This is a genomic window from Phytopseudomonas argentinensis, assembly GCF_900113905.1.
Lineage (GTDB): Bacteria > Pseudomonadota > Gammaproteobacteria > Pseudomonadales > Pseudomonadaceae > Aquipseudomonas > Aquipseudomonas argentinensis.
In genome coordinates this window covers 399,723-507,752 of the sequence record NZ_FORC01000004.1, presented here as the reverse complement: position 1 = coordinate 507,752, position 108,030 = coordinate 399,723, and the positions used below count along the sequence as shown (strand labels likewise).

The following is a 108,030-nucleotide window of genomic DNA, read 5'->3' as shown; positions in this document are numbered from 1 at the left end:
CGGCGAAGGCCGTCCAGGGGCTCAGGTAGAAGACGAAACCGAGCAGCAGGAAAGTCGCCGTTCGGCTCCAGGTCTCGTGGTCACAACGGGTTGAGGCGCGCAGCATGCGGCAATCACCTTGCAAGGGGCGGTTGAAGTGCTGCGACGATAAGACAGAAAAATGACTATAGGATGACGATCATCAACGGAGTTGCAGCCAGATTGGCGCGTGGTCCGACGGCTTCTCCATACCGCGCAGTTCATAGTCGATGCCAGCGTCCGCGAGACGGTCCTGCAAGGCGCGCGAGGCGAGGATCACGTCGATGCGCAGGCCGCGCTTGGGCTCGTCTTCGAAACCGCGACTGCGGTAATCGAACCAGCTGAAGCGGTCATCGACCTCCGGGTGCAGCTGGCGGAAGCTGTCGACCAGGCCCCAGTTCTTCAGAGTTGCCAGCCACTCGCGCTCCTCGGGCAGGAAGCTGCATTTGCCGGTCTTCAGCCAGCGCTTGCGGTTGACCTCACCGATGCCGATGTCGCAATCCTCGGGGGAGATGTTGATGTCGCCCATGACGATCAGCGGCTGATCGTGGGCAAAGCGACTGCCTAGAAGCGCCTGCAGGTCGGCGTAGAAGCGCTGCTTGGCGGGAAACTTGGTGGGGTGGTCGCGGCTTTCGCCCTGTGGGAAGTAGCCGTTCATCACCGTGATCGGCTTGCCGTTGGCGTCGGCATAGGTGCCGTAGATAAAGCGGCGCTGGGATTCTTCGCCGTCTTCGGGAAAGCCCTTGGTGATTTCCAGTGGCGCCTGGCGCGACAGCAGCGCGACCCCGTAGTGGCCTTTCTGGCCGTGGTAGTGCACCTGGTAGCCCAGCGCACGAATCTCTGCCTCGGGGAACTGGTCGTCGCTGACCTTGGTTTCCTGCAGGCCGATCACATCTGGCTGGTGCTTCTCGATCAGTGCGGCGAGTTGGTGCGGGCGCGCGCGCAAGCCATTGATGTTGAAGGAAACGAGTTTCATGTCGGCGATCCTGAGCGTAGCGGGCGGTTAAACCGCGATGCTAGCCGATCATGTCGGCGGGCGGCCAGCGCCGCGGGAAACGTTTGGATCAGGAGATCCGCTGGAATAGCCTGTTTGCCGTGATAGCATCGTCGCCATGAGAGTAATTTCGACACTCGGCGCGGGATGCGCGCTAATGCTGTTCAGTGCTGCGCTGCTTGCCGATGACGCTCGTCTGGTGGTCAGCGTGCAGCCGGCCAACAATGCCCTGAAGAGCAATGTCGAAGGCTATATCGGCAATCTTGGCGAGCGTGACGTCGAGGCCTTGCAGCGCTTGCGCCGCGTGGTCGAGGGCCAGGCCGAAAAGGCCGCCCAGGCGCTGGGCTATTACCAGGCGCAGATCAGCAGCGAAGTGGTCGAGCAGACCCCGCCACGCCTGAACATGCGGATTGTGCCCGGCGAGCCGGTGCGCATTGGCAGCGTTACCGTCAGGGTAGACGGCCCGGCAGCGCAGATGCGCGCGTTCCAACTGCCCAAGGATGCCCAGCTTACCCAGGGTGCGCGGCTCAATCATGGCCGCTACGAGGCGGCCAAGCGGCATATCCAGAACCAGGCGTCGCGCTATGGCTTCTTTCGCGGGCGCTTCACCCAGCAGAGTCTGCGCATCGATCCCAAGGCCGGTCTGGCCGATATCGAACTGGTCTATGACAGCGGCCCGCGCTACAGCCTCGGGCATGTCAGTTTCGAGGGCGACATGCCTTTCGACGATGAGCTGCTGCAGCGCATGGTGCCGTTCCCCGCGGACACGCCCTATGACTCCGAGCGGATCGCCGAGCTCTATCAGGCGCTGCGTTCCAGTGGCTATTTCGAGTCGGTTCGGGTCGACGCCAGCCCTACGGTGGCCGAGCAGCAGGTAATCCCCGTCAATGTCCACCTGCAGACCCGACTGCCGCGCACCATGGGCCTGGGCCTGGGTTTTTCCACCGATGTCGGCCCGCGCGGCCGGGTCCAGTGGGAGCGGCACTGGGCCAACCCCCAGGGGCACAGCTACGGCGCGGAGATGGAACTGTCGGCACCGCGGCAGAACGTCGGCCTGTGGTATGACATCCCCGGCGACCCGCCGACGACCGACAAGCTGCGCATCGCTGGTGGCTATCAGTACGAGGAGCTGGCCAACACCGACAGCCTGAGCCGCCTGTTGACGGTGGGCCCGGAGTGGCACAGCAAGCTCGACAGCGGCTGGCAGCGGGTCATTTCCCTGAAGTGGCAGCGCGAGGAGTATCGCTTGGGCGACGACTCGGGCCTCAGTACTCTGCTCATGCCGGGGATCAGCTATTCGTACCTGCGTAGCGACAATCGCGTCGACCCCAACCAGGGCTATCGATTGCAATTCGACGCCTCCGTGGCCAAGGAGGGGCTGCTGTCCGACTCCGACGTGGTGCACGGCAACGTACTGGTCAAGGGCCTGACCACGCTCTGGCAGAACCACCGTTTCCTCGGGCGCGCCCAGTTTGGCGGCACCGAGTCCAGAGGCTTCAATTCTTCCGTGCCGCCGTCGCTGCGCTTCTTCGCCGGTGGTGACCAGAGCGTGCGCGGCTACGACTACCAGAGCCTGTCGCCGGAGAACAAGCAGGGCGACAAGATCGGTGCGCGCTACATGCTCGCCGCCAGCGCCGAGTACCAGTACAGCCTGGCTGACAAATGGCGGGTGGCGACCTTCTACGACACCGGTAACGCGTTCAATTCACTGGACATGCCGACGCTCAAGAGCGCGGTGGGTGTCGGCGTGCGCTGGGTGTCGCCGGTGGGGCCGCTGCGCCTGGATCTGGCCCACCCGCTGGATGACGAAGGCGGGGTGCGGCTGCACTTTTCCATGGGGCCGGAACTGTGAGGCGCTTGCTCAAGTATGCCGGCCTGAGCCTGGCGGGCCTGCTGGCGCTGCTGATCGTGATGTTGGTATGGATGTTGGCGACCGCGTCTGGCAGCCGCTGGACTCTCGGCCTGGTGCCCGGGCTGCAAGTGGAGGGTTTCGAAGGGCAGTTGGGTGGGCACTGGAGCGCCGCGGAGCTGCGCTGGCAGCATGGCGAGAATCAGGTGCTGGTGAGCCAGCCGCAATTCGACTGGTCACCGGCGTGCCTGCTACGTCTGACGCTGTGCATCGGGACGCTGCGCAGCGAGCGCATCGAGCTGACTTTCCCCCCGAGCGACGAGCCGCCCAGTGACCAGCCCTTCAGCCTGCCGCAACTGGACCTGCCGGTGGCGCTGGAGATTGGCGAGGTGTGGATCGGCGGCCTGCGCTTCAACGGCGATGACCAGTTGCAGGGGCTCGAGCTTGCCGCGCATTGGGCCAGCGATGGCTTGAACATCAGCCGGCTGCACCTGCAGCGCGACGAGCTGGTCGTCGACCTGCAGGGCCATGTTCAGCCCAGTGGCGAGTGGCCGCTGAAACTGCAAGGCAGCGCCGCACTGCCGTCCCCCGATCAGCAACCCTGGAACCTGGCGCTGCAGGTCGAGGGCGATCTGCGCCAGAGCCTGGCGCTGGTGGTCGACAGCTCCGGCTATCTGGCCGGGCGTCTGAGTGGCGAGGTGCAGCCCCTGGCCGAGCATATTCCGGCAACGCTGACCCTGACTGCCGATGGCTTCAAAGCCAGTGCCTCGCTGCCCGACACCCTGCGCCTGAACGCCGTCACGCTGAAGGCTGCCGGCAATCTGCAGGATGGTTACGACGTCGATGGCATCGCCACGCTACCCGCCGAAAAGGGGCCGGTTGCCCTGGCGCTGCGTAGTCGGGTCGACGCTGCGGGCGCGGATATCGCCACGCTTCGCCTGGCGGCCGCCGAGAATCAGTATCTGACCGTCAACGGGCGCCTGGATTGGCAGGACGGCTTTAGCGCCGACAGCCATGTCGACTGGCAGGATTTTCCCTGGCTGCGTCTGTATCCAATGGACGAAGCGCCACCGGTGACCCTGAACAAACTCACCGGCGATCTTGCCTATGAGGATGGCAACTACCTCGGCAACCTCTCCGCTGCGCTTGATGGCCCGGCCGGTGCGTTCAGCGTACAGACGCCGCTGAGTGGCGACCTGCAGCAAGTGCATCTGCCGCAGCTGCAGGTACGCGCCGGGCAAGGCAGGATCGACGGCCAGCTCACCGTCGGTTTCTCCAACGCCGTGCGTTGGGACGCACAATTGCAGGTCAGCGATTTCGACCCCGCTTACTGGGTTGCCGAGTTGCCCGGGCGCATCGCCGGGCCGATCAGCAGCAAGGGGCAGGTGCTTGATGGGCGTCTGGAACTCACCGGCGAGCTCGACCTGCAAGGCCGCCTGCGCGGCCAGCCAACGCAGTTGCAGGCTCAGCTTGCCGGCGCCGGCGAGCGCTGGAGTGTGAGCACGCTGAGCATGCGCCTGGGTGACAACCGTATCGATGGCAATGGTCAGCTGGATCAGCGCCTGCAGGGCCAGGTGCGCATCGCCCTCAATCGCCTGGGCCAGCTGTGGCCGGGGCTGCAAGGGCGTGCCACGGGGCGATTGGACCTGGCCGGCAACCTGCAAGCCCCGCAAGGCAACTTCAGCCTAAATGGTCAGGGCCTGGCGTTCGAAGAGACCCGCCTGCGGCAGCTGGGCCTGGACGCCACGCTGGATGGCAACGGGCAGGCCAAGCTGCAGTTACGCGGCCAGGGGATCGCCAGCGGCGACAGCCAGCTTGGCAACCTGACGATCAATGGCGCCGGCAACCAACGCCAGCAACAGATGGACCTGAGCCTGCAGGGGCCACAGCTGCAAACCAGCCTGGCGCTGGACGGCACCCTGGAGCAGGGCAACTGGCGCGGGCGCCTGAGCCGTGCCGACATCCAGGCCGGCGGGCAGGACTGGCGGCTGCAGGCGCCGGCTTCGCTGGTGCGCCTGGCCAGCGGCGAGATCGACCTTGGCGCCCACTGCCTGCGTTCCGGCGCAGCCAGCCTGTGCGGCGAAAACCAGCGCCTGCAGCCGGAACCGAAGATCCGTTATCGCCTCGCCGATTTTCCGCTCGACAGCCTGGCGCCGTGGTTCCCGGATGACTTCGCCTGGCAGGGCACCCTCGATGCCGACGTGCATCTGGATCTGCCAGCCTCCGGCCCCAGCGGGCGCGTGGTGGTGGACGCCGGCAGCGGCAGCTGGCGCGTTCGCGACCAGGATCAATGGGTGGATTTCACCTACGACAGCTTGCGCCTGAGCAGCGAGCTGCGCCCGCAAAGCATCGACACCGAGCTCAACCTGCGTGGCCAGCGCATCGGCGAATTGTCGCTGCAGGCGCAGCTCGACCCGCGCCCGGCGAACAAGCCGTTGTCTGGCCAGTTCCGTCTCAGCGGCCTCGACCTGGCTATCGCCCGGCCGTTCGTGCCGATGGTCGAGCATCTGGCGGGGCAGTTGAATGGCAGCGGCACGTTGTCCGGCGATCTGCTCAAGCCGCTGGTGAACGGTCAACTGGCGCTGAGCGGTGGCGAAATCTCCGGTGGCGAGCTGCCCACTAGCTTCGAAGACCTTCAACTGCGTGTGTTGATCGCCGGTGAAAGCCTGCAGCTCAACGGGGGTTGGCGCAGCGGCGAGCGAGGGCAGGGCACGCTCAATGGTGCGCTGGCCTGGGGCGGGCCGCTCAGCGGCAACCTGAACGTGCAGGGCAATCGTCTGCCGGTGACCGTCGAGCCCTACGCGAACCTGGAGGTCGAGCCGGACATGCAGGTGCGCCTGGCCGATGATCAGCTGTCGGTCAGTGGCAAGGTGTCGATTCCGCGCGGCCAGATCGTGGTACGCGAGCTGCCCCCGTCGACGGTCAAGGTCTCCGACGATGCGGTGATCGTCGGCGCCGAGGCTCGCGAAAAGCAGGCGGTGGCGATCAACATGGATATCGACGTGGACGTCGGCAGCGACAAGCTGACCTTCAGCGGCTTCGGGCTCACTGCCGAGCTGGCAGGCCGGGTGCATATCGGCGATGACCTGGATACCCGCGGCGAGCTGAACCTCAACAAGGGCAACTTCCGCGGCTATGGCCAGCGCCTGACTATCCGCCGTGCGCGTCTGATGTTCGCCGGGCCGATCGACCAGCCATTCCTGGACATCGAAGCGATCCGCAAGGTCGACGACGTGGTGGCTGGTCTGCGGGTGACCGGCAGCGCCGACCAGCCGCGCACCGAGGTGTTCTCCGAACCGGCCATGAGCCAGGAACAGGCGCTGTCCTACCTGGTGCTGGGGCGGCCGCTGTCGACCGGTAGCGAGGACAACAACATGCTTGCCCAGGCGGCCCTGGCGCTGGGCGTGGCGGGCAGTTCCGGGGTGACCGGCTCGGTGGCGCAGAGCCTGGGCATCCAGGATTTCCAGCTGGATACCGACGGCAGCGGCCGCAACACCAGCGTGGTGGCCAGCGGCAATCTGTCCGAACGCCTGAGCCTGCGTTACGGGGTCGGCGTGTTCGAACCGGTCAATACCGTGGCGCTGCGGTATGCCCTGACGCGCCGCCTTTATCTGGAGGCAGCGAGTGGCCTGGCCAGCTCCCTGGATCTGTTCTACAAACGCGATTTCTAGGCTCTGTACAGTACAGACCCTAGGCCTGCGCAAAAACTGTTGCGGGTCGCTTTCACTGGCGTAGGATGACCATCCCTGCGTGTTTCTACCCATCAAGAGAAGGATTGTTCCATGGCACAAGTAACCCTGCGCGGTAACCCGGTTGAAGTCGCTGGCCAGTTGCCGCAAGTCGGCCAGCAAGCGCCGGCGTTCACCCTGGTCGGTGCCGGCCTGGCCGACGTCAGCCTGAGCAGCCTGGCGGGCAAGCGCAAAGTGCTGAACATTTTCCCGAGCGTCGACACCCCGACCTGCGCCACCTCGGTGCGCAAGTTCAATGCCGAGGCCAGCAAGCTGGATAACACCGCGGTGCTGTGCATCTCTGCCGACCTGCCGTTCGCCCAGGCGCGTTTCTGCGGTGCCGAAGGCCTGGAAAACGTCCAGAACCTGTCGACCATGCGCGGTGCCGAGTTCCTCAAGGACTACGGCGTGGCGCTGAGCTCCGGCCCGCTGGCTGGCGTGGCCGCCCGCGCCGTGCTGGTGCTGGATGAAAACGACAAGGTGCTGCACAGCGAGCTGGTTGGCGAAATAGCTGACGAGCCGAACTACGACGCGGCTCTGGCTGCGCTCAAGTAAGCTACTCGCGTTACCCGAAACGGCCTGCCTTGCGCAGGCCGTTTTCGTTTCAGAGCCCACTGATGGCGCGTCGGAGACTCACACAGGAGGGGTGAAAGACGCTTCAACTTCCGCCTTGATGGCGGATGAAAAGGGTGTCAGCAGATGCCCAATCCTCCACATGAACTGCGTCAAGGCGAGTACCGGTCAATGCGCCTTGTTCAAGGCCGCAGTGACCAGCCGGCGCAAGCGGTTGGCCACCGGCGACAGCTCGCGACCCTTGGCCAGCAGCAGGTAGTAGGGCGACATTTCGATGGTCATGTTCAGCGGCAGTACCTTGAGCCTGGCGCCGACCTGATCGCCGAGCAGCAGGTCCGGCACTTCGCTGGCCAACGGCGCGATGGCCGATGACGACACCAGGATGGCGATCATCGCCAGGAGCGACGTGGTGTTGGTGATGTTGGTCGGCAGCGTTGCGCCGGCACTCAGAAACGCGGTTTCCATCGCCTCGCGGATCGGCGCCCGATGGCTTTGCATCACCCATTCGTAGTTTGACAGATCGCGTAGCGTCACCTGCTCGACGTTGGCCAGGGGGTGATCCTGGCGCACGATCAGCTTGAGGGTTTCGGTACGCGCCGGGTAGATCTCGAAATCCGCCGGGTTGACGCCGCGGGGTAGGCGGGCCAGCACGAAATCGTTTTTGCCGCTCGCCAGGTCATGCACCAGTTCATCACTGGCGGCAACGTTGACGTGCACGTCGGCGCGCGGCGAAATCGCCTTGAGCTGGCGAATCGCCGGAATCACGAAGCCCACCGCTGCACCGGTGACCGCACCGACCGTGGTCATGCCGCCTTCACCGCGCTTGAGTTCCTCGACATCCTGGGCCAGGTCGCGCAGCTCCACCAGCATGTTGTGCGCACGGCGGGCCAAGGCCCGGCCGATCAACGTCGGCAGCATACCCTTGGGATGGCGCTCGAACAGCCGGGCGCCCAGGGTGTGTTCGATGTCGGCGAGCATGCGCGAGGCTGCCGGCTGGGTAACGGTCAGCTCCTCCGCGGCCAGGCCGAGCTGGCCGTGCTCGGCGATCGCAGCGATCAGCCGCAGTTGGGGGATCTTCAGATGACGGGCTATGCCGATGTCCATGGTGGCGCTCTTTGTTGTCTTTGTTGGAGCGAGTGTGCGCCTCGAATAGGTGTGTGTCGATGCGTTGCATACCAATATTGATATGCGGTTTGGCGAAATATGAATTTGCTTGATATGGGGTGTGCTTCTATCGTCAGGGCTGCTTTGAGCTCTTCGTTGCCCGAACAACAATAATCGCGATGTCGCGCGTTCCTGAGCGCGCCAGGCGTCGCCAGGAGAAGCTGAATGAACACAGTCCGTAAACTCGTGGCCGCCATGGCCATGGGCGCCACTCTGGTAAGTGCTGCATCGGTTGGCGCTGCCGAAAAAGGCTTCGTGGGTATCGCGATGCCGACCAAGTCTTCCGCCCGATGGATCGACGACGGCAACAACATGGTCAAGCAGCTGGAGAAAGCCGGCTACAAGGCCGACCTGCAGTACGCCGAAGACGACATTCCCACCCAGGTCTCGCAGATCGAAAACATGATGGTCAAGGGCGTCAACGTCTTGGTCATCGCCGCCATCGACGGCACCACGCTGACCAACGCCCTGGAAAACGCCAATGCGGCGGACATCAAGGTGATCGCCTATGACCGCCTGATCCGCGACAGCGAATACGTCGACTACTACGCCACCTTCGACAACACCAAGGTTGGCGTGCTGCAGGCCGAATCCCTGGTCAAGGGCATGCAGGCGCGCGGCAAGGGCCCGTACAACGTCGAGCTGTTCGGTGGCTCGCCGGACGACAACAACGCCTACTTCTTCTACAACGGCGCCATGTCGGTGCTGCAGCCGCTGATCGACAAGGGCGAAATCAAGATCCTCTCCGGGCAGACCGGCATGGGCAAGGTCGGCACCCTGCGTTGGGACGGCGCTACCGCCCAGGCGCGCATGGACAACCTGCTGTCCGCCAACTACACCAAGGAGCGCCTCGACGGTGTGCTGTCGCCCTATGACGGCATCTCCATCGGCGTGCTGTCGTCGCTGAAAGGCGTTGGTTACGGCTCCGGCGACATGCCGATGCCGATCGTCACCGGCCAGGATTCGGAAGTGCCGTCGGTGAAATCGATTCTGGCTGGCGAGCAGTATTCGTCGATCTTCAAGGACACCCGCCAGCTCGCTGAAGTGACTGTCGGCATGGTCAAGGCGCTGCTCGAAGGTGCCGAGCCGCAGATCAACGACACCAAGACCTACGACAACGGCAAGAAAGTCGTACCGGCCTACCTGTTGCAACCTGTCACCGTCGACAAGAGCAACTGGGAAAAGGTGTTGATCGACAGCGGTTACTACCAGAAGAACCAGGTCCAGTAAGCGCCGACCCGCCGGCAGCCAGGCGCTGCCGGCCCACCACCTCTTTGTTTACCTGAGCATGGCGCGCCCGCTGCGGTTGGCGCGTGCCTTGCGGACGGATAAAGACATGCAGCAAGACATCATTCTGGAAATGCGCGGCATCACCAAGACGTTCCCGGGCGTGAAGGCGCTCAACGACGTCAACCTCAAGGTGCGGCGCGGCGAAATTCATGCCCTGTGCGGTGAAAACGGCGCGGGCAAATCGACCCTGATGAAGGTGCTCAGTGGTGTTTACCCCCACGGTAGCTACGACGGCGAGATCATTTACGAAGGCAAACCGCTGGCCTGCAGCGGCATCCGCGACAGCGAGCGCGAAGGCATCATCATCATTCATCAGGAGCTGGCACTGGTGCCGCTGTTGTCGATTGCCGAGAACCTGTTTCTCGGCAACGAGATCGCCAGCAACGGCGTGATCGATTGGCCCGAGGTGTACCAGCGTACCGAAGGGCTGCTCAACAAGGTTGGCCTCGACGAGATTGCCACCACGCCGGTCGAGAAGCTCGGCGTCGGCAAGCAGCAACTGGTGGAAATCGCCAAGGCGCTGGCCAAGCACGTCAAGCTGCTGATTCTCGACGAACCCACCGCGGCGCTGCAGGAGAACGACAGCCAGAAGTTGCTCGACCTGCTGCTGGAATTCCGCGCCCAGGGCATTTCCTCGATTCTGATTTCCCACAAGCTCAACGAAGTCAGCCGCGTTGCCGACAGCATCACGGTGCTGCGCGATGGCGCCTCGGTGAGCAGCATGGATTGCCACACCGAAGCGGTCAGTGAAGAAACCATCATTCGCGGCATGGTCGGCCGCGACATGGAGAATCGCTACCCGGAGCGCACGCCGCAGATCGGCGAAACCCTGCTGGAAATCCGCGACTGGAACGTCTGGCACCCCGAGTCGGCGTCCCGGCAGATGATCCGCAACGTCAACCTGCGCGTGGCGGCCGGTGAAGTGGTCGGTATCGCCGGGCTGATGGGGGCAGGGCGCACCGAGCTGGCAATGAGCGTGTTCGGCAAGAGCTACGGGCGCAACATTTCTGGCTCCGTGCACCTGCGCGGCAAGGAAATCGATGTATCCACCGTGCGCCGCGCCGTCGACAACGGCATCGCCTACGTCACCGAAGACCGCAAGGAACTTGGCCTGGTGCTCGACGAAAGCATCCTGTGCAACACCACCCTGGCCAACCTGCCGGGCGTGTCGAAGCACGGGGTGATCGACGAGCACGAGGAGCGGCGCATCTCGGAAGAGTACCGCGAGGCGCTGCATATCCGTACCCCCGGGGTGTTCCAGAAGGTGCTCAACCTGTCCGGCGGCAATCAGCAGAAGGTGGTGCTCAGCAAATGGCTGTTCGCCAAACCCGAGGTGCTGATTCTCGACGAGCCCACCCGCGGCATCGACGTGGGTGCCAAGTTCGAGATCTACAACCTGATCAACCAGCTCGCTGCCGACGGCAAGGGCGTGATCATCATTTCGTCGGAGATGCCCGAGCTGCTGGGCATGTGCGACCGCATTTACGTAATGAACGAAGGCGCCTTCCTGGGCGAACTGGCACGCGAAGAAGCGAGCCAGGAAAAGATCATGTCGATGATCGTCAAGGCGTGAGAGGACAACCCAATGGATAACAACACCCAACCGGCTCAAACCCAGCAGGTGGCGCGACCCTCGCTGCTGGGCCACATGAAGAGTCACGTTCGCGACTACGGCATGCTGCTGACCCTGGTGGTCATCATGGCGCTGTTCGAGGTGCTCACCGACGGCACGCTGATGCGCCCGGTCAACCTCACCAACCTGCTGCTGCAGAACAGCTACATCATCATCATGGCCCTGGGCATGCTGCTGGTCATCGTCTCCGGGCACATCGACCTGTCGGTGGGGTCGGTGGTCGGTTTCGTCGGCGCGGCGGCGGCGGTGATGATGGTGCAGTGGGGCTGGTCGACTTCGCTGGTGGTTCCCGTCTGCCTGCTGATGGGCTGCCTGATCGGCGCGGCCCAGGGCTACTGGATCGCCTACTGGCAGATCCCCTCGTTCATCGTCACCCTGGCCGGCATGCTGGTGTTTCGTGGCCTGACCCTGGCCGTGCTCGATGGCCAGTCGATCGGCCCGTTCTCGAGCAGTTTCCAGCTGATGAGCAACGGCTTCATCCCGGACATCTTCGGGGTCGGCAAACCCAATGTGACGGCCATCGTGCTGGGCCTGTTCGCTGCCGGGCTGATCATCTACCTGGCGGTGCGTGCCCGTCGCCGCGCCAAGCGCTATGGCATCGTCGATGAGCCTGCGCCGTTCTTCGTCGCCAAGAACCTGCTGATCGCCGGTGCCATCGTCTACATCGCGTACCTGCTGGCCACCTACCGCGGCCTGCCGAACGTGCTGATCATCATGGCCATGCTGATCAGCGCCTACACCTTCCTGACCAACCGCACCACGCTGGGCCGGCGCATCTACGCCATCGGCGGCAACGTCAAGGCGGCCAAGCTGTCGGGCATCAACACCGAACGGCTGACCTTCTTCGCCTTCGTCAACATGGGCATGCTCGCGGCCCTGGCCGGGCTGATCTTCGCCGCGCGCCTCAACACTGCCACGCCAAAGGCCGGCGTGTCCTTCGAGCTGGACGTGATCGCCGCGGTGTTCATTGGCGGCGCGTCGATGTCCGGCGGCGTCGGCAAGATCATCGGCGCGGTGATCGGTGCGCTGATCATGGGCGTGATGAACAACGGCATGTCGATCCTCGGCATCGGCATCGAATGGCAGCAGGTGATCAAGGGCCTGGTGCTGCTGGCCGCGGTGATTTTCGATGTGGTGAACAAGAGCAAGTCCCGTTAAGAGACGCTCGGTCGTCGCCACCATCTTTTCCGCAGTACCGCGGGCGCCGGGCACAGCCGGGCGCCGCGGGATGAACACGAGGTAACAGGCCATGAATAGCCACAATCAAACATCAGGCAAGGCGGTGTACGCCGACCTGGCCGGGCGCACCGTGCTGATTTCCGGTGGCGCCACCGGCATCGGCCGCGCCCTGGTCACGGCGTTTGCCAAGCAGGGCGCGCGTACCGCCTTCGTCGACATCGACGACAAGCACGGCAAGGCCCTGGCCAGCGAGCTGAACGAGGCGGGGCACCAGGTGCTGTTCCTGCGCTGCGACATCACCGATATCAAGGCCTACCAGGCGGCGATCCACAAGGTCGCCGAACAGTTCGGGCCGATCACCGCGCTGCTCAACAACGCCGCCAACGATGTGCGCCACGCCCTGGATTCGATCAGCGTGGAGCGTTTCGACGAGCTGATCGCGGTCAACCTGCGCCACGCCACCTTCGCCACCCAGGCGGTGGTGCCGATGATGCGCCAGGCCGGCGGCGGCGCGATCATCAACTTCGGCTCGGTGGGCTGGATGATGGCCTCGGCCGGCTACCCGGTGTACGCGGCGAGCAAGGCTGCCACCCACGGGCTGACCCGTGGCCTGGCGCGGGATCTGGGCAAGGACCGTATTCGCGTCAATACCCTGGTGCCTGGCTGGGTGATGACCGACAAGCAGCTGGCCATGTGGGTCGACGAAACGGCCAAGGAACAGATTCGTCAGAACCAGTGCATGCCCGGCCAGTTGCTGCCCGAGCATATCGCCGACATGGCGCTGTTCCTGGCATCCGACGCGGCGGCGATGTGCACCGCGCAGAATTTCATCGTTGATGGGGGTTGGGTATGAGCACCTTCAAACCGGCAGTCTGGCCGCGCAAGCTGCGTTCCACCGAATGGTTCGGCGGCAACTCGCGGGACCACATCTACCATCGCAGCTGGATGAAGAACCAGGGCCTGCCGGCCGACCTGTTCGACGGCCGCCCGGTGATCGGCATCTGCAACACCTGGTCGCAGCTGACGCCCTGCAACGCCCACCTGCGTGACCTGGCCGAGCGCGTCAAGCACGGCATTTACGAAGCCGGCGGCTTGCCGCTGGAGTTCCCGGTGTTCTCGGCCGGGGAAAGCTCGCTGCGCCCGACCGCGATGATGTACCGCAACATGGCGGCGATGGACGTCGAAGAAGCGCTGCGCGCCAACCCTCTGGACGGCGTGGTGCTGCTGGCCGGCTGCGACAAGACCACCCCGGCGTTGCTGATGGGCGCGGCCAGCGTCGACATTCCGGCCATCGTGGTGTCCGGCGGGCCGATGCTCAACGGCTGGTTCCGTGGCGAGCGGGTCGGTTCGGGAACCGCGCTTTGGCAGATGTCCGAGGACATCAAGGCCGGCAAGATGAGCCGCGAGGACTTTCTCGAGGCCGAGCAGTCGATGTCCCGTTCGCCGGGCTCGTGCAACACCATGGGCACCGCCAGCACCATGGCCAGCATGGCCGAGGCCTTGGGCATGGCGCTGTCCGGCAATGCGGCGATTCCGGCGGTGGACAGCCGTCGCCGGGTGGTCGCCCATCTGACCGGGCGGCGCATCGTGCAGATGGTCAAGGACGACCTGAAGCCGTCAGACATCATGACCCGCCAGGCGTTCGAGAACGCCATCCGCGTCAACGGCAGCATCGGCGGCTCGACCAACGCGGTGATCCACCTGCTGGCCATCGCTGGGCGCGTCGGCGTCGACCTGACCCTGGATGACTGGGACCGTCTCGGTCAGGACATCCCGACCATCGTCAACCTGATGCCCTCGGGCAAATACCTGATGGAAGAGTTCTTCTACGCCGGCGGCCTGCCGGTGGTGATTCGCATGCTCGGCGAGGGCGGCAAGCTGCATAAAGGCGCGCTGACCGTCTCCGGGGAAACCATCTGGGAGGAGGTCAAGGACGTTCGCAACTGGAATGAAGACGTCATTCGCCCGGTGGACAAGGCACTTACCGCCAAGGGCGGCATCGCCGTGCTGCGCGGCAACCTGGCGCCGCGGGGTGCGGTGCTCAAGCCCTCTGCGGCTTCGCCACACCTGATGCAGCACCGTGGCCGCGCCGTGGTGTTCGAGGATATCGACGACTACAAGGCGAAGATCAACGACGAAAGCCTGGATATCGACGAGAACTGCGTGATGGTGCTGAAGAACTGTGGTCCGCGCGGCTATCCGGGCATGGCCGAAGTGGGCAACATGGGCCTGCCGCCAAAGGTGTTGCGCAAGGGCATCACCGATATGGTGCGCATCTCCGATGCGCGGATGTCCGGTACCGCCTACGGCACCGTGGTGCTGCACACCACGCCGGAAGCGGCGGCCGGTGGCCCGCTGGCGGTGGTGCGCAATGGCGACATGATCGAACTCGACGTGGAGGCCCGGCGCATTCACCTGGACATCCCCGATGAAGAGCTGCGCCAGCGCCTGGCCGAATGGAAGCCGACCGTCGAGGCGCCGACCAGTGGCTATATCAAGCTGTTCCATGACCACGTGGAGGGTGCTGACAGCGGCGCGGATTTCGACTTCCTCAAGGGTTGCCGAGGCGCCGGTATTCCCAAAGACAGTCATTGACCGGAAGAGGGCAGTACATGAGCGAGGTCAGCTGGATCGCGGTCGACTGGGGCACCACGCAATTGCGTGCCTGGGCGCTATCGGGCAGCGGCGAGGTGCTGCAGCACGCCGCCTCCGCGCGTGGCATGGGCAGCCTGGCAGTGGATCAGTTCGAAGGCGCGTTGCTGGAACTGATCGATGGCTGGCTGGATGCCGCGCGTGTCACCGAGGTGGTCGCCTGCGGCATGGTCGGTGCGCGTCAGGGCTGGCGTGAGGCGCCCTATGCCGAGGTGCCCTGTGCACCTCAGGCCATGGCGCAGGTGATCCGACCCGAGGTAAGCGATAAGCGGCTGCGCGTGTCGATCATCCCAGGGCTGTGCCAGCGTGCGCCGGCCGATGTGCTACGTGGCGAGGAAACCCAGATCGCCGGCCTGTTGGCCGCGCGACCGGACTATCACGGCCTGGTCTGCCTGCCCGGTACCCACAGCAAATGGGCCGAGGTGCGGGAGGGGCAGGTGCTCGGCTTCCAGACCTTCATGACCGGCGAGCTGTTCGCGCTGCTCAGCGGGCAGTCGGTGCTGCGCCATGGCATGCAGGGAGATGGGCCTTTGGAGCTACCGGCGTTCGACATGGGCCTGCGCGCCGCCGAGCGCCCGCTACTGGGCACGCTGTTCGGTCTGCGCGCCGAGAGCCTGCTCGAAGGCCTGGCGCCAGGGGCTGCGCGTTCGCGCTTGTCCGGCCTGCTGATCGGCCAGGAGCTGGCCGGATTGCCTGAACGCTGGCAGGGCCTGCCGGTCTGTGTAATCGGTGATGGCGAAGCGGCCGAGCGCTATCGTCATGCACTGGCGACCCTAAACATCGCGGCGCAGACCCTGGGCGCCGAGCAGGTCACCCTGGCCGGCCTGGCGGCTGCCCACCAGCAGATTCGAGGAGGCACCTAGACATGGCTGCAAACCCCCACGGCAGCACCACCGCACGTATCGCCGATTCACGGGCCTGCGCCCTGGGCGAGGGCGTACTCTGGCACCCGCGGCGTGAGCAGCTGTTCTGGTTCGATATCCTCGGCCGCCGGCTGCTCAGCCAGCACCAGGGGCAGCCGCTGGAATGGGCGCTCGACGAGCGCGCCTCCGCCGCCGGTTGGATCGACGACGAGCGCCTGTTGATGGCCAGCGAAACCGCGCTGTCGATCTTCGACTTGCGCAGCGGGGCGCGTGAGCCGATCTGCGCCCTGGAGGCGGACAACCCGCTGACCCGTTCCAACGATGGCCGCGCCGACCCCTGGGGCGGCTTCTGGATCGGCACCATGGGCCTCGAAGCCCAGCCCCAGGCCGGTGCCATCTATCGCTATTACCGGGGCGAGCTGCGCCGCCTGTTCGCCGACATCACCATCAGCAATGCCATCTGCTTCTCGCCGGATCGGCGCTTCGCCTACTTCGCCGATACCGATCGCCAGCAGATCTGGCGCCAGGCGCTGGACGAGCAGCATGGCTGGCCCCAGGGCGAGGCCCAGCCGTTCATCGATTGCCGGGTGGCGGGCGTCAATCCCGATGGCGCCGTGGTCGACGCTCAGGGGCGGCTGTGGAGTGCGCAATGGGGCGCATCGCGAGTGGCCTGCTACGACAGCAACGGCCAGTTCCTGCAGGCCGTGGCCTTTCCCGCCTCGCAGATATCCTGCCCCGGGTTCGGCGGCCCCAACCTGTCGACGCTGTTCGTCACTTCCGCGCGTGATGGTCTGCAGGATGACCAGCTCGCTGCCGAACCCCACGCCGGCAAGCTGTTCGCCGTGGACCTACCTGCTCAGGGTCAGGCCGAACATCAGGTGGTGCTCTAGGGGCTTTGCTGTTGCCTGTGGCAACGCGGCTCGCGTTGACACGGCAACAGACCTTGGTGCGCACCGCCGCGCCAGGCAATACATCCGCCACGCCTGATGAGCGCGAAACAGAGCCGCTAACAGTCTCGATCCGAGGCATTTACCACTTAAATGCATGTGTGGAGGTAAATAGCCGGTAAAGAGGCTTTGCTTCATGCCGAGGAGTGCTTATCGTTCACGCTCCTCACAGGAAGCGATTGGCTCATGTCCGAAGTAAACACAACGTCCAGCACCCCATTCTTCAAACGCCAGTGGTTTATCGGCCTGCTCTTGCTGGTGTTGATCATCGTGTTGATCTGGTGGTTCTGGCCGGCCAAAAGCGAGCCGCAGGGCATGCCGGGCTGGGGGTTCGACAATGTGCCGGTGCGCATCGCCCAGGTCGAATCCCGTGACTTCCCCATCGTGCTCAAGGCCCTGGGAACGGTCACCGCCTACAACACCGCCAATGTGCGTGCCCGCGTCGATGGCCAACTGACGCAGGTGCTGTTCAAGGACGGCCAGCCGGTCAAGGCTGGTGACGTGCTGGTGCAGATCGACCCGCGCCCTTACCAGATCGCCCTGCAACAGGCCCAGGGCACCCTGGCCCAGAACCAGGCTCAGCTGCGCGCGGCCGAAAAGGATCTGGCGTTGTATCGCGGCCTGTTCAAGGAAGACTCCATCGCCCGCCAGACCCTGGACACCCAGGAAGCGCTGGTCGGCCAGTACCGCGGTACGCTGCAGAACAACCAGGCCGCGGTGGCCGAAGCCAAGCTCAATCTGGACTTCACCAAGGTGCGTGCGCCCATCGATGGCCGCCTGGGTATCCGCCAGGTCGACCTGGGTAATCTGGTCGCCTCCGGCGATACCGACCCCATCGTGGTGATCACCCAGACGCGGCCGATTTCCGTGATGTTCACCTTGCCCGAAGGCGAGCTGCCTGCTGTCGTCAAACAGGTGCGCGCCGATCAGAAGCTGGTGGTGCAGGCCTGGGATCGCGGCGAAAAGCTGCAGCTGGCAGAAGGCGTGCTGGAAAGCCTGGACAACCAGATCGATACCGCCACCGGCACGGTCAAGCTCAAGGCGCGCTTCGAGAACGCCGACGAGATGCTGTTCCCCAACCAGTTCGTCAATGCCCGCCTGCAGGTCTCGGTACGTAACGACGCCTTGCTGGTGCCGGTGGCGGCCGTGCAGTTCGGGTCCAGCGGTACTTTCGCCTACGTCATCGATGGCGAAGACAAGGTGCAGGTACGGCAGATCAAGGTCGGCCCCAGCGATGGCGAGTTCACGGTGATCGAGGAGGGCGTCGCGGCGGGCGAGCGGGTCGTGGTCGAGGGCACCGACCGCCTGCGCGACGGCAACAAGGTGGAAGTGATCGGCGAAGGCACCAGCGAGCCGCCCGCCACCGGGGAAGCCGCGCCGCGGGTGCGTAGCGCTTCATGAACGTTTCTCGCCTGTTCATCCTGCGACCGGTCGCCACCACGCTGATCATGCTGGCGATCTTCCTCAGTGGTGTGATCGCCTATCGGCTGTTGCCGGTCTCGGCATTGCCCGAGGTGGACTACCCGACCATCCGCGTGATGACTCTGTATCCGGGCGCCAGCCCGGACGTGATGACCAGCGCGGTGACCGCGCCGCTGGAGCGCCAGTTCGGGCAGATGGCCGGCCTGCAGCAGATGTCGTCGACCAGCTCCGGCGGCGCCTCGGTGATCACCCTGCGCTTCAACCTGGAAGTGCAGCTGGATGTCGCCGAGCAGGAAGTGCAGGCGGCGATCAATGGCGCCACCAACCTGCTGCCCAACGATCTGCCTGCGCCGCCGGTGTACAGCAAGGTCAACCCGGCCGACACGCCGGTGCTGACCCTGGCGGTGACCTCCAAGGAACTGCCGCTGCCCCAGGTCAACGACCTGGTCGACACCCGCCTGGCCCAGAAGCTTGCGCAAACCACCGGTGTTGGCCTGGTGTCGCTGGCCGGCGGCCAGCGCCCGGCGGTGCGTATCCGCGTCAACCCCGAGGCCCTGGCGGCCTACGGCCTGAATCTCTCCGACGTGCGCACGCTGATCAACGCCAGCAACGTCAACCAGCCCAAGGGCAACTTCGACGGCCCGACGCGGGTGGCCCAGCTCGATGCCAACGACCAGTTGCGTTCGGCCGACGAATACCGCGACCTGATCCTCACCTACGCCAATGGCGCAGCGCTGCGCCTGGGCGATGTGGCGCAGATCGTCGACGGTGCCGAGAATCAGCGCCTGGCCGCCTGGGCCAACCGCAACAGCGCGGTGCTGGTCAACGTGCAGCGCCAACCGGGCGCCAACGTCATCGATGTGGTCGACCGCATCCAGACCCTGCTGCCCAATCTGACCCAGGGCCTGCCGGCCAGCGTCGAGGTGACGGTGCTTACCGACCGTACCCAGACCATCCGCGCTGCGGTACGCGACGTACAGCACGAGCTGATGCTGGCCATTGCCCTGGTGGTGATGGTCACCTTCCTGTTCCTGCGCAAGGTGTCGGCCACGCTGATTCCCTCGGTGGTGGTGCCGCTGTCGCTGATCGGCACCTTCGGGGTGATGTACCTGGCCGGTTTCACGGTCAACAACCTGACATTGATGGCGCTGACCATCGCCACCGGTTTCGTGGTCGACGACGCCATCGTCATGCTGGAGAACATCGCCCGCCATCTGGAGGAGGGTGAAACACCGTTCAACGCCGCACTCAAGGGCGCCCGGCAGATCGGCTTTACCCTGGTGTCGCTGACCCTGTCGCTGATCGCCGTGTTGATCCCGCTGCTGTTCATGGCCGATGTGGTGGGGCGGCTGTTCCGCGAGTTCGCCATCACCCTGGCGGTGGCCATCCTGATTTCCCTGGTGATCTCCCTGACCCTCACGCCGATGATGTGCGCGCGCCTGCTCAGGCACGAGCCGGAAGCCGAACAGGGGCGTTTCTACCGCGGCGCCGGGGCCGTTATCGACCGCATGATCGAGCGCTATTCGGTGGGCCTGCGCTGGGTGCTGCGCCACCAGCCGCTGACCCTGCTGGTGGCCATCGGCACCATGGCCCTGACCGTGGTGCTCTACCTGGCGGTGCCCAAGGGCTTCTTCCCGGTGCAGGACACCGGGGTTATCCAGGGCATTTCCGAGGCGCCGCAGTCGATTTCCTTCAGCGCCATGAGCGAGCGCCAGCAGCGCCTGGCCGACGTGATCCTCAAGGATCCGGCGGTGGCCAGCCTGTCGTCCTACATAGGCGTCGACGGCGACAACCCGACCCTCAACAGCGGGCGCATGCTGATCAACCTCACGCCCCATGCCGAGCGCGAGGTGAGTGCCAGCGAAGTGATCGAGCGGCTGCGCCCGGAACTCGCCAAGCTGTCGGGTATCGAGCTGTTCATGCAGCCGGTGCAGGATCTGTCCATCGAGGATCGGGTCAGCCGTACCCAGTTCCAGTTCAGCCTGGAGTCGCCGGATCCGGCCCTGCTGGAAACCTGGTCGGCGAAGCTGGTCGAGGCGCTGCGCCAGCAGCCCGAGCTCAGCGACGTGACCAGCGATCTGCAGAGCCGGGGCCTGCAGGTGTACCTGAACATCGACCGTGACATGGCCGGGCGTCTGGGCGTGAGTGTCGCCAATATCGACGATGCGCTGTACGACGCCTTTGGCCAGCGGCAGATCTCCACCATCTACACCCAGGCCAGCCAGTACCGCGTGGTGCTGGAGAGCGCCAATGGCGGCAGCATCGGGCCGGCCGCGCTGCGCCAGATTCACGTGGCCACGGCCGACGGCAAGCAGGTGCCACTGTCGTCGCTGGCCCAGGTCGAGGAGCGCGCAGCGAGCCTGTTGATCAACCATATCGGCCAGTTCCCGGCGGCCACGTTGTCCTTCAACCTCAGCCCCGGCGTAGCCCTGGGCGACGCGGTGGCGGTGATCGAGCGCGTGCAGCAGGAGATCGAGATGCCGGTCAGCGTGCAGGTCAACTTCCAGGGCGCTGCCGAGGCGTTCCGCGCCTCGCTGTCGTCGACGCTGCTGCTGATCCTGGCCGCCATCGTCACCATGTACATCGTGCTGGGCGTACTCTACGAGAGCTACATCCACCCGATCACCATTCTCTCGACCCTGCCGTCGGCCGGCGTCGGCGCCTTGCTGGCGCTGCTGCTGACCGGCAACGATCTGGGGCTGATCGCGATCATCGGCATCATCCTGTTGATCGGCATCGTCAAGAAGAACGCCATCATGATGATCGACTTCGCCCTAGACGCCGAGCGCCGCCAGGGCATGACGCCCCATGAGGCGATCTTCCAGGCGGCGCTGCTGCGTTTCCGGCCGATCCTGATGACCACCCTGGCGGCGCTGTTCGGCGCCATCCCGCTGATGCTCGCTTCCGGCTCCGGCGCCGAGCTGCGTCAGCCCCTGGGCCTGGTGATGGTCGGCGGGCTGCTGCTCAGCCAGATCCTCACGCTGTTCACCACGCCGGTGATCTACCTGTACTTCGACCGCCTGGCGCGGCGTTTGAGTGGCCGCAGCGCGGCGGGTGTGCCGAGCGCATGAATCTTTCGGCACCCTTCATCCGCCGCCCGGTGGCCACACTGCTGCTGAGCCTGGCGATCATGCTGCTCGGTGGCGTCAGCTTCGGCCTGCTGCCGGTGGCGCCGCTGCCCAACATGGATTTTCCGGTGATCACCGTGCAGGCCAGCCTGCCCGGGGCCAGCCCCCAGGTGATGGCGGCCACCGTGGCCACGCCGCTGGAGCGCTCGCTGGGCGCCATCGCCGGCGTCAGCCAGATGAACAGCAACAGCAGCCAGGGCAATACGCGGATCATGATCGAGTTCGATCTGGACCGTGACATCAACGCCGCGGCGCGGGAAGTGCAGGCGGCCATCAACGCTTCGCGCGAGCTGCTGCCCAGCGGCATGCGCAGCATGCCCACCTACCGCAAGATCAACCCGTCCCAGGCGCCGATCATGGTGCTGTCGCTGACCTCCAGCGTGCTCGACAAGGGCCAGCTGTACGACGTGGCGTCGACCATCGTCGGCCAGAAGCTGTCCCAGGTCACCGGCGTGGGTGAGGTGCAGATCGGCGGCAGTTCGCTGCCGGCCGTGCGCGTGGCCCTGGAGCCACGCCTGCTCGACCAGTACGGCGTGGCGCTGGACGATGTGCGTTCGACCATCGCCGCCGCCAACGCCAAGCGCCCCAAGGGTGCGGTCGAGGACGCCGGGCGCCACTGGCAGGTGCAGGCCAGCGACCAGCTCGAGCGCGCCGCCGACTACGTGCCGATGATCATCCGCTACCGGGATGGCGCGGCGATCCGCCTGGGCGATGTCGCCCAGGTCACCGACGGCGTTCAGGACCGTTACAACAGCGGTTTCTACAACGACAAGCAGGCCGTGCTGGTAGTGGTGAACCGGCAGAGCGGGGCGAACATCATCGAGACCGTTGCCGGTATCCGCACCTTGCTGCCGGAGCTGCGCAGCGTGATTCCGGCCAGCGCCAACCTGGAAGTGGCCATGGATCGCTCGCCAGTGATCCGTGCCACCCTCAAGGAGGCCGAACATACCTTGCTGATCGCCGTAGTTCTGGTGATTCTGGTGGTGTTCGCCTTCCTGCGCCGCTGGCGTGCGGCGCTGATTCCCGCCCTGGCGGTACCGGTGTCGCTGGTCGGCTCGTTCGCGGCCATGTACCTGCTCGGCTTCTCGCTGAACAATCTGTCGCTGATGGCGTTGATCATCGCCACCGGCCTGGTGGTGGACGACGCCATCGTGGTGCTGGAGAACATCAGCCGGCATATCGAGGCCGGCGAAACGCCCATGGCGGCGGCCTTCAAGGGCGCCCGCGAGGTGGGTTTCACCCTGCTGTCGATGAACGTCTCGCTGGTGGCGGTGTTTCTTTCCATATTGTTCATGGGCGGGCTGGTGGAGCGATTATTCCGCGAGTTCTCCATCACCCTGGCGGTGGCCATCGTCATCTCCCTGGTGGTGTCGCTGACGCTCACGCCGATGCTCTGCGCGCGCTGGCTCAAGCCCGAGCCCAAAGAGCAAGCCCGCGAGCCGGGGTGCCTGGAGCGGATCGGCGCGCGCATCGTGCGCGGCTACGAACGCAGCCTGGACTGGGCGCTGCGCCACTCGCTGCTGATGCTGATCAGCCTGTTCGCCACCATCGCCCTCAACGTGTTCCTGTTCGTCAGCGTGCCCAAGACCTTCATGCCGCAGCAGGATACCGGCCAGTTGATGGGCTTTATCCGCGGCGACAACGGCCTGTCTTTCCAGGTCATGCAGCCGAAGATGGAAGCCTACCGCCGGGCGATTCTCGCCGACCCGGCGGTGGAGAGCGTGGCGGGCTTTATCGGCGGCAACAGCGGCATCAACAACGCCATCATCATCGTGCGCCTCAAGCCGATCGCCGAACGCGACATATCGGCCCAGCAGGTGATCGACCGCCTGCGCAAGGAAGTGCCGAAGATTCCCGGCGGGCGGATGTTCCTGATGCCCGATCAGGACCTGCAGGTCGGCGGCCGCCAGGGTCGCAGCTCGGAAAACGAATACATGCTGATGTCCGGCGACCTGGACGCCCTGCGCGAGTGGCTGCCCAAGGTGCGCGAGGCACTGCGTGCATTGCCCGAGCTGACCGATATCGATGCCACCGAAGACGGCGGTGCGCCGCAGATTCGCCTGGTGGTCGACCGCGACGAGGCCAAGCGCCTCGGCGTGGACATGAGCCTGGTCACTGGCGTGCTCAACAACGCCTTCAGCCAGCGGCAGATTTCCACCATCTACGACAGCCTCAACCAGTACAGCGTGGTGATGGAAATCAACCCGCGCTACGCCCAGAGCCCCGAGGCCCTGGCGCAGATCCAGCTGATCACCGCGGACGGCGCGCGTGTGCCGTTGTCGGCCATCGCCCACTGGGAAAACAGCCTGGAAGACGACCGCATCAGCCACCAGGGCCAGTTCGCCGTGGAGAACATCGGCTTTTCCCTGGCTGAAGGCGTCAGCCTCGACCAGGCGACCCGCGCCATCAATCGCGCGGTGGCGCTCATCGCGTTGCCAACCGAAGTGCAGGGCATGCTGGGCGGCACGGGTGGCGCGTTCCAGCAGACGCAGAAGAACCAGCCGTGGATGATCCTGATGTCGCTGGTGGTGGTGTATATCGTGCTCGGCGTGCTCTACGAGAGCTACGTGCACCCGCTGACCATCCTTTCCACGCTGCCCTCGGCGGGTGTCGGTGCGCTGCTGGCGCTGCAGTTGCTCAATACCGAGTTCAGCCTGATCTCGTTGCTGGGGCTGTTTCTGCTGATCGGTGTGGTGAAGAAGAATGCCATTCTGATGATCGACCTGGCGCTGCAGCTCGAGCGCCACGAACACCTGAGCCCGGCCGAATCGATCCGCCGCGCCTGCCTGCTGCGCTTCCGACCGATCATGATGACCACCCTGGCGGCGCTGCTCGGCGCCTTGCCGTTGATGCTCGGCAGCGCCGAGGGCTCGGAAATGCGCCAGCCGCTGGGTATCACCATCGTCGGCGGGCTGATTCTCAGCCAGATCCTCACGCTTTACACCACGCCTGTGGTCTACCTCTATCTCGACCGCCTGCGCCACCGGGTCAACCGCTGGCGTGGCGTGCGTACCGATGCCGCTCTGGAAACGCCTCTATGACTTTTGCCTCCCGTCGAACCCTCTGTCTGCTGGCGCTCAGCGTTGCCCTGGCCGGTTGCGCCATCGGGCCCGATTACCAGCGCCCGGACATCAGCACGCCGACAGCCTTCAAACAGGCCGAAGGCTGGAAGGCCGCCGTGCCGGCCGATGCCCTGGCACGTGGCGCCTGGTGGGAGCTGTACGGTGACGGCGAGCTCAATGCCCTGGTCGGTCGCCTCAACGTTTCCAACCAGAACCTGGCCGCCTCCGAAGCCCAATACCGCCAGGCCCGGGCCTTGCTGCGCAGCGGCCGTGCCGCCTTCTTCCCGACCCTGTCGACCAGCGCCGGCGTGACCCGGGCCGGGCAGGGTGGTGGTGACAGCACCCTGCGCAGCGTCGACGGCATCGCCATTGGCGGCGGCAACTCGTCGAGCATCAGCAAGAACTACGACCTGAGCCTCAACGCCAGCTGGGAGCTGGACGTGTGGGGCAAGCTGCGCCGTGGCCTGGAATCCAACCGTGCCGCCTTCGAAGCCAGCGCGGCAGACCTGGCCGCGGTGCGCCTGAGCCTGCAGTCCGAGCTGGTGCAGAGCTACCTGCAATTGCGCGTACTGGACGAGCAGCAGCGCCTGCTCGACGCTACGGTCGCGGCCTACCAGCGTTCGCTGCGCCTGACCGAGAACCAGTACCGCGCCGGCATCGTACCGCGCTCCGACGTTGCCCAGGCACTGACCCAGCTGCGCAGCACCGAAGCCCAGGCCATCGACCTGCAGTGGCAGCGCGCGCAACTCGAACATGCCATTGCCGTGCTGATCGGCGTGCCGCCCAGTGAGGTCAGTATCGCCCGTCGTGAAAGCCTGCCGACACTGCCCGAGGTGCCGGCCAGCGTGCCATCCGAGCTGCTGGAGCGGCGCCCGGACGTGGCGGCGGCCGAGCGCCGGGTGATTTCCGCCAATGCCGAGATCGGAGTGGCCAAGGCCGCCTGGTTTCCTGACCTGACCCTGTCCGCCACGGGCGGCTACCGCGGCAGCAGTTTCGCCGACTGGATCAACCTGCCGAACCGCTTCTGGTCGGTGGGGCCGCAGCTGGCTCTGACCCTGTTCGACGGCGGCCGGCGCAGCGCCGAAAGCGAGCGGGTCGAAGCGGCCTACGACCAGACCGTGGCGCAGTACCGCCAGGCGGTGCTCGACAGCTTCCGCGAAGTCGAGGATTACCTGGTGCAGCAGCGCGTGCTGGGCCGCGAGGCCGAAGTGCAGGCCCAGGCGCTGGAAGCGGCCCGTGAGTCCCTGCGCCTGATCGACAACCAGTACCGCGCCGGCACCGTGGACTACAACAGCGTGGTCAACGTGCAGGCCACGGCCCTTAACAACGAGCGCACCGCCCTCACGCTACTGGGCAGCCGCCTGACCGCCAGCGTGCAACTGATCGCCGCGTTGGGCGGTGGCTGGGATGTGCAGCAGCTCGAAGAAGGCGAGCAGTCAGAGTGACAGTCGCAGGCAGAACTCGGGCCCCTCTGTGCGTTGTGAGAGCCTGTTCATTTTGGCAACTAAGCGGCTAGATCGGCCGGTCGCTACCTTGTGGAGGGGCCGGGCGGCGATCCGCTTCAGCCGCGAGCGCTTTAAGCCTGATCAGGCACAATCGCGGCTAAAGCCCCTCCCACAAGTGAAAGGCTGCTTCTGCCTCGTACCTGCGGCTTCAGGCCACAGAGGTCGTGAACAGGCTCCGAGAAAGTGCGCGGGTTTCGCTTGGCTCGACCCGCGCGGCAGGCTTTGCTTACCCGCGGCGGTATACGCCCTTGCCCGGCAGGCGCTCGCGATCATGGGGCGCATCGAATTCCAGCGCCGGCCCCTTGGGCACGATGCCGGTCGGGTTGATGGTCTGGTGGCTGGCGTAGTAGTGGTGCTGGATATGCCACAGGTCCACGGTCGCCGCCACGCCCGGCCATTGGTACAGCTCGCGCAGCCAGTTGCTGAGGTTCGGGTAATCGGCGATGCGCCGCAGGTTGCACTTGAAGTGGCCGTGGTACACGGCATCGAAACGCACCAGGGTGGTGAACAGCCGCCAGTCGGCCTCGGTCAGGTATTCGCCGGCCAGGTAGCGTGATTGCCCCAGGCGGGTTTCCAGTACCGTCAGCTCATCGAACAGTTCATCGAAGGCTTCCTCGTAGGCCGCCTGGGTGGTGGCGAAGCCGGCGCGGTAGACGCCGTTGTTGACCGCCGGGTAGATGCGTTCGTTGAGCGCGTCGATTTGCCCGCGCAGGGGCTCGGGGTAGAAGTCCAGACGGTTGCCGGTGATACCGTTGAACGCCGAGTTGAACATGCGGATGATTTCCGCCGACTCGTTGCTGACGATGCGTTGCTGCCTCTTGTCCCACAGCAGCGGCACGGTGACCCGGCCGGTGTACTCCGGGTCGTCTTGGGTATAGCGCTGATGCAGGAAATCGAAGCCGTCCAGGGCGTCACCGCTGGAGCCGTGCTCGCGGTCGAAGGTCCAGCCGTTCTCGCGCATCAGCCAGCTGACCACCGAGACGTCGATCAGCGGCTCGAGGCCCTTGAGGCTGCGCAGGATCAGGGTGCGGTGCGCCCAGGGGCAGGCCAGCGACACGTACAGGTGATAGCGCCCGGCTTCGGCGGCGAAGCCGCTTTCACCAGAGGGCCCAGCGGATCCATCGGCAGTGATCCAGTTGCGCCGTTGGGCGTTCTCGCGCTTGAAGCGCCCGCCCGCGCCGGTGTCGTACCACTGGTCATGCCATTGGCCTTCGATCAGTAAGCCCATATCCGTTACTCCCGTTTCAGTCGATGCCTGGAGTCTACCCAGTCAGCTATCGACAGAAGCCGTAAAAACCGGGTTCAACGAATCGGCTGGCTCGATAGGTGGCGCGCCTGCCAGCGTTTTTCCGCCTCGGCGAACGCGGCTTCACGCTGCAGACCCAACCCGCGCAATGCCAGCGCCATGGTGGCGATGATCGCCAACTGGCCGTAGGCGTCCTCGGCTTCGCCGCGCCATACGGCTTGCAGGTGAGTCGGGTCGAGACGCTCGGGCTTGACGTGGCGGCGCTCGGAAAGCATCGGCCAGTCTTCATCCCAGTTCTCACCGCGCTCGGTACCGTACAGGTGGCAGACGGCATCCGGGTTGAGTTCGATCTCGCCGCCGTCGCCCTTGACCACGATGGCGTGGTCACCAAGCAGCTGGCTGGCCTCGCGGTGCACGGCCTGGTAGCCGGGGTGGAAGATGCTCTGCAGGCCGCAACGCGCCGCCAACGGGTTGAGAATGCGCGCCAGGGAATGGATCGGCGAGCGCAGGCCCAGCACGTTGCGCAGGTCGATCATGCGCTGCAGGGCCGGCATCCAATCGCCCAGCGGCATAAAGGCCAGGTTGCCGGTATCCAGACTCTGCGCAACCTCATCCCAGCTGCGGCACAGCGCGATATCCAGCTCGCCGAGCAATTGCTCGCTGTACAGGCGCCCGGCGGTATGGGCGCCACCGCCGTGCATGAAGATGCGCAGACCGCTGTTCGCCAGCGCCTTGGCGGCGAGCAGGAACCAGGGCAGGTGGCGCTTTTTGCCGGCATAGGTCGGCCAGTCAAAATCGACCTGAATTGCCGGTGCAGGCAGGCGTGCACGCACCGCTTCGGTAAAGCCGGCCATTTCCTCGGCGCTTTCTTCCTTGTGGCGCAGCAGCATCAGAAAGGCGCCGAGCTGGGCATCCTCGACCTGCTCGTCGAGGATCATGCCCATGGCCTCGCGGGCCTCCTCACGGGTCAGGTTGCGCGCGCCGCGCTTGCCCTTGCCGAGAATGCGCACGAAGGCTGCGAATGGGTGTTCGGCGGGGATGATCAGGTTCATAGGCAATTGGTCGGCTTGGGCAGGCCCGCCAGCTTGGCGGCGAGTTTGGCGGGTGTGCCGTTGAACAGGCGATTGAGGTGCAGGCTGTTGCCTTTGTCCGGCCCCAGTTTGAGGGCGACGTACTTGATCAAAGGGCGGTTGGCCGGCGACAGCTGGAACTCGTCGTAGAAGGCGCGCAGCAGATTGAGTACTTCCCAATGCTCGTCGCTCAATTGCAGGGATTCGCGCTCGGCCAGGGCCGTGGCCACGCCGGTGGACCAGTCCTGCAGGTCGAGCAGGTAGCCATCCTTGTCCAGTTCGATGCTGCGCTCGTTGATGATCAGATTGCTCATGTCCAGGTGTTTACCTTGCTGAACGCGCAGGCGAGGGCGACGAACCTCGGGTAGTCGATCTGCTCGATGGCTGCGGCAGGTTTGAGGCCGCGGGCCTGAACGTCTTCGTCGAGGACATACAGCGAGACGCCTTGCAGCGCTGCCAGGGCTTTTGCGTGGCTGTTGCCAGGCTGGGTGGCGTAGGTGGCGTCGCCGCACAGCAGCAGGCCGTCACCGCTGCCCAGTAGGCGCAGGCAACTGCTCAACCGGTCATCGCTGAACGGCGAACTGGAGAGTACGTGCAGGGTTTTCATCACAGCGTGATCACCTGGTCGTAACGGTCGATAAGGGCACGCAGTCCATCGCTATCCAGGCGCTCGACGTCCAGCGAGGTTTCGCGCAAACCGCGCAGCGCCAGGCTCTGGGCGCAGGCATACAGGGCCTCAACGCCGAACATTGGCAGCGCCTGCAGGTTGGCGGTCAGATCCTTCTGCTGCACGGCCTCTGGCGTTTGCCCGACCGCCAGCTGCAGCACGCCGTCATCGAGAAACAGCATGCCGACAGGCAGTTCGAAGGCGCCGCCGGCCAAGGCGATATCCAGCGCCTCACGGGCACCCGGGCCGCTCCACGGCGCCTGGCGGCTGATGATCAGCAGGGATTGGCTCATCTCAGTCGCCTCCAAAGCAGATCAGGCGGTCAGCCAGTTGCGCCGCTTCGTGCAACTGGCCCAAGCCGGAAAGCACCCAGGGCGCCGGCAGATTGGCCGCCTGGCGCTCGTAGCGGCGCGCCTCCTGTTCATCCAGCACGCCACGCCGCAGGGCGGCAGCGATGCACACCACGGCGTCGAGCCCGTTGCTGGTGACGAACTCGCGCCACTGGCGCGCCACGTCGGTTTCATCCTGTGGGCTGACGATGTTAGCCGAGGCGCTGTGCACGCCATCGGCGTAGAAGAACAGGCGCACGATCTCGTGGCCACCGTGCAGCGCTGCTTCGGCAAAGCGCAGGGCGCGGCGGGAGGAGGGCGCCGAAGGCGGCGAAAACAGGGCAATGGCGAATTTCATGAGCGGCCCGGCCGTGGAAACAGGGCGCCATGATAAAGCCTGAGCGAGGGGGACAGAAACGAAAAAGCCCATATCCGCGGATATGGGCTTGCGCTGACGCAGTGCGAGCGGCTTAGCGCTTGATGTCGCGCTGGGTCGGGCCGGTGTACAGCTGGCGCGGACGGCCGATCTTGTACGGGCCGGAGAGCATTTCCTTCCAGTGCGAGATCCAGCCGACGGTCCGCGCCAGGGCGAAGATCACGGTGAACATGCTGGTCGGAATACCGATCGCCTTGAGGATGATGCCCGAGTAGAAGTCGACGTTCGGATACAGGTTACGTTCCTTGAAGTAAGGATCGTTACGGGCGATCTCGTCGAGCTTCATCGCCAGTTCCAGCTGCGGGTCGTTGATGCCCAGCTCGGCCAGTACTTCGTCGCAGGTCTGCTTCATGACCTGGGCGCGTGGGTCGAAGTTCTTGTAGACGCGGTGACCGAAGCCCATGAGCTTGAACGGGTCGTCCTTGTCCTTGGCCTTGGCGATGAACTTGTCGATGTTCGACACGTCACCGATTTCGTCCAGCATGGCCAGTACGGCTTCGTTGGCACCACCGTGGGCCGGGCCCCAGAGCGCGGCGATACCGGCAGCGATACAGGCGAACGGGTTGGCACCCGAAGAGCCGGCCAGGCGCACGGTGGAGGTGGAAGCGTTCTGCTCGTGGTCGGCATGCAGGATGAAGATGCGATCCATGGCCTTGGCCAGCACCGGGCTGATCGGCTTGGTCTCGCACGGGGTGTTGAACATCATGTGCAGGAAGTTTTCCGCGTAGTTCAGGTCGTTACGCGGGTACATCATCGGCTCGCCCTTGGAGTACTTGTACACCATGGCGGCGATGGTCGGCATCTTGGCGACCAGGCGCATCGCGGAAATGTCGCGGTGCTGCGGGTTCTTGATGTCCAGGGAGTCGTGGTAGAAGGCGGAGAGGGCGCCGACCACACCACACATGATGGCCATCGGGTGGGCATCACGACGGAAGCCGTTGAAGAAGGTCTTCAGTTGTTCGTGAACCATGGTGTGGTTCTTGATGGTGCTGACGAACTGGGCCTTCTGCTCTTCATTCGGCAGTTCGCCGTTGAGCAGCAGGTAGCAGGTCTCCAGGTAGTCGGCTTTCTCGGCCAGCTGCTCGATGGGGTAGCCGCGGTGCAGCAGTACGCCCTTGTCACCATCAATGTAGGTGATCTTCGACTCGCATGAGGCGGTCGACATGAAACCGGGGTCGAAGGTGAAGTTGCCCGTGGCAGTCAGGCTCCGCACGTCGATCACATCTGGGCCAACGGTGCCGGATAAAACGGGCAGCTCGACGGGGGCTGCGCCCTCGATGATCAACTGCGCTTTTTTGTCAGCCATGTGTGGCCTCCTAGTTATGCTTGGAATCATCAGTCGGCCCCCCACGCAGGGCCCGCATCACTATAGTGTGATGAATCTGAAAGTCAATTTGCGAAAACCCAGGCAATAGAAGGGTTTGAGCACCCTGACTGCGACAAAAGGGCGCGCCCTATTACGCCATTTCCAGGCTTGACGCAATCGCTATTAGGTCGAGGTATCCGCGTTGTCATTAGCGACCTAACTGTCTATACTCTGCGCCCGACTGCCATGGGCCTTGAGCCCGGTTTCTGGTGGTTGTCACTCCTTGGGTGATGGGTACCTGACCAGTGCGCTTCCCGACAACTCAGCCCTGATAGCTGGGGCTCTCAGTGTGATAATAAAGCCGTGAATAGCCAACGACCTGTAAACTTAGACCTTCGGACGATAAAACTCCCAGTCACTGCTTACACGTCCATTCTTCACCGTATATCCGGTGTGATCCTTTTCCTCGGCATTGCCGTGCTGCTGTACGGGCTCGACAAGTCGCTGTCTTCGGAAGAGGGCTTCGCTCAGGTGAAAGAATGCTTGACCAGTCCGCTGGCCAAGTTCGTGATCTGGGGACTACTGTCCGCTCTGCTGTACCACCTGGTGGCCGGTGTGCGCCACTTGATCATGGATGCTGGAGTCGGTGAGACGCTGGAAGGCGGCAAGCTGGGCTCCAAAATCGTTCTCGTCGTGTCGGCGATCCTGATCGTGCTGCTGGGGGTGTGGATATGGTAACTAATGTCACGAATTTCTCGCGTTCGGGCCTCTATGACTGGATGGCACAGCGCGTTTCTGCGGTCGTTCTCGCGGCTTATGTGCTGTTTCTGCTGGGCTACATCGTCCTGAATCCAGGCATGGGCTACGCCGAGTGGCACGGTCTGTTCTCCAATAATGCAATGCGCATCTTCAGTCTGCTGACCCTCGTCGCGCTGGGTATCCACGCCTGGGTCGGCATGTGGACGATTTCCACGGACTATCTGACGCAAACCGCGCTGGGTAAGTGGGCCACCGTTGTGCGTTTTCTGTTCCAGGCCACGTGTGGCATCGCCATGTTCGTGTTCTTCGTCTGGGGCGTGCAGATTCTTTGGGGTTTCTGATTCATGACTAGCATTCGTACTCTTTCCTATGACGCCATCATCGTGGGTGGTGGTGGTGCCGGTATGCGCGCTGCCCTGCAGTTGGCGCAAGGCGGTCACAAGACAGCAGTGGTCACCAAGGTCTTCCCGACCCGTTCGCACACCGTATCGGCCCAGGGTGGCATCACCTGCGCCATCGCCTCGAACGACCCGAACGACGACTGGCGCTGGCACATGTACGACACCGTCAAGGGCTCCGACTATATCGGTGACCAGGACGCGATCGAATACATGTGTTCCGTCGGCCCGGAAGCGGTGTTCGAGCTCGAACACATGGGCCTGCCGTTCTCCCGTACCGAGCAGGGCCGCATCTATCAGCGTCCGTTCGGTGGCCAGTCCAAGGGCCCGGATAACCCGACTCAGGCTGCCCGTACCTGCGCCGCTGCCGACCGTACCGGTCACGCACTGCTGCACACCCTGTACCAGGCCAACCTGAAAGCCGGCACCTCGTTCCTCAACGAGTGGTACGCGGTCGATCTGGTGAAGAACCAGGACGGCGCCATCGTTGGCGTCATCGCCATCTGCATCGAGACCGGCGAAACCGTCTACATCCGCTCCAAGGCCGTGGTTCTCGCCACTGGCGGTGCTGGCCGTATCTACGCTTCCACCACCAACGCCCTGATCAATACCGGTGACGGCATCGGCATGGCGCTGCGTGCTGGTGTGCCGGTACAGGACATCGAGATGTGGCAGTTCCACCCGACCGGTATCGCCGGCGCCGGTGTACTGGTTACCGAAGGCTGCCGTGGCGAGGGTGGTTACCTGATCAACGCCCATGGCGAGCGTTTCATGGAGCGTTATGCACCCAACGCCAAGGACCTTGCCGGTCGCGACGTGGTGGCCCGTTCCATGGTCAAGGAAGTCATCGCCGGCAACGGCTGTGGCCCTGACAAGGACCACGTACTGCTGAAGCTCGACCACCTCGGTGAAGAAGTGCTGCACAGCCGTCTGCCGGGCATCTGCGAACTGTCCAAGACCTTCGCCCACGTTGACCCGGTGGTTGCGCCTGTTCCGGTCATTCCGACCTGCCACTACATGATGGGCGGCGTTGCCACCAACATTCATGGTCAGGCCATCACCCAGGACGCCAACGGCAACGACAGGATCATCGAAGGTCTGTTCGCGGTCGGTGAAGTGGCCTGCGTATCGGTACACGGCGCCAACCGTCTGGGCGGCAACTCGCTGCTCGACCTGGTGGTGTTCGGTCGTGCGGCTGGCCTGCACCTGGAAAAAGCGCTGAAAGAAGGCGTGGAAGTCCGCGGTGCCAGCGAAACCGATATCGAGCTGTCGCTGAGCCGTCTGGCTGGTGTGAACGAGCGCAGCAGCGGTGAAGAAGTCGCGCCGCTGCGTAAAGAACTGCAGCAGTGCATGCAGAACTACTTCGGTGTATTCCGTACCGGCGAATACATGAAGAAGGGCATCGCTCAGCTGGCCGACCTGCGTGAGCGCATCGCCAAGGTGAAGATCAACGACAAGAGCCAGGCCTTCAACACCGCGCGTATCGAAGCGCTGGAGCTGCAGAACCTGCTGGAAGTTGCCGAAGCCACTGCCGTCGCCGCCGACACCCGTACCGAGTCCCGCGGTGCCCACGCCCGTGAAGACTTCGAAGACCGTGACGACACCAACTGGCTGTGCCACAGCCTGTACTTCCCAGGTGAGAAACGAGTCGCCAAGCGCGATGTCAATTTCTCGCCGAAGACCGTACCGGCGTTTGAACCCAAAGTTCGTACTTATTAAGGGTGGCTACCATGTCTCTTGGCAAAAGCTTGAAAGTCAGCGTTTATCGCTACAACCCGGAAGCGGACAAAGCGCCGTTCATGCAGGACTTCGACATCACCATCGACGGCAAGGACCTGATGGTGCTCGACATCCTGGCACTGATCAAAGAGCAGGACGAAGGCTTTTCCTACCGTCGTTCCTGCCGTGAAGGCGTGTGCGGTTCCGACGGCATGAACATCAGCGGCAAGAACGGCCTGGCCTGCATCACGCCGATCTCCAGCGTAGTCAAGGGCAACAAGCTGGTGATCCGCCCGCTGCCTGGCCTGCCGGTGATTCGTGACCTGGTGGTCGACATGAGCATCTTCTACAAGCAGTACGAGAAGGTGCAACCGTTCCTGCAGAATGACAGCCCGGCGCCGGCCATCGAGCGTCTGCAGTCGCCGGAAGAGCGCGAGAAGCTCGACGGCCTGTACGAGTGCATCCTGTGCGCCTGCTGCTCGACCAGCTGCCCGTCGTTCTGGTGGAACCCGGACAAGTTCCTGGGCCCGGCCGCTCTGCTGCAGGCCTACCGTTTCCTGGCCGACAGCCGTGACACCAAGACTGCGGAACGTTTGGCGTCGTTGGACGATCCATTCAGTGTGTTCCGCTGCCGCGGCATCATGAACTGCGTGAACGTGTGCCCTAAGGGCCTGAATCCGACCAAGGCCATCGGGCACGTGCGCAACATGCTGCTGCAAAGCGGTACCTGATTCACCGCTCTTTAGCTTGACCCGCAACACCTGCCGCACCGACGTAAAGTCGGTGTTGCAGCATCGCCAGGGCGCTGGCCTAGCCGTCAACGCCCTTATACGAAAAATATGACGACCAGCAGGGGCATTCGGGCTGGTGCCCGGACTATCTGCAGGATCATTGGTGGCTTGTTGAAGTCGCTGTTACATGACTTCGCAAACCAGTCGGTGTCCTCGCCGGTGGTGTCCCCTTACCGAGGGTGACCAAGCATGCAAGAAAGCGTGATGCAGCGCATGTGGGACAGTGCCCACCTATCCGGTGGTAACGCTGCCTACGTGGAGGAGCTCTACGAGCTCTACCTGCACGATCCCAACGCCGTGCCGGAGGAGTGGCGCACTTATTTCGATAAGTTGCCGTCTGAAGGCAGCACCGCCAATGACGTATCGCACTCGACGATTCGTGATCATTTCGTGTTGCTGGCCAAGAACCAGCGTCGCGCTCAGCCGGCCTCAGCCGGGACCGTGAGCAGCGAGCACGAGAAGAAGCAGGTCGAAGTGTTGCGGTTGATTCAGGCATTCCGCATGCGTGGCCACCAGGCGGCTCAGCTCGATCCGCTTGGGCTGTGGCAACGTCCTGTTCCTGCTGACCTGTCGATCAGCCATTACAGCCTTACCGACGCGGATCTGGATACCACCTTCCGCACGGGTGGTCTGGCAATCGGCAAAGAAGAAGCCACTTTGCGGGAAATCCGCGATGCTTTGCAGCAGACATATTGTCGCACCATCGGCTCCGAGTTCACTCACATCACCGATTCCGAGCAGCGCAGCTGGTTCCAGCAGCGCCTGGAAAGCGTACGCGGCCGCCCGCAGATTTCTGCCGAAGTGCAGAGCCATCTGCTCGAGCGTCTGACCGCTGCCGAGGGCCTGGAAAAGTACCTGGGCACCAAGTACCCGGGCACCAAGCGCTTCGGTCTGGAAGGTGGCGAGAGCCTGATTCCGCTGCTCGACGAGATCATCCAGCGCAGCGGCTCCTACGGCACCAAGGAAATCGTCATCGGCATGGCCCACCGTGGCCGTCTCAACGTGCTGGTCAACACCTTCGGCAAGAACCCGCGCGACCTGTTCGACGAGTTCGAAGGCAAGAAGGTCGAGGGCCTGAGCTCCGGTGACGTGAAATACCACCAGGGCTTCTCGTCGAACGTGATGACCCAGGGCGGCGAAGTCCACCTGGAGCTGGCATTCAACCCGTCACACCTGGAGATCGTCTCCCCGGTGGTCGAGGGTTCGGTGCGTGCTCGCCAGGATCGTCGCAACGATGCGGTGGGCGACAAGGTTCTGCCGATTTCCATCCACGGTGACGCGGCGTTCGCCGGTCAGGGCGTGGTCATGGAAACCTTCCAGATGTCGCAGACCCGTGCCTACAGGACCGGTGGCACCATCCACATCGTGATCAACAACCAGGTTGGCTTCACCACCAACCGCGCCGACGATGCGCGCTCCACCGAGTACGCCACCGACGTCGCCAAGATGATCCAGGCGCCGATCTTCCATGTGAATGGCGATGATCCGGAAGCCGTGCTGTTCGTCACGCAACTGGCTGTCGATTACCGCATGCAGTACAAGCGTGACGTGGTCATCGACCTGGTCTGCTACCGCCGTCGCGGCCATAACGAGGCCGACGAGCCCAGTGGCACCCAGCCGCTGATGTACCAGCAGATCGCCAAGCAGCGCACCACCCGTGAACTGTACGCCGATGCCCTGACCGGTGGTGGTCGCCTGACCGCCGAAGCCGTACAGGCTCCGGTCGACGAGTACCGCACGGCGCTGGACAACGGTCAGCACGTGGTCAAGAGCCTGGTCAAGGAGCCGAACAAGGAGCTGTTCGTCGACTGGCGTCCGTACCTGGGCCATGCCTGGACCGCACGTCACGACACGCGCTTCGACCTCAAGACCCTGCAGGAGCTGTCCAACAAGCTGTTGCAGACGCCCGACGGTTTCGTGGTTCAGCGCCAGGTTGGCAAGATCTACGAAGATCGCGCCAAGATGGGTGCTGGTGGCTTGCCGCTGAACTGGGGCTATGCCGAGACCATGGCCTACGCGACCCTGCTGGTCGAAGGTCATCCGATTCGTATCACCGGTCAGGACGTGGGCCGCGGCACCTTCTCGCACCGCCATGCGCAACTGCATAACCAGAAGGACGGCTCGGCCTACCTGCCGCTGCAGCACCTTTACGAAGGTCAGCCGCGCTTCGACCTGTACGACTCCTTCCTCTCGGAAGAGGCCGTACTGGCCTTCGAATACGGCTACGCCACCACCACGCCGAACGCGCTGGTGATCTGGGAAGCCCAGTTCGGCGACTTCGCCAACGGTGCCCAGGTAGTGTTCGACCAGTTCATTTCCAGCGGCGAGACCAAGTGGGGTCGCCTGTGCGGCCTGACCATGCTGCTGCCGCACGGTTACGAAGGGCAGGGCCCGGAGCACTCCTCGGCACGCCTGGAGCGTTACCTGCAGCTGTGCGCTGAGCAGAACATCCAGGTCGCGGTACCGACCACCCCGGCGCAGATCTATCACCTGCTGCGTCGTCAGGTCATCCGCCCGCTGCGCAAGCCGCTGGTGGTGCTGACGCCCAAGTCGCTGCTGCGTCACAAACTGGCGGTTTCGACCCTGGAAGATCTGGCCGAAGGCTCGTTCCAGACCGTTATCCCGGAAATCGATGCCATCGACCCGAAAAAGGTCGAGCGTCTGGTGCTGTGCAGCGGCAAGGTCTACTACGACCTGCTGGAAAAGCGCCGTGCCGAAGGCCGCGACGATATTGCCATCGTGCGTATCGAGCAGCTGTATCCGTTCCCGGAAGACGACCTGGCCGAGATTCTTGCGCCATACAAGAACCTCAAGCACATCGTCTGGTGTCAGGAAGAGCCGATGAACCAGGGCGCCTGGTACTGCAGCCAGCACCACATGCGGCGCGCCGCTGCGGCGCACAAGAAGTCGCTGGTGCTCGAGTATGCAGGGCGTGATGCCTCGGCCGCTCCGGCCTGTGGTTACGCGTCCATGCACGCCGAACAGCAGGAAAAGCTGCTGCAGGATGCCTTCACCGTTTAATGCCATCGCGAAGGAGGCGGCCCAATGAGGCCGCCTCCTCGAAACTACCGAATTTAAGGAAAAGAACCCAATGGCTATCGAGATCAAAGCCCCTACATTCCCCGAATCGGTCGCCGACGGCACCGTGGCCACCTGGCACAAGAAGCCGGGCGAAGCGGTCAAGCGCGATGAGCTGATCGTCGACATCGAGACCGACAAGGTGGTGATCGAGGTCCTGGCCGAGGCCGACGGTGTTGTTGCTGAAATCATCAAGAACGAAGGCGACACCGTCCTCTCCAACGAAGTGTTGGGCAAGCTGACCGAAGGTGGCGCTGCTGCTGCCGCGCCGGCTGCTGCTCCGGCTCAGGCCGCTGCCGCTCCAGCCCAGGCCGCTGCACCGGCCGCCGCCGGCGACGACCAGCTCCTGTCGCCAGCCGCGCGCAAGCTGGCTGAGGAAAACGGCATCGACCCGAACAGCATCAGCGGTTCGGGCAAAGGTGGCCGCGTGACCAAGGAAGACGTGGTCGCGGCCGTTGAAGCCAAGAAGAATGCTCCGGCTGCCAAGCCTGCTGCAGCCGCTGCTGCTGCCGCTCCGGTGGTAAGCGGTGCTGGTGATCGCACCGAGAAGCGCGTGCCGATGACCCGCGTTCGCGCCACCGTCGCTCGCCGTCTGGTCGAAGCCCAATCGAACATGGCGATGCTGACCACCTTCAACGAAGTCGACATGTCCGAGATCATGGCGCTGCGTTCGAAGTACAAGGATCAGTTCGAGAAGGCTCACAACGGCACCCGTCTGGGCTTCATGTCCTTCTTCGTCAAGGCGGCTACCGAGGCGCTGAAGCGTCTGCCGGCAGTCAACGCCTCGATCGATGGCAACGACATCGTCTACCATGGCTACCAGGACATCGGCGTAGCCGTTTCCAGCGACCGTGGCCTGGTGGTTCCGGTTCTGCGTAACGCCGAACTGATGGGTCTGGCCGATATCGAAGCCGGTATCGCTGCCTACGGCAAGAAAGCCCGTGACGGCAAGCTGTCGATCGAAGAGATGACCGGCGGCACCTTCACCATCACCAATGGCGGTACCTTCGGCTCGATGATGTCGACGCCGATCGTCAACCCGCCGCAGGCCGCGATTCTGGGCATGCACAACATCATCCAGCGCCCGGTGGCGGTAAATGGCCAAGTGGTCATTCGCCCGATGATGTACCTGGCACTGTCCTACGATCACCGTCTGATCGACGGTAAAGAAGCCGTGACCTTCCTGGTGACCATCAAGAACCTGCTGGAAGACCCAGCTCGTCTTCTGCTGGACATCTAAACGCAGCTGCGAGCCGTGGACGCCGCGCCCTACAGGGCCTTCGTCCGCGGCTCGAGCTCGAAGCTTCAAGCGAAAAGGAATCTTTTTATGAGCCAGAAATTCGACGTGGTAGTCATCGGTGCCGGCCCTGGCGGCTATGTCGCCGCCATCAAGGCCGCGCAACTCGGTCTCAAGACCGCGTGCATCGAGAAGTACCAGGACAAGGACGGTAAGATCGCCCTGGGCGGTACCTGCCTGAACGTCGGCTGCATTCCGTCCAAGGCGCTGCTGGACAGCTCCTGGAAGTTCCACGAAGCCCAGGACGGTTTCGCCGTTCACGGCATCAGCGCCAAGGGCGTGAGCATCGACGTACCGGCCATGGTCGGGCGCAAGAACACCATCATCAAGAACCTGACCGGCGGTGTTGCCGGCCTGTTCAAGGCCAACGGCGTGACCCTGCTCGAAGGCCACGGCAAACTGCTGGCCGGCAAGAAAGTCGAAGTCACCGACAAGGACGGCAATACCTCCGTCGTCGAAGCCGAGAACGTGATCCTGGCCTCTGGTTCGCGCCCGATCGACATTCCGCCGGCTCCGGTCGACCAGGACGTCATCGTCGACTCCACCGGTGCCCTGGAATTCCAATCGGTACCGAAGAAGCTGGGCGTGATCGGCGCCGGCGTCATCGGTCTGGAGCTGGGTTCGGTATGGGCCCGTCTGGGCGCTGAAGTGACCGTGCTCGAAGCACTGGACAAGTTCCTGCCGGCCGCTGACGAAGCCGTCGCCAAGGAAGCCTTCAAGACCCTCACCAAGCAGGGCCTGGACATCAAACTGGGCGCTCGCGTGACCGGTTCTGAAGTCAAGAAGAAGCAGGTCACCGTCAACTACACCGACTCGGCTGGCGAACAGAAGATCGTCTTCGACAAGCTGATCGTTGCCGTCGGCCGCCGCCCGGTGACCACCGACCTGCTGGCTTCGGACAGCGGCGTGGACCTGGACGAGCGTGGCTACATCTTCGTCGACGACCATTGCGCTACCAGCGTTCCTGGCGTTTACGCCATCGGTGACGTGGTGCGCGGCATGATGCTCGCCCACAAGGCCTCGGAAGAGGGCGTGATGGTTGCCGAGCGTATCGCCGGTCACAAGGCCCAGATGAACTACGACCTGATTCCGTCGGTCATCTACACTCACCCGGAAATCGCGTGGGTTGGTAAAACCGAGCAGCAGCTCAAGGGCGAAGGCGTGGCCGTCAACGTCGGTACCTTCCCGTTCGCTGCCAGCGGCCGTGCCATGGCAGCCAACGATACCGGCGGCTTCGTCAAGGTCATCGCTGACGCCAACACCGACCGCGTGCTGGGCGTTCACGTCATCGGCCCAAGCGCGGCCGAGCTGGTACAGCAGGGCGCCATCGGCATGGAATTCGGCACCAGTGCCGAAGACCTGGGCATGATGGTGTTCTCGCACCCAACCCTGTCCGAGGCGCTGCACGAAGCCGCCCTGGCAGTCAACGGTGGCGCGATTCACATCGCCAACCGCAAGAAACGCTAAGAAGTCGTCAGTGCGGCGCTGGCTCTCGAGCCGGCAACGTGCGGACGGTTTTTCGCGAAGCAGAACCACGGTGCATTGCCCGCGCGAGGCCCAGCCTATCGCGGAATGTGCGCCGGACTGCCTAGAGGCGGTCACAGGTGGTGCAGCACGTGAGTGCGGCACCGATGCGCAATACCTAAACGAAGACGGTAGACAAGCATGAATCTTCACGAGTATCAGGGTAAGCAGCTGTTCGCTGAATACGGCCTGCCCGTATCCAAGGGCTTCGCCGTAGACACCCCGGAAGAGGCCGCTGAGGCCTGCGAAAAAATCGGCGGGACCGAGTGGGTCGTCAAGGCTCAGGTACACGCTGGTGGCCGCGGTAAAGCGGGCGGTGTGAAACTGGTCAAGAGCAAGGAAGACGCCAAGGCTTTCGCTGCCAACTGGCTGGGCAAGCGCCTGGTGACCTATCAGACTGACGCCAATGGCCAGCCTGTCACCAAGATTCTGGTCGAGTCCTGCACCGACATCGCCAAGGAACTGTACCTGGGCGCGGTCGTTGACCGTTCCAGCCGTCGCATCGTGTTCATGGCCTCCACCGAAGGTGGCGTGGACATCGAGAAGATCGCTCACGAAACTCCTGAGAAGATCCTCAAGGCAACCATCGATCCGCTGGTCGGCGCGCAGCCGTTCCAGGGCCGCGAGCTGGCTTTCCAGCTGGGCCTGGAAGGCAAGCAAGTCGCTCAGTTCGCCAAGATCTTCGTAGGCCTGGCCAAGCTGTTCAAGGATCACGATCTGGCTCTGCTGGAAGTCAACCCGCTGGTCATCAAGGCCGACGGCGACCTGCACTGCCTGGACGCGAAGATCAACATCGACGCCAACGCCATGTACCGTCAGCCCAAGCTGAAGACCTTCCACGACCCGTCGCAAGACGACGCCCGTGAAGCTCATGCTGCCAAGTTCGAACTGAACTACGTTGCCCTCGAAGGCAACATCGGCTGCATGGTCAACGGTGCCGGCCTGGCCATGGGTACCATGGACATCGTCAACCTGCACGGCGGCAAGCCAGCCAACTTCCTCGACGTAGGTGGCGGCGCAACCAAAGAGCGCGTGACCGAAGCCTTCAAGATCATCCTGTCCGACAGCAACGTTGCTGCCGTTCTGGTGAACATCTTCGGCGGTATCGTTCGTTGCGACATGATTGCCGAAGGCATCATCGGTGCAGTGAAAGAAGTTGGCGTTAAGGTTCCAGTTGTCGTCCGTCTGGAAGGCAACAACGCTGAACTGGGTGCCAAGGTACTGGCCGACAGCGGCCTGAACATCATCGCGGCAACCAGCCTGACCGACGCTGCTCAGCAAGTCGTCAAAGCTGCGGAGGGCAAGTAATGAGCGTCCTGATCAATAAAGACACCAAGGTTATCTGCCAGGGTTTCACTGGTTCGCAAGGTACCTTCCACTCCGAACAAGCCATCGCCTATGGCACCAAGATGGTTGGCGGCGTGACCCCAGGTAAAGGCGGTACTACCCACCTGAACCTGCCGGTGTTCAACACCGTGAAAGAAGCCGTTGAAGCCACTGGCGCCGACGCTTCGGTTATCTACGTTCCGGCTCCGTTCTGCAAGGACTCGATCCTGGAAGCGGCTTTCGCCGGCATCAAACTGATCGTCTGCATCACCGAAGGTATTCCTACCCTCGACATGCTCGATGCCAAGGTCAAGTGCGACGAGCTGGGTGTTACCCTGATCGGCCCGAACTGCCCAGGCGTCATCACCCCGGGCGAGTGCAAGATCGGCATCATGCCAGGTCACATCCACCTGCCAGGCAAAGTAGGCATCGTGTCGCGTTCCGGCACCCTGACCTATGAAGCCGTCAAGCAGACCACTGACGCCGGCTTCGGCCAGTCCACTTGCGTGGGCATCGGTGGTGACCCGATTCCGGGTTCGAACTTCATCGACATCCTGAAGCTGTTCCAGGAAGACCCGAAGACCGAAGCGATCGTCATGATCGGCGAGATCGGCGGTTCGGCTGAAGAAGAAGCGGCTGCCTACATCAAGGCCAACGTCACCAAGCCTGTAGTTTCCTACATCGCTGGCGTTACCGCTCCTCCCGGCAAGCGTATGGGCCATGCTGGCGCCATCATCTCCGGCGGCAAAGGCACTGCAGACGAGAAATTCGCTGCTCTGCAGGACGCTGGCGTGAAGACCGTGCGTTCCCTGGCTGACATCGGCAAGGCCCTGGCCGAGCTGACTGGTTGGGAAGTGAAGAAGGCGTAAGCCATTCTGATCTGAAAAGAAGGCCACCCTCGGGTGGCCTTCTTTTTGGCTTTAGAAATGTTGCCCAGGCGACAGCGCATTACAGCCAGCCGTCAGCCGGGCTGGATTGGGCAGGGCGTTTGCGGCAAAATCGTTAGCCTTGCAACTAATGGGTTTCGTCTCTACCCGAGATGTGCCCGCAATAAGGGTTCGCGCCATAAGGGCGAACGACGTTTCCCTCTATCCATCGGGATTCCCTCTCTCAACTCCGTTTTAGTGATGTGGTATTTCCTTCGATGACTTCTCTGAAAAGCCAGGACGTGCTCGCCCTGGGGTTTATGACCTTCGCCCTGTTCGTCGGGGCAGGCAACATCATTTTTCCGCCCATTGTCGGCTTGCAGGCTGGCCCGCATGTCTGGCTGGCTGCGCTGGGTTTCTTGATCACCGCTGTCGGCCTGCCGGTCATCACTCTGGTCGCACTGGCCAAGGTCGGTGGCGCCATGGACGCGCTGAGCACGCCCATCGGGCGTGCCGCGGGCGTGGTGCTGGGCGTGGTCTGCTACCTGGCAGTCGGTCCGCTGTTCGCCACGCCGCGCACCGCCACGGTGTCGTTCGAGGTAGGTCTGGCGCCGTTGACCGGTGAAAGCCCGTTGGCACTGTTCATCTACAGCCTGGTGTATTTCGCCATCGTGCTGGGCGTGTCGCTATATCCCGGTCGGCTGCTCGATACGGTCGGCCGGGTGCTCGGGCCGATGAAGATTCTCGCGCTGTTGATCCTCGGCGGCACGGCGTTCGTGCTGACGCCCGGTGGCGTGGGTTCGGCGACCGCGGCCTACCAGGCTGCGCCATTCTCCCAGGGCTTCATCAATGGCTACCTGACCATGGATACCCTGGGTGCGCTGGTGTTCGGCATCGTGATCGTCAACGCCATTCGTTCGCGCGGTGTCACCTCACCGCAGTTGATCACCCGTTACGCGATCATCGCCGGGCTGATTGCCGGCGTCGGCCTGGCCCTGGTTTACATCAGTCTGTTCCGCCTCGGTGCCGGCAGCCACAGCATCGCCGAAGGTGCCACCAATGGTGCCGCCGTGCTGCATGCCTATGTGCAGCACACCTTCGGCGGCCTGGGCAGCGGCTTTCTGGCGGTGCTGATTTCCCTGGCATGCCTGGTCACCGCGGTCGGCCTGACCTGCGCCTGCGCGGAGTACTTCAGCCGCCTGGTGCCGTTGTCCTACCGCAGCCTGGTGATCATCCTGGCGGCATTCTCGCTGCTGGTGTCGAACCTGGGCCTGACCAAGCTGATCCAGATTTCCGTGCCGGTACTCACGGCCATCTATCCGCCGTGCATCGTGCTGATTGCGCTGAGCTTCTGCTGGGGGCTGTGGCATGCGGCGGCCCGCGTCGTCGGCCCGGTGATGCTGGTGGCGACGCTGTTCGGCATCGTCGATGGCTTGAAAACGGCGGGTCTAGATGGCTGGCTGCCGGGCTGGCTGAACAGCCTGCCGCTGGCCGAGCAGGGCCTGGCGTGGCTGCTGCCATCGGCGCTGATGCTGGCGCTCGCCAGTGGCTACGACTGGCTGCGGGGCAAGCCGCAGGAAGTGCTGGCCTGAGCCAGGACGGGTAACCGAAAGCCGCTCCCGGGAGCGGCTTTTTAGTGCCTGGCGTGGCTATAATCCGCGGGTCTGCCGCCGACTCCAACTTGTTGAAGAGGAGGGCGCGATCACCGGCAGGCCCCCGCACTACAAGGAATTTGCATGTCCATCAGCGAAGACTACCTCCACCACCTGATTGCCGCCTGCTGGTTCGTCCTGTGCTGGGCGGGTTACACCCGTTATGCCCATGCCAAGGGCCGCACCACACCCTGCCTGGCCAGCGTGTTGCACCTGTATCGCGAGGACTGGATGCGCCGCATGCTGCTGCGCGAGAACCGTATCGCCGATGCCAACGTGATCGGCAATCTCGAACGTAACGCCTCGTTTTTCGCCTCCAGTACTCTGATCATTCTGGCCGGTATCCTCACCGTGCTCGGCGCTTCGGATCGTGCGGTGTCGCTGCTCGCCGACCTGCCGTTCGTGCAGTCGGCCAGCCGCGGTATTTCCGAGGTCAAGCTGCTGTGCCTGGGCGTGGTGTTCGTCTACGCCTTCTTTACCTTCAGCTGGTGCATGCGCCAGTACAACTTCGCTGCCGTGCTGGTGGGTTCGGCACCGATGATTGGCGAGCGCCACGTGACCGAGCAGGAGCGTAAGGCCTTTGCCGAGCGCACCGCGCGGGTCATTTCGATGGCGGCCAACCAGTTCAACTATGGCTTGCGCGCCTATTATTTCGGCATGGCAACCTTGGCTTGGTTCATCAACCCCTGGTTCTTCATGCTGGTCAGTGCTGGCGTGGTGGTGGTGCTCTACCGCCGCGAGTTCCACTCGGATGTACTCGAAGTGATGGTTTACACACAGACGCCGACGTTCGAGCCGGCCAAGGAGAAAAGCGAGTGAGCATTCCATTCTGGTGCATTTTCATCAGCGCCTTGCTGATCTTCATCGCCAAGGCGCCGCTGGCCAGGGCGATGAAGCAGGAGGGCGGCAGCTATGACAACCATCATCCGCGCGCCCAGCAGGCACGCCTGACCGGTTTTGGCGCGCGGGCGCTGGCCGCTCACCAGAACAGCTTCGAAGCCTTCCCACTATTTGCAGTAGGCGTGCTGATGGCTCACGTTACCCAGAGCAGCGGTTGGCTGGTCGACTGGCTGGCGGTGATATTCGTGATCGCGCGAGTGCTGTATCTGCTGTTCTACTGGGCCGATCTGCATTGGCAGCGCAGCCTGGTATGGGCAGTGGGTATGGGATGCACGCTGTTGCTGATGCTGACACCAGCGATGCGTTGAGGCGGGAGCGATGCAGAGAGGGCGTTACCCGCAGCAGGCTGCGGGTAACGGAAGATGTCAGCTTACTGCTGCTTCGGTGCAGCGGGGGCCGCTGGATCAGCAGGGGCGGCAGGCTCTGCCGGCGCGGTAGCTGGCGGGGTTTGCGCTTCTTCTTGCTGCTCGTTGGCGCGCTCTTGAGCGGCCTCGGATTCTTTCTGGGCGGCTTCGTTGCTTTCTTTGGCGGCGTCGTTCATCGACTCTTGAGCTTCGGTACGTGCTTCCTGAGCATCTTGAGCTTTGTTTTCGGACGGCTTGTCACAGGCCGCAAGGCCCAGCGTGGCAGCCAGCATGAAGGCGTAAGCGACTGATTTTTGCATGGTGGTGTTTCTCCTTTGGGTAAAGACCATTCCCGTTTTTCGAGGCCTTGATGGCGCGATAAGTTCACTGACTTTGCGCCGATGCTCTTTTTTGCCTCGTCCGTGCCGGTGAAAGCACCAATCCAGGGCCCTGTGGCGAAAAAGCGAAAATACTCGACGCGTCGATGGAACGCGGCGGCCGCGATCATTATCGTGGCGCTGTTTACGGCAGGCAGCCCAGCGCTCCTGCCGGCTTCTGGCTATTGATCTAAGGAACTGGAATGGATGCGTTGTTGATCCTGGGTGGCCTGCTGCTGATCCTCGTTGGCCTGGTGCTATTGGTGATGCGTGGTTTCGCCACCGGCCTGTTGTGGGGTTGGGCGTGCCTGCTGCCGCCGTTGACGCTGCTGTTCATCGTCGCTCACTGGCGTCGCGCCCGGCAGCCGCTGGGCTGTTGCGCCCTGGGCATGATCCCCCTGATCGTCGGGCTGGCGGTGATGGCGGGGCAGGATCCGCAGCGCCTGGAGGCCATCATCGGCCTGCAGTGGCTGCAACCTGAACAACAAGCACCTGGCGAGCTGAATATCCAGTTACATGGTCAGCTCAACGGTGAGCCGTTTGCGCCCCAAGAGGCTGAAATCATCGACGGTGTGCTCAGCCTGCGTGAGGGGCAGGATTTCTTCGCGCGCCGTGAGCTGAGCATCCGCGGTCTGCCAACAAGCGCCGATGGCTTGCGGCTGGATGTGCTGCCCGATGATCCAGGGCAATTGCCGGAAATCGACCTGAGCTGGTTGCTGCCCGACCAGGATCTGCCCGAGGCTCGCCAGCTCAAGGGCGGTTATACCCTGCACCTGGATCTGCGCCCCGAGGAGCCGAACCGCCTGGTGGGCGAGTTTCACCTGGTGTTGCCGGCGCAGTTCCGGACCACCCTGACCGGCAAGGTCGAGCTGTTTCGCAATGGCCTGCGTTACCAGCAGGGCAAGGTGGACCGCACGGTCGATTCGCGCGATACCCTCGCTTACCTGATAACCGACTACCTGCAGCGACGCTTCGCCAGCCGTGATGTCCAACTCGCGCCGCTACCGCTGCACGATATGAGCTCCGGCAGCCTGACGCTCGACGTGCAGGCGCGGGTGGGTGGCCAGGAGCAACTTGTACCAATGCGCCTGAGCAAGCACCCGCAGCTCGGCTGGCGGGTCGACGATGACCATTTCCCCGCGTTGCCTGAAACCCATGAATCCGCGCCGAACGCTGCTGCCGCCAAGCCTGTGGCGACCCCGCCGCCAGCGCAGCCCGAGGCCCGCCCGGAGCTCACCCTGGCGCGCCTGATCGCCGAACCGCAGCGCTACGTCAACCAGCCCATGCGCCTGTTCAGCGAGAAGGGCAGCGCGGTTCAGGGCCAGTTCGCCGGCATCGACGAGCAGGGGCAATTGGTGCTGCGCCAGCGTCTGAATGGCTCGGGCGAGGCGCGCTTTACCATTGCTCCGGCAGATGTCGTGCATGTGGAGCGCATCGACGAGTGACTTGAATTTCTCCACGCCGCCCCCACCTGATGGTCATCCGCCGTACCGCGGCTTAGCCATCAATGTGGAGTTAGATGACCATGAGTGTGGAAACTCAAAAAGAAACCCTGGGCTTCCAGACCGAGGTAAAGCAGCTGCTGCACCTCATGATTCACTCGCTGTATTCCAACAAGGAAATCTTCCTGCGCGAGTTGATCTCCAACGCCTCCGACGCCGTCGACAAGCTGCGTTTCGAGGCGCTGGCCAAGCCTGAGCTGCTCGAAGGTGGCTCCGATCTGAAAATCCGTGTGAGCTTCGACAAGGACGCCAAGACCGTCACCCTCGAAGACAACGGCATCGGCATGAGCCGCGAAGAAACCATCGCGCACCTGGGCACCATCGCCAAGTCCGGCACTGCTGACTTCCTGAAGAACCTCTCCGGCGACCAGAAGAAGGACTCGAGCCTGATCGGTCAATTCGGCGTGGGCTTCTATTCGGCGTTCATCGTCGCCGACAAGGTCGAGGTGTTCACCCGTCGCGCTGGTCTGTCGGCTGGCGAAGGCGTGCACTGGGCGTCCAAAGGCGAGGGCGACTTCGAGATCGCTACCGTCGAGAAGGCCGAGCGCGGTACCCGCATCGTGCTGCACCTGAAAAGCGGTGAAGGAGAGTTCGCCGATGGCTGGCGCTTGCGCAACGTCATCAAGAAGTACTCCGACCATATCGGCCTGCCGATCGAGCTGCCGAAGGAATTCCACGGCGAGGAGAAGGACAAGCCTGCGGAGCCCGAGTGGGAAGTGGTCAACCGCGCCAGCGCGCTGTGGACGCGCCCGCGTACCGAGGTTACCGACGAGCAGTACCAGGAATTCTACAAACACGTTTCCCATGACTTCGACAACCCGCTGAGCTGGAGCCACAACAAGGTCGAAGGCAAGCTGGAATACACCTCGCTGCTGTACGTACCCGGCCGTGCGCCGTTCGACCTGTACCAGCGTGAAGCGCCTCGCGGCCTGAAGCTGTACGTGCAGCGCGTGTTCATCATGGACCAGGCCGACGAGTTCCTGCCGCTGTACCTGCGCTTCATCAAAGGTGTGGTCGACTCCAACGACCTGTCGCTGAACGTGTCGCGCGAGATCCTGCAGAAGGATCCGGTGATCGACTCCATGAAGTCGGCGCTGACCAAGCGCGTGCTCGACATGCTGGAGAAACTGGCCAAGAACGAGCCCGAGCGGTACAAGACGTTCTGGAAGAACTTCGGCCAGGTGCTCAAGGAAGGCCCGGCGGAAGACTTCGCCAACAAGGAGAAGATCGCCGGCCTGCTGCGTTTCGCCTCGACCACCGAAGGCGAGGGCGAGCAGGTGGTTTCCCTGGGCGACTACGTCAGCCGCCTGAAGGAAGGCCAGGACAAGATCTACTTCCTCACCGGTGAATCCTACGCGCAGGTCAAGAACAGCCCGCACCTGGAAGTTTTCCGCAAGAAAGGCATCGAAGTGCTGCTGCTCACCGACCGCATCGACGAGTGGCTGATGAGCTACCTGACCGAGTTCGACGGCAAGAGCTTCGTCGACGTGGCCCGCGGTGACCTGGACCTGGGTTCCCTGGACTCGGAAGAGGACAAGAAAGCCCAGGAAGAAGTCGCCAAGAGCAAGGAAGGTTTGGTCGAACGCCTGAAGACTGCCCTGGGCGAGCAGGTCGCGGAAGTGCGCGTGTCCCACCGCCTGACCGACTCGCCAGCGATCCTGGCCATCGGTGAACAGGATCTGGGCCTGCAAATGCGCCAGATCCTCGAAGCCAGCGGGCAGAAGGTGCCGGATTCGAAGCCGATCTTCGAATTCAATCCGAACCACCCGCTGATCGAGAAGCTGGATGCCGAACCGGATGAAGATCGCTTTGGCGACCTGTCGCACATCCTCTTCGACCAGGCCGCGCTGGCTGCAGGCGACAGCCTGAAAGACCCGGCCGCTTACGTGCAGCGCTTGAACAAGCTATTGGTCGAGCTCTCCGCCTGATCGGTTAGCCGCAACGTAAAACGCCGCTCTATGAGCGGCGTTTTTGTATCTGGACGCCTGAAATTCGGTAGCCCGGGTCGAGCGCAGCGACACCCGGGAAAATCTCCTGGGTATCGCGATGATCAACCCAGGCTACGCCGACAGGCTCGATGCCATATGAGTGTGCACGAGATGCCGTGAGGCGCGATGCAAGAATGTGGGAGCGGCTTTAGCCGCGATCGGCCTTGAAATAGCCGATAGCATCGCAGCCAAAAGCCGCTCCCACGAAACCCACGCCCGGCGCTCTAAAGGCTTACTGCAGAGCTGATGAGAGATTGCGAATGTGGGAGCGCGCCATGCGCGCGAAAAATCGCGGGCATGGATTAGGCGTCCCCGCCCGCTCCCACAGGGAAGTCTGATATCGGCTATCGCCAAGGTCCGCAGGTTGCAACCGATATCGGCCCAGCCTGCGAAGCTAACTTCCGCACACATGAAAAAGCCCCGCCATCCAGGGGATGACGGGGCTTCTGGTAACGCCGGCTCAGCCGATCAAACGATGATGCCCTGGCTGCGCAGGTAGTCGTCGTAGGTGCCGCTGAAGTCGGTGACGCCGTTATCCGACAGCTCGATGATGCGCGTGGCCAGGGAGCCGACGAACTCGCGGTCATGGCTGACGAAGATCAGCGTGCCCGGGTAGTTTTCCAGCGCCAGGTTGAGGGCCTCGATGGATTCCATGTCCAGGTGGTTGGTCGGTTCGTCCATCACCAGCACGTTGGGCTTTTGCAGGATCAGCTTGCCGAACAGCATGCGGCCCTGCTCACCACCGGAGATGACCTTGACCGACTTGAGAATCTCGTCGTTGGAGAACAGCATGCGGCCCAGGGTGCCGCGAATCACTTGCTCGCCGGTGGTCCACTGGCCCATCCAGTCGAACAGGGTCACGTCATCTTCGAAGTCGTGAGCGTGGTCCTGGGCGTAGTACCCGACATCGGCACTCTCGGTCCATTTCACAGCGCCGGCATCGGGCTGCAGTTCGCCGACCAGGGTACGCAGCAGGGTGGTCTTGCCGATACCGTTGGGGCCGATGATCGCCACGCGCTCGCCGGCTTCGACGGTGAAACTGAAGTTTTTGAACAGTACCTTGTCGTCGAATGCCTTGCTGAGTTTCTCGATGGTCACCGCCTGGCGATGCAGCTTCTTGGTCTGCTCGAAACGAATGAACGGGCTCACCCGGCTCGACGGCTTGACCTCGGCCAGCTGGATCTTGTCGATCTGCTTGGCACGGCTGGTGGCCTGCTTGGCTTTCGAGGCGTTGGCCGAGAAGCGGCTGACGAAGCTCTGCAGCTCGGAAATCTGCGCCTTCTTCTTGGCGTTGTCGGCCAGCAACTGCTCGCGGGACTGGGTCGCGGCAGTCATGTACTCGTCGTAGTTGCCCGGGAACAGGCGCAGCTCGCCGTAATCCAGGTCCGCCATGTGGGTGCAGACCGAGTTCAGGAAGTGACGGTCGTGGGAAATGATGATCATGGTGCTGTTACGCGCCGTGAGGATGGTTTCCAGCCAGCGGATGGTGTTGATGTCCAGGTGGTTGGTCGGCTCATCGAGCAGCAGCACGTCCGGATCGGAGAACAGTGCCTGGGCCAGCAGCACGCGCAGCTTCCAGCCGGGCGCCACTTCGCTCATCGGGCCGAAGTGTTGCTCCAGCGGAATGCCCAGGCCGAGCAGCAACTCGCCTGCGCGGGACTCGGCGGTATAGCCGTCCATTTCGGCGAACTCGCCCTCGAGCTCACCGACCTTCATGCCGTCTTCTTCGCTCATTTCCGGCAGCGAGTAGATGCGGTCGCGCTCGGCCTTGACCTTCCACAGTTCCTCGTGGCCCATGATCACCGTATCGATCACGTTGAATTGCTCGTAGGCGAACTGATCCTGGCGCAGCTTGCCCAGGCGCACGTTCGGCTCGAGCATCACCTGGCCACCGGAAGGCTCGAGATCACCACCAAGAATTTTCATGAAGGTCGACTTGCCGCAGCCGTTGGCGCCGATCAGGCCGTAGCGGTTGCCGTTGTTGAACTTGACGGAAACGTTCTCGAACAGCGGCTTGGCGCCAAACTGCATGGTTATGTTAGCGGTGGAAATCAAAGTGCTCTATCTCGCGTATTTCAGAGGTGTGGATTTAGTCTTGGGGCAGATTTGGGGCAAGTTTTAGTTTGCTCATCTCTGCCCAGTCGCCTTCGCCATCGATCCATCGGGCATAGCGAGAAAGCAGAATCTGCACCGAGTTGCCCAATTGCTTGGCGATGAAGGCCGGGGCCATTCCCGCCATCAGGCACATGGTTGCGTAAGTGTGGCGCGCATTGTACGGAGGACGGTAGCGAATACCCAGCGCTTTCAGGGTTGGGCGCCACTGATGGTGCAGGTCACTCGTCTGATGGACGTAGACCTGGCCCTTGCTGGGCGGGAAACAGTAGGGGAATGCCTCTAGCCGCCCATCCCCGCGCAGGCGCCTCTCGATGTAGGCCTTGGCGTACTCCAGCGCGTGAATGGCCCGGTCGTTGAGCAGCACGTAGCGATCCTTTTTGGTCTTGGTGCGCTCGACGATCTTTTTCTTTGCCACCACGCGGCAGACCAGGGCAACGCGCTTTTGCATGTCCACCTCTTCCCAGCGCAGTGCGGCAATTTCGCCGAGCCGCATGCCGGTGTAATAGGCGAATTCGAAGAAGGCGCCGTAGATCCTCGATGGCCAGTGGTCGGCCGCGTAGAAGGCCGCGATGATCTTGTCCGCCTCGGCCTGTGAAAATGGATCGATCTTCTTGGTTTCCCGGCCAGGCTTCTCCAGTTCCAGCATCGGGTTCACCGCGATCAGCCGATCGGCAACGGCTCCATCAAGGATGGTGCTGATCTTCGTCATGGCGTTGGCTTTGACCGCATTGCTGGTCCAGGGCATTTGAACCAGGAGCTCGCGCATTAGCGCCGGTGTCAGGTTGGCCAGCGGTGTGGTGGCCAGGTAGGGCATCCACCACACGTTGAGCGCCGACTTGTAGTTGTCCCTAGAGCCCTCGGCCAGGGTGCGGCTGTCGAGCCAGACCTGGGCGTACTGACCGAAGCCACGGCTTACGCTGGCGATTGCGTTGGGGGAGTTGGGGAAGAGCTCGGCGTACTTCTGCTCGGTCATCAGCCCGAGCTTGATCAGCTGGATTACTTGATCGCGTAGACGGGATGCAGCGTTGATGCCCGCTTGCGTGGCGGGGTACGAGAGGGTTTCTGAGCAGCGCTTACGATTCCAACTGAACCGGATGCGGATGGCATCGCCCCTAATTTCAATTCCGGCGGGCAGTGCCACAGGCTTTCTTGCCATTCGTTGTACCTCCTGATGCTGTAAAAAATGCGGCTGCCGATCTTCTTCCAGACCCCCTCAGGGATCTGCTTGCGAGCGCGCTTCGCCTCGAGCGCGCGCGGCGTGGTGCCGAGATACTCGGCCATCTGTTTTTCGGAGAGTTTGTCGAGCGGCTCAGTGAGCTGGACGGCGGACATAATCACCTCGATCCCGGCGCGGGCCGGGAAGTGGGGGTGGCTGGCGCGCGGAACTCGTCGGCGAAGCACAGCACCTTGTGGTTGGTGAAGACGGGGATGCCGAGCTGCTTGGCGCGGGCGACTTCGGCGAGGGTGCCGGTGCTGTTCTGCCAGCCGGGCACCAGGACGACGGCGGCGCATTGCTCCATGAGCAGCATGGTGCCGGCCAGCCAATAGTCGTCGGGGAAGGGCAGGTCTTCTTCCATGTGCGCAGTGTTGAGGTGCGGGCAGACCGGGAACCAGCCTTGCTCGGCGGCATGGATGGCGACGGCCCGAGCGCCGGCGATGTTGCGGACAATGGCCGCCCGATCCGGCCCGCGGTACGGGCCAGCGACGTAGATCAGGTGCATGGACATGACTGGGCCTCACCGCCGGCGGGGCCGGCAGCCTAGTTAAGGTGGTGGGTTCAGGGTTTGGCGGGTGGGGTGCAGCGCAGGCAGGTGCAGTCGATTACTTTCAGGCCGGTGCCGCGGCAATAGGTCACTCTGGTCATGCGTCACCGCCTTGCGCCTGGGCGCGGTGGGCGGCGAGAGCGTGTTCTGCTTGCTTGCAGGCGTGCACCCGATAATCGACGTGAGTGATATCTTGGTTTGGGTAGTGCTTGACGATCGCTTCCAGCCCCTCCACCAGCCGGGTCACGTCCTGCGCTGCTGGAGGGGCGCCATAGGCCACTTCGACTACGACATCTGTCTGCACATTGCCGCAGGTATCGGTGAAGTGCTTCGGAGGGGCGCCGTCGTGCCATTCCGTCACAACTTCGCCCAGGCAATTCAGCAGCCGGTGCGCGACGATCTTCTGCTCACCGCTTACAGGGTACGGGGCGGCGGTGAGCTGCTGATACAGGAGGAAAGCCTTGTTCCAAACTTCGTCGCTTTCTCGCAGATCAAGCCCCAATGCGTCGGCGAATGTGGCCCACGACTTCATAGCCGGCAGCGCCCCGCCAGCGGTCGGCAACTGGGCGCGGGCTTGCCAGGCTGACCAGGCCAGAGGTAGCGCAATCCCTCCGTAGCTATCTTCGTCGCGCATGTTTTTGAGAGTAAGCGGCTGATAGCCATGGTGGGCACAAAGCTCTGCCTCGAACAGGGCGCGCTCTTGATCGTTGCGCTTAGTCATGGTGCTGGGCCTCACATTGAGCAAAGAAGGCATCCAGGGCCTTCGTCGTCGTTCATATGCGCCAGGCCTTTGGTACGGAAGATTGGCTTTCCTATCTCCCCTGCTACCTGCCTGGTGCGGATAAGTTGAAAGCGCCCAAAGTCGTCAAACTCGAAAGCCTTCTTTTTCCATTTGTCGCCGCCAGCCTGACAAGGGAAACACCCCACACGCGGGAAGCCCGCGTGGTACAGCGGGTTCAAGTTCTCCCAGCCGCAGTAGTCAATAGCCTCTTGATCGCTCCAGTCGACAACGCACAGGCGGAACACCACGCCGGCTTTCGCCAGGTACTGCGGGTACTTACTAGGCATAACTTCGTGCGGCGCATACAGGTGATCGGGCAGCTTGCCGTCGTATCGCTTTGCTCTTTCCGTGCTTTCCTGCTGGCGCATCCCGTACCAGACTTCAAAGCCATGCCCAAGCTCTTCCGCTTTGGTCTTCAAAAAGCGCTTTGTTGGCCCGATCTTCAGCTCATCCGTGCAAAACCGGGCAATGCCGCTAGGAAAGCGACCATACTTTCTGCACTTTCCGAGAACGTCGCCTTCGCAGGCCGTAACGATATCTACGCCGTAATACTCACCCATCCATGCAACGTGGGCGTAGGTGATCGGGTGCTCGTACTGGGTGTCGCAGAACAGACCAAGTATTTCGTGCGGCTCGAAGTGCTCTCGAGCCATCTTCAGGCAGGCCTGGCTGTCTTTCCCGCCGCTGATTGGAACCACGCATCGCAGACTCACGACTGCACCTCCCCATCGCCGCCCTTGGCAGGCACAGCGGGAAGCGGCATCCAGTGGGTAACGATTCGGTCAGCACCCAGGTCATCGACAGGGAACTGCCACCCTGCAAAGTCGGTTCGAGCGCCGCTCCAGTAGCCAGCCCAAGCAACGCCAGGCTCTCCATCATCGAAAAGGACAGCAACAGTCCGTTGCTCGCGAGCAGGCAGCCGATCACTGCACTTGATCCACGGACTGGCAGGCTCTGCGCTGGACAGCGCGATCTCCTTTAGCAGTGCGTTTCGATACTGCCCCAGGCTCTGGAAGCTGGCGGCGTGGCCGTCGTTGGCGATCAGCGCGGCCAGGTGTTGCAGGTGTGGTGCGGACATAGGTTCACCTCGCCGCGAGAGCGGCCATGGTTGGTGTGGAATTCGGGAGGCTGCAGGCTGCGTCCAGGGGTGGCTTGTAGCAATTGGCTACTACTTCGGCGTTGCGCCAATGAGGAGGCTGGCTAGGATTGGTGCTGGTTCACCCCCACGAGAAGGAGCTCGCTATGCCGACCAGCGCATCTGCATTCGCCGTTATCGACGAACCCATCACCCCTGAGAAGATCGCCCGCGATACGGGCCTTGACCTGAGCCTGGTCAGGGACTGGGTGACGCATGCCAAATCCTACGAGGACGGCAGCGGCTACCTGGTGTTCTTCAGGCCGGACACCCCAGGCGAGGTACGGGAGATGGTTCCGCGGCTGACGCCGACCAACCTGCTGATCGTGCTGGCGGCCTGAAGGCGCCGGTTACAGCAGTTCGTCCAGCGGGCCGCGGGGGCAGAGGTTCCAGGGCACCTGGATCTTGTGTTCCGGCAGGCGGCAGTGCCAGGCCTGCTGATACATCTGGCCGTCTATGAACTCGACGCCTTCGATGGTGAAGGCGAGCACAGCGATGCCGTCGACGTGCGCTTCGTAGAGTTCTGGCAGTTCGGAGACGCCCGGCCCGGTGTAGGCGTGGGCGACTCTGGATTCCCGGCCCAGGGGCGTTTGCAGCGATTTGTTCATCTGCACGCAGGCGCTGATGCGCGGAGCGCTGCTGTACGCCTTCTTGGGCTTGCGCTTGCCGCGCTCGAAGAGGGGGAGCACTTCGTATTGCATGGCCGAACCGTAAATAACTGTATGGATGAACAGTATTCTAGGTTCAGCTTTGGCTGGTCGTCGAGCGCTGTTCGTCTGCCGCTCAGCGGGTGCCGGTCTTGAGGCCGTCGAGGTAGTCCGACTCTGCCTGACGCTGCTGGGGCTGCTCGCGGGCGGGCGTCTGCGCGGCGATCAGCTGGGCCTGCAGGGCGTCGAGCAGCAGCTTCTGGCGGGCCTGTCCCGCGAGGTGGGCCTCGATGGCGCGGATGATCTCGGTGTTCATGCTGCTGTGGTTGTCGCCGGCCAACTCTTCAACAGCCTTGCGCATGCCGTCGGGCAGGCGGACGACGAATTTGTCAGCCGAGCTGGAGGTGTATGCAGGATTTGCCATGATGCTCTCCTTGTTGTTGGTGGCATTCTGACACATTAAATAACAATCGTTCACTTCTACCGCTGACCGGTATCAACTTCTGCCCAGGTTATGCCGCTGCCTGCTGGCGCCAAGCGCCGACCGCCTGGTAGATGCGGTGGGCCTGCTCTTCGTCGAGCGACACGCTGTCGGGTATGGCTATCCAGGCGTGGCCGATGACGTGCTTGGGGTTACAGGAGGCGATCAGGTCGGCGATTGGCTGCTCGAACAGGTCGGGCAGCCGGGTTATGACGTGGATGCCTTCGAGCTCGTACTCGACCGACTTGGCCCACTGCCGTCCGCCGTCCTGGCAGATGGCGGACATGTACACCGTCCAGTGGTGGGCGATGTCGCAAAGGGCGTCTGCCACCGGCTTGCTGGTGATCTTGTGGCAGGTCTTGTAGTGCAGCATGACCTGCACCTCGGGCACGCTGGCGTCGACGATGCAGGCCCGGTGCACGCGCAGCAGGCCGCGCATGGCGCGCTCGACCCTGGCGCGTGGGTTGTTGGGTTTGCGTTTCATAGTGACTCCATTGGGCGACTACTCAACCCAGCAGTGGGGCCAGATGCCCAGGGCGTAGGCCAGCGCTTCGTCGTGGTCGCATTTGGACCCGACCATGGGGAAGCGCTTACCGCAGGGCAGGCAGACGTACCAGCAGGTTTTAACGGGTGCGTGCATGGCGTTCTCAGATAGCAAGTTCAGCCTGTCCGCTGCGCTGCCAGACGTGCGCTGAGTTGTGGGATTCGATTCGGTCGGCAATAACCGAAGCGCGCTGTCCGGCGGTGGGCGGCGTGTACATGCCAAAGCGGGAAATGCTTCCGCCATTCACCGAAGCGTTGGTGCTGTCCGCGCTAGCAAATGGAAGGCTGGTGAATATCGTCGGGTCCAGCATGCGCAGGCCGTGAAGCCGGCACATGGGCCGTCCGTGTTCGTCGCATATGGCATCCATTGCGGCGCCGATCCTTACCCACCATGACTTTGTGCCAGGCATGGCCCATTGCCCTGAGCTGCCGAAGGCAACCGTCTTCCAGTTGCTTGCCAGATGCTGCAGGCGCTCAAACGATTCATGCAGGTGCCAGACCGGAACGCCGGGCAGATGAGCTGGCCATTGTTCAAGCAATCGGTCGTTGGCATTTTCGTCGCCGTCGATCACATCCGGAATCAGAGCCCAGTCGAAGCCTGGATGCCGGTGCCAGTCATCAACCCATCGGGTATAGCCATCGACATCGAGCTGACCGCCTTTCTTCCAGACCGAAAAGGCGCCGTTATCGAACACAAAGGACTGACACACATCGGCAACGATTCCCATGTCGTCCTGGCGCGGAAATGGCACAAGTGCGTGCCGGCCAACGAGGAACTTGGCAGCGTCGAGCCGGCCGCCGCCTACTGGAGTTCCGTGGTAGTGGATCATCACGCTGAAACCCTCACAGTCTCGACCTCTACGCCTTGGTGCACCGCGACGATGTGCTGCCGACCACCGAAGCGATGATGCAGTTGATCGGCGATGTCTTCGTGGTAGCCGCGTTTGATCAAGGCGGTGGCGGTTCGTATGTGCTCAACGCGGATCATCACCTCGGACTGGATCTCCAGCCTATAAACGATCTGGTCGCCATCTGCGGGGCATTCTGAAACGAAGGTGTGTCGGTAGATGTTCATGGCGACTTCCGAGCAGGCGCCGGCCTCCATGGCTGGATGCGGCGTAGTGGCGAATTGGTGATGGGTGGGCTATTACTGGTGACCGGCATCGAGCCGGCTCAAGGAGAAAGACATGGTGATGCGGGAAGAGAAGAGCGACGGCGAGTCGCAAGTTGCGGTTTCAAATTTCGGTTTGAAAAGCGGTTGGGATATTGTCAGCGTCTCGCACAAGGGCCGCGACATTGCTTGGCGCGATGGTCAGTTCGCATCACGAGAAGAGGCCTTAGCCGCTGCCTTCAAGATCGCCAAGGATAGCGAGAAGTCCTAACCCCCCGGATCCCGCCGCAGCTCCCGCTCGCTCTCTTCGATAAATCTACGCGCCACGTTTTCCGATAGCTGGATTTCGTGGCGCGGTAGGGCGAGGGCGGTGGCCGATGCTTCCGGGCCCAGGGCGTGGGCGTTGAGGATGAGCAGTTGCACGGCTTCAGCCTGTTCGGTGATGCCGTGCCAGGCCATGAGCTCGGCGAGCTTGGCCTTTGTGCCGGGCCGCACGCGGTGGCGCAGCTCTTCCTCGCCCAGGGCCTTGCGCTTGGCTTCGGCCTTGGCGTCTCGTTCCTGTTGGGATTGGGGCATTAGGCCTCCTTGGCGAACATGTCGCCCTGCACGTGGGCCTGTTCGATTCGCTGTCGAGCGGTACCGAAATGGACGGGGTCTTTCTCAATTCCGATGAAGTTCAACCCCAGCGGCGCGCAAGCGACCCCCGTTGTACCGCTGCCCATGCTGTTATCCAGCACCACTGCACCGGTGTTGGTGTAGGTGCGCAGCAGAAAGGACATCCAGGCCACAGGCTTTTGCGTCGGGTGAAAGTTGTCGCGCTGCTTGTCGCTGCTGAAGTACTGCACCGAGCGCGGGTGTCTGTCGGTGGAGTCGTACTCAGTCAGGCTCAGGGCTTTTCCGTAGCACTCCGAGTTCACCTGTTTGCGCTTGGCGGTGCGCCGCTGGTGGCCCGATGTCATCTGCGGGTTGTAGGCAGGCTGCTGTCGGTAGAAAACCTGGGCGCTTTCGTGCGCCCGCAGTGGTTGCCGGTTGGCGTTCAGAAACCCCGTGGCGTTGCCTTTCTCCCAGATCCACTCGTAGCGATATAGATCCAGCCGGCTGGCGATCAGTAGAGACGTGAAAGGCTGGGCGGCGCATAGCACGATCGCGGCGTTCGGCTTGGCGATGCGCAAGTACTGCTCCCACATCGGTTCGAAGGGGATAACCACATCCCAGGCGCATTGGGTGGTGCCATAAGGCAGGTCGGCCAGGATCATGTCCACGCTGCTATCGGGCAGGCGGCTCATTACGTCCAGGCAGTCGCCATGATAGAGCTGGTACCGATCCGGCATGTCATGCCTCCAAGTTCATCTTCGGCCCGCGCTTGATGCGGTGGTCGCGCAGGCGGTCCATCACGGTCTTGGGGCTCAGGCCGGTGGCGTCGCACATTTCGTTGATGCTGGCGCCGGCGGGTGCCATGCGCTGCAGGATGGCCAGGCGCTCGGCGGCTTTGCGCTTCTTGGCGGTGTCGGCCGTGTGGCGCTTGTGATCCTGCTGGCGCAGGGCGCGGCTGGGTTTGGCCTTGGGCTTGCCGGGGCTGGTGATGACGAAGGGCAGCTGCTTGTTGCCGGCGGTGACGATGGGCAGCGTTTGCACGGGGCCGTGCTGGCGCTCGTAAGTGGCCATGAGGGCGGCCAGCTCGGCGCTTTGTTCGGCGCGGGGCTGCAGGGTGGGTGCGTCGAGCATGGTCAGGCCTCCAGGGGCTGGGCGCCTTCGAGCTGCTGCTGCAGCCAGCGGGCTTCCCTTATGGTTTCGCGGAAGCCGAGCACGCGGCCGGTGTCGGCGTCGACGACGCGCACCATGCCACTGCCGGTGGCGATCAGCTGGGTGGCGCGGGGCTTGATGGCGATGCGCTGCTGGGTCTGCTTGCGGGCCTCGGCGCTGCGGCGCAGGAGTGCAGGGATGGCGTCGAGGGTGGCGCGGGCGCGTTGGAATGCGTTCATGCTGGGCTCCTGGCGATGTGCAGCTTGAGGGCGGCGACGAGGATGCGGGCTTCATGCATGGCGTCGTCGAGGGCGTGGTGCTTGAGGCCCACGAACGGCACGCTTTTCTTGGCCTCTGGGTAGAGCTGGACGATGGTGCGCAGGTCGCGGTCGTTCCAGTACGGCCAGGGGCGCGGCACGTGGGCGCGCTGGAAGGCGGTGCTGATGATGACGTTGTCGAAGGTGGCGCCGTTGCCCCACACGTATGTTTCGCCGTAGATGGCGGCGGGCCTGTCGATGAAGTCGGCCAGCTGGATGAGGGCGTTGTTGATCTTGACGCGGTTGAAGCCGTGGTGGATCTCGCGCTGCGCTTCTTCGCTCTGCCTGAGCCAGAAGTCGATGGTGCTGGCGTCGGTTTCGCCGCCGAAGCCAATGGCGCTGTCTACGTCAACGCGGATGTAGAGGCCGTCGCCGATCACGCCGTTCTCGATACGCACGCAACCGATGGTGGCAATGGCGGCGTTGGGGCCTTTGCCGAGGGTTTCGAGGTCGAGGACGTAGTGGGTGGCGCGTAGGAGGGGGTGGATGGATTCGAGGGCTTGGGCGATGGGCTGCAGAGTCGGGGTCATGATTGCTCTCCCTGCTTGGCGCGGTGCGCGGCAATGACCGCATGCACGGCGGCCTCCGGCGTAGCAGCTTCGGCGCGAGCCAGGGGCTCCGACTCCTCGCCGTACAGATCGGCGTGCCACTGGCCCTCGTGCTCGGGCGTCACCGCAATGCGGTGCTGGCGCATGAGTTCGCTCACGTCCTGCGCTGCTGGCGATTCGGATAGAGTCGGTGCTTCCAGACTGTGAAACTTGGCCACGCGGTACGCCAGTCTTGCGAGCGCTTCTGCCAAGTTTGGCCCATGGTCATGGTGAATTATCCCAGTCACTACGATCTCAACGTCGCTATGACCTGCAACTGCATCCCGCTCGTAGCGCTTAACTGCCAACCGCTCACCGCTTGCAGGGTGCGGGGCGGCGCCGAGCATTCCGGCCCAGGTCTTGGTGATGTAGTTATCGTGACCTGCCTCTGGCTCGTTCCAGGCGCCGCTTATCATCGCATCGGTCGGCACGACCGGTACCAGCTTCCAGCTCTCCGGCACCGCCCCGCCAGCGCTCGGCAACTGGGCGCGGGCATTCCACTCACGAACCGCAGCCGCATAGCCGGGTTGTTCTTCGCCGTCATCGTCTTGGATGCCAACCGGGCCGCGGGCCATACATGCTGAATGCTCATCCAGCATGGCCTGGCAAATGACCATCGAAGAACTGTTATCGAGGCGCTCGACGAGAGCATCGTTTTTTCCGCAGAAGGGGCACGGCAGCAACTGTTGATCACTCATGACGATCTCCTTGCCTCAGGCAACGAACGCCAGCTCGTCCACTTTGCGGGCCACGCGCACCTGGTAGGTGGTGCGCGGCCCGGTGGGGCGGCGGATGGGGTTGGTGGGTTGGTTGTGGCCGCTGCCCAGCAGCAGGGCGATGGCGAGCGGGGCGATGATTCCGCGCTTCCAGGCTTCGAGCACGGTGCCGCGGGTGGTCCGCTGCATGCCGAGCTTGAATCGGGCGGCGTCGAGCAGCTGGCGCGCGCCGTCGGGGCTGATGGTCATGGCGCGGGCGATTTCCTTGGCTGTTTTGTCCGTGGCGGCCAGCAGCACGGCTTCGAGCTGCCGGCGCGGCAGGCCTGCATCAAGCCGGCCCTTCCAGCCGGCGACGGTGATGGTGTTGGGCATGGTGCTTCCTTGTCGTGGGTAACCGCATTGGCCCAGCCGCCAAGCGCGGGTGACCAAACCCTGCGTGAATAGCGCAGGCTTGGCGGCTGGCCGATGCGGTTTCGGAGTGGATGGCGCGGCCATTTGGGCCGCGCACGTTGCGTTTAGATCAGTCGTAGATGCCGTAGCTGAAATCGTCATGGTCGCAATCGACGACAACCTTGCTGGCCCCGTAGTAGAGGGCAGCGACGAGCTTGTCGAACTTCGAACGGAACTTGATGACCTGGCCGATCTTGTCGCCATCGAGCCGCGCGGCATAAACAGAACCGATCTTGTTGCCGCGCTCGTCGCGCTCGGGCGTACGGAGGTCGAAGGAGATGTGAATGGCGTTATCCAGGCTGTACTCGCTACGGCCACGGGAGATGCCTTCATCTGGCTGCTTGTCGAAGTAGATGTGCAGCCCACCGTATTCGGACTCTTGGAAGCGGATATCCGGCGCTTCCCAGTGATTTTCAGCGGCGCTCTCTTTGTGCTCTTCGACAAACGCTTCCATCAGATCGTGGAGGCTGATGAATTCCGGCATCTGATCCTTCTTCAGTACCTCGTCGATCGATTCTTGAGCGCGGCGCACCATGTCCGCCTCGACCCCGCTATTTTCCCAGCGCTCCTGCAGCGCCTTGGCGACCATGGCGTTGTATCGGGTCAGCTCGAATACCGAACCGAGGTTGGCCGGCAGCGCGGCCTTGATTGCCTCTTCGACCTGCTTGCCCATGTCGCCGTAACGGCCAAAGCAGTTATCGATGACCTTGGTGAACATCACTTGCACGTGCTCATCGATGATCTCTGCCGGTTTGCCGCTTTCTGCGAATGCCGTTACGCGCTCGACCAGTAGCTGCTCCAGTGTCTGCTTGCTCATGTCCCGCTCCTTGCTGTTCGGTTGATTTCCCGTCTGGCCCTCGGTGGAAGGCCAGCCAGTGAAATCGGGTGTTGCTGCGCAGCGCTGCCAGGTCATTCGCGCGGTTCGGTCTGCACCTCGTTTGCGGCTCGGCCCCTCTGTTGGCTCTGCTGCAATACGCCGGTCGCTGGCGCGCGCTGCGGTGTGTTACTCACCTGACTTTCTGTCGCCCCACAGGTGATGGCCGGGGCTGCCTCGCCGGTTGCCCGGCTAGCTGTTCATGGCGCTGGTTGTTAAAGAGCGGTGCCTTGCGGCGTGCCCGGCAATACAAGCGGGCTTGCAAATATAAAAGCATGCTTGTGCATTGAATGCAAGCAAGCTTGTTTTAAATGTTAGTACTGTATGTTCATACAGTACACCGGGGAGGTGTTTATGGCAGCGCAAAACGTGATGTTGAGAACCGAACAGGAGCCGCTGACGGGCTCGGAAATACTGGGGTTGCGGGTGTCGGCGATGATCAATTCGCCTATTGCGCAACTGGGCAGGCGAGTGCGCATTCACCGGCTGGACACGGACAACGACGAGGCCTGGGGCACGATCATGGATCTGCTGGCCGAGACGGACGGGCTGCAGATGGATTTCGACGACGAGGGGTCGGTGATCCTGCAGTGGGAGAAGCCAGGCGATATGGACGCGGTGTTCGACAGGGAAGAGGGCGGTGCAGCTGAGGCTGAGGAGGAGGCGGCACCGTTCTAACGGCGCCTGCTTCGAGGTTCGATTGAAATGGCAATTATCGATGGCGTGAAAGTGGTTGGTGGGGCGTTCGCCCCGGGCGCCAAGCTGCCGCTGTATTCGTTCAAGGTGCCGGCTGGCTTCCCCAGCCCGGCACAGGATCACCTGGAGCAGGAGATCTCACTCGACGAGCTGTTCCAGCTTCGCGCGCCGCACACCTACCTGGTGCGCGTGTGCGGGGAGAGCTTGAAGGGCGCCGGCATCTTCGACGGTGACCTGCTGGTGGTGGATCGCTCGGCCGAAGCCAAGCACAGGCAGATCGTGGTCGCCGCCCTCAACGGGGAGCCGATCGCTAAACGCTTCTGCCGGGAGAGCGACCAGATCGTGCTGCGCTCGGAGAATCCGGAATACGCGCCGCGCTACGTTCTGGACGGCGATGAACTGGCGATCTGGGGTGTGGTGCGCTTCAGCGTGAGGTGCCACGACGATGACTGAACGGGTATTCGCGCTGGTCGACTGCAATTCGTTTTACGCAAGCTGCGAGCGGGTGTTCCGGCCCGACCTGCAGCGCACGCCCATCGTGGTGCTGAGCAATAACGACGGCTGCATCATCGCGCGTAGCGCGGACGCAAAGCCGTTCGTGAAGATGGGGGAGCCCTACCACCTGGTTGAGGACTTTCTTCGCGAGAAGGGGGTGCTGGCGTTCAGCTCGAACTATGCGTTGTACGGTGACATGAGCCAGCGCGTGATGACTGTGATCGAGGGCCTGGTGCCGGCGCTCGAGGTGTACAGCATCGACGAGGCGTTCGCCGAGCTGACCGGCATACCGCCCGGGCAGTTAGAAGCGCTGGGGCGAACGCTGCGCGCCCAGGTGCTGAAGCTGACGGGCATCCCGACCGGTGTCGGCATCGCCGGAACCAAGACGCTGGCCAAGCTGGCGAACCACGCGGCCAAGCGCTGGCAGCGGCAGACGGGCGGAGTGGTGGACATTCTCGACCCGGAGCGGCGCGACAAGCTGCTGCGCGCGGTGGAGGTGAGCGAGGTGTGGGGCATTGGCCGGCGCATGACCGAGCACCTGCACGCCATGAAAATCAAAACGGCATGGGACCTGGCCCAGGCGGACGCCTGGACGCTGCGCTCGAAGTTCAGCGTGGTGGTGGAGAAAACGGCACGGGAGCTGCGCGGCACCTCATGCCTGGAGCTGGAAGACGCGGCGCCGCCGAAGCAAGAGATCTGCTGCAGCCGTATGTTCGGCATTCGGCTGAAAGAGCTGGCGCCGATCCGTGAGGCGGTCGCCACCTATGCTGCGCGGGCCTGCGAGAAGCTGCGTGCCCAGGGTTCTACCTGCAAGCGCGTTCGGGTGAGCATTCGCACCGGCATGTTCAACCCGAAAGAGCCGAAGTTCGCCCGCGGCCAGGTGATGGAGCTGCCTTACCCAACCGATGACACGCGCATCATCACGAAGGCAGCGGTGGATGGGCTGGAAGCGCTTTACCAGCATGGCTTCGCGTTCAGTAAGGCGGAGATCCTGCTGCTGGATTTGCGGCAGCGAGGAGAGTACACCGACGACCTGTTCGCCCCGGTGCAGCCGGCGGCAACGCAGAAGGTGATGGGCGTGCTGGACAGCATCAACGCGCGCTGGGGTCGCGGCACGCTGCGGCCCGGATGCGTGCCAGCCTCGCCGGTATGGGCTATGAAGCAGGAGATGCTGAGCCAGAGCTACACAACGCGGCTCGACCAGCTGATGCGCGTGCAGTCATAGCAGCGGGTTGTCGATCCGCTCGATCAGGTGCGGGCCTTTATTGCGCACATTGCCGACGTCCCGGCTGACCGGGTACCACTCGAAGGCCTCGGCGGGCAGCTCCTGGTGCTCGGCGATGTGCAGGGCATCGTCCGCGGAGGTCTCGCCGGACAGCCAGCTCAGGGCGAAGTCCGGCGATAGCACGAGCGGCTTGCGGTCGTGCACGTCGACCAGGCCGGCATCGGCGGCCCCGGTGAGGATCACGAAGCCGTCGCTGGCGCCTGGCTCGTCATCGCCGCGAGGCAGCTCGCCGATGCAGGCGAACAGCAGCGGCTCGCCGGACTTGAGGCGGATGAAGTAGGGCTGCTTGCGCTTCTTGTCGTCCGGGTCCGTCTTCCATTCGTACCAGCCGTCAGCACCGACTATGCAGCGGCCGCTCTTCCAGATCGGCCGGAAGAAGGGCTTGGTGGCGACCGTTTCCAGCCGGGCGTTGATGGGGCCAGGTCGCCCGCCAGTTGCCCAGTGCGGCTTCCAGCCCCAAGGCACCACCGAATCACGGTAGCGATCACCCACCTGATGGATGACGTGCACGCCGGTGGTGGGCGCCACGTTGTAGCGGCCAATGGGCGCGCTATCGAACAGGTCGAGGTTCAGGCTCTGGGCGTATTCGGCAGGGGATAGCGATTGGACAAAGCGGCCGCACATGATCAGCTCCTGGGGTGAGGTGATCGGTAGACCGGCGGCATGGAGGGGAAGTGCAGGGGGAATGAAAAAGCCCGGCTGGTGGCCGGGCTTTTTCAAGAGTTATCTGAGCTTCTGTAGCGTCTTGCAAGCTCGACTAAATTAAGTTCAGAGTACCTCTCGCTCGATGTTATTGGATATGTAGAGTACACATAGTCAATAAAGTCATTGAAGTATAATGTTTTTGTTTTTTTGATAACAAAATCCATTATTTCAGAGTCTCTGTGAGTTACGCTTATATCCCAAGGCGATCCGATGTACTTAATCAGCTGCTTGCTTGCTCCATAATCATTGACACTGTTTTCAACTCTGAACAAAGGTGAGGATCTTGTAGAGGAAATAATGTCTTCGACATATGGCCCGTAATGATTAAAAATCCACCGTATATCTGTAAGCTGTTGGTTGTCAGATAGTGCTGATATCCAGTCAGCTAGATAAACTAGCTTAGTTAGTCTGGCTTTCGATAGCTCGCCAGGGTATGGATAATTATTACAAAGGTAGGCTACTATGTTTTGTAATCTATCCATTTGTTAAACCCTTTTTAAGCTCATCCTCGATAGATGGCCCATGCATTCTTTCTCTTGCCATGAGCTCGCGATTCAGACTTTGGCTTTCCTGTATGTAAGCGGCATACATACCCTGATATTCATAGAAATATTTACTTATGTCAGCCTTAAGATCTACTCTCTTCTGGAAGAAGCCAGGATCAATGCTTTCGAATACTATAACACCTTTATGAGAACCTGCCGACATTACCGCGAATGCCATGTATCGGCAGCTCTTCATTCTTAATCTATTAACATCTGATTCATGCATGTGATATTTTTCGCAAATATATGCGCAGTATTTTTGATCATCATCCAGGCCGTCAGGGCAGTGTTGTTCCTCAAAACTATTATGCCTCCAAGCGATTCCAATTATTCCCTGGTTAACAGAGAATTTTTTCCGGGCTACTTTGTTGTAAATAGGGTTTTGTGAGTAGCGGCCAATCACGTGAAGCTCTTCTTGATACTCATTGAAAAGAGTTATTCTTTCAAATGTGCCGAATGATAGGTGTATTGACGCATGTTTAAGTGAGTTCTGAATTAGCTCTTTGTGAAGCTCGAGTAGCCGGGACTTAACTCTCTCAAGTTCATGAAGTGAAGTGTCAAGATCAGCCCGGAGCTGAGTCCCGCGATTCTGCTCAACTTCGATTTTTGCTGAAAGTTCTATGATTGAGTTGGTATGATCCAGCTCCAACTTGTGTTGGTCGGCTACTTGACTTTCTAGCCTGCTTTGTAGCCGGTTTTGGTCCTTGTATATCCCATATCCGCCAGCAAGAGCTAGAAGTATTCCAAATATAATTGCCAAATACGGGTTGGTAAGAAGAAATCCAATTACAGCTGACGCACCATCGGCGGCTCGCCAGCTTTCTTGCATATTATAATTTCCAGCAAATGCTCCGCCCAGGGCGAATAAAGCAGTCCCAGTTACGTTGAATAATATGAATAAGGATTTGTCCAGAGATCTGGATATCCAGGTAAACAATCCTTCCCGCCCACTAAATCCGCTCGCTCGGATTTTTTCAAGAACAGTGGTAAACATCCATGTGGCCTATTGATTAAATTATTGGGACTGGGTATTTAGCAAGGATTAGAGTCGATTGGCATTCCACACGAGCAAAATCCTTCCTTGTATGAATGCCTCTTCTGCTTTAATCACCCGATCCTTATGCTGCGGGTTGTCGGAGATCATCTCGAAATGCTCGGCATCGGCGACCTGCAGGCGCTTGATGTAGAAGTGGCCCTGCCAGGCGAAGGCGTAGATGCCGTCTCCGGTGAACTCGCGCACGCTGGCGTCGATAATCATCGGGTCTTTGTCCTGGATGGTCGGCGCCATCGACTGGCCCGCACCGGTTATCAGCTTCAGGTGGGCCGGGTCCTTGTAGGTGACGCCGAGCTCGCGCAGGTGCTGCTGGCTGACCGTCACGTCGCGGAACATCTCGGGGAAATCGTGCACCACCTTGCCGCCACCCATGGCGCCCTGGACGTCGTAGTGGGCGATGCGGATCTCGTCGCCGAAGGTTGGCCGGCGGTGGAAGTCGGCCACGATGACGTTATCGGCTGGCGCCGAGGTCGGGTAGGTGTCGTTCAGGGTATCGGTGACTGATTTCTCCAAGCGTTCGAGCTGATCCGGCCGCAGGTTCTTGCCCTGCAGCATCTGCAGCACCTTCTCCGCAGCCCCGGACGCCTGCTTACGGCGTGGCGGCTCACCCTTTCCCGATAGCAGCCAGTCGACGGTCGTGTCGTATCCCTCGGCCAGCGCTGCCAGGTTCTCGTTCTTGATGTTGCCTGTGTCACCGGCGAACCACTGCCGCACGGCTTCGTAGCTAACGCCGCAGGTGTTGGCGATATCGCGCTTAACGCCACGGGCGCCGATGGAGGGCCGCCTGGCGAGAACGAGTTGAGTGATGCGGTCGGTAATTTTCATTGGCGGAATTTACAAGGTTGCTTCCCAAGCATGCTTGTTTAATAAATACAAGCATGCTTGAATTGCGACAGGGCAATGGGAGGTCGCCATGACCAAAGCACAAGCAATCGAGCATTACGGTTCGATGAAGTCTCTCGCCAAGGCATTGGGCGTTTCTTACGAAGCGGTCCGGCAGTGGGTGAGCGTTCCGCCTCTTCGCCAATACGAGCTTGAGCGGATCACTGATGGAGCGCTGAAGGTCGACGACAGCGAGAAGGCCGTCGCCTGACCACGATTCGCATCCTACCGAGCCAATGCCCAAGGCGGCAGACGGATGGAAGGGATGGGGATTTATACAGTGCCCGAATCGCGGGCAATAAAAAGCCCGGTGGCTAGACCGGGCTCCATGTAACGCAACATCACGAGGCCTGATTATGGGCATTTCTCTTTTCCCCCGCAACACAGGATGTGGCGCGCCACGTTTTGGCGTTGCGTATTTCGTGGCGCGTGGTGATAGCCATGGCCGGTGACTGGATCAAATTCGAGCTGGCCACTCTCGACAAGCCGGAGGTTTGCCAGATCGCTGACCTGGCAAACATCGACCTGGATGCGGTGGTGGGCAAGCTGCTGCGCGTCTGGGGCTGGTTCGACCAACAGACCGAGCAAGGTAACGCTCCGAGCGTTACTAAAAAGTTACTGGATCGTTTGGTTGGCGTTATCGGTTTCTGCGATCACATGGTTTCGGTCGGTTGGCTGATCGAGGCGGATGGGGTGATCAGCATCCCGAATTTCGACCGGCACAACGGCAAGACCGCCAAGAATCGCTCTCTCACGGCCCTGCGCGTGGCCAGCCACAAGAAAACTAACGGCAAAGGTAACGCTGCGAACGTTACCCCGCCGTTAGCAGATGCGTTACCTAAAGAAGAGAAGAGAAGAGATAAAGAACAACAACAACAGGCGCCGGCCCCGATAGCGGGAATCGAGGCCAGACAGCGGTTCGAGATGTTCGAGGGCTGGGCGCCCGACGAGGTGAGCATTGCACCGCACCTGAAGCTGATCGGCGTGACTGCTGACCAGGTGACCAAGCAGGCCATCGCGGAGTTCGTGTCGTACTGGATGACCCGCGACGCGTCGCACAACCAAGGCAGCTGGTGCCGCGAGCTGGTGGCGTCGATCCACCGCAATGCCGTGCGCACCGCTGCCACGTCGGGCGCTCGCCCTGGCCGCACTAGCCAGCACACCGGGCTGGCGAACCAAGACCCACATGCCGGCCTGGAGGCCAATGCCGATGGAACGTTCCAGCTCTAACCCGTTGGGCGCAAGCCTGGCGCGCCTGCAGCAGTCCGCCGGGATATCCGGTACCCAGCCGGCCAAGTGCCCGGACCATGGCGATTACATCGCGACGGTGCTGCGCGAGGGCCAGCTATCCGGCTGCCCGGAGTGTTCGCGTCAAGCCCAGGCCGTTGCCGAGGCGATGGAGCGCGACGAACAGCAGCGCCAGGCCGTGTCGGCTCGCCTCGAGCGGCAGTTGGGCCAGGCGCTGATTCCGCTGCGCTTCAAGACCAAGACCTTCGAGAACTATCGGGCCGCGACTGATGGCCAGCGCGTGGCGCTGGCTGCCGCACGTCGTTACGCCGCTGACTTCCCGGCCAATGCAGCGGCGGCGCGCTGCCTGATGCTGCTGGGCCACGTGGGCAACGGCAAGACGCACCTGGCGGCGGCGATTGCGAATGTGGTGATGGTCGAGCACCGCCGCAACGTGCTGTACACGACCGTTTCGCGGGTGTGCCAGCAGGTGAAGGCGAGTTACGGCAAGGAGGCGCAGCAGAGTGAGCGGGAGGCGATCGAGGTGTTCCGCACGCCGGATCTGCTGATTCTCGACGAGGTGGGCGCGAGCTACGGCACGGACTTCGAGCGGATGGTGATGTTCGAGGTGATCAACGCCCGTTACGAGGAGATGAAGCCGACGCTGGTGATCTCGAACCTGTTCGCCGAGGCCCTGGCCGGCGCCCTGGGCGACCGCACGGTCGACCGGCTGCGCGAGGGCGGCGGGGTGGTGGTGGTGTTCGACTGGCAGAGCGCGCGGCGAGGTGTGGCATGACCGGTGCGCAGGCCCAGGCCCTGCAGCAGCTGCTGCTGGTGGGCTTCCGGGTGGAGCAGATGGGTAAGCGGGTGATCAAGGTGCAGCGCGGTAACGATTACCGCTTGGTGCTGCAGGACGGTGGGTTGAAACGGGCGATGGGGGCGAGGCGATGAGAGAAGTTGATCGACAGGAGCTGCGGCGTTTGGCGCAACAAGCTACCCAGGGCGCGTGGTTGGCGGACGGTGACGAAACGAACCAGCACGGCAATGTGGTGGGGCACTTCGTCGCTCACGAGAATGGCGGCCGCATTGGCCAGGCCTTTTCGAACTGCCTTGTTTCGGATGATACATGCCGTGCAAATGCGAGATTCATGGCTGCCGCCAACCCCACCTCGGTGCTGGAGCTGCTGGATTATGCGGAATCTCTCGAAGGCCTGTACCGCATGCATCAGCAGACCGAGACGCGTGCAATGCGCGACTTGAAGACGGAGCGCGACAAGCTGCTAGCTGATGTCAATCTGCTGCGGGCTGATGCCCGCGTTGGCGCTGACGCCTATTCCTCGTTGCTGAACTCCGTACGCCGAGCTGTAGGAGAGGATCGATTCGGGCCTTCACGCTTGCAGAGAATGTTTCTGATCAATTTCAACCGCGCCTGCCGGTTGATTGATGAGATGACAGCCCGCGGCGATGTTGAAGCCGATGGTGAGGGTTACGGTCGCAGGTTCGTCTCCAAGGATGGCACCGCCAATGGCTGACCTCCTGCGCATCCGCATCGTCCCGCGCCGCCAGCACTGCTACCGCACGCCCGATGGCTACGTGCTTTTCAGCTGCCGCTACCAGCATGCCCGGGTGGCGGTGATTCGCCCGGGCGAGAGCGTGCCTTTCGTGTACTGCCTGACCGCCTTCGGCGCAACCGATTCAATCGAGGCGGATCGTGCTGCCAGGAGAGCTCGCTGATGGCCAGCCCAACAATCGAGGATCTGCTGGCGCTGGCGAAGGCTGCTCCGCGCAAGGAGGACCCGGACTTTCCGGGGGGCCGCATCTGGACTGACGCGGCCAGTCGTTACGTCGATCTCGAGATTTATATGTTCGGCGATCCTATCGAGATGGCGAAGGCGCTGATCGGGCAGATTCACGCCCTGCAGGATCAGATCCGGACGATGCGCGCCGAGCAGGAGAACCGTTGATGGCTAAGAAACCAGGCTTCCGCACCCTTGGCGATGTGGTCGAGTGGTGGCTGTCGCGTATCGAGGGTGACCGCACGCGTAGCGAGAAGTACCGGGCGAGCATGGCCTGCCTGATGCGCAAGCACGTGCTGCCGCGCGTGGGCAAGGTGGCGCTGCGCAAGGTCGACCGCGTGACGCTGGACGACCAGTTGGTGTTCCCGATGCACCAGGAGCTGGCGCCTCGCACGGTGCAGAAGGCGTTGCAGGGCCTGCGCCAGGCGTTCGCAATGGCCGAGACGCAAAAGCGCATGGACAGCAACCCGCTGGCCGGCACGACCTTCCGGGATTTCTACAAGGGCAAGCTGCGGCCGAAGCCGGCAGCACTGTCGCGGGTTGACCTGGCCGAGCTGGTGCAGCACCTGGTGAGCGTGTTCAACGCGGAGCCGGCTAAGGGGATGCTGCCGCTGATGATGCTGGCCCACGGCACGCGCATCGCCGAGACGCTGGGGGCGCGCTGGGGCCATGTGTCGCTGGATGAGCGGGTGTGGGTAATCCCCGAGGCGAACACGAAGAGCCGCCGCGAGCATGTCCTGCCGCTGACCACCCAGGTGCTGGGTCTGTTGCGCCGGTACCGCGCCGCGCTGCCGGATGCTCGCTTGAAGACTGCATGGCTGTTCCCGGTGCGCGGTGGTGCCGGCATGGCGCTGACCAGCGGCCACGCCCTGATGCGCGAGGTGAGCGGCCGGCAGTGGACGAGCCACGACCTGCGCAAGCTGATGCGCTCCAGCCTGGCGGACATCGGCGTCGATCACATGGTGGGCGAGCTGTTGATCAACCATGCCCTGGGCGTGACCACCGAGACCTACCTGACCCGCGACGCAATGGACCGTCGCCGCGAGGCACTGGAGCGATGGCATGCACGCCTCGACGAGTGCGGCTTTGCTGATGCACACGGCCAAAAAGTGGCCGTTCCTGCACTTCTTAAAAATGACTGCAAGCCAGAAGCAGCGGGCGATAGCGCCGTTTCCGGTATTTCTACGTGGGGAGGGTGAAAAATGGCCTGTGACCGGTGTTTCGTTACCCAGGGCCGCGAAGGCGAGAAGGGCTCGTGGTGCACCACCTGCGGCGAGAAGCGCTTCGATGTCGATGATCGCGTGTGTGGTGATTGTGCCCACTACGTATCTCGTGGCCTTGGCGGGGTATGCCGGAAGCATCTGATGGGCGTAAGTCCAGGCATGCACGTCACGTTCAAGGTTGAGGAGGGTTCATGCTGGACTGCGATAGGGGTGAGCCCATGCGCGTGAACGCCGAGCAGCACCAGCGCTGCGAGATCTGCCAGGGTTCCGGCGAGTACCGGGGCATCTACCACCGGAACGGCTGCGTGGCCTGCAACGGCGCCGGTGTGGTGCTGGCCGGCGGCGAGGCGATGAGCCCAGAGCAGGCGATCGCCTACCTGCGCCAGGAGCTGACCGCCGCCGAGCGCCGTGCGCCGCGCCCAACCCGCCAGGCCATTGCCGGCGATGCCGAGCGCTACCAGCAAGCCAACACACGCGGCCCTGGCGGCACGCACTACTCGGGGGATTGACCGTGGCTCAACCGATCAAGAAGTGGCAACTGGCGAAACCGAGCACGCGGCGCCCGGCAGTCGACTACGAGGGCATGGAGCAGGCCGCGCTGTTCCGCTGGCTGCAGGTTCGCCACCCGGTGGCCGCCGGCCTGGCGTATCACGTGCCCAACGGTGGGCACCGTGTGAAGGCTGTGGCCGCCAAGCTGAAGGTGCAGGGCGTGAAGGCAGGGGTGAGCGACATCGTGCTGCCGATGGCCCGCGGCGGGTTCTTCGGCCTGTACATCGAGTTCAAGGCCGCGGCGCCGCACAGCGCCGCGCTGAGCGAAACGCAGCGGGCATTCCTGCACGACGTCCAGCAGCAGGGCTACAAGGGCGTGGTGTGCCGGGGGATGGACGAGGCAATGAAGGTGATCGAGGCGTATCTGGCGAGCGCGCCGACAGTGGCGATGGTTGAGGGGGGAGGGCGATGATCTATCCAAGCGTACAAAGCGCGGTGGTGTCGGCGTTGGCGGCCGAATGCATCGACAACACGAGTAAGCAGGCCTGGCAGAAGCTGATCGACCTGGACACGGTACGGGTTGGTTCGGGCGTGTCGGCCTCGGATCGCATGCAGGCCGACTGCTGGGTGTTCGCCCGGCTGCACAGCCAGCTGATCCCGCGCCACTGGAACGCCCTGGTGGCGAAATACAGCACGCACAAAGGGCGGAAGGTGCAGGCGATCAGTGCGTTGGTACCGGTGGTGGCTTCCCATGCGCCGCGTTTGTTCATTGGTAACGCTGTCACCGCTTGGGCCATTCCGCCAATGAAGGGGGCAGCCGGTAAGCGCTCCGTCGACATGATCGTGCTTCCCGAGCAGTTCTACGACCTGAACCGCTGGGACCCGGAGGCGCGGCCGGAGCGGACACGGAGGCGTTGGCGGCAGGGCATCAATGAGGTGCTGGAGAGTCTCGTGACTGAGGCGATGGTGGCGGCTGAGAACATTCTTGATCGGGAGGGTGTGCTGTCCGGAAATTGCGCTTGACACTCGATGGCCGCGTGGCCGAATATTTACCCATCCTGCCGATCTTGCGTGTGTAGGATGATCAATCGAAAGCCCAGCCCCAGCGCTGGGCTTTGTCGTTCCTGGCCGCCTGATTTCTGTGGCCAAAAAAAAAGCCCCGACATGATCGGGGCTTTTTCATTTGTACGGTAAAGAGAGGGCTACCCAGGCCGGTGCGCTAACACCGGCAAGGGCAGCCAACCAGCAGCGTGCACTGCAAGCCAGCCAAGGCCCCCTCACTCTCGCGAGAGCGGGGCGAGCCTAGCAGAAACTAAAAGGCTATGCAGATGTTGAATGAATGCCGTTGCGGCAATTGCAAACGACTACTCGCCCGAGTGGGCGCGTTTACTGAGCTCCAGATCAAATGTTCCCGGTGCGGGACGTTGAATCATGTGAAGGCCTCGAGCCTCGAGCATTCGCCTCTGAGCGACATGACGCGGGTGACCCCGCATCAATCCAATCTCTGAGGTGACATGCATGAAAATCCAAAAGAAAAATCTGATCCTGGGTGCTCTGGCTCTGGCTGCTGCCCTGGGTTCTGTGGCGTCGCAAGCGGCGACCATCACGCAATGCGCTAACCTGGCTCGCCCGGCGGGATACCTGACGGTGCAGACGGGTATTCCGAGCAGCTGCTCGACTACCCGAATGTCGACGAAGTACGAAACGCCGCGTGACGGGCTGCGAATCAAGAGCTGGAGTGAGCTTCAGACCCTTCCCGAACCGTGGGGCGTGACTACCATCGAAGGGGTCAACCCTAATTACTACTACACGATCAAGGCTGCCCGCGAGGGGATGCAGGTATGTGCTCTCTTCCCGCCGCCCTATAACTGGGTGTCGAAGAAAGCGGGAATTACCGGCAGCTGCGGCCAAGTCAGCAACTTCAGTGATTCGGTTATCTGGCACAAGATCTTCACATCGAGCGTAAGTAAGGCCAGTTCCGGATCCCCGTCGCTGAGCGTGGTGATCAATCCTGCGATCCCCAACCTCTATAACTACGCGGTGCGCACTACCGCCACTCTGAACGGCGCCTCTACTACCGTTGTGAAGACGGGGCTTACTGGCACCGGTACCTACGGGCTTAGTGTTCTCGCGCCGAGCTTGGTGAGCCAGGTGGCAAAAGGCGCCTCCTTCACGTTCCAGATCGACATGTTCAATCAGCAGACGAAGGTGGCCGACGAGTTCGTAGCCGTCCCGTAATGGGCCGCCCCGACTGCGGTCGGGGCTTTGTTTCGGCTGATCACAGCCATATGCCCGCATTGCGGGCATTTCTTTTTCTGGCCGTTGGCCGCTGGGAGTAATGACGATGAGCGAGCCAGCAAGCGTCGCGGCTGTGACTGTGGCCGGTGCCGCAGGTCTTGGCGTGGCGAGTGCTCTGGCTGGAGTCGACGGCAACGCGGTTGCCGGCTCGGTTTGCGGTGCGCTCGTCTTCGTGATGACGCGACACGATTTGCGCCTGGCCAACCGCTTGGTGTTCTTCTTCATCAGCGTTGTGATGGGCTATCTCTTCAGCCCTGCGCTGACCGACCTCCAGGTGTGGGGGATTCGGCCATTCGCTTACTCGGGCCCGGCGGCGTTCGTTGCTTCGGCGCTCGCCGTCACTCTGATCGTTGCGGCGATCAGCAGGCGAGGGGCGCCGCCCGTGCAGGGAGACCCCAATGGATAGCTTGAGCATGTTCCTCGACCAGGCCACGTTCTGGCTATGCCTGGTGCTGTTCCTGCGCCTGTTCACGTTCCAGCGTGGCGCGCTGCGCTTTCGGCGCAACATCTCTTTCATGGCCTGGGTGACGATGGCTGGTTCGGCTGCGGCGGTGATCTATATCGCCACGGGTAAGCTGACGCTGCCCGCGTTCGCCTGGCCTCTGGTGCTGATCCTTGCCGTGTTCACATGGCTGGTATGGCGGGCCCAGGGAAATCTTGCAGCAGTGCTCAGGCCTGGTGCTGGGTGGAATGGGATCGACCGCAGGAAGGAAGGGGGCTCGTCAGATGCCAGTCCGCCCCCTTAAGCCCTGTGCCTGGCCGGGCTGCAGCACGCTGGTGCGTGGCGACTACTATTGCCCGCGGCACGCGCCGTTGGCCGCCGAGAGGCAACAGGCAGCCAAGCGCACGGTGCACAGGCGCTACAACGAGCGCCGTGATGAGTCGGACGCGTTCTACAAGACTGAGCGCTGGAAGAAGCTGAGCGCCTACTACCGCAAGAAGCATCCGGTGTGTGAGCACTGCGACAACGCTGCTAGCGACATCACTGACCACATCAAACCTGTGAAGACGCACCCGGACCTGGCGACGGACTGGGACAACCTGCGAGCGTTGTGCCGTGCGTGCCACAACAGCATCGGTGAGCGTGTCGGTCTGGTGGCTGAGGGAGCGGGCCGAGCGTCGGGTTGAACGACCTGCGGGGTGGGGGTGGGTCAAAAGTCTGCAGCTGCAGACCGCCCGAACGACGGGGGGAGCCAAATTTTCATACCCGCGAAAAATGAAATTCAGGAGTTCGGCCCATGCCTGGTGTTGCAGGGCGATCCGGCCGGCGCCCGAAACCCACGGCCAAGAAGGCTCTGGCGGGCAATCCTGGTAAGCGGGCGCTCAATAGAGCTGAGCCCAAGTTCACCGAGATAACGCACGTAGACCCGCCCGAGTGGATGCAGCCGCTGGCCATCCAGATGTGGCAGACCGTCGTGCCCGAGCTGCTCGCGCAGCACATCGTGTGCATTACCGATCTACACAACGTCGAGGCGTTCTGTACCGCATACGCCAACTGGCGTTCCGCTCAAGAACTCGTAGTTCAGCACGGCCCGATTGTTGAGTCGGCGATGGGCAGCCCGATGAAGAATCCGGCCCTCACTGCTGCCAAGGAGGCCATGTCGCAGATGGTCACCTTCGGCGCGATGCTGGGCCTCGACCCGTCGAGCCGCTCCCGCCTGATCGGCGGCAAGAAGGCGAAAGCCGCAAACCCATTCGCAGATCTCGTCTGACCGCAGGCTCACATGGCAACGAAGTACCCCAACGTCGAATCCGCGATTCGGTGGGGGAAGCGTGTCATTGCCGGCAAGGTGCCTTGCTGCAAGTACGTGCGCGAAGCGGTCGAGCGGCACTTCTGTGACCTGGCCAAGAGCCGGGGAGCGAGATTCCCTTACCGCTTCGACCCGGCCAAGGCTGAGAAGAAGCTGCGGCTGATGCAGATGCTCCCGCACACCAAGGGTGAGTGGGCATTCAAGCGGCAGCTGGTCACGCTCGAGCCCTGGCAGCTGTTCGGCTTCGCCATGACGTTTGGCTGGGTGCGCAAGCACACCGGCTTTCGCCGTTTCCGCGTCAGCTATTGGGAAGTGCCCAGGAAGAACGGCAAGAGCGTTGTCGCCGCCGGCGTGGGCATCAGCATGTTCACCGCGGACGACGAGTTCGGCGCCGAGGTATACGCCGGCGCCACCACCGAGAAGCAGGCCTGGGAGGTGTTCCGCCCAGCCCGCCTGATGGTCAAACGCTCGCCCATGCTGATGGAAGCGGCCGGAATCGAGGTGAACGCCTCGAACATGAACCGCCCGCTGGACGGCAGCCGCTTCGAGCCGCTGATCGGCAACCCGGGCGACGGCGCCTCGCCGAGCTGCGCGATCGTCGACGAATACCACGAACACCAGAGCGCCGCGCTGTACGAGACCATGCTCACCGGCATGGGTGCCCGCCGGCAGCCGCTGATGTTCGTGATCACCACTGCCGGTTCTGACATCGAAGGCCCGTGCTACGACCTGCGCCGCCAGGTGATAGAAATGCTCGCGGGCGACGTGCCTGACGACGAGTTGTTCGGCTGGATCTGGACCATCGACGACGGCGACGACTGGACCGACCCCAAGGTGCTGGCTAAGGCCAACCCCAATTTCGGCATCTCTGTGTTTCGCGAGTACCTGGAGAGCCAGCAGCAGCGCGCCATCCGCACCGCGCGTTTCACCAACACCTTCAAGACCAAGCACCTCAACATTTGGGTATCGGCGAAGGCGGGCTTCTACAACATGGAAGCCTGGCGCAACAGCGCCGACGCCAGCCTGACCCTGGAGCAGTTCGAGGGGCAGGACTGCGTGCTGGGATTCGACCTGGCACGCAAGCTCGACATGAACAGCATGGCGCGCCTGTTCTGGCGCGTGATCGACGACCGCATCCACTACTTCTGCGTGGCGCCGCGCTTCTGGGTACCGGAAGACACCGTGCGCAGCGTCGACAACCAGCGCATGTCCGAGCGATATCAGGCCTGGGTCAACACCGGTGACCTGATCGAGACGGCAGGCGCCGAGGTGGACTACCGCGAGATTCTGGAAGAAGCCAAGGACGCAGGCCGGCTGAGCGCCGTGAAGGAATGCCCGATCGACCCCCACGGCGCCACGGGGCTCTCACATGAACTCGAAGACGAAGGCCTCACGCCCGTCGTCATCACCCAGAACTACACCAACATGTCCACGCCCATGAAGGAGCTGGAGGCCGCCATTCTCAGTGGCCGCTTCCACCACGACGGCAACCCGATCATGACCTGGTGCATGGGCAACGTGATCGGCAAGAACCTGCCCGGTAACGACGACGTCGTGCGACCTATCAAGCAGGGCAACGACAACAAGATCGACGGCGCCGTGGCGCTGATCATGGCAGTGGGGCGGGTGCTGGCCCAGGCCACGACCCCTAACACTGACGACGACTGGTTCGACGCCATACGGAATCCCATCATCACATGAACGCCTTCTATGCATTCCTGCTGGTCAGCCTGGCCGGCTTCGCGTTGCTATGCGCCGGCGTTTGGCTGCTGATTGGCACTGGCTGGGCGCTGATCGCCGGCGCCTGCTCGCTGTTCTGCATTGCGGGCTTCATCCGCCGGGGTATGACCAATGGGTAAGAGCCTCATGCAGGCGCTGGTCACCTCGGCGCAGCGCCCGGCTGCCAGCCTCACCGAGTGGGTGGGAAAGCCGATCCGCCTGAGTGACGGCGGGTTCTGGAGCAGCTATTTCGGTAGCGAGTCTAGCTCCGGCAAGACGGTCAACGTCGACAACGCCATGCGCCTTTCCACGGTGTGGGCCTGCGTGCGCATCATCTCGATGTCCGTCGCCGGGCTGCCGCTGAACATCTACCGCCGCAAGGCTGACGGCAGCCGCGAGACGGCGCGGGACTTCCCGCTCTACGACGTGGTGCACACCAGCCCCAACGAAGACACGACGGCCTTCCACTTCTGGCAGGCTGTCGTTGCATCGATGCTGCTGTGGGGCAACGCCTACTGCGAGATCCACCGATCCGCCGGCCGCGTGATCGCCATCGACTTCCTGCTGCCTGGCCGCGTTAAGCCCGAAACGGACGATAACGGCCGGCTGCGCTACTGGTACTCGCCCAAGAAGGGGCCGCGCCGCGAGATTCTGCGCAAGGACATGCTGCACATCCCGGCCTTCACCCTGGACGGCAAGATGGGCCTATCGGCCATCCGCTACGGTGCCGACGTATTCGGCTCGGCGATGTCGGCGGATGACGCGGCCAACAGCACGTTCAAGAACGGGATGATGCCCACCGTAGCGTTCAAGATGGATCGGGTGCTGACGCCCGATCAGCGGACGGACTTCCGCGAATACGCCAAGACCATCAGCGGCGCCATGAATGCCGGTAAATCGCCGGTTTTGGAGTACGGCATCACGCCCGAGGCGATTGGCATCAACCCCGCTGACGCGCAGTTGCTGGAGTCCCGAGGACACAGCGTCGAGGAAATCTGCCGCTGGTTCGGCGTGCCTGCCTGGATGGTCATGAAGACCGATAAAGGCAGCAACTGGGGCACCGGGCTTGAGCAGCAGCAGCTGGCTTTCCTGACCTACTGCATCATGAGCTACACCGCCCCCATCGAGCAGTGCGTCGAGAAAAAGCTGCTCACCGCCGTGGATCGCGTCACCTATTACGCCGAGTACTCGCTCGAGGCATTCCTGCGCGCCGACAGTGCAGGCCGCGCCGCCTACTACGCCACCATGACCCAGAACGGGAACATGACCCGCGGCGAAGTGCGGCGCAAAGAGAACCTGCCTTCCAAGCCAGGCGACGACATCCTCACCGTTCAATCCAACCTCGTGCCGCTCGACCAACTGGGCAAGCAGAGCGAAAGCCAATCCGTTCGCGCCGCCCTGATGAACTGGCTCAACGCCGACAAGCCAAAGGAATAACCCATGAAGCTGAAGATCCAGTCTCGCGGCCTGCGCAGCGAGCTGAGCCCGCGCGCGCTCAAGAAATGGAACCCTGCCATCCAGGCGGCGGTGGAAAGTACCTCCGACACCATCACCATCTATGGCGTGATCGGTGAAGACTGGTACGGCGAAGGCGTGACCCTCAAGCGCATCGACGCCGCGCTGCGTGCCATCGGCGAGCGAGACGTGACCGTCTACATCAACTCGCCCGGCGGCGACATGTTCGAGGGCATCGCCATCTACAACCGTCTGCGCGAGCACAGCCACAAGGTCAGCACCAAAGTGCTGGGCATGGCCGCCAGTGCTGCCTCGGTGATCTATCTCGCTGGCGTAGAGCGCCAGGTGGCCAGCAGCGCGTTCCTGATGATCCACAACTGCTGGACGGTGGCGGGCGGCAATCGCCATTACTTCCGCGATATTGCCGACGACATGGAAGAGTTCGACGCCGCCATGGGCGACCTCTACGCAGAAACCAGCGGCCAGACGGTCGAGAGCATGGCCGAGATGATGGACGACGAAACGTTCATCCGCGGCAAGCGCGCCGTCGAGCTGGGCCTGGCCACCGGCCTGCTGGCCGCCGACGAAGTGACCGAACGCACCACCACCGAAACCCAGCAGAACAACGCCCTCAAGGCCATGGACATCGCCCTGGCCAAAGCCGGCGTGCCGCGCTCCGAGCGCCGCGAGTTGTTCGCCAATTTCAAGTCCGGCACGCCTCGCGCTGCTGGCGGGGACACGCCGCGCGCTGTCCCGACCGATAAGCGAAGCGCTGTCGCCCCTGACCTTTCCGCCTCCCTGTCAGAGGCGTCCGCAATCCTCAATTCCCTCAAAGGAGAATCGCGATGAGCGACTTCGAAAAGCAGTACAACGAGCTGAACGCCAGCCTGAAGCAGATCGGCGATCAGATCAAAGCCCAGGCCGAGAACAGCCAGAAGGAAATCGCCAAGAGCGGCGAGATGCAGGCCGAAACCCGCGCCAAGGTAGACGAGATGCTGACCAAGCAGGGCGAGCTGCAGGCCCGCCTGCAGGAGGCCGAGCAGAAGCTGGTGAATGCCAACAGTGATCGCGGCCAGGGCGAGCGTCAGCATTCTGCTGGCGAGCTGGTTGTCAGCGCCGAGTCCATGCAGGGCGTTAACAGCTCCTTCCGCGGATCGCGCCGTGTTTCGGTACCGCGTGCGGCAATCACCTCGGTTGGCAGCTCTGGCGGCTCCCTGGTGCCGGCTGATCGCCGCCAGGAAATCATCATGCCGCCGGAGCGCCGCCTGACCATCCGTGACCTGATCGCCCCCGGCAACACCACCAGCAACTCCATCGAGTATGTGCGTGAAACCGGCTTCACCAACAACGCGGCTGCCGTAGCCGAGGGCGGCGCCAAGCCATACTCGGACATCACCTTCGCGCTGGAGAATGCGCCGGTCCGCACCCTGGCTCACCTGTTCAAGGCAAGCCGCCAGATCCTCGACGATGCCGCCGCGCTGCAGAGCTACATCGATGCACGTGCGCGTTACGGCCTGCTGATGGTGGAAGAATCCCAGCTGCTCTACGGCAACGGCACCGGCGCCAACCTGCAGGGCCTGATCACCCTGGCCCAGGCGTACGCCGCGCCGGGTGGCATTGTCGTCACCGGCGAGCAGCGCATCGATCGCCTGCGCCTGGCGCTGTTGCAGGCTGAGCTGTCCGAGTTCCCCGCGGACGGCATCGTGCTCAACCCGATCGACTGGGCGGCCATCGAGCTGACCAAGGACGGCGAAGGCCGTTACATCGTCGGCCAGCCTCAGGAAGGTACCGCGGCCCGTCTGTGGAACCGCCCTGTGGTTTCCACCCAAGCCATGCAGCAAGACGAGTTCCTCACCGGTGCATTCCGTCTCGGTGCGCAGATCTTCGACCGCATGGACATCGAGATCCTGGTCTCCACCGAGAACGACAAGGACTTCGAGAACAACATGGTGACCATCCGCGCCGAAGAGCGCCTGGCCTTCGCCGTGTACCGCGACGAAGCCTTCGTCACCGGCCCGCTGACCGGCGCCGCCGGCGGCTGATCCTCAACCCGTCGATAACCCAAGGCGCCCGATTCGGGCGCCGAACACGAGGGAATTCCCGTGGAAGGTACCGAGAACAGCAACACCAATGCCGGCGACGGCGCAGGCGATGGCGCGAATGGCGCAGCGCCTGCAGCCACTGGCCAAGCCACCGCCCCAGCCGCCGCTGCTGCAACAGCTAAGCCTGCCAAGGCTGCCAAGGCTGCCAAGGCTGCCGGCAAGCCGGTCATAAAGAACGCTGGCACCGCTGGAGAAGCCGAAGCAGATCCAACGGCCAAGACCAACCCCAACCCGCAAACCGTCGAAATCTGGCCGCTGCGCTCCTACCAGGACGCCGGCGAGATCAAGCGCCGGGGCGGCAAAAGCTACAGCGTGCCCAAGCGCCACGCCGATGCACTGATCGCCCGTGGCCTGGCCACTGACGAGCAGCCGGCCAAGGCCAAAACCGACAGCACCGAGTAAGGAACCATCCTATGCCCATGCCGACCCTCGCGGACCTCAAAACCCACCTGCGGATCCGGCACGGGCATGAGGATGCCGATTTGCAGATGAAACTGGACGCGGCCATCGACAACGCCAGCCAGTTCATCAACCGCCCGATCCCCTGGACGAACGAAGCCGGCGAGCTCGTGGACGTGCCCAACAGCGTGCGCCTGGGCATCCTCATCATCGCCGCCGAGCTGTACACCAACCGGGAACAGTCGGTGGTGGGCACCATCTACACGCCCATACCCAAGGCCGAGAACATGCTGCACTTCTACCGCGTGGGGCTGGGCATATGAGAGCAGGGCGCCTCAACACGCCGGCCACGCTGCTGGAGCTGAACGCCGACATCCAGGCCTGCGAGCTCGACTGGATGTGGTGCGGCATCGACACCAAGGAGAGCGCCGAGCCGCCGTTCCCCACCGGCCTGCGCAACCCGGCCAAGGTCGCCATTCGCGCCTGGTGGGACGAACGCCTGCGCCAGGGCCGGTACCTGCGCACCGAGCACCGCCTGTTCCACATCGACAGCGCCCGCGACTACCGCGGCGACCGCGCCGAACTGGCCATCACCGCCACCGAGTTCATCGGCGAGCGTGCCCAGCTGGTGCGGGCAAGTCGGCCTGCGCGCTGCGTTCGGGTTTTCCTCGACATGCAGAGCCCCTGGCGTGACGAGAACGGGCAGGTAATCGACTACCGCACCCGCGCCGAGGTCGCGCTGATCGAGGCGGGCAGGGTGCACACCGACGACAGGCTTACCGTCGGCGGCGTCACCTACCTGGTTACCGCGCTGCCAAGCGACATGGACGACGGCATCGTCCGCAACATCTGGCTGGAGCCGCTCTGATGGACATGGGCGTACGGCTCGTCGGCAAGGAGCTTGCCCGGGCCAGGCTGGCCCAGATCAACCGCAGCATCGACCCAGTGCTACGCGGCGCGCTGAACACCACCGCCACCAAGACGCGCACCGAGCGCTACGTGAAACGCATGGGCGGCGTGTTCAAGTCATCCATTCTCGGCGCCCGCCTGGGCGGTGCGGATGTGCGCGGCAAGCTGACCATCAAGCGCGCCCGTAAAGGCCGGATGAACAGCCGCATCATCCCGTCCAGCTCCGGCGTTCGGGTCGATGATTATCGGCGCTGGTTCTTCGAATGGGTCAGCCCGACTCGTGCCAGGGTTTACGTGATGGGCCTGCGCGGCAAGAAGCTCGCGGCAGGCTTCGTCAACCCGGCCAGCGTCGGGCAAAAGCCCCTGGCCACCCGCGGTGACAAGCGTACCGCTAACAAGAACTACCGGCGCACCCTCAAGCTGCAGACCGCCATAGGCCCCTCGATGGCCTACTGGTTCCAGCAGCTGACGGGCGCCGAAACCATCCGCTGGACGAACACCTTCCTGCGGCAAGAATTCGAACGCCGCGTGCGGCGAGAGATCGCCCGATACGGCGGAGGCGTCTGATGCGAATCAACTCTGTTCCGCCCGCACCACCGGCGCCTCCGCCGTGCCGGTTGGTGTGCACCGCATGCGGAGACATCACCAAAGCTCGACGGCACACACATTGGCTGTGTCGGCTGCGGGTCTGGTTGGGAGGTGAGCCATGATCAAGGCCACCCAGGTCACCAAGGCATTGCGCGATCAGCTCGAGCAGATCCGCCCGGCCAACGGCTACTACACCGACCTCAAGGCCGTTTACGGCCCCAAAGATAAACCCAGCGAAAGGCCGCCGCTGCCGTATGCCCTGGTGCGTTGGGCCAGCGACGTGCGCACCGACCTCGCGGTGACCCAGGCGCTGCGCGCGCGCAGCTTCGAGATCGAGGTGTTCTTCAGCAAGGCCTGCGACGAGGAAGACCTCGACGCCGTGCACGTCGACATCCTGCGTTGCCTGGGCATCGGGCAAGACCAGCCCGAACGCAAGTTCCCGGGCCTGCTGGAAGGCGAAGACGAAGCCATCCCGCGCTGGGCCAGCAACGGCGAAACCACCCACAGCATCACCATCACCGTCGGCGTGCAGTACGCGCAGACCTACAACTGACGGCCCCAGGCCAGGAGAAGCACATGAAACTGAAGGCGATCACGCCCCAGTACGTCGAGGGCCGCCTGGTGCCGCCCGGCAAGCAGTTCGAAACCACCGACGCTAATGGCGCGCGGCGAATCGAGGAGGGTGGCGCCAAGCCAGAAACCCCCACTACTACCAAGACCACCAAAGCCAAGGCCTCGGCCGAAGCCGCCCAGTAAGGAGCCGCCAGCATGCTTCACACTCAACTTTTCCGCGGCCCTTGCGGCGTCGCGCCGTATCCGTCGTTCGCATTCGAAGAGCTATTCAAGCTGCAGAACGTGACCGCCGAGCCTGAGCAGACCGAGATCGTCATCCAGGACCCGACCCGTATCGGCCTGCCCGAGCTGGACGGCGTCAACTCCGTGACCGCCATCAACATCACCGGCGAGGCCGTGAGCTTCAGCCCGGCGGCAGCTGCCGTGGCCCTGTACGGCTCCGTCGAGCGCGTACCGGCCGGCACCGCCGAGGAGGAGCAGCACGACGCCTACGTCGACCGCACCATCCGCCTGGCCAACATCCCCCTGGTGGTCACCAGCGTGACCGCCGTTGGCGGCGGCACCACTTATGTGCGTGGCGTCGACTACTCCGTCACCCCTGGTGGCATCCGCGTACTCATCGGCGGCGCCCTGGCCGACGCCATCAATGCCACCGTCGCTCCGGCGGACGGGGGCCTCAAGCGCCTGCCGATCGAGGTCAACTACAGCTACCCGACCGTGGACGTGATCAAGCCGTTCACCCAGGGACGCAAGTTCTTCCGCGTGATGTTCGAGCAGATCAACGAAGCCGGCGACGGGGAGAAGCGCCGCATCACCTGCTTCTACGCGCGCATCAGCCTCAACGGTGGCATGCCCCTGAACCAGGCCGCCGAGTTTGGCGTGATTCCCGTGTCCATCCGCCTGCTGGCCGACCCGAACATCTTCGACGCCGGCGAGGCCGCGATCTGGGAAATGGAAGTGCAGAACACCGACGAGGCGGCGTGATCACCAGCTCGCCCGCAGGTTGCTTTAGCAGCCTGGCACTTTCTCGGTAGATTTCAGCCATTGTGGACACAGCGGTAATCAAGGCGCCTTGAGCGCTTTTTTTTGTCCACAGAAAAATCCACGAAACCCGGAGCCGACAAGGCTTCCGGTTTTTTCTATGCTCTCGAACCAGCCCGATGCTGGCTGCACCACTACATGTAGTGGGCGTGCACAGCAGCAGTGATCAAACCATTGAGTAGTCCCACGGTAATCTGTTGGTTGCGAAGTGTGGGTAATGCGACCGGTTTTTATAGAGCCACATATCGAGGGGAGATGGTGTAGCCCAGGACCTGAGCCGCAAAAACCCTCACTGTTAGGGCTCTGCCCAGGTACGAGTGACTGCACCGAGATGAGATGAATGTTTGAAGCAATTCGGGCTGAATGATTTCAGGCGGCCCCCAAAAAGCAAAACCCCCGAGGCCGGCCAGCCCCGAGGGTTTTTATTTCCACCCCTTGGAACGAGCAAGGAGCAGAACATTGGTCAATTATAGGCCCAAACACCGGGTCAAGGTAGAAGGACATATGCATCCAGAAGATGCCGGCGTTGTCGGCAAAAGGCTGGCCAATGCAGCGCTGCTCGCCGCTCTGCTGTTTGGCGTGGCCGCCATTCTCTACGCGGTGCGCTGGTGGTGATTGGCGTCAGTGCCACCACCGCCAGATTCGCACTTTATTCCGGTACCTGATCAGTTGGGTGGCGCGGCCGGAGAAACGAAGCCAGGCCAGTTCGAATGCGTACATCGGTGCTCCCGCAATGGCAGCCTTGGCTGGCGATGATGCGAGTGGGCCTTCGGGAAGATAGACAATCTCTTTCAGCCCTAACGCCAACACCCATATTCCCAACCAAAGCACCATGATGATGAAGCAGGTGTGACCTCGGCTCTGCTCTCGGTTTATCCACGGTTCATCGAACCGGTACTTCCTGATCCACACAGCGTCCTTCTTCTTCCAGCGCCTGAATTCTCGCCGGAACCAGCCTCGAGCATCGCGGATAGCGATTCGCTGTTGGCCTGTCAGAAGTAGCGGCTTCGTCGGCTCGCGTATTGGATGGCCGTAGAGGCGAGCCGCAAGGCCTGATAGGCGAACCCTTAGCCGGCCGAACCAGGCTTTGATTTTTCCTGCCATGGCCAGAACGAAAACAGGCGCCAGGTATTTTATGCTCTCGGTGAAGCCGAGCTCGAAAGCCAGCTGAACAAGCCAGGCCCAGAAGGCGCCTGGTGATGACAGAAAATCCATAGTCACTCCCGCGTTCAAGGCGGGCGAACCTACTACCCATCGACGTTCGGGTGTAGCTGGGATTTCATACAGCGTTGCAGGCTCATTAAATCCGACTATGATGGCAAATAGCTTTTACAAGGTCTGAAGGAACAGAGCGATGGCCCTCCGTATCAGGAAGAGCATCAAGATTGCACCCGGTATCCGGCTGAACGTCGGAAAGAAGGGCGTCAGTACTTCGGTTGGCGGCAAAGGCTTCACCGTCAACATAGGCAAGAAAGGAACCCGCCTCACAACCGGCATACCTGGCAGTGGGATTTCCGCCAGTCATTTGTTCAAGTCAAAGCAAGCCTCTGCGCGTGGCCAGCTAAATGCTCAGGGCATACATAGGCCTCACACGGATTGGAAGGGCTGGCAGATAGCTCTGGTGCTCGCATCCACGTTTGTTGTGCTTTTGCTTTTGACAAGATCATGAAAAGGATTTTTCTGCTGGCTTTGACCGCCTTATGGGTGACGCTTCCATCTGCTGCGACTGTAAATAAGTGCATCAACGCCGCCGGAAAGGTGACGTTTACCCAGCAAAACTGCCCAGAAGAACATGCGCTGGAAGATGTTGTATCAGCACGTAATGAGAGGCCAAGCGGCACCGGTGCTTCTTCTCGCATGGCAGAACCCGCCGGGCCGGTCTCCCGTTCCGGGGGACAGCGATATACGGTAGTTGGCGAAAAGCCCTCAGCAAAAGCTCGGCCTTCTCTGCCTCAACCGGATAATTCTGGCGATAGCGGCGTGCGTAGGAGTGCTGGCCGGCAACCCCAGATCAGGTACGAAGATCGTCTTGTTGATTGCTCTCGGACGGACAAACATGGGCGGCGAATCGGCTGCTCGCAGATGATTAAGGTGCCTGTGGCACGATGACCAATCGTGACGTGTTAGATTCCGCCCATTGAATGGGAGGGAAACCGTGGCGCTTATCAAATGCAGGGAATGTGGCAATCTGGTTTCGACGGAGGCGAAAGCCTGTCCGACTTGTGGCGCGAAGCCCAAGGCCAAAACCAGCATGGTTACCTGGTTGGTGCTGGCCGTGATAATTTTCTTGGCATTGAAGTCATGCATCATCGGATCGCCATCAGGAACGGAGCCACCCGCTGCTTCAAGATCAGACTGTTCTGACACCCTGGCGCACGTGATGGCCACCAACTTCGTGAAACGTCAGCTCAAATCACCGACAAGTGCCAAGTTTCCCTACACCAGTGATCGCGATGTCAGCATCACCAAGCTCTCGGATTGCCGGTATCAGATTCACAGCTACGTCGATTCGCAAAATGGTTTTGGCGCGATGATCCGTTCTCGGTTCAGCGTCATTATGGACGGTCTGCCAGATGGAAAGTCATGGCGAGCCGAGCAGCTAAGTATCGATTGAGCTGCAACCTACAACGACCCGCCCCGGCGGGTTTTTTTATGCCCGGAGTTTGTATGAGCGAGCTGGAAATTCTGTTCCCTGAGTACCCAACCGTAAGCGTGTTGGGAAAGCAGGTGACGGTGAAGGCGGTTCGCCTGGCTGACCTGAGCGCCTTCGGCGCGGCCTCGGGCCGCCTGCTCGCCTTGATGGCCGCCTGCTCGACCGAGAATCAGGCGGAGTTTGCGGAAAAGCACTCTGGTGATCTGCGTCGTGTGCTGCGTATGGCTACCAGCATTGGCTGGTGGCGTGCGCGGCGTTTACCAGCGCCGGTGGCCCTGGAGCTGTTCGGCGTGGTGCTGCAGGTGAACCACCGTTTTTTCACGCAGGCCCTGGCGGGGGCGGCAAAACGGCTGGGTGGGCAGTTGCAGCACAACGGCTGATCGCCGCTGGCCACGCCTTCGCTGACGTCGCTGACTACAGCCTTGATCAGGTTGAGGCGTTCCTGACCGCCATCGGGAAGCAGGAAGCGCACGCGCAGCGCAACGCGCTGATCGTGGCGCGGGCCGCAAAGGCCAAGCAGTCGAAATTCAACGAGATTCTGCGGGAGCTGGATAAATGAGCGGTCGGGTAACCACGCAGCTCGTCATCGACGGCAAGAACAACTCGCAGAAGGCCTTCCAGCAGGTGGACAAAAGCCTGAACGAACTGGATCGCAAGTCGCTCGACGTCGGTAAGAACCTCAAGCAGTTGTTCACCGTAGCCGCCGTTACGCAAGCCGTGCGCAGCTATCTGGATGTGGCAGGCGCCGCCGGCGAACTGGATTCGCGCATCAAGCTCACCACGAAAAGCCAGGAGGAGTTCAACGAAGTGCAGGGCCGCCTGCAGGAGCTGTCGCGCCGCACCTATAAGAGCTTCGCTGAAACCGCTGAGGTGTACATCAGCGCGGCCAAGCCGCTGAAGGAACTGGGCTTCACCACCGAGGATACGCTCGGCGTGGTCGAGGCCATGAACCTTGGATTGGTAGCCAGCGCGGCGACCGGCGACAAGGCCGCCCGTGTGATCCAGCAGTTTGGCCGTGGCCTGCAGCAGGGCGTGATCCGAGGGGATTCGTTCAACGCGGTGCTGGAAGATGCCCCCGTGCTGCTGGACGCGCTGGCCACCGGCCTTGGCGTGTCGCGCGCTGAGATTCTGCGCATGGCCCAGGCTGGCGAGCTGACGACCGAGCGGGTCATTCCGGCACTTACCAGCCAGATAGACTCGCTAAAGGCCAAGGTGGAGGAGATGCCGACCACCTTCCGCGATGCCAATGTGGTGCTGGGTGACGCATTCACACAAGCGATCAAGGAATTCGACAACCTCTCCGGCGCCGGGGGCACGGCCACCAAGTCGGTGATGGACTTCGCCGAGGCCATCCGCGCGGCTACAAAATCCGAAGGTTTCAAGGCGTTCGCCGAGTTTGTGGGGGACGGCGTGAGCAACTTCGTTTCCATCGGTAAGGATTTGGGCTATATCACCGCCAGCCTGACGGGCAACGTGGCTGAGCTCGATCGAGTAGACAAGGAGATCGAGAAAATAGAGGCCGCACTGAACGGCTTCGGCATGCTCGACCTGATCTATACCGATGCGCAGCTGCAGGTGAAGCTAAAACAGTTCCAGGATTACCGCGAGCAGTTGCTAGAGCAGATGGCCGGCCTAAGCAAAGACGCCCGCGACAAGATGGAAGAGGGCCAGAAGGCGGAAGCCGAGGCCTTGGCCGAGTACAACCGCCTGAAGCTGGCTGGCGAGCAGAAGTGGGTCAGAGACATGAGCAGCATGCGCAGCAAGCTGCTCGAGGATACCAAGGCATCGATCAAGGCCCAAGTCGCCGAAGAGAAGAAGGCCGTCGGCGATATCGCCAAGATTCGCGATCAGCGACTGGCAATCGAGAAAAAGTACAGCGATACGCTGGCTGCCTTCGCTGGCGCTGGCCGTGGCGGCGCGACCTTCGGGACCGCGCAGGACCTGATGGCGTCCGCTCGCCAGGCCCTGGTGCGCGGCGACTTCGAGAACGCAAAGCAGCAGGCCGAAGCGGCGCGCCAGATACTCGTAGACCTGGCCAATGCGGGCGAGAACACCTATGGCTTCCAGGGCTTCGCCAACCAGCTCAAGCAGATCGAACTGGCGGCAAACGACTTGGAGCAGTCCAAGGCCGAAGAGAAGCTCAAAGCCATCCGCGATGGCATCCAGGGCCTGAAGGATCAGTCGAAGGATCTGGAGCAGGTGCGCGTGACGCCGAAGCTGGACGATGCAGCTGTTGCGGCGCTCGGTGAGCAGATCAAGGCGCTAGCTACATCCATCGGCCAGCAGCTGACGATCCCGGTACAGCTCGACTTCACGCAGCCCTATACGCTTCAAGACGCTGGCCCGCCGCCGACAGGCTTCGCCACCGGCGGCCACGTTCAGGGGCCGGGCACAGGCACGAGCGACAGCATCCTGGCGCGACTTTCCAACGGCGAATACGTGATGCGCGCCGCGGCGGTGAAGCAGTACGGCACCACGCTGCTCGATCGTATGAATGGCCTGCACCTGCCGGCATTTGCCGACGGTGGGATGGTCGAGGCGGCCATGTCCGCCCCGTCAGCGCCGAGCTTCCCCAACTTGGGGAGGATGGTGCTGGAAGGAGGTGGCCAGCAGGTGCCGATTTACGTGGCGCCGGAGCAGGGCCCGAACCTGCAGCGCCTGGCCGCCAAGTTCGGACGAACCAAGCGTCCTTGATCAGCCCGCCACCCGGCGGGCTTTCTGTTTCTGGAGCAGTACCCATGGCACACCTCCACATCATGCTCGGCGGAGTGCCGATCGTGACGCACGCCGGCGCGCCCGAGCAGAGCGAAGCGCCAATCGGCGGCAGCAGCCTGCTGCGCATGAGCGATGGCAGTGCGGTCAAGCAGCAACACTGGCAGCGTGCATCCGGCAGCGTGAGCGGCAACGGGCTGATGCCGCCCGGCCTCGACGGCCTGGATTATTCGGTGCCGCTGGAGCTGCGCCTGACCGAGGTGTCGAACATGGTCGGCGCCGGTCCCGACTTCGTGCTCACCAGCACGCCGCGGCCGGACAAAGCGCCCTGGGCGTTCTACCAACTCGACGACGAACTCTGGTACCGCTGCGCCTGCAGCTTCGCCAATGGCGTGGTCACCGTGCCGCCAGTGGCTGGCGCAGTGCTCTACCAGGTGGCGTGGATGCCGGTGTACTCGGTGTTCACCGACAAGCCGAGCAAAACGCAGAACACCAACCACAGCTGGTCCATCACCTGGGAAGAGGCCTGACCATGATCAACGGATCTCCGCTCAACAGCGGCCCGCTGAACACGCTCCGGGCAGGGGTGGCGCCGCAGCCTGAGCCAGAGTACCGGGTGCATGGCACCTCCTACGTGTGGCGGTTAAGGCTGCTGATCGGCGGAGTGGACATGACGGCCATCCTGACCGGTCAGCTGGACGTCGACCGGGAAGAGGGCGCCGCCGCGGTGGCGGGCTTCAGCCTGTACCTAGCGCCCGGCAAACCGGTGGTGCCGACGCAGTGGATCGGCAAGGCCGTGACGCTCGACTACATCAGCCGCGACCGGTACGGCGTAGTTACCGAAGCGCGGCTGTACACCGGCCTGCTCGAGCTACCCACCTGGGACGCCACCACCCGCGTGCTGGGCTGCGAGTGCAGCGACCAGCTGCAGCAGCGCATCGAGGGCCTGACCCTGGAGCAGATCGACGATCTGTGCGGCGGCACCTGGTCGGCGGACGTGTTCGAGCCCGTGGAGGGCCGCAGCCGCTGGGACTACGCCGGCGAGCGCATGAGCACCCGCCCGGCCAGCCTGGATGCGGACACGCAGGGCAACCTGCGCACCACCAGCTGGTACGCCGCCGCCACTCCGCACTACGTGTTCGGCCCAGGCCAGACCCTGGACGGCAGCGTACAGCTCGAGCTGCAGGCCCACGGCGGCACCACGAACTATGTCGAGATCACGCTGGACTACCGCTACAGCCGGTTGTGGCAGTTGGCGCAGGGATTCGGCTGGACGCATGACGGCATGGCTGGTTTGAGCGGTCTGCAGGGTTTCTGCCAATGGCGGCGGGACTCGACAGAGTTGCCGACCACCGAGATGGTCGAATCCGCCATAACCGGTGCCGGCCTGGCGCTGGTGGGACGCGTGGGCGGCTTCAGGTTGCCACCTGGCATGTCGAATCCCTGTGGCGATGGGATTCCATGGATCAACACCTTCGACAACCTGTGGCTCAGCGTTGACGTTACCGGTTCGCGGCGCTGGGTGCAGACGGTCACCGAGCAGTACAAGCTCGCGCTGTTCACCCCGCTTGGTGCGGATGAAGCCACCCGGGTGATCAGCCGCGAGTCGACTAGCTTCGAGGTCGAGAACAGCCGCGTCGACGACTGGGAGGGCAGTGATCCCGATGCCGGCTCACGACATGAAGAGCTAGCCGACGAAGCCCGTCGCGTGTCGGCGCTCACCTGCTTGCTCAACCGTGGCAGCTCCACGCTGATCGCTGCGCATCGCGGCACCACACTGAATTGGCAGGTGCCCACGGACATGGCGCTATCTGTCGACTTGGTGCACACCCTCAGGCTAGACGACCGCGCCAAGGGCCAGGGCAAGTGCCGGCGCATCCAGCACGTACTGGACCTGGGCACCGGTACGGCCATCACCACCCTCAGCGTGGCGATCATGCAGGGTGGTGGCCAGAGTGACCCGCTTGAGGTGCCGGCCGCGCCAGATACCGAACTGCCACCCATGCAAAGCGGCGCGCCGCTGCTGACCACTCACATCGGTGGGCGGCCTGACGCCCCGCCCTACAACGAGAACTGGATGGGCTTCACCGGTAACTATTCGTTCACCACGAGTGATAACACCTACCCACGCCAGTTCAAGGCGCAGGCGCGAGACATTCCCGCCGAGTACCGCGACGAACGCACGGCCACCGCTGAGCGCTCGTACCGTGTGGGCGTACCGAGCGACCTGTTGGAGCTTTAGGCATGCCCACAAACGAAGAAATCCGACGGGGTATCGGCAAGAACAACGAGGCGGCACGGCGCAACATCGGCAAAGGTAACGAAGCCGCACGGCGCCAGATCGGCCGCGACATGATCGAGCTCCGCACCGGCAAACAGCAGGTGCAGGACATCAATGCCCTGGTGACGCAACCACGCCAGCAGCGCAGCCTGCCGCGGCACGAACCACGTGGTGGGCTTTCTGGTGGGGTGGGGGTCGGGACTTACACGCCTCCACCGGCCAGCACTGGCGGTGGTGGCATCGCCAGCCCGCTGACCGTGCAGCAGATCATTTACTCGGAAGAGCCCAGCTACGTAGCCACATTCGACGCCAGCGGCTACTTCGCGGTGAAGAAGATTGCCCGCATAGTGATGGTCGACGCGGAAGGGCGGCAGATTATCGTCGAGGGCTTTGCCGCTCTGGACGAGAACGGAAACCCGAAACCACCGGAGAATCCGAATGGCTAGCAACTGGCCACCCAGCGCGATCACAGGCATCGACCCGCTGCCGTACCACGGCTTGGTGTACACCGTTCAGGGCAACCCGCAAATCATGCTCGACCCCATGGATGGGCGGGCGCCCGTGCCCATGCCGGCGTTCTACTCGCGATACCTGGGGGAGAACCACCGGATGGCGGACTACGCCGCGCAGCAGGACGGCTACCTGTGGGACATCGGCATGCCGGACCCGCCACCCAGCCCTGAGATCGAGGCCGCGGGTGGCAAGCTGCTCGGCCGTCGGATTGTGGGCGGCGGGTTGTTCCTGCCGGTGCGCCTGGGTGAGCTGACCCGCCATTTGTTCATTTCCGGCAGTGTGTTCGATGGGCAGGTGCGGTTCGAGGCACAGCTGCGTGGAGGTATGGGCCGTACGCTTGCGCAGCTGCCGCTGGCTGACGTCGAGCTCGACTGGTCCAAGGCCGCGATCGAGTACGACGGCTCGCTGGCCTCGAGAATAATGCCGGTGCCGAGCTACGGGCTCAGTAAGCTGGATATCAGCCCGGACGGCACGCGCCACCTGTTCGGTGTAAGCCTGGCCGGCCTGGCAGATACCGCGGGCTGGGCCACCACCATGGTGGCGATCATCGAGCTTGTGCTGAGCCTGGATGACCAGGGCGAGGTAAAGGGCGTGGCGACGATTCGGCGCACAGCCGCCGAATTGCTGGGCAGTTACAGCTTCACGGTGAACAGCGACCTCCAGCGCCTCTCCAGCGTGGCGGATGGCTACCCGAGCTGTACCTCGCATCCCGTAGTGCAGGACAGGCCCAACGAAACCAGCGGCGATAACGGGGCGCGTGGGTGGGAGAGCAAGCGCACGGGTGTGGTGATCGGCGCGGTGTATGCGGGTGATGACATTGACTTAATCACCGCAAGCTATGCCGACCAGCGCAGCGAGACGATCAGCACCACGACCGATTCTTACCAGTGGGGCAAGCCCAACGCTGACTCGGGCACCTGTGAGCCCTGGCAGCCCGGTGAAGAACCGCCCAGGCCACCGACGCGGCAGCGCTATACGTCGACTTATCACTATGAGCTGGCCTTCAGCTTCAGGGGCGCGAGCATCGACACCAGCATGGATTCCGATCGGCTGGTTACGCTCATGCAACCTTCGGGTGGGCGGGCTACCGGCACTTCGGTAACCAATGACTCGGCATCCGCGGGCCTGCAGCGCACGCTTGAAGAAGAGGTTGCCCCCGGCACGTTGCAATCGCTGGACAAGCTGAACCCTCGAAATGACGCGGGCCTGATTTACCTGCCCGCGGCGCTTTGGGCCACGAACTACTACACGGTGAGCGCGGTGGTCCGGCGCAACTGGGTGTCGCTCGCCACGTTCGAGAGCTACACCCTGACGGGGCAGCCCGGCTACAAAACGTTCTGGGGGCCGCTGCTCACGCCGCTGGGGGTGGTGGGTGAAACCACCGAATACCCGATCCGCACTTCTGGCAGCGGCCTGGTACCGAACTTCATCTACAACGCCGCCTTCAACCCCATAAACGGCCAGGCCGTGCGCGAGTGCGACATGCCCGGGCGAACCATCGCAGGATTCATATGAACTACGTCAACAACTGGAGCCGGCCCGTCACCCTGGCGCTCGGCGCGACGTCGCTCGCGCTGGATCTGCCGGACGCGCCGTACCGCCTGACCCTGACGGACAGTGCCGCCGAGCCGACGCGCTGGGAAATCATCGACGCGATGGTGGCCAGCGGCACTGCCACGTTGCAGCGCGGCCGCGAGGGCACGCTCGAGCAGAACTGGCCAGCTGGCAGCGTGATTTACAACGCGCTCACCGCCGGTGTGCTCACGGACTTGCTGCAGGCGGTGGCTGATCTACAGGCGCGCGTGGCGGCGCTGGAAGGCGGTGCTGACGGGCACCTGGTGACCGTGGGCGATAACGGGTTTTTCCTGGGCTACTTCCTTGACGCCCAGGGCAACCAGCTCGGCAGCATCGAGCCGCAATCCGTATCGGTGCCTTTGGCTGGCGATCGCCAGTTGATCGGCGTGGCTTTTCTGCAGGGTGCCGGTCTGTTCGTGCTCGGCCTGGCCGGCGGCGATGTGCCGGGTGATGTGCTTCAGGCTGTCGAGGTGGAAGGCCACGGTCTGCTGCTGGCGGCCGATGCGACCTTCACGCCGAGCGAGGATGGCGGCCAGTGGCAATGGACGGTCACCAGCACTGGCGGCTGGGCGGCCGGCGAGCAGCGCCGCATCGATATCCAGTTTGGCGGCGCGGGCGGTGGTAACGAGCTCAACGATTCACAAGGCCAGCCGCTGGTAGACAGCGCCGGCAATCAACTGACTACAGGGGCAACCGCGTGAGCGTACAACATGAATACCAAGGTGGCGGGGACCCGAACGGCATCGTGACCGCCGACGTCAACAGCCACTACCTCAATCTGGATGATCAGGGCGTGTGGATGTGCATCAGCCGCTCCGGGAATGTGTCGCAGTGGGCGCTGATCGGCGGGCCGCTGAGCGACGCTGCCGGCGAGCGTTACGACATCAACGGCCTGCAGTACTTCGATGGCGTGGTGGGGCAGAGCGTGCAATTCGTTTTCGACTTGCCCAACCGCCTGCTCTCCAACGTGGAGATCAGCGGCAACCCGGCCGAGTTCTTCACCTCGGACCCATACTCCCGCGTCGAAATCCGCCCGGTGGCCAACGGCGACCTGATGGTCTGCGTAACCCCGCTCACCGAGTACTGACCCCCATTGCCCTGGAGTAGCCAGCCATGCAGCCGGCCTGCCTCGACCTGCCCGTGACAAAAGGCGCCACGCTGCGCAAACCGCTGCTGCTGATGCAGCCCACCTACACCTACCGGCCGATAACGGTCATCGAGCAGAGCGCGCCGCTGCGGCTCACCGTGCCCGCGCACGGCCTGCCCGGCGACTGGCCGACCTGGATCGAGGGCGTAAGCCAGTGGTCAGCCCTTAACCGCGACAAGGCCCGCGAGCCGTTCCGCATCGCCAGGCCCGTGGATGCGGACACCCTCGAGTACAACGACCTGAACGGCCTGGGCCAGCGCGCCGCCGGCGGCACGCTGGTTTACCAACTACCCGTCGACCTGGCTGGCTGCAGCGCCGAGCTGGTGATCACCCCGGAGCAGGGCGCCGAGCTGGTGTTCAGCACCGCCAACGGCGGCCTGGCCATCGTCGGCCTCGGCCGCCTGCTGCTGGAAATTACCGCGTCGCAAACGGCGGCCATCGACTGGACCGAGGCGCGGTATAGCCTGGACATCACCTTCAGCGACGGCAGCGTGCAGCGCTGGCTGCAGGGCAAGGTGACCCTCAGCGGAGGCTGCTGCCATGGCTGATGCCCAAACCGTGATCGTCGACGCCGTGCCATTCGTGCTGGTGGTCGAGCCGCAGCAGGTGGCGGGCGTGGTGGTGGCCAGTGGCGGACAGGGGCCGGCCGGCCGCCAGGGTGAACCAGGCCCCGCCGGCGGCTCAGCCGTTCAACGCCTCGCCGGCGAGCAGCTGAGCGCCCTGCGCGTGGTGTACGAGTGGGCCGGAGTGGTGCGTTACCTCGACCTGCTGGACGCCTCGCACATCGACCAGGTGGCCGGCGTCACGCTCACCGCGGTGGAGCAGGGCGAACTCGTCAACCTGCAGCTCTCCGGCCCGCTCGATGACGCCACCTGGAACTGGCAGCCAGGCCCGGTATGGCTCGGCGCCGCCGGCACCCTGACCCAGATACCGCCGCTGGATGGCCACCTGCTGTTCATCGGCAACGCCGTTTCACCCACCCGCATCATCATCAACATCGACCAGCCGATCGCGCTGGCAGAGGAGTAACACCATGGCTGCAAAAACTTACCTGCGTCTGGTCGGCGGCAAGCTGCGGCAGATCGTGGCGACTGTGATCTCTGGCGGCGCGGCCAATGCCGGCGACCTGGTGGCGCTGGACGACACCGGCCGGCTGGATTCGAGCGTGCTGCCGGTCGGCATCGGTGCCAACACCAAGCAGATCCCGGCAAGCGAGCCGCTGACCGCCGGCAACTTCGTAAACTTCCACAGCAATGCGGGGGTGCTCAATGTGCGCAAGGCCGATAACAGCAACGGCCGCCGAGCCGATGGCTTCGTGCTGGCTGCCGTGGCCAACGCCGCACCGGCAACGGTCTATCCGCTGGACTCGGCCAACACCGCGCTGACCGGCCTCACCCCAGGCGCTGATTACTACCTTGGTACCGGCGGCGCTGTGGTCAGCACGCCCCTGGATGAAACCCTGCCAGCGAACCAGACGGGCGCCAAGGTCAGCCAGCTGCTCGGTACCGCCATCTCGGCGACCGAGTTGGTAACGAACGACTACGACCCGGTGATTCTGTAATGACGGCCCGCCGCCCCATCGTCCGCGTCGGCGGGCGCTTTCAGCAGCTCCCCGCTGGCGACACGCTCGATGTGCCGGCTGATTGGGATGCCCTCAAGGCGCCGGCCATCGCCAGCGGTGCCCTGGTTATCGATCTCGTCACCTCGGCAGGCTTTCGCGTGGCGCTAAACCAGAACGTCACCGCCCTCAGCTTCGCTAACGTACCGACCGGGCGCGCGGTGGCGTTCATCGTCACCTGGGTACAGGACGCGACCGGTGGCCGCACGGTCGTCTTCCCCGCCAGCGTAAAGGCCGTGGGCGGAGGTGCGCCTGTGCAGCCGGCGCCGGGCGCAAATGCGGTTTCGGTTCAGTCATTCTACACCGACGATGGCGGGGCGACGTTTTCGCAGTCGGCCATGGCCGGCGCCTTACGCGGCATCCAGGTTTTTCGCTCAAACGGCACATGGACAGTTCCGGCCGGGTGTAGTGGCTTCCGTGTCGAGGTTGTTGGCGGCGGCGCGGGAGGGCAGGGTGGTGATGGTGTATCAGGTCAGTATGCCTTCCCTGGTGGCGGTGGCGGCGGTGGCGGCAGAGCAATAAAAACCCTTGTATCCCCGCTACCGGGAACCTCTTACAGCGTTACCGTCGGCAAGGGTGGAGCAGGCGCTCCTGCCGGGAACACGGCGGTTACCGCCGCAGCAGGAGGGACATCTTCATTCGGCTCAGTTTGCTCTGCTACAGGCGGGTCTTCTAACGGTTATGGCGTCGGTGGAGGGGGAGGCATGGGTATTGGCGGCGACTACAACACCTCTCTGGGTTCGGGAGCTAACGGTGCCCCGCGCGGCACCGATACGCTGAGATTTTACGGAGGACGCGGGGGGGCTTCAAACCAGACACCCGCCTATGGCGGATCGGGAGCATCCCAGGCCCCAGGTGCCGGAGGCAATGGTGGCGGGGTCACAGTCCCATCAGAAGGCGGGACGCAGCCGGGTTATGCCGGGGCAGATGGTATCGTCATAGTCGAGTGGTGGTGACATGTGGGCCAGAGTTGAATATGGCATCGTTGTCGAGGTAACCGGTGACGATCCACAAGGTAGGTTTCACCCCTCGCTGTTATGGGTTGACTGCCCTAGCAGTGTCGACATTGGCTGGACGCTCATTGGCGATGAATGGAGAGAGCCGGATTTGCCCTCACCAAACGAGGAAGAAATTCTGCGGCGAAAGTTAAGAGCCAACAATGCCTCTTATACCGCCGCCACCCTTGCATTGACAGCGGACTACCCACAGCTCGAAAAAGACACTTGGCCCACTCAGAACGAACAGGCCGCCGCTTGGGTCGCCGACCCTGAAGGGGCGGTCACGCCCTGGATTGATTTGGCAGCCATCGAGCGCGGTATCGATCGCGAGGAATACCTGCGTAGAACCCTGGTCAAGGCCGAGCAATTCAAGATCCTCAGCGCCTTCTTGACAGGTCGCCGGCAGCGGTACGAGGACAAGATCAAGGCAGGTGGTGATCCTCTGCTTGATTACGCCCTTACCGCAGCCGTGCGGGCTCAGCTGCAGCAGGTCGCCATCGACGGCATGTCCCTGCCGGCCGCCGAGCTTAAGGGGGTTCTATGAAAGTCATATTCTCAACCGGCCCGCACCTTGGCAGCTGGTTCCTGCGCACCGTTCTGTTCAGTGAATGGAGCCATTGCGGGGTGGTCATGGAGGACGGGGAAACGGTGATCGAGGCTTCTTCCAAGTATGGCGTGGTCGAAACCCCCATCGAGAAATTCACCCGGTACGGCCGCTGGGCGATCCTCGACTGCCCGGTACTGGATGCTGCGGCGGCGTATGCCGCTGCCCGGGCGGAGCTCGGCAAAGGCTACGACTGGTTTGGCCTGCTCGGCCTGGCCGTCACCAAGCAGCTGCAGGACGACGATAACTGGTTCTGTAGCGAGCTGGTTCAGCACGTGAAGAACGCCGGCGGCCTGCATGACCTGCGCTACGACCAATGGCGCGTGACGCCTCGCGACCTCTGGAACCTGCCGTATGAGGTTGTGTTCGCCCAGGGTCTGGTCACCTGACGATCCTGCATTCAGTCCTCAAGCCCGCCTCGTGCGGGCTTTTTCATGTCCGGAGAAAACCATGAGCACCAGTCGCGGCATCCGCAACAACAACCCTGGCAACATCGATTTCAACCCGCGCAACAAATGGAACGGCCAGCTCGGCCTGGAAGTAGGTGTACCTCGCCCGCGCTTCGCTCGCTTCGACGAACCGGAGAACGGCATCCGCGCCCTGGGCAAGCTGCTGCTCAACTACCGCGGCAAGGACGGCATGCCGGGCGTTGGTGGCCCTGGTATCGACACGGTGCGTGAAACCATCAACCGCTGGGCGCCTGGGCACGAAAACGACACCGAGGCCTACATCGCGTCCGTGGCAAAAGCGTTGCGCGTGAAGCCGAACGACATCATCGATGTGCGCAAGCCCGACGTGCTCCGCACATTCGTTATCTCGATCATCAAGCACGAGAACGGCGCGCAGCCATACAAGCCTGAAGTCATCGAGGAAGGCATCAGGCGGGCACTGGCATGACCTGGCTGAAGCTGTTCCCCGGCAAAGCCATCGCAGTGCTGGCCACCGTGCTGCTGCTCATGACCCTGGCCGCTGGCAGCGCCTGGCGCTATCAGGAGAAGAGCTACAGTGCCCAGCTGAGCGATCAGGCCCTTGAGCACGAGCGCGTGCTCAGCAAGCGCGACGAGCTGCACGCCGCGACTCTGGCGGAGATCGGCCGGGTCGCCGCCGCGCAGGAGCGCCGCAACCAAAAGCAACGCCTGCTGCTGGAGCAGCAGCTGCAGGCCTCATCCCAAAATGAATACAGGAAGCTGACCGATGCTGAGAAAACTGCTGGCCGCCTGCGTGATCGCCTCGCTACTGCTGAGCTCCGGCTGTCAGTCCTCGTTGCCAACCCCGCCGCCGGTGGTGGCAGTGGCAACGGAGTGCCCACGCCCGCCGGCGCCGGATGTCTGGTGGATGGCGCCGGCCGAGCCGACATTGACCCAGGAGCTGCTCAACGAATTGTCGGCATCGCCAACCGAGGCGACCGGGCGATCATTGCCCTGACGGCGTGCCAGGCGTACGTGCGAAAAGTGTCGATTGGGGGATGAGGGAGGACGGTGAGGGGGGCCTCCGGCCCAGGCGCGTATACTGCAGCCATTCGCCTATGAGGATTTTCGTATGCTGACGGTAGAGATGAAGGGGTGGGGGCTCAGCCTTGATAAGAAGATAGGAATTTCCCAGGGTGCAGCAATTTGGGAGTTCAATCGCAACGCGAATTCATACTGGAATGCCGATCTGCGGCAGCCGTATCGATACGCCCGTATTACACCCGCTGAGCCGAAGCCCGGTCAGAAGGTCGAGGTTATCCTGCTGCAGTCGCCCAGCGCGCCTGAAGATACCTGGGTCAATAAGGGGCAGGGTGTTGTTTCGATTTACGATGGAGATTGAGTGCCCAGAACGGGCGAGAGGGAAGGTTGATGTAATCGTTTGCGAGCTGATCGATAAGGCCCGGCATCCCAGTTACTAACTGGGGTGTCGGGCCTTTTTTTGTGGCCGCTGTTTGGGGCAGATTTTGGGGCAGTCTTTGACTTTGGTGGTGGTTCTGGTGGGCTACAGCCCGCGTAAAACCACACTTAGACCACCTTAAAACCCCATGCAGAACTGCATGGTGATGTTAGCGGTGGAGATCAAAGGTGTTACCTATCAATAAGTTATGAGCGCTTTTGTGAGGCTGGCTGCGATTTCGAGCCGATCCAGCTCGCACCAGTCCGAGGTCGAGTTGAGCCATATGCGCGGAGGTTGAGGGCAGCATTCACTCGGCGTGACTGAGCTGCCGGGCAATAAAGGCGGGGTTTCAAGCCTGATATTTGCGCCTATTGTCGCATAGCTGTGCCGGCAGTTGTATCGCGGCTGCGATAGGCCCCGCCGCAATGCTTGCCTGCACAGTGGCAGACCGTTTCACGGCGCGCCTGCAGCCGGAGCACCGTTCGGCTGAAAGCCGTAAACTTTCCTGAATCCCCGTCACAGAGCCTCTGTCACTAAATACAGACGCGGTATTTCCCACGCATGTCGATGAGGTGACGGTAGTGAGATGCTTTATCTGTGGCGACGACGCCTGGCTGATTTCCAAAACGGGTACCTATGCGGCATGCGATTGCCGCACCTGTGGCTTGTATCGAGTCGAGGGCGGTTGGTCTCAGGGCATCGCTACCCCGGTGCCTGCCGATGACTTTCGCGCCTTCCTGCAACTGCAGCGCGAGGAAAGCCCGGATGACACTCCGGTGATCAGCAGCGAGGCGGCCAAGTCATTGCTCGCGCTGAGTCAGCTGAGTACCTCCCAGGCGATCTGAGCCCCTTTGGTTCTCTACGCCTACGGCGACGCATTGGCAGCCCCGGACCGTGCTCCGGTCAAGTCGAGGAGCCCGGAACTTATGACGCGCCGGGCGTCTATTGTGCTGGGATTCTCTGTTATCGGAAGGGAACATTGAGATGGCCAGTTCACGCCTGCTTATGACAGCCGTTGTTTCAATCGCGATGGCCATCGGGCCATGCCTGGCTGCCGCCGACCCGGGTAATGGCAAAGGCCATGGGCAGGGCAATGGCAAAGGTCAGGCCCAGCACTATCAGGGGCCAGGCAAACAAGGTGGCGGGTTCAACGAAGGAGGGCGCCATGGCGGCCCATCCATCGATCGCGGTGGCATATTGAGCATCCTGCAGGGCAATCGCTCCTACTGGTCGCCTGCACCGACGCTGCCGCCGGGCATCCAGAAGAACCTGGCGCGTGGCAAACCTTTACCGCCGGGCATCGCCAAGAAGCTGGATGGCCGGCTGCTGGGGCAACTGCCGCGCTATGACGGCTACGAATGGATGCAGGCCGGGGTGGATCTGATTCTTGTTGCAGTGGCTACCGGGGTCATCTACGAAGTGCTCAATGGCGCCTTGGACTGACGCAAGCGGCTGGCGAAGCGATTTGGCGACTCAAGCTGCTGGCTTTATCTTGGCAGCGGTGAACTGACAGATTGCCGCTTACCGCTCACCCTTTGGAGCGAACGATACGCCCGGCCTTGATCTCGCCGGCGTATTTGCTGAGTCGGTCTTCATCATTGGTCAGCACGCCGACCATGCGCAGAATGGCCCAGGCATCCGCCTCGTTATTGGTTCCCCTGAGCCGCTCGGCAATCTTTACCAGGTCGACGGAGACCCATCGCAGGTCTTCGGCGACGGCTTTCAGGTCCTGCTTCAATAGCTGGGTTTGGCGCTGGCCCATAGATCCTCGTCGTTCGCGTTGAAATTGGTGATTGCTACCGTTGAAGGTTGACGGCAGCGCTTGCTGTTCCTGTCAGGTGCCAGGACTTCATTGCAAATGGGTATTTTACGCCATTACAGGATGGCGTAAGAAACGAGATGGAGCCGGCTGGCTTGAGGTGGGAGTTGGCAGGCGTTAAGTAAGCTGTTCATGGCCGAGGGCGGCAACTCGTCTGCCGGGTTACCGCCTCTGCCACTTACAGGTCTTTTTTCAGTTCCTTGTCGATATGTTTGTCGGCCTTGTGGCGCTCCTTGCTGTTGTGGTCGATGCCTTTGTCGATCTCCTCGGCGCTGTGATGCTCACCCTTGTCCACTTCGTGGGCATCGTGCTTGGCATCCTTCTCCATACCCCGAGCCTCCTCGCGAACGCTTTTTTCGGCCGGGCTTTCTGCCATGGCCGCCGGAATGACCGTGGCAGATACGAACAGGGCGGCAGCCAGAGTGATAAGTGCTTTTGGCATAGTGATTCTCCATGTCGCTATGGGCAGCCCAGGCGGGCTGTGCACCTTGAACTCTAGCCGCTGAGATACCAGGTGGCGTGCAATTGGTCGGCCTGGGCACACCTGATTAGGCGGGCAACCTGTTCTGCTTGTCAGGCGATTGCCTTCCAGGCCAACACCTGGCTAGCATAAGGCGATATCAAATGGCCATTTAAGTGACGACTCCCCGCCTTGCGGGGTGCATCGTTCCAACATCGAGTCCCGCCTACCCATTTCTCACCTGCGCGAACCCAATGGTCACAACCGTCATCCTTGGCATGCTCTGTCTGTACCTGCTGTGTTTCAGCGTGATGTTCGTGCTGATCAGCACCCGGCTCTCCGACAAGAAAATGGGCATGGATGTGTTCGCCCTCGGCAATCTGCTACTGGGCCTTGCTTACATCCTCCAGCTGGTCGGCGGTGCGCCCGGCTGGAGTGCGTTAAGCGTGATCAACCACACTCTGACGCTCTGTGCGCCTGTCACCTACGTACTTGGTGCCATGCGCTTTTTCGAGCGGCCTACAGCTGTGTTGCGCCCGCTACTCATCCTGGCTGGCACCTACAGCATTGCCCAGGCAGTGGTACAGCTCTGGCTCGGCAATGAGGCACGGCACGCCTTGTTGGCCGGCGTCTGTGCGCTGCTCTTCCTGCTCATGACGCTGGCGGCGCTGTACGGCAGCCGCACTTTCGCCAGGGATCTACGGGTTGAATGCGGGTGATTGCCGCATTGATCGCCGGCATCGGCGCGCTGAACGCCGCCAAGTTCGTGATGATTGTCAGCGGTGGTATGGCGGCGCTGGACATGAGTAGTGGCTTCCAGAAGCTCTTCTACTTGTACATGTCTTTCCTGGCGACCGTGTTGCCGCCCTGTGCGGTGTGGCTGGTGCTGCGCCGCCTGACCGACGAGCTGCGCAGCCTGGCCGCCCACGACCCACTCACGCGACTGCTCAACCGCCGTGGGCTGATGGACGCCCTGGGCGCTCATTTTCGCTTTCGTACTGCGCAGCCTGCCTTTTTGGTGATCGCCGACATCGACCATTTCAAACGCATCAACGATATCCATGGTCATCAGGCCGGCGATTTGGTGCTGTGCCACGTCGCCGATGTAATCACGGCCACCGCCCGCCAGGGTGATCTGATCTGCCGGTTGGGCGGGGAAGAGTTCCTGGTCATCGCCCTCGGCTCGGACAGCGCTGGTGTGCTGCACCTGGCAGAGCGCATGCGCGCGGCCATCGAAAAAATCGAAGTGCCTGATTTGAGCCGCGGCCAGGCCATTCGCTGCACGGCGACTATCGGCGTTTCAGAGCAATTCGAAAGCGTACAGGCGTTCGACAAATGCCTGCAGCAGGCGGATGCGGCGCTTTATCGGGGGAAGAATGCAGGGCGAAATCGGGTTGAGTGCGGATGGGAGTTTAAGGTTTAGTCACGGTCCAGCGTGGTCTGCCCTAAGTCGCTCCAGGTGGCTGCTGTCTGCCTTGCGCCTTTATCGATAAAGAAATCTGCCCCTTTTTACCGACTGGAAGTAAGAGGGCTGCGCGGCGATCTTGGCGCAGCGCTCATCGGCCAGAAGGAGCACCTCGACCGACGCCCTAGATGTCGCTGAGCTGTCTCGACACTTCACTTCGGTACTCTGGCGAAGGCGATTCGAGGTCAGGCTGAGTATGACAATAGCTTTCGCCAAAGAGGTGGAGCATGGCCCAATGCCAAGCCTCGTCATGAAAGATGAGGCCCCGGTGCGGCTCATCCGCTGACTCATATGGATATCGGATCTTAGCGGCAATTTGCGCTTGCGCTGGAGCCACTGCACCGTACTTGACGAGACACCAGGCGAACAAGTGCCGCTCGTTACCAAGGTACGCGGCGTATTCTTCTTCCGACCACAGCTCAGACGCTCTCACGATGACACCTAACGTTTGGTTAAGGGGCGTAGGGCGCACTCAGGAGCCTAAGCGAACAGTGCGCCGTCCGAGGGTGACTGCAGAGGCCTGCCGCCAGCCTGGCACGGCGTACTGCCTTCGGCGAGTACGCCCAACAGGCGCGCAAACGGTAACAAAGCTCTCCAAGAGCGCAATGCTGTTCACCTGGACTGTAAAAAGATGAGCGATCGTTCGTATTGGCCTGGAAAAATCAAGAAAAACGCCCGTTTCCATTTTCTCAAGAGCGACGTTTTTTCTTCAGTGAACAGCATTAAGAAAGCCTGGCTTTTCACTTGCAGCAAGAGCCATTGGCTTGCCGCCCATTCAGCCGCTGAGGCTGGATCCTTCCTGCACGCTCGCGGCGCAGTGCATTCAGGTAGTTTAAACAGACGAAAACAAGCCGGCACTCGCGTGCCGGCTTGTTTGTTTCAGCTCTGTTACTTGGCCTGCAGAAAGTTCAACAGGTCCTGGTTCAGCTGGTCCTTGTTGGTGTCGGCCAGGCCGTGGGGGGCGCCTTTGTAGACGATCAGCTTGGCGCCCTTGATCAACGCTGCCGAGGCTTTGCCCGAGGTCTCGATGGGCACGATCTGGTCGTCGTCACCGTGGATCACCAGGGTCGGGATGTCGAACTTGGCGAGGTCCTGGCGGAAGTCGGTAGCGGAGAAGGCGGCGATGGAGTCGTAGGTGTTTTTCGCGCCGGCGGTCATGCCCTGCCTCCAGAAGGACTGGATGCGACCCTGGGACGGTTTGGCACCGGGGCGGTTGTAGCCGAAGAACGGGCCGGAGGCGATATCCAGGTACAGCTGCGAGCGGTCTTCCTTGGAAGCCTTGCGCAGGCCATCGAATACCGAAAGCGGCAGGCCGTTCGGGTTGCTGTCGGACTTGAGCATGATCGGCGGTACGGCGCTGATCAGCGCAGCCTTTTTCACCAGCCCGGTGCCATGCCGGCCGATGTAGCGGGCCACTTCGCCCCCGCCGGTGGAAAAGCCCACCAGGGTCACGTCCTTGACGTGCAGCGCGGCGATCACGGCGGCCAGGTCGTCGGCGTAGTGATCCATGTCGTTGCCGTCCCAGGGCTGGCTGGAGCGGCCGTGGCCGCGTCGGTCGTGGGCGATCACGCGGTAGCCTTTTTCGGCGAGAAACTCCATTTGCGATTCCCAGCTGTCCGAGTTCAGCGGCCAGCCGTGGCTGAACATCACCACCTGGCCATTTTTCGGCCCCCAGTCCTTGTAGTACAGCTCGACGCCGTCCTGGGTGGTGACGGTGCTGGCGGTGTGCGGGATCTCGGCCAGGGAATCGGCGGCCATGGAGATGACGGGCAGGGCGGCAGTGGCGAGGGCTGCCAGGGCGTTACGGATGGATTTGTTCATGACCTGTTCCTCTAGCGTTTGAGTTGGATGGTTCGCTGTGTTGACGAGGAACAGTATCTAGGGCTTGATGATACGAAATATCACTAATCGTCCATAATTCTTAACGGATCGTATTTTTATGGTTGATCGCCTCGAGGGTTTGCTGGGCCATTTCTCGGTCAGCGCCCGCACGTTCCAGGCCGGCCCGCTGTGCGGCATCAACACTCTGGATGGCAGCCTGCCGTATGGCCAGCTGCATCTGTTGCGCCAGGGCGAGGCTGAAGTGTGGCATGGCAGCACGCGTGCACATCGGCTGGCTGGGCCGACCTTGCTGTTCTATCCGCGGCCCCTCGCGCACCGTTTCGTGACCGATCAGGCGCAGGGCGCCGAGTTCGTCTGCGCGCACATCGTCTTCGAGGGCCATGCGGCTAACCCGCTCGCC

At 62.8% G+C, this 108,030-nt stretch carries 125 protein-coding genes and 1 pseudogene (2 of these 126 running past the window's edge); 86 read left to right on the top strand and 40 right to left on the bottom strand.

Annotation, left to right across the window (positions count from 1 at the left end):
- A protein-coding gene (locus tag BM154_RS20160) for a substrate-binding domain-containing protein (protein WP_074888439.1) crosses the window boundary here: on the bottom strand, positions 1-106 show its start. 1,274 nt of this gene lie to the left of the window's left edge; only the first 106 of its 1,380 coding nucleotides appear in the window; its start codon is at positions 104-106; its stop codon lies beyond the left edge, outside the window.
- Positions 107-181: 75 nt separating this feature from the next.
- A complete protein-coding gene (gene xthA / locus BM154_RS20155; RefSeq protein ID WP_074888436.1) occupies positions 182-994 on the bottom strand; it encodes an exodeoxyribonuclease III in 813 nt (270 codons plus the stop codon).
- Between the two features lie 175 nt (positions 995-1,169).
- On the opposite strand from xthA, the gene BM154_RS20150 reads away from it, so the two are divergent.
- From BM154_RS20150 to tpx, 3 genes are all read left to right on the top strand, one after another.
- Positions 1,170-2,864: an autotransporter assembly complex protein TamA gene (locus BM154_RS20150; protein ID WP_139225492.1), complete on the top strand. Its 1,695-nt coding sequence runs from the start codon at positions 1,170-1,172 to the stop codon at positions 2,862-2,864.
- Positions 2,861-6,532 (top strand): translocation/assembly module TamB domain-containing protein, encoded by a 3,672-nt coding sequence (locus tag BM154_RS20145; RefSeq protein ID WP_074888430.1) that lies wholly within the window; start codon positions 2,861-2,863, stop codon positions 6,530-6,532. The genes BM154_RS20150 and BM154_RS20145 overlap by 4 nt, the downstream gene beginning before the upstream one ends.
- Before the next feature lie 111 nt (positions 6,533-6,643).
- A complete protein-coding gene (gene tpx, locus BM154_RS20140) occupies positions 6,644-7,144 on the top strand; it encodes a thiol peroxidase (RefSeq protein WP_074888428.1) in 501 nt (166 codons plus the stop codon).
- 186 nt (positions 7,145-7,330) lie between these two features.
- Here the strand turns inward: tpx and BM154_RS20135 are convergent, their stop codons facing one another.
- Positions 7,331-8,266, bottom strand: a complete 936-nt coding sequence (locus tag BM154_RS20135; RefSeq protein WP_074888425.1) for a LysR family transcriptional regulator — start codon at positions 8,264-8,266, stop codon at positions 7,331-7,333.
- A 225-nt stretch (positions 8,267-8,491) separates the two neighbouring features.
- Between BM154_RS20135 and chvE the strand changes: the two genes are divergently transcribed.
- From chvE to BM154_RS20080, 11 genes are all read left to right on the top strand, one after another.
- Complete coding sequence (gene chvE / locus BM154_RS20130; RefSeq protein ID WP_074888422.1) at positions 8,492-9,556, top strand: multiple monosaccharide ABC transporter substrate-binding protein; 1,065 nt, start codon at positions 8,492-8,494, stop codon at positions 9,554-9,556.
- A 106-nt stretch (positions 9,557-9,662) separates the two neighbouring features.
- A complete protein-coding gene (gene mmsA, locus BM154_RS20125) occupies positions 9,663-11,189 on the top strand; it encodes a multiple monosaccharide ABC transporter ATP-binding protein (RefSeq protein ID WP_074888419.1) in 1,527 nt (508 codons plus the stop codon).
- Positions 11,190-11,201: 12 nt separating this feature from the next.
- Positions 11,202-12,407 carry a multiple monosaccharide ABC transporter permease gene (mmsB, locus tag BM154_RS20120; protein ID WP_074888415.1) on the top strand — a complete coding sequence of 402 codons (1,206 nt, stop codon included), beginning with the start codon at positions 11,202-11,204 and terminating at the stop codon, positions 12,405-12,407.
- Positions 12,408-12,498: 91 nt separating this feature from the next.
- A complete protein-coding gene (locus BM154_RS20115; protein ID WP_074888412.1) occupies positions 12,499-13,281 on the top strand; it encodes an SDR family NAD(P)-dependent oxidoreductase in 783 nt (260 codons plus the stop codon).
- Positions 13,278-15,023 carry an L-arabinonate dehydratase gene (gene araD, locus BM154_RS20110; protein ID WP_074888409.1) on the top strand — a complete coding sequence of 582 codons (1,746 nt, stop codon included), beginning with the start codon at positions 13,278-13,280 and terminating at the stop codon, positions 15,021-15,023. Before BM154_RS20115 ends, araD begins: the two co-directional genes overlap by 4 nt.
- 17 nt (positions 15,024-15,040) lie before the next feature.
- Positions 15,041-15,943 carry a 2-dehydro-3-deoxygalactonokinase gene (locus tag BM154_RS20105; protein WP_074888406.1) on the top strand — a complete coding sequence of 301 codons (903 nt, stop codon included), beginning with the start codon at positions 15,041-15,043 and terminating at the stop codon, positions 15,941-15,943.
- Between the two features lie 2 nt (positions 15,944-15,945).
- A complete protein-coding gene (locus tag BM154_RS20100; protein ID WP_074888403.1) occupies positions 15,946-16,833 on the top strand; it encodes an SMP-30/gluconolactonase/LRE family protein in 888 nt (295 codons plus the stop codon).
- A 243-nt stretch (positions 16,834-17,076) separates the two neighbouring features.
- Positions 17,077-18,291, top strand: a complete 1,215-nt coding sequence (locus BM154_RS20095; protein ID WP_074888401.1) for an MdtA/MuxA family multidrug efflux RND transporter periplasmic adaptor subunit — start codon at positions 17,077-17,079, stop codon at positions 18,289-18,291.
- On the top strand, positions 18,288-21,383 hold the full coding sequence (locus tag BM154_RS20090) for an MdtB/MuxB family multidrug efflux RND transporter permease subunit (RefSeq protein ID WP_074888398.1): 3,096 nt from the start codon (positions 18,288-18,290) through the stop codon (positions 21,381-21,383). Before BM154_RS20095 ends, BM154_RS20090 begins: the two co-directional genes overlap by 4 nt.
- Positions 21,380-24,481 (top strand): efflux RND transporter permease subunit, encoded by a 3,102-nt coding sequence (locus tag BM154_RS20085; protein ID WP_074888395.1) that lies wholly within the window; start codon positions 21,380-21,382, stop codon positions 24,479-24,481. Before BM154_RS20090 ends, BM154_RS20085 begins: the two co-directional genes overlap by 4 nt.
- Positions 24,478-25,947 carry an efflux transporter outer membrane subunit gene (locus BM154_RS20080; RefSeq protein ID WP_074888393.1) on the top strand — a complete coding sequence of 490 codons (1,470 nt, stop codon included), beginning with the start codon at positions 24,478-24,480 and terminating at the stop codon, positions 25,945-25,947. The genes BM154_RS20085 and BM154_RS20080 overlap by 4 nt, the downstream gene beginning before the upstream one ends.
- A 286-nt stretch (positions 25,948-26,233) precedes the next feature.
- Here the strand turns inward: BM154_RS20080 and BM154_RS20075 are convergent, their stop codons facing one another.
- From BM154_RS20075 to gltA, 7 genes are all read right to left on the bottom strand, one after another.
- Entirely contained in the window at positions 26,234-27,235 is a 1,002-nt protein-coding gene (locus BM154_RS20075; RefSeq protein ID WP_074888390.1) for a glutathione S-transferase family protein, read from the bottom strand.
- A gap of 74 nt (positions 27,236-27,309) precedes the next feature.
- Complete coding sequence (locus BM154_RS20070; protein ID WP_074888388.1) at positions 27,310-28,305, bottom strand: glycosyl transferase family protein; 996 nt, start codon at positions 28,303-28,305, stop codon at positions 27,310-27,312.
- The gene (locus BM154_RS20065) at positions 28,302-28,637 is read right to left on the bottom strand and encodes a TusE/DsrC/DsvC family sulfur relay protein (protein WP_074888385.1); all 336 of its coding nucleotides are present in this window, start codon (positions 28,635-28,637) and stop codon (positions 28,302-28,304) included. The genes BM154_RS20070 and BM154_RS20065 overlap by 4 nt, the downstream gene beginning before the upstream one ends.
- Positions 28,634-28,930, bottom strand: coding sequence for a sulfurtransferase complex subunit TusB (gene tusB, locus BM154_RS20060; RefSeq protein WP_074888382.1), 297 nt, complete (start codon positions 28,928-28,930; stop codon positions 28,634-28,636). Before tusB ends, BM154_RS20065 begins: the two co-directional genes overlap by 4 nt.
- On the bottom strand, positions 28,930-29,283 hold the full coding sequence (gene tusC, locus BM154_RS20055; protein ID WP_074888380.1) for a sulfurtransferase complex subunit TusC: 354 nt from the start codon (positions 29,281-29,283) through the stop codon (positions 28,930-28,932). The genes tusB and tusC overlap by 1 nt, the downstream gene beginning before the upstream one ends.
- A gap of 1 nt (position 29,284) precedes the next feature.
- On the bottom strand, positions 29,285-29,677 hold the full coding sequence (gene tusD, locus BM154_RS20050; RefSeq protein ID WP_074888376.1) for a sulfurtransferase complex subunit TusD: 393 nt from the start codon (positions 29,675-29,677) through the stop codon (positions 29,285-29,287).
- Positions 29,678-29,789: 112 nt separating this feature from the next.
- Positions 29,790-31,061 (bottom strand): citrate synthase, encoded by a 1,272-nt coding sequence (gene gltA, locus BM154_RS20045; RefSeq protein ID WP_070887737.1) that lies wholly within the window; start codon positions 31,059-31,061, stop codon positions 29,790-29,792.
- Between the two features lie 363 nt (positions 31,062-31,424).
- Here gltA and sdhC point away from each other — a divergent pair, with 363 nt between their 5' ends.
- The 12 genes from sdhC to BM154_RS19985 all read left to right on the top strand — a co-directional run bounded on the left by sdhC (position 31,425) and on the right by BM154_RS19985 (position 45,679).
- Positions 31,425-31,799: a succinate dehydrogenase, cytochrome b556 subunit gene (sdhC, locus tag BM154_RS20040; RefSeq protein ID WP_074888373.1), complete on the top strand. Its 375-nt coding sequence runs from the start codon at positions 31,425-31,427 to the stop codon at positions 31,797-31,799.
- Complete coding sequence (sdhD, locus tag BM154_RS20035; protein WP_042553719.1) at positions 31,793-32,161, top strand: succinate dehydrogenase, hydrophobic membrane anchor protein; 369 nt, start codon at positions 31,793-31,795, stop codon at positions 32,159-32,161. The genes sdhC and sdhD overlap by 7 nt, the downstream gene beginning before the upstream one ends.
- Before the next feature lie 3 nt (positions 32,162-32,164).
- Complete coding sequence (gene sdhA, locus BM154_RS20030; protein ID WP_074888370.1) at positions 32,165-33,937, top strand: succinate dehydrogenase flavoprotein subunit; 1,773 nt, start codon at positions 32,165-32,167, stop codon at positions 33,935-33,937.
- Positions 33,938-33,948: 11 nt separating this feature from the next.
- Positions 33,949-34,668 carry a succinate dehydrogenase iron-sulfur subunit gene (locus BM154_RS20025; RefSeq protein ID WP_074888368.1) on the top strand — a complete coding sequence of 240 codons (720 nt, stop codon included), beginning with the start codon at positions 33,949-33,951 and terminating at the stop codon, positions 34,666-34,668.
- A 249-nt stretch (positions 34,669-34,917) separates the two neighbouring features.
- A complete protein-coding gene (locus tag BM154_RS20020) occupies positions 34,918-37,749 on the top strand; it encodes a 2-oxoglutarate dehydrogenase E1 component (RefSeq protein ID WP_074888365.1) in 2,832 nt (943 codons plus the stop codon).
- Positions 37,750-37,819: 70 nt separating this feature from the next.
- The gene (gene odhB / locus BM154_RS20015) at positions 37,820-39,046 is read left to right on the top strand and encodes a 2-oxoglutarate dehydrogenase complex dihydrolipoyllysine-residue succinyltransferase (RefSeq protein ID WP_074888363.1); all 1,227 of its coding nucleotides are present in this window, start codon (positions 37,820-37,822) and stop codon (positions 39,044-39,046) included.
- Between the two features lie 87 nt (positions 39,047-39,133).
- Complete coding sequence (gene lpdA / locus BM154_RS20010) at positions 39,134-40,570, top strand: dihydrolipoyl dehydrogenase (RefSeq protein WP_074888360.1); 1,437 nt, start codon at positions 39,134-39,136, stop codon at positions 40,568-40,570.
- Positions 40,571-40,768: 198 nt separating this feature from the next.
- Positions 40,769-41,935 carry an ADP-forming succinate--CoA ligase subunit beta gene (sucC, locus tag BM154_RS20005; protein WP_070887730.1) on the top strand — a complete coding sequence of 389 codons (1,167 nt, stop codon included), beginning with the start codon at positions 40,769-40,771 and terminating at the stop codon, positions 41,933-41,935.
- On the top strand, positions 41,935-42,822 hold the full coding sequence (gene sucD, locus BM154_RS20000) for a succinate--CoA ligase subunit alpha (RefSeq protein ID WP_074888357.1): 888 nt from the start codon (positions 41,935-41,937) through the stop codon (positions 42,820-42,822). Before sucC ends, sucD begins: the two co-directional genes overlap by 1 nt.
- Positions 42,823-43,097: 275 nt before the next feature.
- Positions 43,098-44,411 (top strand): branched-chain amino acid transport system II carrier protein, encoded by a 1,314-nt coding sequence (gene brnQ, locus BM154_RS19995; RefSeq protein ID WP_074888355.1) that lies wholly within the window; start codon positions 43,098-43,100, stop codon positions 44,409-44,411.
- Positions 44,412-44,555: 144 nt separating this feature from the next.
- Complete coding sequence (locus BM154_RS19990; RefSeq protein ID WP_074888352.1) at positions 44,556-45,290, top strand: DUF599 domain-containing protein; 735 nt, start codon at positions 44,556-44,558, stop codon at positions 45,288-45,290.
- Positions 45,287-45,679 (top strand): MAPEG family protein, encoded by a 393-nt coding sequence (locus tag BM154_RS19985; RefSeq protein WP_074888349.1) that lies wholly within the window; start codon positions 45,287-45,289, stop codon positions 45,677-45,679. Before BM154_RS19990 ends, BM154_RS19985 begins: the two co-directional genes overlap by 4 nt.
- Positions 45,680-45,741: 62 nt before the next feature.
- Here the strand turns inward: BM154_RS19985 and BM154_RS19980 are convergent, their stop codons facing one another.
- Entirely contained in the window at positions 45,742-46,035 is a 294-nt protein-coding gene (locus BM154_RS19980; RefSeq protein ID WP_074888346.1) for a hypothetical protein, read from the bottom strand.
- Positions 46,036-46,295: 260 nt separating this feature from the next.
- Here BM154_RS19980 and BM154_RS19975 point away from each other — a divergent pair, with 260 nt between their 5' ends.
- Both BM154_RS19975 and htpG read left to right on the top strand, forming a co-directional pair.
- Positions 46,296-47,537, top strand: coding sequence for an MFS transporter (locus tag BM154_RS19975; RefSeq protein ID WP_074888343.1), 1,242 nt, complete (start codon positions 46,296-46,298; stop codon positions 47,535-47,537).
- Between the two features lie 80 nt (positions 47,538-47,617).
- Positions 47,618-49,522, top strand: a complete 1,905-nt coding sequence (htpG, locus tag BM154_RS19970; protein ID WP_074888779.1) for a molecular chaperone HtpG — start codon at positions 47,618-47,620, stop codon at positions 49,520-49,522.
- 528 nt (positions 49,523-50,050) lie between these two features.
- Here htpG and BM154_RS19965 read toward each other — a convergent pair.
- The 7 genes from BM154_RS19965 to BM154_RS19940 all read right to left on the bottom strand — a co-directional run bounded on the left by BM154_RS19965 (position 50,051) and on the right by BM154_RS19940 (position 55,319).
- Positions 50,051-51,637, bottom strand: coding sequence for an ABC-F family ATPase (locus tag BM154_RS19965; protein ID WP_074888342.1), 1,587 nt, complete (start codon positions 51,635-51,637; stop codon positions 50,051-50,053).
- Between the two features lie 34 nt (positions 51,638-51,671).
- Positions 51,672-52,793 carry a tyrosine-type recombinase/integrase gene (locus BM154_RS19960; RefSeq protein WP_244157237.1) on the bottom strand — a complete coding sequence of 374 codons (1,122 nt, stop codon included), beginning with the start codon at positions 52,791-52,793 and terminating at the stop codon, positions 51,672-51,674.
- Positions 52,694-53,029, bottom strand: a complete 336-nt coding sequence (locus BM154_RS24480) for a hypothetical protein (RefSeq protein WP_244157228.1) — start codon at positions 53,027-53,029, stop codon at positions 52,694-52,696. The genes BM154_RS19960 and BM154_RS24480 overlap by 100 nt, the downstream gene beginning before the upstream one ends.
- A 2-nt stretch (positions 53,030-53,031) precedes the next feature.
- Entirely contained in the window at positions 53,032-53,424 is a 393-nt protein-coding gene (locus tag BM154_RS19955; RefSeq protein WP_074888335.1) for a DUF1937 family protein, read from the bottom strand.
- A gap of 133 nt (positions 53,425-53,557) precedes the next feature.
- Positions 53,558-54,181: a hypothetical protein gene (locus BM154_RS19950; protein ID WP_074888332.1), complete on the bottom strand. Its 624-nt coding sequence runs from the start codon at positions 54,179-54,181 to the stop codon at positions 53,558-53,560.
- Between the two features lie 11 nt (positions 54,182-54,192).
- Positions 54,193-54,954 carry a phosphoadenosine phosphosulfate reductase family protein gene (locus BM154_RS19945; protein ID WP_074888330.1) on the bottom strand — a complete coding sequence of 254 codons (762 nt, stop codon included), beginning with the start codon at positions 54,952-54,954 and terminating at the stop codon, positions 54,193-54,195.
- Positions 54,951-55,319 carry a DUF551 domain-containing protein gene (locus tag BM154_RS19940; protein ID WP_074888327.1) on the bottom strand — a complete coding sequence of 123 codons (369 nt, stop codon included), beginning with the start codon at positions 55,317-55,319 and terminating at the stop codon, positions 54,951-54,953. The genes BM154_RS19945 and BM154_RS19940 overlap by 4 nt, the downstream gene beginning before the upstream one ends.
- Positions 55,320-55,483: 164 nt before the next feature.
- Between BM154_RS19940 and BM154_RS19935 the strand changes: the two genes are divergently transcribed.
- Positions 55,484-55,717, top strand: coding sequence for a hypothetical protein (locus tag BM154_RS19935; RefSeq protein ID WP_074888323.1), 234 nt, complete (start codon positions 55,484-55,486; stop codon positions 55,715-55,717).
- Between the two features lie 9 nt (positions 55,718-55,726).
- Here the strand turns inward: BM154_RS19935 and BM154_RS19930 are convergent, their stop codons facing one another.
- From BM154_RS19930 to BM154_RS19910, 5 genes are all read right to left on the bottom strand, one after another.
- Positions 55,727-56,077 (bottom strand): hypothetical protein, encoded by a 351-nt coding sequence (locus BM154_RS19930; RefSeq protein WP_074888321.1) that lies wholly within the window; start codon positions 56,075-56,077, stop codon positions 55,727-55,729.
- An 82-nt stretch (positions 56,078-56,159) separates the two neighbouring features.
- A complete protein-coding gene (locus BM154_RS24620; protein ID WP_074888776.1) occupies positions 56,160-56,447 on the bottom strand; it encodes an Arc family DNA-binding protein in 288 nt (95 codons plus the stop codon).
- An 88-nt stretch (positions 56,448-56,535) separates the two neighbouring features.
- Positions 56,536-56,988, bottom strand: coding sequence for a hypothetical protein (locus BM154_RS19920; protein WP_074888318.1), 453 nt, complete (start codon positions 56,986-56,988; stop codon positions 56,536-56,538).
- Positions 56,989-57,151: 163 nt separating this feature from the next.
- Positions 57,152-57,877 (bottom strand): hypothetical protein, encoded by a 726-nt coding sequence (locus BM154_RS19915; RefSeq protein WP_074888315.1) that lies wholly within the window; start codon positions 57,875-57,877, stop codon positions 57,152-57,154.
- Positions 57,877-58,122 (bottom strand): hypothetical protein, encoded by a 246-nt coding sequence (locus tag BM154_RS19910; RefSeq protein ID WP_074888312.1) that lies wholly within the window; start codon positions 58,120-58,122, stop codon positions 57,877-57,879. The genes BM154_RS19915 and BM154_RS19910 overlap by 1 nt, the downstream gene beginning before the upstream one ends.
- A 112-nt stretch (positions 58,123-58,234) precedes the next feature.
- On the opposite strand from BM154_RS19910, the gene BM154_RS19905 reads away from it, so the two are divergent.
- A complete protein-coding gene (locus tag BM154_RS19905) occupies positions 58,235-58,429 on the top strand; it encodes a hypothetical protein (protein WP_074888309.1) in 195 nt (64 codons plus the stop codon).
- On the opposite strand, the gene BM154_RS19900 is transcribed toward BM154_RS19905, so the two are convergent.
- The 8 genes from BM154_RS19900 to BM154_RS19865 all read right to left on the bottom strand — a co-directional run bounded on the left by BM154_RS19900 (position 58,426) and on the right by BM154_RS19865 (position 62,788).
- Entirely contained in the window at positions 58,426-58,734 is a 309-nt protein-coding gene (locus tag BM154_RS19900; protein WP_074888304.1) for a hypothetical protein, read from the bottom strand. The two genes, BM154_RS19905 and BM154_RS19900, sit on opposite strands and share 4 nt — an antisense overlap.
- Positions 58,734-59,444 carry a DNA-methyltransferase gene (locus BM154_RS19895; RefSeq protein WP_244157227.1) on the bottom strand — a complete coding sequence of 237 codons (711 nt, stop codon included), beginning with the start codon at positions 59,442-59,444 and terminating at the stop codon, positions 58,734-58,736. The genes BM154_RS19900 and BM154_RS19895 overlap by 1 nt, the downstream gene beginning before the upstream one ends.
- 46 nt (positions 59,445-59,490) lie before the next feature.
- Positions 59,491-59,883, bottom strand: a complete 393-nt coding sequence (locus tag BM154_RS19890; RefSeq protein WP_074888298.1) for a hypothetical protein — start codon at positions 59,881-59,883, stop codon at positions 59,491-59,493.
- Between the two features lie 2 nt (positions 59,884-59,885).
- Complete coding sequence (locus tag BM154_RS19885) at positions 59,886-60,140, bottom strand: hypothetical protein (protein ID WP_074888296.1); 255 nt, start codon at positions 60,138-60,140, stop codon at positions 59,886-59,888.
- On the bottom strand, positions 60,137-60,748 hold the full coding sequence (locus BM154_RS19880) for a 3'-5' exonuclease (RefSeq protein ID WP_074888293.1): 612 nt from the start codon (positions 60,746-60,748) through the stop codon (positions 60,137-60,139). Before BM154_RS19880 ends, BM154_RS19885 begins: the two co-directional genes overlap by 4 nt.
- Positions 60,745-61,503, bottom strand: coding sequence for a Lar family restriction alleviation protein (locus BM154_RS19875; RefSeq protein WP_074888290.1), 759 nt, complete (start codon positions 61,501-61,503; stop codon positions 60,745-60,747). Before BM154_RS19875 ends, BM154_RS19880 begins: the two co-directional genes overlap by 4 nt.
- A 15-nt stretch (positions 61,504-61,518) precedes the next feature.
- A complete protein-coding gene (locus BM154_RS19870; RefSeq protein ID WP_074888286.1) occupies positions 61,519-61,893 on the bottom strand; it encodes a helix-turn-helix domain-containing protein in 375 nt (124 codons plus the stop codon).
- A 148-nt stretch (positions 61,894-62,041) separates the two neighbouring features.
- Positions 62,042-62,788: a hypothetical protein gene (locus tag BM154_RS19865; RefSeq protein WP_074888283.1), complete on the bottom strand. Its 747-nt coding sequence runs from the start codon at positions 62,786-62,788 to the stop codon at positions 62,042-62,044.
- A gap of 411 nt (positions 62,789-63,199) precedes the next feature.
- Between BM154_RS19865 and BM154_RS19860 the strand changes: the two genes are divergently transcribed.
- The 3 genes from BM154_RS19860 to umuC are packed head-to-tail and all read left to right on the top strand — an operon-like array spanning position 63,200 to position 65,261.
- Positions 63,200-63,523, top strand: a complete 324-nt coding sequence (locus BM154_RS19860) for a DUF1654 domain-containing protein (protein ID WP_074888773.1) — start codon at positions 63,200-63,202, stop codon at positions 63,521-63,523.
- A 27-nt stretch (positions 63,524-63,550) separates the two neighbouring features.
- The gene (locus tag BM154_RS19855) at positions 63,551-63,994 is read left to right on the top strand and encodes a LexA family protein (RefSeq protein WP_074888281.1); all 444 of its coding nucleotides are present in this window, start codon (positions 63,551-63,553) and stop codon (positions 63,992-63,994) included.
- The gene (gene umuC / locus BM154_RS19850) at positions 63,987-65,261 is read left to right on the top strand and encodes a translesion error-prone DNA polymerase V subunit UmuC (RefSeq protein ID WP_074888278.1); all 1,275 of its coding nucleotides are present in this window, start codon (positions 63,987-63,989) and stop codon (positions 65,259-65,261) included. The genes BM154_RS19855 and umuC overlap by 8 nt, the downstream gene beginning before the upstream one ends.
- On the opposite strand, the gene BM154_RS19845 is transcribed toward umuC, so the two are convergent.
- The 4 genes from BM154_RS19845 to BM154_RS19835 all read right to left on the bottom strand — a co-directional run bounded on the left by BM154_RS19845 (position 65,256) and on the right by BM154_RS19835 (position 68,450).
- A complete protein-coding gene (locus tag BM154_RS19845) occupies positions 65,256-65,945 on the bottom strand; it encodes an SOS response-associated peptidase (RefSeq protein WP_074888275.1) in 690 nt (229 codons plus the stop codon). The genes umuC and BM154_RS19845 overlap by 6 nt on opposite strands.
- Before the next feature lie 92 nt (positions 65,946-66,037).
- Complete coding sequence (locus BM154_RS24685; protein ID WP_074888273.1) at positions 66,038-66,508, bottom strand: Panacea domain-containing protein; 471 nt, start codon at positions 66,506-66,508, stop codon at positions 66,038-66,040.
- Positions 66,501-67,565: a hypothetical protein gene (locus BM154_RS24020; protein WP_139225491.1), complete on the bottom strand. Its 1,065-nt coding sequence runs from the start codon at positions 67,563-67,565 to the stop codon at positions 66,501-66,503. Before BM154_RS24020 ends, BM154_RS24685 begins: the two co-directional genes overlap by 8 nt.
- A 48-nt stretch (positions 67,566-67,613) precedes the next feature.
- Positions 67,614-68,450 (bottom strand): XRE family transcriptional regulator, encoded by an 837-nt coding sequence (locus BM154_RS19835; RefSeq protein WP_074888270.1) that lies wholly within the window; start codon positions 68,448-68,450, stop codon positions 67,614-67,616.
- An 88-nt stretch (positions 68,451-68,538) separates the two neighbouring features.
- On the opposite strand from BM154_RS19835, the gene BM154_RS19830 reads away from it, so the two are divergent.
- From BM154_RS19830 to BM154_RS19700, 29 genes are all read left to right on the top strand, one after another.
- Positions 68,539-68,718, top strand: a complete 180-nt coding sequence (locus tag BM154_RS19830) for a Cro/CI family transcriptional regulator (RefSeq protein ID WP_074888267.1) — start codon at positions 68,539-68,541, stop codon at positions 68,716-68,718.
- A gap of 230 nt (positions 68,719-68,948) precedes the next feature.
- Positions 68,949-69,737: a DnaT-like ssDNA-binding domain-containing protein gene (locus BM154_RS24225; RefSeq protein ID WP_074888263.1), complete on the top strand. Its 789-nt coding sequence runs from the start codon at positions 68,949-68,951 to the stop codon at positions 69,735-69,737.
- The gene (locus BM154_RS19820) at positions 69,718-70,530 is read left to right on the top strand and encodes an ATP-binding protein (RefSeq protein WP_167364712.1); all 813 of its coding nucleotides are present in this window, start codon (positions 69,718-69,720) and stop codon (positions 70,528-70,530) included. The genes BM154_RS24225 and BM154_RS19820 overlap by 20 nt, the downstream gene beginning before the upstream one ends.
- A complete protein-coding gene (locus tag BM154_RS24220) occupies positions 70,527-70,685 on the top strand; it encodes a hypothetical protein (protein ID WP_167364711.1) in 159 nt (52 codons plus the stop codon). Before BM154_RS19820 ends, BM154_RS24220 begins: the two co-directional genes overlap by 4 nt.
- Entirely contained in the window at positions 70,682-71,266 is a 585-nt protein-coding gene (locus BM154_RS19815; protein ID WP_074888258.1) for an ead/Ea22-like family protein, read from the top strand. The genes BM154_RS24220 and BM154_RS19815 overlap by 4 nt, the downstream gene beginning before the upstream one ends.
- A complete protein-coding gene (locus tag BM154_RS19810; protein ID WP_074888255.1) occupies positions 71,259-71,468 on the top strand; it encodes a hypothetical protein in 210 nt (69 codons plus the stop codon). The genes BM154_RS19815 and BM154_RS19810 overlap by 8 nt, the downstream gene beginning before the upstream one ends.
- Positions 71,468-71,698 (top strand): hypothetical protein, encoded by a 231-nt coding sequence (locus BM154_RS19805; protein ID WP_074888252.1) that lies wholly within the window; start codon positions 71,468-71,470, stop codon positions 71,696-71,698. The genes BM154_RS19810 and BM154_RS19805 overlap by 1 nt, the downstream gene beginning before the upstream one ends.
- Entirely contained in the window at positions 71,698-72,729 is a 1,032-nt protein-coding gene (locus tag BM154_RS19800) for a tyrosine-type recombinase/integrase (RefSeq protein WP_074888249.1), read from the top strand. Before BM154_RS19805 ends, BM154_RS19800 begins: the two co-directional genes overlap by 1 nt.
- 215 nt (positions 72,730-72,944) lie before the next feature.
- Positions 72,945-73,262, top strand: coding sequence for a hypothetical protein (locus BM154_RS19795; protein WP_074888247.1), 318 nt, complete (start codon positions 72,945-72,947; stop codon positions 73,260-73,262).
- Between the two features lie 74 nt (positions 73,263-73,336).
- Positions 73,337-73,714 carry a VRR-NUC domain-containing protein gene (locus tag BM154_RS19790; protein WP_083414619.1) on the top strand — a complete coding sequence of 126 codons (378 nt, stop codon included), beginning with the start codon at positions 73,337-73,339 and terminating at the stop codon, positions 73,712-73,714.
- A complete protein-coding gene (locus tag BM154_RS19785; protein ID WP_074888242.1) occupies positions 73,711-74,265 on the top strand; it encodes a hypothetical protein in 555 nt (184 codons plus the stop codon). The genes BM154_RS19790 and BM154_RS19785 overlap by 4 nt, the downstream gene beginning before the upstream one ends.
- A gap of 299 nt (positions 74,266-74,564) precedes the next feature.
- Positions 74,565-74,750 (top strand): Com family DNA-binding transcriptional regulator, encoded by a 186-nt coding sequence (locus BM154_RS19780; RefSeq protein ID WP_074888239.1) that lies wholly within the window; start codon positions 74,565-74,567, stop codon positions 74,748-74,750.
- A 10-nt stretch (positions 74,751-74,760) separates the two neighbouring features.
- Positions 74,761-75,480 (top strand): hypothetical protein, encoded by a 720-nt coding sequence (locus BM154_RS19775; protein ID WP_074888236.1) that lies wholly within the window; start codon positions 74,761-74,763, stop codon positions 75,478-75,480.
- 106 nt (positions 75,481-75,586) lie between these two features.
- Entirely contained in the window at positions 75,587-75,946 is a 360-nt protein-coding gene (locus tag BM154_RS19770) for a putative holin (protein WP_074888233.1), read from the top strand.
- A complete protein-coding gene (locus BM154_RS19765; RefSeq protein ID WP_074888230.1) occupies positions 75,939-76,286 on the top strand; it encodes a phage holin family protein in 348 nt (115 codons plus the stop codon). The genes BM154_RS19770 and BM154_RS19765 overlap by 8 nt, the downstream gene beginning before the upstream one ends.
- Positions 76,267-76,668, top strand: a complete 402-nt coding sequence (locus BM154_RS19760) for an HNH endonuclease signature motif containing protein (protein ID WP_074888227.1) — start codon at positions 76,267-76,269, stop codon at positions 76,666-76,668. Before BM154_RS19765 ends, BM154_RS19760 begins: the two co-directional genes overlap by 20 nt.
- 110 nt (positions 76,669-76,778) lie before the next feature.
- Positions 76,779-77,252 (top strand): phage terminase small subunit P27 family, encoded by a 474-nt coding sequence (locus BM154_RS19755; protein WP_074888224.1) that lies wholly within the window; start codon positions 76,779-76,781, stop codon positions 77,250-77,252.
- Positions 77,253-77,264: 12 nt separating this feature from the next.
- Positions 77,265-78,992: a terminase large subunit gene (locus BM154_RS19750; RefSeq protein WP_074888221.1), complete on the top strand. Its 1,728-nt coding sequence runs from the start codon at positions 77,265-77,267 to the stop codon at positions 78,990-78,992.
- Positions 78,989-79,150 (top strand): hypothetical protein, encoded by a 162-nt coding sequence (locus BM154_RS24215; RefSeq protein ID WP_167364709.1) that lies wholly within the window; start codon positions 78,989-78,991, stop codon positions 79,148-79,150. Before BM154_RS19750 ends, BM154_RS24215 begins: the two co-directional genes overlap by 4 nt.
- The gene (locus BM154_RS19745) at positions 79,143-80,447 is read left to right on the top strand and encodes a phage portal protein (RefSeq protein ID WP_074888217.1); all 1,305 of its coding nucleotides are present in this window, start codon (positions 79,143-79,145) and stop codon (positions 80,445-80,447) included. The genes BM154_RS24215 and BM154_RS19745 overlap by 8 nt, the downstream gene beginning before the upstream one ends.
- A 3-nt stretch (positions 80,448-80,450) precedes the next feature.
- Positions 80,451-81,314, top strand: coding sequence for a head maturation protease, ClpP-related (locus BM154_RS19740; RefSeq protein WP_074888214.1), 864 nt, complete (start codon positions 80,451-80,453; stop codon positions 81,312-81,314).
- Positions 81,311-82,507 carry a phage major capsid protein gene (locus tag BM154_RS19735; protein WP_074888211.1) on the top strand — a complete coding sequence of 399 codons (1,197 nt, stop codon included), beginning with the start codon at positions 81,311-81,313 and terminating at the stop codon, positions 82,505-82,507. Before BM154_RS19740 ends, BM154_RS19735 begins: the two co-directional genes overlap by 4 nt.
- Positions 82,508-82,567: 60 nt before the next feature.
- Positions 82,568-82,969 carry a hypothetical protein gene (locus BM154_RS19730; protein WP_074888208.1) on the top strand — a complete coding sequence of 134 codons (402 nt, stop codon included), beginning with the start codon at positions 82,568-82,570 and terminating at the stop codon, positions 82,967-82,969.
- A gap of 11 nt (positions 82,970-82,980) precedes the next feature.
- Positions 82,981-83,289 carry a head-tail connector protein gene (locus BM154_RS19725; protein WP_074888205.1) on the top strand — a complete coding sequence of 103 codons (309 nt, stop codon included), beginning with the start codon at positions 82,981-82,983 and terminating at the stop codon, positions 83,287-83,289.
- Complete coding sequence (locus BM154_RS19720) at positions 83,286-83,834, top strand: hypothetical protein (protein WP_074888201.1); 549 nt, start codon at positions 83,286-83,288, stop codon at positions 83,832-83,834. The genes BM154_RS19725 and BM154_RS19720 overlap by 4 nt, the downstream gene beginning before the upstream one ends.
- The gene (locus BM154_RS19715; protein ID WP_074888198.1) at positions 83,834-84,442 is read left to right on the top strand and encodes a hypothetical protein; all 609 of its coding nucleotides are present in this window, start codon (positions 83,834-83,836) and stop codon (positions 84,440-84,442) included. Before BM154_RS19720 ends, BM154_RS19715 begins: the two co-directional genes overlap by 1 nt.
- Before the next feature lie 139 nt (positions 84,443-84,581).
- Complete coding sequence (locus BM154_RS19710) at positions 84,582-85,016, top strand: hypothetical protein (RefSeq protein ID WP_074888195.1); 435 nt, start codon at positions 84,582-84,584, stop codon at positions 85,014-85,016.
- A 23-nt stretch (positions 85,017-85,039) separates the two neighbouring features.
- A complete protein-coding gene (locus BM154_RS19705; RefSeq protein WP_074888192.1) occupies positions 85,040-85,219 on the top strand; it encodes a hypothetical protein in 180 nt (59 codons plus the stop codon).
- 12 nt (positions 85,220-85,231) lie between these two features.
- Positions 85,232-86,020 (top strand): phage tail tube protein, encoded by a 789-nt coding sequence (locus tag BM154_RS19700; RefSeq protein ID WP_074888189.1) that lies wholly within the window; start codon positions 85,232-85,234, stop codon positions 86,018-86,020.
- A gap of 678 nt (positions 86,021-86,698) precedes the next feature.
- On the opposite strand, the gene BM154_RS19695 is transcribed toward BM154_RS19700, so the two are convergent.
- Positions 86,699-87,292: a hypothetical protein gene (locus BM154_RS19695; RefSeq protein ID WP_074888187.1), complete on the bottom strand. Its 594-nt coding sequence runs from the start codon at positions 87,290-87,292 to the stop codon at positions 86,699-86,701.
- Between the two features lie 139 nt (positions 87,293-87,431).
- Here BM154_RS19695 and BM154_RS24680 point away from each other — a divergent pair.
- A pseudogene (locus BM154_RS24680) lies at positions 87,432-87,581 on the top strand (DUF4236 domain-containing protein); the annotation flags it as partial.
- A 25-nt stretch (positions 87,582-87,606) separates the two neighbouring features.
- On the opposite strand, the gene BM154_RS24470 reads toward BM154_RS24680, so the two are convergent.
- Entirely contained in the window at positions 87,607-87,936 is a 330-nt protein-coding gene (locus tag BM154_RS24470; RefSeq protein WP_244157223.1) for a hypothetical protein, read from the bottom strand.
- Between the two features lie 296 nt (positions 87,937-88,232).
- Between BM154_RS24470 and BM154_RS24325 the strand changes: the two genes are divergently transcribed.
- The 20 genes from BM154_RS24325 (at position 88,233) to BM154_RS19595 (ending at position 103,487) form a co-directional block, all read left to right on the top strand.
- On the top strand, positions 88,233-88,691 hold the full coding sequence (locus BM154_RS24325) for a zinc ribbon domain-containing protein (protein WP_208609463.1): 459 nt from the start codon (positions 88,233-88,235) through the stop codon (positions 88,689-88,691).
- A 53-nt stretch (positions 88,692-88,744) separates the two neighbouring features.
- Complete coding sequence (locus BM154_RS19675) at positions 88,745-89,110, top strand: hypothetical protein (RefSeq protein ID WP_074888175.1); 366 nt, start codon at positions 88,745-88,747, stop codon at positions 89,108-89,110.
- 175 nt (positions 89,111-89,285) lie between these two features.
- A complete protein-coding gene (locus BM154_RS19670) occupies positions 89,286-91,424 on the top strand; it encodes a tape measure protein (RefSeq protein ID WP_074888173.1) in 2,139 nt (712 codons plus the stop codon).
- Positions 91,425-91,468: 44 nt separating this feature from the next.
- The gene (locus BM154_RS19665) at positions 91,469-91,972 is read left to right on the top strand and encodes a hypothetical protein (protein ID WP_074888170.1); all 504 of its coding nucleotides are present in this window, start codon (positions 91,469-91,471) and stop codon (positions 91,970-91,972) included.
- A 2-nt stretch (positions 91,973-91,974) separates the two neighbouring features.
- On the top strand, positions 91,975-93,684 hold the full coding sequence (locus BM154_RS19660) for a hypothetical protein (protein ID WP_074888167.1): 1,710 nt from the start codon (positions 91,975-91,977) through the stop codon (positions 93,682-93,684).
- A gap of 2 nt (positions 93,685-93,686) precedes the next feature.
- Complete coding sequence (locus tag BM154_RS19655; protein WP_074888164.1) at positions 93,687-94,169, top strand: hypothetical protein; 483 nt, start codon at positions 93,687-93,689, stop codon at positions 94,167-94,169.
- Positions 94,162-95,751 (top strand): hypothetical protein, encoded by a 1,590-nt coding sequence (locus tag BM154_RS19650; RefSeq protein WP_074888160.1) that lies wholly within the window; start codon positions 94,162-94,164, stop codon positions 95,749-95,751. The genes BM154_RS19655 and BM154_RS19650 overlap by 8 nt, the downstream gene beginning before the upstream one ends.
- On the top strand, positions 95,748-96,512 hold the full coding sequence (locus BM154_RS19645) for a hypothetical protein (RefSeq protein ID WP_074888158.1): 765 nt from the start codon (positions 95,748-95,750) through the stop codon (positions 96,510-96,512). The genes BM154_RS19650 and BM154_RS19645 overlap by 4 nt, the downstream gene beginning before the upstream one ends.
- Positions 96,509-96,898, top strand: coding sequence for a hypothetical protein (locus BM154_RS19640; protein WP_074888155.1), 390 nt, complete (start codon positions 96,509-96,511; stop codon positions 96,896-96,898). The genes BM154_RS19645 and BM154_RS19640 overlap by 4 nt, the downstream gene beginning before the upstream one ends.
- 26 nt (positions 96,899-96,924) lie before the next feature.
- Positions 96,925-97,506 (top strand): hypothetical protein, encoded by a 582-nt coding sequence (locus BM154_RS19635; protein WP_074888154.1) that lies wholly within the window; start codon positions 96,925-96,927, stop codon positions 97,504-97,506.
- On the top strand, positions 97,499-97,987 hold the full coding sequence (locus tag BM154_RS19630) for a hypothetical protein (protein ID WP_074888151.1): 489 nt from the start codon (positions 97,499-97,501) through the stop codon (positions 97,985-97,987). Before BM154_RS19635 ends, BM154_RS19630 begins: the two co-directional genes overlap by 8 nt.
- A gap of 4 nt (positions 97,988-97,991) precedes the next feature.
- Entirely contained in the window at positions 97,992-98,519 is a 528-nt protein-coding gene (locus BM154_RS19625; protein ID WP_074888148.1) for a hypothetical protein, read from the top strand.
- A complete protein-coding gene (locus BM154_RS24005) occupies positions 98,519-99,532 on the top strand; it encodes a glycine-rich domain-containing protein (protein ID WP_139225490.1) in 1,014 nt (337 codons plus the stop codon). Before BM154_RS19625 ends, BM154_RS24005 begins: the two co-directional genes overlap by 1 nt.
- Position 99,533: 1 nt before the next feature.
- Positions 99,534-100,118 carry a hypothetical protein gene (locus BM154_RS19620; protein ID WP_074888145.1) on the top strand — a complete coding sequence of 195 codons (585 nt, stop codon included), beginning with the start codon at positions 99,534-99,536 and terminating at the stop codon, positions 100,116-100,118.
- Positions 100,115-100,567 carry a YiiX/YebB-like N1pC/P60 family cysteine hydrolase gene (locus BM154_RS19615; RefSeq protein ID WP_074888142.1) on the top strand — a complete coding sequence of 151 codons (453 nt, stop codon included), beginning with the start codon at positions 100,115-100,117 and terminating at the stop codon, positions 100,565-100,567. Before BM154_RS19620 ends, BM154_RS19615 begins: the two co-directional genes overlap by 4 nt.
- 61 nt (positions 100,568-100,628) lie before the next feature.
- The gene (locus BM154_RS19610; RefSeq protein ID WP_074888139.1) at positions 100,629-101,075 is read left to right on the top strand and encodes a structural protein P5; all 447 of its coding nucleotides are present in this window, start codon (positions 100,629-100,631) and stop codon (positions 101,073-101,075) included.
- Positions 101,072-101,647 (top strand): lysis system spanin subunit, encoded by a 576-nt coding sequence (locus BM154_RS24000; protein WP_074888136.1) that lies wholly within the window; start codon positions 101,072-101,074, stop codon positions 101,645-101,647. Before BM154_RS19610 ends, BM154_RS24000 begins: the two co-directional genes overlap by 4 nt.
- A 70-nt stretch (positions 101,648-101,717) precedes the next feature.
- Positions 101,718-101,987 carry a hypothetical protein gene (locus tag BM154_RS19600; protein ID WP_074888132.1) on the top strand — a complete coding sequence of 90 codons (270 nt, stop codon included), beginning with the start codon at positions 101,718-101,720 and terminating at the stop codon, positions 101,985-101,987.
- A gap of 638 nt (positions 101,988-102,625) precedes the next feature.
- Positions 102,626-102,889 (top strand): hypothetical protein, encoded by a 264-nt coding sequence (locus tag BM154_RS23995; RefSeq protein WP_139225489.1) that lies wholly within the window; start codon positions 102,626-102,628, stop codon positions 102,887-102,889.
- Positions 102,890-103,028: 139 nt separating this feature from the next.
- Entirely contained in the window at positions 103,029-103,487 is a 459-nt protein-coding gene (locus BM154_RS19595; protein WP_074888129.1) for an anti-virulence regulator CigR family protein, read from the top strand.
- A gap of 85 nt (positions 103,488-103,572) precedes the next feature.
- On the opposite strand, the gene BM154_RS19590 is transcribed toward BM154_RS19595, so the two are convergent.
- Together BM154_RS19590 and BM154_RS19585 are read right to left on the bottom strand one after the other, a co-directional pair.
- Positions 103,573-103,806, bottom strand: coding sequence for a hypothetical protein (locus BM154_RS19590; protein WP_074888126.1), 234 nt, complete (start codon positions 103,804-103,806; stop codon positions 103,573-103,575).
- A gap of 235 nt (positions 103,807-104,041) precedes the next feature.
- On the bottom strand, positions 104,042-104,305 hold the full coding sequence (locus BM154_RS19585; RefSeq protein WP_074888123.1) for a hypothetical protein: 264 nt from the start codon (positions 104,303-104,305) through the stop codon (positions 104,042-104,044).
- Positions 104,306-104,577: 272 nt separating this feature from the next.
- Here BM154_RS19585 and BM154_RS24465 point away from each other — a divergent pair, with 272 nt between their 5' ends.
- Together BM154_RS24465 and BM154_RS24460 are read left to right on the top strand one after the other, a co-directional pair.
- Positions 104,578-105,042, top strand: a complete 465-nt coding sequence (locus BM154_RS24465) for a hypothetical protein (protein WP_244157222.1) — start codon at positions 104,578-104,580, stop codon at positions 105,040-105,042.
- Positions 105,033-105,746 (top strand): GGDEF domain-containing protein, encoded by a 714-nt coding sequence (locus BM154_RS24460; RefSeq protein ID WP_244157220.1) that lies wholly within the window; start codon positions 105,033-105,035, stop codon positions 105,744-105,746. Before BM154_RS24465 ends, BM154_RS24460 begins: the two co-directional genes overlap by 10 nt.
- Before the next feature lie 930 nt (positions 105,747-106,676).
- On the opposite strand, the gene BM154_RS19570 is transcribed toward BM154_RS24460, so the two are convergent.
- Positions 106,677-107,609, bottom strand: coding sequence for an alpha/beta fold hydrolase (locus BM154_RS19570; RefSeq protein ID WP_074888117.1), 933 nt, complete (start codon positions 107,607-107,609; stop codon positions 106,677-106,679).
- A 118-nt stretch (positions 107,610-107,727) separates the two neighbouring features.
- Between BM154_RS19570 and BM154_RS19565 the strand changes: the two genes are divergently transcribed.
- Positions 107,728-108,030 carry the beginning of an AraC family transcriptional regulator gene (locus BM154_RS19565; RefSeq protein ID WP_074888115.1) on the top strand. Its footprint extends 546 nt past the window's final position, so 303 of the gene's 849 nt are visible here — the first part of the coding sequence; it begins with the start codon at positions 107,728-107,730; its stop codon lies beyond the right edge, outside the window.

What these genes read in the sequence shown, in the direction of transcription:
- sdhA (WP_074888370.1), top strand. Translation starts at nt 32,165, where the DNA reads ATGACTAGCATTCGTACTCTTTCCTATGACGCCATCATCGTGGGTGGT.
- BM154_RS20085 (WP_074888395.1), top strand. Translation starts at nt 21,380, where the DNA reads ATGAATCTTTCGGCACCCTTCATCCGCCGCCCGGTGGCCACACTGCTG.
- BM154_RS24225 (WP_074888263.1), top strand. Translation starts at nt 68,949, where the DNA reads ATGGCCGGTGACTGGATCAAATTCGAGCTGGCCACTCTCGACAAGCCG.
- BM154_RS20025 (WP_074888368.1), top strand. Translation starts at nt 33,949, where the DNA reads ATGTCTCTTGGCAAAAGCTTGAAAGTCAGCGTTTATCGCTACAACCCG.
- xthA (WP_074888436.1), bottom strand. Translation starts at nt 994, where the DNA reads ATGAAACTCGTTTCCTTCAACATCAATGGCTTGCGCGCGCGCCCGCAC.
- BM154_RS19595 (WP_074888129.1), top strand. Translation starts at nt 103,029, where the DNA reads ATGGCCAGTTCACGCCTGCTTATGACAGCCGTTGTTTCAATCGCGATG.
- BM154_RS19875 (WP_074888290.1), bottom strand. Translation starts at nt 61,503, where the DNA reads ATGAGTGATCAACAGTTGCTGCCGTGCCCCTTCTGCGGAAAAAACGAT.
- BM154_RS24470 (WP_244157223.1), bottom strand. Translation starts at nt 87,936, where the DNA reads ATGCGAGAAGAAGCACCGGTGCCGCTTGGCCTCTCATTACGTGCTGAT.
- BM154_RS20090 (WP_074888398.1), top strand. Translation starts at nt 18,288, where the DNA reads ATGAACGTTTCTCGCCTGTTCATCCTGCGACCGGTCGCCACCACGCTG.
- tusD (WP_074888376.1), bottom strand. Translation starts at nt 29,677, where the DNA reads ATGAAATTCGCCATTGCCCTGTTTTCGCCGCCTTCGGCGCCCTCCTCC.
- BM154_RS20070 (WP_074888388.1), bottom strand. Translation starts at nt 28,305, where the DNA reads ATGAACCTGATCATCCCCGCCGAACACCCATTCGCAGCCTTCGTGCGC.
- BM154_RS24215 (WP_167364709.1), top strand. Translation starts at nt 78,989, where the DNA reads ATGAACGCCTTCTATGCATTCCTGCTGGTCAGCCTGGCCGGCTTCGCG.
- odhB (WP_074888363.1), top strand. Translation starts at nt 37,820, where the DNA reads ATGGCTATCGAGATCAAAGCCCCTACATTCCCCGAATCGGTCGCCGAC.
- BM154_RS19990 (WP_074888352.1), top strand. Translation starts at nt 44,556, where the DNA reads ATGTCCATCAGCGAAGACTACCTCCACCACCTGATTGCCGCCTGCTGG.
- BM154_RS19800 (WP_074888249.1), top strand. Translation starts at nt 71,698, where the DNA reads ATGGCTAAGAAACCAGGCTTCCGCACCCTTGGCGATGTGGTCGAGTGG.
- BM154_RS24020 (WP_139225491.1), bottom strand. Translation starts at nt 67,565, where the DNA reads ATGTTTACCACTGTTCTTGAAAAAATCCGAGCGAGCGGATTTAGTGGG.
- htpG (WP_074888779.1), top strand. Translation starts at nt 47,618, where the DNA reads ATGAGTGTGGAAACTCAAAAAGAAACCCTGGGCTTCCAGACCGAGGTA.
- BM154_RS19740 (WP_074888214.1), top strand. Translation starts at nt 80,451, where the DNA reads ATGAAGCTGAAGATCCAGTCTCGCGGCCTGCGCAGCGAGCTGAGCCCG.
- mmsB (WP_074888415.1), top strand. Translation starts at nt 11,202, where the DNA reads ATGGATAACAACACCCAACCGGCTCAAACCCAGCAGGTGGCGCGACCC.
- BM154_RS19615 (WP_074888142.1), top strand. Translation starts at nt 100,115, where the DNA reads ATGAAAGTCATATTCTCAACCGGCCCGCACCTTGGCAGCTGGTTCCTG.
- BM154_RS24480 (WP_244157228.1), bottom strand. Translation starts at nt 53,029, where the DNA reads ATGTCCGCCGTCCAGCTCACTGAGCCGCTCGACAAACTCTCCGAAAAA.
- BM154_RS19910 (WP_074888312.1), bottom strand. Translation starts at nt 58,122, where the DNA reads ATGAACATCTACCGACACACCTTCGTTTCAGAATGCCCCGCAGATGGC.
- BM154_RS19810 (WP_074888255.1), top strand. Translation starts at nt 71,259, where the DNA reads ATGGCTGACCTCCTGCGCATCCGCATCGTCCCGCGCCGCCAGCACTGC.
- BM154_RS19855 (WP_074888281.1), top strand. Translation starts at nt 63,551, where the DNA reads ATGGCAATTATCGATGGCGTGAAAGTGGTTGGTGGGGCGTTCGCCCCG.
- BM154_RS19705 (WP_074888192.1), top strand. Translation starts at nt 85,040, where the DNA reads ATGAAACTGAAGGCGATCACGCCCCAGTACGTCGAGGGCCGCCTGGTG.
- BM154_RS19830 (WP_074888267.1), top strand. Translation starts at nt 68,539, where the DNA reads ATGACCAAAGCACAAGCAATCGAGCATTACGGTTCGATGAAGTCTCTC.
- BM154_RS20075 (WP_074888390.1), bottom strand. Translation starts at nt 27,235, where the DNA reads ATGGGCTTACTGATCGAAGGCCAATGGCATGACCAGTGGTACGACACC.
- BM154_RS19795 (WP_074888247.1), top strand. Translation starts at nt 72,945, where the DNA reads ATGCTGGACTGCGATAGGGGTGAGCCCATGCGCGTGAACGCCGAGCAG.
- mmsA (WP_074888419.1), top strand. Translation starts at nt 9,663, where the DNA reads ATGCAGCAAGACATCATTCTGGAAATGCGCGGCATCACCAAGACGTTC.
- BM154_RS19865 (WP_074888283.1), bottom strand. Translation starts at nt 62,788, where the DNA reads ATGAGCAAGCAGACACTGGAGCAGCTACTGGTCGAGCGCGTAACGGCA.
- BM154_RS19835 (WP_074888270.1), bottom strand. Translation starts at nt 68,450, where the DNA reads ATGAAAATTACCGACCGCATCACTCAACTCGTTCTCGCCAGGCGGCCC.
- BM154_RS19725 (WP_074888205.1), top strand. Translation starts at nt 82,981, where the DNA reads ATGCCCATGCCGACCCTCGCGGACCTCAAAACCCACCTGCGGATCCGG.
- BM154_RS19600 (WP_074888132.1), top strand. Translation starts at nt 101,718, where the DNA reads ATGCTGACGGTAGAGATGAAGGGGTGGGGGCTCAGCCTTGATAAGAAG.
- BM154_RS19780 (WP_074888239.1), top strand. Translation starts at nt 74,565, where the DNA reads ATGCAGATGTTGAATGAATGCCGTTGCGGCAATTGCAAACGACTACTC.
- BM154_RS19625 (WP_074888148.1), top strand. Translation starts at nt 97,992, where the DNA reads ATGGCTGCAAAAACTTACCTGCGTCTGGTCGGCGGCAAGCTGCGGCAG.
- sucC (WP_070887730.1), top strand. Translation starts at nt 40,769, where the DNA reads ATGAATCTTCACGAGTATCAGGGTAAGCAGCTGTTCGCTGAATACGGC.
- BM154_RS19905 (WP_074888309.1), top strand. Translation starts at nt 58,235, where the DNA reads ATGGTGATGCGGGAAGAGAAGAGCGACGGCGAGTCGCAAGTTGCGGTT.
- chvE (WP_074888422.1), top strand. Translation starts at nt 8,492, where the DNA reads ATGAACACAGTCCGTAAACTCGTGGCCGCCATGGCCATGGGCGCCACT.
- BM154_RS19675 (WP_074888175.1), top strand. Translation starts at nt 88,745, where the DNA reads ATGAGCGAGCTGGAAATTCTGTTCCCTGAGTACCCAACCGTAAGCGTG.
- araD (WP_074888409.1), top strand. Translation starts at nt 13,278, where the DNA reads ATGAGCACCTTCAAACCGGCAGTCTGGCCGCGCAAGCTGCGTTCCACC.
- BM154_RS19670 (WP_074888173.1), top strand. Translation starts at nt 89,286, where the DNA reads ATGAGCGGTCGGGTAACCACGCAGCTCGTCATCGACGGCAAGAACAAC.
- BM154_RS19735 (WP_074888211.1), top strand. Translation starts at nt 81,311, where the DNA reads ATGAGCGACTTCGAAAAGCAGTACAACGAGCTGAACGCCAGCCTGAAG.
- BM154_RS24220 (WP_167364711.1), top strand. Translation starts at nt 70,527, where the DNA reads ATGACCGGTGCGCAGGCCCAGGCCCTGCAGCAGCTGCTGCTGGTGGGC.
- tusC (WP_074888380.1), bottom strand. Translation starts at nt 29,283, where the DNA reads ATGAGCCAATCCCTGCTGATCATCAGCCGCCAGGCGCCGTGGAGCGGC.
- BM154_RS19590 (WP_074888126.1), bottom strand. Translation starts at nt 103,806, where the DNA reads ATGGGCCAGCGCCAAACCCAGCTATTGAAGCAGGACCTGAAAGCCGTC.
- BM154_RS19770 (WP_074888233.1), top strand. Translation starts at nt 75,587, where the DNA reads ATGAGCGAGCCAGCAAGCGTCGCGGCTGTGACTGTGGCCGGTGCCGCA.
- BM154_RS19660 (WP_074888167.1), top strand. Translation starts at nt 91,975, where the DNA reads ATGATCAACGGATCTCCGCTCAACAGCGGCCCGCTGAACACGCTCCGG.
- sdhD (WP_042553719.1), top strand. Translation starts at nt 31,793, where the DNA reads ATGGTAACTAATGTCACGAATTTCTCGCGTTCGGGCCTCTATGACTGG.
- BM154_RS19645 (WP_074888158.1), top strand. Translation starts at nt 95,748, where the DNA reads ATGAACTACGTCAACAACTGGAGCCGGCCCGTCACCCTGGCGCTCGGC.
- BM154_RS24005 (WP_139225490.1), top strand. Translation starts at nt 98,519, where the DNA reads ATGACGGCCCGCCGCCCCATCGTCCGCGTCGGCGGGCGCTTTCAGCAG.
- BM154_RS19720 (WP_074888201.1), top strand. Translation starts at nt 83,286, where the DNA reads ATGAGAGCAGGGCGCCTCAACACGCCGGCCACGCTGCTGGAGCTGAAC.
- BM154_RS24465 (WP_244157222.1), top strand. Translation starts at nt 104,578, where the DNA reads ATGGTCACAACCGTCATCCTTGGCATGCTCTGTCTGTACCTGCTGTGT.
- BM154_RS19935 (WP_074888323.1), top strand. Translation starts at nt 55,484, where the DNA reads ATGCCGACCAGCGCATCTGCATTCGCCGTTATCGACGAACCCATCACC.
- tpx (WP_074888428.1), top strand. Translation starts at nt 6,644, where the DNA reads ATGGCACAAGTAACCCTGCGCGGTAACCCGGTTGAAGTCGCTGGCCAG.
- BM154_RS20065 (WP_074888385.1), bottom strand. Translation starts at nt 28,637, where the DNA reads ATGAGCAATCTGATCATCAACGAGCGCAGCATCGAACTGGACAAGGAT.
- tusB (WP_074888382.1), bottom strand. Translation starts at nt 28,930, where the DNA reads ATGAAAACCCTGCACGTACTCTCCAGTTCGCCGTTCAGCGATGACCGG.
- BM154_RS19785 (WP_074888242.1), top strand. Translation starts at nt 73,711, where the DNA reads ATGATCTATCCAAGCGTACAAAGCGCGGTGGTGTCGGCGTTGGCGGCC.
- umuC (WP_074888278.1), top strand. Translation starts at nt 63,987, where the DNA reads ATGACTGAACGGGTATTCGCGCTGGTCGACTGCAATTCGTTTTACGCA.
- BM154_RS19695 (WP_074888187.1), bottom strand. Translation starts at nt 87,292, where the DNA reads ATGGATTTTCTGTCATCACCAGGCGCCTTCTGGGCCTGGCTTGTTCAG.
- BM154_RS19940 (WP_074888327.1), bottom strand. Translation starts at nt 55,319, where the DNA reads ATGTCCGCACCACACCTGCAACACCTGGCCGCGCTGATCGCCAACGAC.
- BM154_RS20095 (WP_074888401.1), top strand. Translation starts at nt 17,077, where the DNA reads ATGTCCGAAGTAAACACAACGTCCAGCACCCCATTCTTCAAACGCCAG.
- BM154_RS20105 (WP_074888406.1), top strand. Translation starts at nt 15,041, where the DNA reads ATGAGCGAGGTCAGCTGGATCGCGGTCGACTGGGGCACCACGCAATTG.
- BM154_RS19950 (WP_074888332.1), bottom strand. Translation starts at nt 54,181, where the DNA reads ATGACTAAGCGCAACGATCAAGAGCGCGCCCTGTTCGAGGCAGAGCTT.
- BM154_RS19900 (WP_074888304.1), bottom strand. Translation starts at nt 58,734, where the DNA reads ATGCCCCAATCCCAACAGGAACGAGACGCCAAGGCCGAAGCCAAGCGC.
- BM154_RS19765 (WP_074888230.1), top strand. Translation starts at nt 75,939, where the DNA reads ATGGATAGCTTGAGCATGTTCCTCGACCAGGCCACGTTCTGGCTATGC.
- BM154_RS19570 (WP_074888117.1), bottom strand. Translation starts at nt 107,609, where the DNA reads ATGAACAAATCCATCCGTAACGCCCTGGCAGCCCTCGCCACTGCCGCC.
- BM154_RS19860 (WP_074888773.1), top strand. Translation starts at nt 63,200, where the DNA reads ATGGCAGCGCAAAACGTGATGTTGAGAACCGAACAGGAGCCGCTGACG.
- BM154_RS19620 (WP_074888145.1), top strand. Translation starts at nt 99,534, where the DNA reads ATGTGGGCCAGAGTTGAATATGGCATCGTTGTCGAGGTAACCGGTGAC.
- BM154_RS19750 (WP_074888221.1), top strand. Translation starts at nt 77,265, where the DNA reads ATGGCAACGAAGTACCCCAACGTCGAATCCGCGATTCGGTGGGGGAAG.
- BM154_RS20100 (WP_074888403.1), top strand. Translation starts at nt 15,946, where the DNA reads ATGGCTGCAAACCCCCACGGCAGCACCACCGCACGTATCGCCGATTCA.
- BM154_RS20080 (WP_074888393.1), top strand. Translation starts at nt 24,478, where the DNA reads ATGACTTTTGCCTCCCGTCGAACCCTCTGTCTGCTGGCGCTCAGCGTT.
- BM154_RS19815 (WP_074888258.1), top strand. Translation starts at nt 70,682, where the DNA reads ATGAGAGAAGTTGATCGACAGGAGCTGCGGCGTTTGGCGCAACAAGCT.
- BM154_RS24460 (WP_244157220.1), top strand. Translation starts at nt 105,033, where the DNA reads ATGCGGGTGATTGCCGCATTGATCGCCGGCATCGGCGCGCTGAACGCC.
- BM154_RS19870 (WP_074888286.1), bottom strand. Translation starts at nt 61,893, where the DNA reads ATGCCCAACACCATCACCGTCGCCGGCTGGAAGGGCCGGCTTGATGCA.
- BM154_RS19715 (WP_074888198.1), top strand. Translation starts at nt 83,834, where the DNA reads ATGGACATGGGCGTACGGCTCGTCGGCAAGGAGCTTGCCCGGGCCAGG.
- lpdA (WP_074888360.1), top strand. Translation starts at nt 39,134, where the DNA reads ATGAGCCAGAAATTCGACGTGGTAGTCATCGGTGCCGGCCCTGGCGGC.
- BM154_RS20150 (WP_139225492.1), top strand. Translation starts at nt 1,170, where the DNA reads ATGCTGTTCAGTGCTGCGCTGCTTGCCGATGACGCTCGTCTGGTGGTC.
- BM154_RS24000 (WP_074888136.1), top strand. Translation starts at nt 101,072, where the DNA reads ATGACCTGGCTGAAGCTGTTCCCCGGCAAAGCCATCGCAGTGCTGGCC.
- BM154_RS19975 (WP_074888343.1), top strand. Translation starts at nt 46,296, where the DNA reads ATGGATGCGTTGTTGATCCTGGGTGGCCTGCTGCTGATCCTCGTTGGC.
- BM154_RS19775 (WP_074888236.1), top strand. Translation starts at nt 74,761, where the DNA reads ATGAAAATCCAAAAGAAAAATCTGATCCTGGGTGCTCTGGCTCTGGCT.
- BM154_RS19790 (WP_083414619.1), top strand. Translation starts at nt 73,337, where the DNA reads ATGGAGCAGGCCGCGCTGTTCCGCTGGCTGCAGGTTCGCCACCCGGTG.
- BM154_RS19885 (WP_074888296.1), bottom strand. Translation starts at nt 60,140, where the DNA reads ATGAACGCATTCCAACGCGCCCGCGCCACCCTCGACGCCATCCCTGCA.
- BM154_RS24620 (WP_074888776.1), bottom strand. Translation starts at nt 56,447, where the DNA reads ATGGCAAATCCTGCATACACCTCCAGCTCGGCTGACAAATTCGTCGTC.
- BM154_RS19755 (WP_074888224.1), top strand. Translation starts at nt 76,779, where the DNA reads ATGCCTGGTGTTGCAGGGCGATCCGGCCGGCGCCCGAAACCCACGGCC.
- BM154_RS20115 (WP_074888412.1), top strand. Translation starts at nt 12,499, where the DNA reads ATGAATAGCCACAATCAAACATCAGGCAAGGCGGTGTACGCCGACCTG.
- BM154_RS19890 (WP_074888298.1), bottom strand. Translation starts at nt 59,883, where the DNA reads ATGCTCGACGCACCCACCCTGCAGCCCCGCGCCGAACAAAGCGCCGAG.
- BM154_RS19880 (WP_074888293.1), bottom strand. Translation starts at nt 60,748, where the DNA reads ATGACCCCGACTCTGCAGCCCATCGCCCAAGCCCTCGAATCCATCCAC.
- BM154_RS19585 (WP_074888123.1), bottom strand. Translation starts at nt 104,305, where the DNA reads ATGCCAAAAGCACTTATCACTCTGGCTGCCGCCCTGTTCGTATCTGCC.
- BM154_RS19745 (WP_074888217.1), top strand. Translation starts at nt 79,143, where the DNA reads ATGGGTAAGAGCCTCATGCAGGCGCTGGTCACCTCGGCGCAGCGCCCG.
- BM154_RS19700 (WP_074888189.1), top strand. Translation starts at nt 85,232, where the DNA reads ATGCTTCACACTCAACTTTTCCGCGGCCCTTGCGGCGTCGCGCCGTAT.
- BM154_RS19915 (WP_074888315.1), bottom strand. Translation starts at nt 57,877, where the DNA reads ATGATCCACTACCACGGAACTCCAGTAGGCGGCGGCCGGCTCGACGCT.
- gltA (WP_070887737.1), bottom strand. Translation starts at nt 31,061, where the DNA reads ATGGCTGACAAAAAAGCGCAGTTGATCATCGAGGGCGCAGCCCCCGTC.
- BM154_RS19895 (WP_244157227.1), bottom strand. Translation starts at nt 59,444, where the DNA reads ATGAGCCGCCTGCCCGATAGCAGCGTGGACATGATCCTGGCCGACCTG.
- BM154_RS19845 (WP_074888275.1), bottom strand. Translation starts at nt 65,945, where the DNA reads ATGTGCGGCCGCTTTGTCCAATCGCTATCCCCTGCCGAATACGCCCAG.
- BM154_RS19920 (WP_074888318.1), bottom strand. Translation starts at nt 56,988, where the DNA reads ATGAAACGCAAACCCAACAACCCACGCGCCAGGGTCGAGCGCGCCATG.
- BM154_RS19650 (WP_074888160.1), top strand. Translation starts at nt 94,162, where the DNA reads ATGGCTAGCAACTGGCCACCCAGCGCGATCACAGGCATCGACCCGCTG.
- brnQ (WP_074888355.1), top strand. Translation starts at nt 43,098, where the DNA reads ATGACTTCTCTGAAAAGCCAGGACGTGCTCGCCCTGGGGTTTATGACC.
- BM154_RS20135 (WP_074888425.1), bottom strand. Translation starts at nt 8,266, where the DNA reads ATGGACATCGGCATAGCCCGTCATCTGAAGATCCCCCAACTGCGGCTG.
- BM154_RS20020 (WP_074888365.1), top strand. Translation starts at nt 34,918, where the DNA reads ATGCAAGAAAGCGTGATGCAGCGCATGTGGGACAGTGCCCACCTATCC.
- BM154_RS19665 (WP_074888170.1), top strand. Translation starts at nt 91,469, where the DNA reads ATGGCACACCTCCACATCATGCTCGGCGGAGTGCCGATCGTGACGCAC.
- BM154_RS19630 (WP_074888151.1), top strand. Translation starts at nt 97,499, where the DNA reads ATGGCTGATGCCCAAACCGTGATCGTCGACGCCGTGCCATTCGTGCTG.
- BM154_RS19610 (WP_074888139.1), top strand. Translation starts at nt 100,629, where the DNA reads ATGAGCACCAGTCGCGGCATCCGCAACAACAACCCTGGCAACATCGAT.
- sucD (WP_074888357.1), top strand. Translation starts at nt 41,935, where the DNA reads ATGAGCGTCCTGATCAATAAAGACACCAAGGTTATCTGCCAGGGTTTC.
- BM154_RS19710 (WP_074888195.1), top strand. Translation starts at nt 84,582, where the DNA reads ATGATCAAGGCCACCCAGGTCACCAAGGCATTGCGCGATCAGCTCGAG.
- BM154_RS19805 (WP_074888252.1), top strand. Translation starts at nt 71,468, where the DNA reads ATGGCCAGCCCAACAATCGAGGATCTGCTGGCGCTGGCGAAGGCTGCT.
- BM154_RS19955 (WP_074888335.1), bottom strand. Translation starts at nt 53,424, where the DNA reads ATGTCCATGCACCTGATCTACGTCGCTGGCCCGTACCGCGGGCCGGAT.
- BM154_RS19760 (WP_074888227.1), top strand. Translation starts at nt 76,267, where the DNA reads ATGCCAGTCCGCCCCCTTAAGCCCTGTGCCTGGCCGGGCTGCAGCACG.
- BM154_RS19980 (WP_074888346.1), bottom strand. Translation starts at nt 46,035, where the DNA reads ATGCAAAAATCAGTCGCTTACGCCTTCATGCTGGCTGCCACGCTGGGC.
- BM154_RS19655 (WP_074888164.1), top strand. Translation starts at nt 93,687, where the DNA reads ATGCCCACAAACGAAGAAATCCGACGGGGTATCGGCAAGAACAACGAG.
- BM154_RS19930 (WP_074888321.1), bottom strand. Translation starts at nt 56,077, where the DNA reads ATGCAATACGAAGTGCTCCCCCTCTTCGAGCGCGGCAAGCGCAAGCCC.
- BM154_RS24685 (WP_074888273.1), bottom strand. Translation starts at nt 66,508, where the DNA reads ATGGATAGATTACAAAACATAGTAGCCTACCTTTGTAATAATTATCCA.
- BM154_RS19820 (WP_167364712.1), top strand. Translation starts at nt 69,718, where the DNA reads ATGGAACGTTCCAGCTCTAACCCGTTGGGCGCAAGCCTGGCGCGCCTG.
- BM154_RS19635 (WP_074888154.1), top strand. Translation starts at nt 96,925, where the DNA reads ATGCAGCCGGCCTGCCTCGACCTGCCCGTGACAAAAGGCGCCACGCTG.